This window comes from Bacteroides sp. 51, from assembly GCF_010500965.1.
GTDB lineage: Bacteria > Bacteroidota > Bacteroidia > Bacteroidales > Bacteroidaceae > Bacteroides.
Genome location: NZ_QVMI01000012.1, coordinates 1 through 114060, shown reverse-complemented (window position 1 = coordinate 114060; position 114060 = coordinate 1). Strand labels below are relative to the sequence as shown.

Sequence of the window (114060 nt, the reverse complement as noted above, 5' to 3'; positions counted from 1 at the left end):
ATTGTTATGTAAAGTGGTAAGGTTAAGTAACAGGGTTATTTTGTTAATAGTCAGCTATCTGACCTTGCTCACTTTACATAAGAGAAAGCTCATCATAAAGTACAACAAACAAAGAAAGGGTATTTATGAAATTACGAATCGTTAGTGTGATACTAATTGCCTTTATAATAGGTACTCAAGTAGCTAAAGCCCAATATATCCAAACCAATCCTTTGGAATGGCTCGCATTGGCGGAAGGCAACGAAGCTATCAATGAACAAATACAATCTGAGACGGAAGGCCAAATGAAAACGGCTGTCATACAGAATACCATTGCAGCGGAATTCAATAAGATTCATGAATGGGAACGTAAATACAGCGGTTACCTGCAAACTGCCGGCGGCTATGCTTCTTCTCTGAAAGCTGCTTCCACGCTCTATGAGGATGGAGTGCGTATCTTCATTATCCTTGGTAAACTGAGCAAAGCTATCAGTACGAATTCACAAGGTGTCATAGCCACCATCAGCATGAACAATCTATATATTGAAACGGCCACGGAACTGGTAACAGTCTATACATTACTCCGCAATGCCATATCAACAGGTGGCACACAAAATATGCTCACGGGAGCGGAACGAAGCGAGATAATGTGGGCGTTAAGTGATAAATTATACAGTTTCAAGAAAAAGCTCAACCGCCTTTATTTGAGTATCCGCTATTACACACTGACTGATGTATGGAACAATGTTACTGCCGGAATGTTGGATCGAAGCAATGGAGAGGTGGCTATTATGGCTCTGGATAGATGGAAGCGAGCCGCCAAAGTTGTCAACTATTAAAATCTGTATGAGCAATGAAAGGAAAACAAAGAATCTTTTTACTGATGTGGACACTTTTTGTATTCATCAGCATTCAACAGGTGCAAGCACAAACTGATCCGGCTTTGGCCGGTATGATTGTTGTTTATACCGACAAGGCGAAAAGTGAATTGAAAGCACAGGAAAAAGCGATGCTGCTGCAAACAACGGGACACCTTTGGATTCGGGAAGAAGTGGAAGGAACCACTGATTTGCAGCGGAAGTTCAATGAATATGTTGATTCGTTCAGGGATATTATCTGCTATGCCGCACAGATTTATGGTTTCTACCATGAAATTGATAAAATGTCTGACAACTTAAGTAATTTCTCCAAGCAGTTGAGAGAACATAGCCAGGGAGCTTTTGCCGTAGCACTCACACCACGACGTAACCAAATCTATCGTGACCTTATTTTGGGGAGTGTAGAAATCGTCAACGACATCCGGCAGGTTTGTTTAAGTAACACAAAAATGACGGAGAAGCAGCGTATAGAGATCGTATTTACCATTCGTCCCAAATTACGAGTCATGAACAAGAAACTTCAACAACTGACAAGGGCTGTTAAATATACTTCATTTGCCGATGTCTGGGCAGAGATAGATGAAGGAGCAAGACCGAAAGCTGATAAATATGAGATTGCAAAGGCTTGTATGCGACGATGGAGACGAAATGGCAACCGATAAATATAAATTCTAAAACCACAATGATATGAGTAAATGGTCAACAGTACTAAAGTACGGCAAGCGTGCAGCAACAGCATCTGTTAATAGCATGGGAAACGCTGTGATACATCCGCAGCGTACCTTGATGGGGTTTGGGAGAGCAACCAAAACGGCTGTAGTCGGCGGTGGCATGGGATATCTGGCTTGGGAGAATATTTTCAACGATAAGCCGGTTATACGTGCGGCAGCTGATGTTTTGGTTGGTGAAGAGACGGTAGATAAGGGGATGAATGCAGTCGGTCAGGCTACAAAGGAAGTGAAAGATGTGGTTGAAAAAGCCGGTGAGACCTTGGATGGAGTAAAAAGTTCCGTGTCGGATGTGACCGGCTCCTGGAATGGTATCGGCAAATTCGCCAAAGAAATACTTGGCGGTAACGGACTCGATACGCTGGGCAGTTTCTTTAGCAATATCGGCAAAGGAAATGTATCAGGGTTGAGCATACTCGGTCTTGTAGCTTCTTCCCTACTCATTTTCGGACGATTCGGATGGTTGGGTAAAATAGCAGGTGCCCTGATGGGTATGATGTTGATTGGTAACAATAGTGAAAGAAGTATGAAGGAGCAACAATCCATAAATAATAGTCCGGATACTGAACAATCCAGAGGTCTGAAAAGATAAATAGTTAAATGTAAAACTGACAAAAAAAAGAGATGACCTATACACAAGAGATGAATTTACAGTCAAAGAGTGGCTATTGCATGCCTTTTGAGGAGCAGAATGGAGATGTACAGATTTCATTGGATTATGGAAAGCAACTTCACCCACAGACCGGGGAGGATTTTTTTCACCATGGGATAGACTTTGTAACGAAGCGTTATATCCTTTCAGCGGTAGCCGACGGTATTGTAACAGGTATCGGTAGCAATCCGCAGCACGGACTGTTTCAAGTAATCCGTTACGAGAAATACGAAGTCACATACGCCCATTTATCCAATGCGTTGGCTTCATTCGGCGCACGAGTAAAAGCAGGAAGTGTGGTCAGCGTAAGCGGAGACCTTCTTCACTTAGAAGTGAAGTATGATGGTCAGGAGATCAATCCACTTGAGTTTCTCACGATGTTGTATGGTAATCTGAAGATGATGCAACAACAAGGAAAAACGGGTATACCCGACTTTGAGACTATTGATATGGATGTTCCAACAGACTATGATGAGAATCAAGCGGAATTAGAAGAGCTTATGCTCCGATTCTATCCTGAGTACCTGGCAGAAGTGAATGATGGCCGCTATCTGTTATCACAACACACGGAACAATCGTTGCGCAACGTCTTTTCATTCTCTTCCATCAAAAACTATTTCTACGAGATGATTCCGTCACTTGCCAATCCTTTGGGCATCGGACAAAGATCAATACCTATAGCTGCCAAAGTACAGAATCTGCTTATCGCCGATTTTCTGAGCTATCTGGCGCTTCGCCATCAGGTATTTCTCTCCGGGCTGAGCGAAGAAGGTAAAAAAAAACTTCTGACGAAGCCTTAGTCGGTAACGGAATTATCGACCCATTGGCAGAACTGGAGATAGATGTACAAAGTTTCGATATACCAAGGCTTGTCACCGTCTATCCCGACCGGGCAGGAATCCGCTGGTGGACGAAAGCGTGGTTCAATAATCGCGAGGACGGAGAAGCATCCATAGAAATCACCAGGCAGGTAGCTATCCGGTTTATTCAAAACCTGATTGATAAGGACACCTTACTTGAAGAATATTTTCCCAAACAGATGGAGGTGTACCACAATGCCATTGAACAAACCAAAGTGCAGCTAATGAAACAATTAAATATCTCATGAGTAGTCCAAAGCAGTCGCAACGATTTGCCGAGATTGAATATTGCTTGCAGCAGTATTTCAATGCACAGTTGGCACCTGTCATGCGGAATGTTCAAAATGAACTTTCCCGGAAACAGGCGAAGGAGTATAAAGATTATGCCACAAGTTTTAATGGTATTATGCGATCAATGGCCGGTGGTATGCATCATGTACCGGTTGACAATATGCAATATCTCCGGCTGGTCGGAGAATGGAACAGTAAAACATCGGAAGACTATGTGGATATGTGCAAAGACCAGATTGGTGGATCAAAGGATATCAATCAGGATTTGTGTCTTATTGCCGGTGAGTGGCGAAACACATTGATCGGCGAAATTGGCAGGGATCAATATGACCAACTTTCCAAACAGCTTGGTTCCGATCTTGCTTACGCCTACGTGGATTATCGAGTGGAACAGATGATGGTAGATCGAATGGTTGCAGACCAAATGCCAAAGTCTTCCATGGAATATATTCTACGCAAAGGAATGTCCGGAAGTCTGTTAGGGCTAAGTCAATCCCTATCCAAATCACCGCTGCAACAACAAATTGAAGAAAGAGGTGAAGCAGCATATAACCCCTCCGTAGTAGAGAAAGGGGCCGGCAAGGCTTTGTCGTTTGGAACAGATGTCATTACTACCGGAGGATTTTCCTCATGGGGTGCTATCGCAAAGTTGGCAGGGGCGGAAGTTATATTCTCCGGAATTGAACATTTTTTAGACAAGAAACCGGAATCCAACACGTTGACTATTGAGCAGTGTATCAGTAAAGGGGTGTTCGGGGAACAACAGAATGTATTTACTGACTTCCGCAAAGAAAGTAGGAAGATCGTGCCGTATGAAAATGAATATGTGCTTTCGTGTAATAGCCAACTTATAAATAAAATGGGGATACCAACAAAGAAGCCATTTTGGGTTGATGATTTCAAGCCGGTAATGTGGCAGCTCAACAACGATTCACAACCGGAGATAAATCAACATACCGAATATAACAATATTCCACTGGTAATTGCTCCCGGCTACGAAGAAGAGTTTCTGGCTGAACAAAAACGGATGAAAGATGAAAAGGAAGCTACGTTAGAAACTGAAAAGAGTGAGGAAACCAGAAAGGCCAATGGTGCACAGAATTCTCATGAATCTGGTACAGATACACCGAAACAGACGCAAAACAATGAGAATGGTTGGTCGGGATTATTGAGTTCTGTCGGGTTAAATGGCCTGGGTGACATTGGCAAAAAACTTGGTTATGTGATATCTATGTTACCGGATGTACTGGTCGGACTTTTTACCGGAAAGACGAAATCACTCAATCTTAAAGACAATATATTGCCTATTGCCTCAATCCTGGTAGGAATGTTCATCAAAAATCCGATTCTTAAGATGATATTAATTGGTATGGGTGGGTTAAATCTGTTCAATAAAGCAGGTCATGAGGCGATAGAGAATAAGGAAGGAATATCACAAGCAGTCCGGCAGTATAAGGTTTATCCTGACGAAGCCATCAATCCACGAATAGATAATCCGATCTTACAAGGAAACAACCTTATTGCCACTATTGATAAGATACCATGCAGCATACAACTACCTGAAACAGTAGTCGCCGCTTACCGGGCCGGTGCTCTACCATTGAATACCCTTGCCAATGCTGTTCTTGCCAAGAACGACCGGATGCACCAGGTTGCTCAAGAGAATTATCAGGTAGTAGAGAATGGACAGTCTGAAAGTAGGGAAAGAACAGTCGGCATCAAATAATCAAAACTCAAACAGGTAAATATCAGAAAATATGGGAAAGAATGCAGAATATGCCGCACAATACTCCGCGTATGCGATGGAACAGATGCGTAGGTATGGTATTCCCGCTTCCGTAACCCTGGCACAGGGAATACTGGAAAGCAGTAATGGGCAAAGTGAATTGTCCCGGAAAGGTAATAATCATTTCGGGATAAAAGCTACATCAAGCTGGTTAAAGGAAGGTGGGCAGTATCTGATTTATGCGGATGACAAGCCCAACGAGAAATTTTGCAGTTATGCGTCTGTGATGGATTCGTATGAGCATCATTCCAAATTTCTGAAAGAGAACAGCCGCTATTCAGCATGTTTTCAGTGCTCTCCAGATGATTACAAAGGATGGACTTCGGGATTGGAACGTGCGGGATATGCTACCGGGGGAAATTATGCCCATAGCCTGCAAAACATCATTGAACGTAACGGATTAGATAAGTATGACAGGATGGTTATGGAGGAGATGCGGACGCAAGGTTTTACGGAAGATAGGAAAGAGCATTACTCTTTTCCTCTAAAACGAGAGGAGTTCCTTTTTATTACATCACCTTTTGGCTTACGCCAGGATCCTATGGATAAATCCAGACAGCAGATGCACAAGGGTATTGATATACAGACCAGAGGGGATGCAGTGTTAGCAACGGAAAATAATGGTAAGGTAGTAGCAGTCAATCAAAATGCTCAAGTAGCAGGTGGGAAATCGGTAACACTCGAATATACAAGATCGGACAAAACGAAATGTCAAGTCAGCTACCTACACTTATCTTCCATTGATGTAAAAGTTGGAGATACGATGCAAGCCGGTCAGCAGTTAGGTGTATCTGGTAACACCGGCACACGCACAACGGGTGAACATCTTCATTTCGGGGTGAAACAGATTGCGACAGATGGCAGTTCACGAGACATTGATCCTGCTGCTTACCTTGCGGAGATTGCACAGAAAGGGAATATTAAGTTACAGGCTTTGTCGAACGGAACGGATTTGTTGGCGAAATACAAGACTGCCGGAGTTCTACAGAATGAAACTGCGACTATAGACACATCAATTTCCCCTGAAGAGTGGATGAAGAAGCTCCTTTCATCGGAAGACAGCGGTATTGGAATGCCAGGCATGGACCCAATCATGGAATTGGTGACAGCCATGTTCACTTCTCTGATGGCATTGGCCATACAAATTGATGGTAAATCCCAGGAAGAACAGATGCAGGCTGCAACAGATGCAGCAGTAAAAAAACAGGTTGACCTTTCTTCACTACTTCCTGATCTTAAAGAATGCACATTGACGCCCCAGGAAGACAGTAAACTCTTATTGCAAGTAAATGATGGCAAGAATAGCTTTTCTCATGAATTAAGTGCGGCAGAGATACACCGGTTACAAAAAACATTGACTGATTCCGGTTTATCAGATGAAGAGAAACGGCAACAAATAGGAAGAGTGGTCAATAATATTATGCTTACCCAGCAAGTTTCCCTAAACTATGAACAGGGAGCAAGTGAACAACAAAGTCAATCTGAAAACAGGCAGATACGATGAAAGAATACTTTATCTAATCAACATGGGAGAATGAGCTTATTCTCTTAAATTTATCAATTCACCGATTTTATTCGATGAATTTTGTATATTTGTACTCACTAATTCAATAAAATTTGTATGCCAAATAAAGTAGAACTATCAAAAGAAATTATTTTTTCTTCTTCTGACCCAAATGTGTCAAGGCAAATTTCCAAATTGGAAAAAGAAGGCAAGTTAAAGAAAATCGCACCAAGACTTTATACCTCCAATACAATAGACCGTGTAGAGAACATTGTTAAACGCAATATCATAGACATTCTTGCGTGGCGATATCCGGGTGCTGTTATCAGTCACAGAAGCGCCAAAGAATTACGTCCGACAGCCAGTGGAGATTTTTTTCTTACTACAACACAAAACAAAAGGATTACAGATATTCCCGGAATTGTAATCAATCTGCAAAAGGGATCGGCTGCATCTAAGGATGATATGCCATATAACGGTCTGTTTATTGCAGGAGAATATCGATGGATGTTAGAGAATATGCAGACCTCCCGCAAAAACGGAGATGAATCTAAGGTACTGCCTATTTCCATCATAGAGAATAAATTAGAGAGAATACTTTTAATAGGGAATGAGACCAAATTAAATGTGTATCGGGATAAATTACACTCTGTAGCTTTGGAGTTGGGTATGACAAAGGAGTTTGAAAAGATTAACAAAATTATATCCGCACTATTGGCAACACATTCCTCAGAAGTTCTCAGTACACCATCTGCAAAAGCAATGTCAGCAGGAATACCATTCGATGCTGCCAGAGGTGAATTATTCGAAATCTTATTTGATGCTATTAAAGATGAATACTTTGTTGAACGTGCGAACCGCAACAGGGATGAAGAATCATTCAGGTTATTCTCATTTTTTGAGAGTTATTTTTCCAATTATATCGAAGGAACAGAATTTGAAATAGACGAAGCAAAGCAAATCGTCGATTCCGGTATTCCGATTCCTCGCCGGGATGAAGATTCTCATGATATACTCGGAACATTCAGATTGCTGTCGAACAGGGCAGAAATGAATCGTGTGCCAGCTTCAGTCGAAGAACTGTATTCAATTCTACAATCACGACATTCTATATTGCTTGACGGAAGACCACATTTGGAACCCGGCATATTTAAGACTAAGAACAATAGAGCAGGAAACACTGAATTTGTTGACCACCAATTGGTGAAAGGTACACTGAACTATGGATTTAAGTATTACACAGCCCTTAAAGATCCTTTTGCCCGTGCCATATATATGATGTTTATGATTAGTGAGATCCATCCGTTCAATGATGGCAACGGTAGAATTGCCAGGATCATGATGAATGCAGAACTCGTTAAGGGAGATCAAACAAGGATTATTGTTCCAACAGTCTTTAGGGAAGACTATCTTTTGGCTTTAAGAAAATTGACACGACAAAAAGCCCCAAACGCTTATATAAACGTAATGGCTAAACTACAGAAATTTAGTGATAATCTTTATGGTACTAATTTTACTGAACTAAAAGAATATCTGCGCATCTGTAATGCTTATGAGGAACCCTCACAAGCAAAATTAGAAATAATAAACAGGACAATTCGCTGAAATTTATCATTAAGGCAACCATATTCGCCAAAAATTGTATTTTCTGAGATAAAAATAACATTTTATTCTCTAATATTTATCAGTGATGTCAATAAACAGTATATTATATCTCCACAGTAAAAGTGCAATGCTTTGTTGCACTTTTATCTTTGTTTGAAATATATGACTTTCTATGCTTCTCGTCTGATCAGTCTGATCAGTGCATTTGAGTGGAAGTCTTTGCTTTTTTAATACCATGGTAAAGCCAATTATAATATACTTTATCCTTCTTGCAATAAGTATTGCAGCAATCAGATTTGCATTCTTCTGTTTGAAGAAAGCAGGAGAAGCCTATCGCTATGCGGCTAAATTATCCGTTGATAAGGAGCTAAGAAGTCAGTTGAGCAGGAAAACTGTTTTGGCCAGAGATAAACAGTCGTTTTTGACTTATGCTTTTGCCAATCCTGGTGAGTTCGATAAATATAATCCGCTAAAGATGTTTAAATTTAAAGGGGTGAAATGTGTATTTTATGACTATTACTTCCCCAGTCGTCACCGAAATAACCTCAGTGTAGACCAACGTTTTTTCTGTGATGAGATATTTGAGTTCAAGAATAATAAGAGAAATGGTATTGATTTTTTTGGTAGTTGCATAGAGGTATTGGCTCCCCAAGAAGAGTATGTAGTGATGTTTATACCTTGCAGTAAAGACTGGCGATATCGGAGATTTCAGTCGATAGCATACCATATTGAGGATTTCTTTCCACAATTAACCCATGGCTTTGACTACATAACTTATACAGGGGAGCGTAAAAGTCTCCATTCTGCAAAAAAGAAGTCTGAAAGAAAAATTGAACGGAACTACTATATCAATCATAATCTGAAAGGAAATAATTGTAATGATGATCTGCTGACTATCGGTCAGAGTCTGATGGATTTTAAAGAACAAATAAAAAAGAAAGGTGGAGAGGTTGTTTATGCTATCTTTATGGCTAAGACTTTCCAGACACCTGATAAATTGGATGTCTGGTTCACGGCATTGCTTCACAAGTAATTCATTGACTAAGAGAGAGGATTGCCCATATGAGCAATCCTCTCTCTTAGTCAATAACAAAGTTTTTATTAAAAATTAGAGCTTTAGGGAGAATACAAAACAACTTTTGTGTTGCGATTAGCTTCCACTGGTGAATAGGTATTGATACCACCTACATTTTCTTTTGTAATCTTATTTTCTTCAACTCCACGCAGTATTAACTGTGAGCTGATATAATTGGAGCGACCGGAACCCAATGAACGATTGATCTCATCTGTACCTGTTGCGTTGTCAGCCGCCCCCAATATGCTAATACTTAATCCATACTTCCTGGCAACTCTTGCAATCTCATCCAGATTAATCAACTGAGATGTATTAGTCAAGTGATTGGTGCCTAACTGAAAGAAGAAATAGATAGGTGCTCCAATGCAACTTCTCCCATTGGATATTTCCGATAAATAATCGCACGCCCAACCATTGGCAGTAGAAGAGTTTCTTTTTCTGCTTTCAATATCTGCGATAGTATCTATCGGAATGGAATCAGTAAGATATTCTTTTGGATCACCATTCCACCGATGATTCAAAAGCCGTGAACGAAGAGAATTGAGCCCACTATAATCATTCTTTGGAAATAACTTCTTTTGCGAAATACAGTTATTGCCAGTGGCCATTAGTTTGTCTTTATATAACTCTAACAAACCTTCGATTTCCAAAATCTTTTTCAATTCCATAATAGCCTGCGTATCGTCTTTATGCCGGTTAGTAAGCAAACGATTATTATCCGACAGTGATGACGCATAGCCAAGTAACCATTCATTTTGCTCAATATAGGGTCTGGCATCTACCACTCTTTTCCAGCCTGCCTTACCAATCGTAAAAGAGAGACCGGCTGTGAGGCTCATCAGATTATCACCAAACTTATTGGAAGCGCCGTAGCCGTCAAAGTCTCTGAATGTAGTAGTGCCACCAAGTTCCATAGTCAAGTGAGTTCGATGAGAAAGACGATAACGTCCCATCACGCCATAAGAGAAGGCAAAAGGATGGTTCCCGGCATCCTTGTTGTGTATAATGCCAAGCCCAACGTAGGGAACAATATCCAAATATGGTTGGTCACGGGCATTGTAAGAGTGAGATGCCACATTCCAAAGGAAATCGGCATGTATGTGTTGATACTCTCTATCTTCCGGTATACTGTTTTTGAATTGGAATCCTTGATAAGATACACGCGCGCCAATGGCTGGTGTTACCCATTTGCCCAATGATAGGGTAATAGCCGGTTTTATTCTTCCAAACAAGTCTTCACAACCGAGAGGACTTCCCAGGAAAGCAGTGGTGCCTCCCGATAGATTCACAAACCAGTTATCTTTCCAACCCGAATATGTCATAACATTCAAGTAAGAAGGATTTATCGGTTTGACAGTTAATTCATTATAAGAACGGCTATGATAGATTGTATCCGGGACTAATAATTTTCCCATAGCCTGCATCTTTATGCACAGGCATATTGTAATAACTAAAAATAGACTTCGTATCATCTTGTTTTATTTAAAATTACAAGCAAATGAACCGGTAATATTTAACAAGGAAAAATCAGGCCTCGTATTACTATCGGACATTAAATCTATTTATAAATAGGTATGGCTTTTCTGATTGAAATCATACCTGTATATTATTATATCTTTCTTTTGGTACCTGTAGCCGGTTTCATCATTTTAGAAGCTATCCGCATACATCTACGTGCCCATGCTTGTTCATCTTCGTCTCCCCTTTTACCCCATGCCAGATCGTTTCCCCCTCCACCACCTCCATGAGTTTGAGCAAAAGTGGTAGCTTGATCGACAAGCCCGGCGAAAAGGAATGAAGCGCAGATAATAATCTCATTCCCACGTTCTGCTATATCCTGAACAAAGCTATTATCAAACAGAGAGGAATCGTGTGTACTGGTCATACGTCCGAACAGATAACGAAAGCTATCTACTATTTCATCAAAGCCGGCTTCAACCAAGCGAAGTTTGATCTGTCGGCTCATATCCTTCACTGCATTATTCACCTCTCGCCTAGTCTCGTCTCTGTTGGCTGTTTCTTCTTTTACTTCATACTGTAACGCCATAAGGATGTGTTCTGCCTGTTGGAGTTTTTCTTTCTTTTCTTCTATTTTATTTATCACATCAGCCAATTCTTGTTCAAGCTTCAGACGGTGCTCCTGAAGTTCTGCGCTCTGCTCTTCACCAATCTTAGAAAGAGTAATCAGTTTCCCTAACTCTTGACGGACATTAATTTCCTTTTCCTCCAGGTTGGTGACCATTGTGGTCAGTCCTTTTATACGTCGTTCTGCCAAACGTATCTGGCTATAGAGATTAGATAATGTAAGCTGATGGGATTTGATTTCAGATTCGAGCCACGTGTTTTTCTTAGACAATTCTCTTCGATATTCTTCCGTACTCCGATGCTTTGCTCCGGTTTCAGCCACGCTACTTCCTCTTTCAAGCCCCCATCGTTCATTTACGACAGCCAGAGCACTATGAAGTGCCAGCATCTTATTACTATATTCGAATTTGTCTTTTCCGGCAAGCACTTTCTTATACGACAGTTTATTATCGGCTGTAATCGGCAAAACGGTACAGTGTGCATGTGGATTTGTCTCATCAAGATGTACATAAAATCCCACCACATTATCTTCTCCCCATTGATCACAAGCGAACTGATACATATCTTTCGCCCAACTTTCAATATCTGTTGCTCGGGTGATATGGGAGTTATCGGATCCACGCGATAAGTCTACCCTTTGATTGCCAAAAGCTATTTCGTGCATCCGTTCACGCGAACCACCAAAGATGACATTTACAACTGTACGCCGTGTAGGTATCTTCTTTCCCGCATTAGGGTCTTTGATGCCACAAGCACTGAAACGCTCCGCGATGCGTTCCGTTATTCGCTTATTCTTGTTTACCGGCTTCACTTTTCCTCCTTTCGTTATTTCGAAGTTGAGTTTTTCACGGGAACGGTCATAGTTTCCCTTTTTCAAAGCCCGATCCCAATGATGCTCACTCCAGGCACGTTGGTGTTCATCACTCTGTCCGGCACTCATTCCTTTGGAGGACTCCACCTCCATCATTTGTTTATTCTTCTCTTCCATACCTTTAAATTGTTCGACCCAGCTTGCTGTTATCTGGTCACTCCACTGGCATTTATTGCCAAAGTGGGTATTAGGCTCCCCACCCTCTTCGTTTGTGGCACCTGAGCAAGCTCCTGAGTTTCGATAGAGCAAGCTCGAGTGCCCTTTAAACGCTCTTTAGTATTCTATGTGTTTAGGAGATGGAAAAGCGGAAATACAAGCCGGGAATTTGTAACAATGATACGCTGTTAATTATCGCTTTGCGATTTTGTTTCGCGATTCTCTGAGGGAATTTGAGAAAGTAGGGAAATAAGAGATTCCTTAAATTCGTGGTAAATCTCAAAGCCCATCATGTTCAACGGCTGGGCCACATCAGTAAATAGATTCTTTATGAGAGCTTGCATCTTCTCACTGTCACCATCGCATCGTTTGTAGTATGTGTCAAGCAAGGCTTTTTCCACTTCCGGGGAATAAGTATCTTCTACCAGATGTTTGTAAATTGAAAGGGCGATTGTATGATAGTGGTAAACGACAGTTTTTCGTTGCTCATGTGAGTATAGGATGTTTCTTTCGTTGTCAAGATAATCTTTGTCGGTACCACTGTCCTGTCCGGATACACTTTCATTTATGGAACTGGTGATTTGATCACATGCATTAAATGAGATTCTCAATTTCTCAAGACTATCATCATCTAATAGACAGAACGGATGTTCTTGTGGCAACCACTTGAAACGAAGTGCTATCATATTGATACGACTACACTTTACATACGCCTCTTGCGATAGTTGTCCTAAACTCACAAGTTCTTCAAGAAAGTGACGAACGGTGGCACGTTGCCAATGCCATTCCTTTGCGAGTTCACTGATAGAAGTGACAAACTCACCAGGCACCAGGTCGAATTCCTGTCCAAAGTGAGTAACATGACCGGAAAATTTGGAAGCTCTGCTCAGAAGATTAAAGTAAGCATTCCACTTGGTACATCTACCTTCATCCGATGGTTTAAGATAGTCAAGCAAAACTTTGCTGACTTTTACATGTCTGATTTCAAATGTCTTGTTCATACTGTTTTAAGCATTAATTGTTTTATGTTAGAAAATGGATCGTTTTTATTTATACAGGTTATTCTGTCGTATCTTTTCTTTAGTCGGATAGAATAGCGATGCCACAAGAATAACTCCCAATGTCACTGCTGACGAGTACATACCAGGTACGAAAAGGAAAACCAATGTTGCCACGAAAGCGGAAAACATTAGTTTAGGCTTATGTAATTGACGCAGTATCCAATGCGAAAATTTATAAGAGAATAGTCCCAATACGAATAATGAGGATGGTATCAGACCGGCTATCGAACATTGTCCGTTTAGACAGATGAAATGAAAAATCAGCAGCAGTAATAGTACCACCAGCATAAAGAGTTTACGATAGCTACTACTCCACGCTATGCGAAGATTAAAGTTCTCCATGATTGTTCCTTGCCGTTTATAGATACTGCATGAAATCAATATAATGAGAACAGGAGAAATAAATTGTAATAATATCCAAGCCATTGTTGTTATTTTAATAATAGTTTTCTAATTCCAGTTTAAGCACATTTGAAGTTGCTTTATACACAATCTCCTCAATGTCTTCTATTGTAAAGTTCAAACTTTCAAAACGGTTTTTGAAATTCTCGTTGATACACATCGAACGGATGGTTCGGTCTAAATCAGGTCCGGGGATACTGATAATTTTACCTTTGCGGTATTTGTTCCTGGGAATCTTCGTTATAAATCGTAACACGTGGGATATCTCGGTTTCTGGTTCTCCCCAAGCGAGTGTAGTAAATAGTTCCTTTTTGTCATAATCAAATACATCGATCCAGGTATAATGTTCGTGAATCAATTCTACCAAACGAGAAAGTCTTGTGTTATCCATAGCCTAGAAGAAGTCAGTCAACAGGTCTTTGCTTCTACGCATATAATCACATTTTCCTTTGGTCAAGATAAGTTGTACCTCGTGTTGAAGGGCTATATACATATACTCCAATGAGGAGTAGATCGTGACATAAATGCTTGTACATAATCCCATTCCGTCAGTGTGTGCATTAAATTTCAGCATGTGACTGTAACGAGGATTGGAGTAGGCACAACAGCTTTGGCCAAAATCAACATCTTTAGAGGGAACATTGTGGTAAAGTAGTATGATCTCTGTCTGGTCATCAAGCAATTCTAATAGATTATTCATGCTAATATGATTCTCCAGCTTATACTCTACCAGGGCATAATCATCGTAAATTTCTTTGGTTATGATATGATCTGTTTTGAATATTCGGGGCATCTGGAGGCATGCCAGAATATCAAATTGCTGTATTAGGGCTTCAAACATATAGATAAGCTTTGCGCCAAAAGTAGAGAGAAAAATGTTACAAAAATCACTCTTAAAAGTTATTATTCTTTCGGATGCAGATAAGACATATATAAGAATAAACAAGTAGATAAATATGGCATCTGTCGATAATAAATAATTATACCTTTGCAACTACAAATGAAAAATGATGGCAAAAGTTGGTTATATTTTACATACAGCTCAAAACGGGAGCTATGAGGCAGATCTTGAATGGATGAACAGATACGGATGCTATACGGTTGTGGAAGAAATCGAAGAACATGAAAAGCTGCGTCCACAGTGGAAGCAACTTCTAAGTGAACTGAGACGGGGCGATGAGATTATTGTTACCCGGTTCAGTAATGCGGTACGAGGTGTAAGGGAACTTTCGTTTTTTCTGGAATACTGCCGCAAAGAGATGCTTCGTATCATTTCCATTCACGACAGGATTGACTCCGGAGATATTCTCTTTCCGGAGAGTAATATATCGACTTTTTTAAATGTAATAGCGGCACTGCCTGCAGAAATTGTAATAATGCGCATGGCATCTACCCACGAGAAAAGGCTTCAGAAACCTCGAAAACCGAATACTCCGTCGGGACGGTCTAAATTAGAAAGAGATAAAACTATTATAAATCTTTATAAAAGTGGGCATCCTATTGATGAGATATGGCGTACCAGCGGCTTTCGGAGCCGCAGTTCTGTTTTCCGGATTCTATTGAAATATGGTGTTTCTTTTAATAGAGGGCATTCGAAAGAAGAGATTCAAAGGAAAATAAACAAAAATAAGAATTCATCCATGTAAATTTCAAAACTTTGAATGGGTATTATTAAATACGAAATGAAGCTTGGGTGGGTTAAAACACATCTGCCGGGGCAAACATACAGACAACTTGTTCTGAAATCGCAACGAGCAGGATTGTTTTGATGTAGTCAAAGCTCCTGCACTAAGATAGAAGAATGTGTTGGCGTTTGCCACTTCCTCCGTATGACTGATAGCAGGGAAGTCTTGCGGAGGAACAGATATACCTATTAATTATGGGCGGGGAAGCTGAATGAAGTTCCAAAATCAGTTGTTCTTTTGGACGAGTAAAACAAAAGCGACCCGAAAGCCGCTTTGTTTAACGAGAGATATGAACTATTTCTGGTTTTTCTTGGGTGATGCCTTTTTCTTCGAAGGCTCTGTTTCCTTTTCTGGAGTGGCGAAGAATTCGGTGGCCACCATCACAATGCGGTTGTGTTTAACACCACCCTGATCTGTCCATTCTTCGGGCTTGAAGTAGCCTTTGGCAGTAATCATCGCACCTTTCTTCAATAGTTCAAATGAGGCGTTCTCATTCTTACGCCAGGTTTCCATAGCCATAAAAGCTGATACCCGGGTGGTTTCTTCTCCGTTCTTCTCTGTGCGGCCAACTGCCAATGAGAAACGTGCGACACTTGAGGCGGTGAACTGACGGATTTCTGCATCCTTACCAACAAAACCTGTTACTGTGAATAAATTTTCTACCTTTTTCATAATCGTAATTTTTAGAAGTTATATAATCAATTTTTACAATGCAACGAAATATTGCAGGCATAGGGCAGCACCAAGGATAGCGTCACAATACTCGTTTTTCTTTTAGCAAAGCCATAAGAAAAAAGGAAGATTGTGGCAGATATGCCATTGGCCAGAACGCAGTGACCCGTAACCGTATAAACGGTGCTGCATTATAGATTTGCATCAGGAAAAATGATGTGACTTCGCCCAAAAATGTGTTATGAGAAAGTGTGGAAATATCACAGTAGGTTGGAAAGAGGATGCTATCCCATCGGTTAGTTGTTAGTGTTGATTCTTAATAGCAGTAGTATTGGTGGAAGATTGGAAAATAACGAAACCTCCATCAGCTTTGATGTGGCAACTGTAAGGATGAGATTCACAATCGTTTATTGAAAGTAAGTTGTGGTGCGGAGTTATAGAGAGGATGAACGATATAACGATATAATAATGGATAGGGTGTTTTATTAGGATAGCTTATGGTGGTGAGCATTTCTATCGACTAAAAGATAAAGAAATGAGAAAAACACCAGAGAAAAACAGAAAAGGATTAGTCCTTTATCATACAAAGTGGTCAGGTATAGCAATGAAAGGAAATGAAATATAGCAACATGAAGTATCGGGTTATTGCTTGAATGAGTATCGGTTTGTTGCTTCTTTGGTTATTATCTGATTTTTAAGCATGAAGCCGATATAGTCTTTAGCAGTGCGGTCGGCCACTGCGGTTTGAGATACGATATAATCGGTAAGTTCTTTATAAGACACGAAGTTGTGTTCTGAGAAAAGTGTCCGGGCAAGAATAGTGAGTTCTTCACGTTTGCGCCGACTTTTGTCTTCTTCACTCTTCTTGCCTGCACTGATGTGCATATTTTGTTGTTTGTCCCATTTGAAAAGTAGCATAGGAACATCAAGAGGATTGCCATCACGAACTTTTAAAGCCTTTATTACGGAGTTAGCCGGGATATCATCCTTTTCGACGGAAAGGATTGCAGCAGATTTTCGCTGTAATTCACTACCGATATGACCACGTAGCTTTATACCGTTCGGCACAAAGTGAAGCACACATATAATGCAGGTATGATAGATACCGGCAAGGCTATAAAGCTCCTCTACTACCGCTATACTTTCAGTTTCATCATTGGCTGATTTGACCAGATCGGCTATTCCATCAATCACGACAAGGTGAATACCTCCATGATGATGGTGATACAGGTCCATACTGTCACGAATAAGTTGCATACGCTCTTTTCGTGAGAGTGTTGTCAAGTAGAATGAGTGGTAAAATGAGGGCATTTGATCCAGTCTTGCCCGGTGGAGTGTCATATTCATATTTTTATAGAGTTGGTACTCCGACTGTTCGGTATCGAAGTGAAGTACTGCTTTCTCTGAGTAGTTTGGGCAAACCGAGAAACCCAATGTATCGATCGGTATGGCCAGTTCTTCAGTGAGTAATGTACCTGAGATGATGGATGATACAAAATTACTTTTTCCGGTACCTTCGCCGCCGGTGATACAAAGCAGGTTGTCATAGGAACCTAGTGGTACGCCTTCGGTAGACACAACTAATTTTGATTGCTTGGGAGGGTTATTAAAGTCCATTTCGCAGCTTTTTATAAGTAACAATGATTGTGAATAGAGGGGTTCTATACTCTTCCGGATAAGCGAATGCAGTTCGTCAGAGGTATGTCCCAAAGCGAAATAATCTGAGATGTCTTTCTCAGTTTTTATACCGGACAGAGGTAGCTTGACTGCAACCACATTATATTCTCTTAAATCAGTAATGGTTGTCTCCATGGTTTTCAGTCCTGTTTCATCACAATCATACATCACACAGATGTGACGAAACCGTCGAGAAAGCATTTCGATGATTGATTGCGGAACCTTTACGGTTTCACTATTAAAACAGATGGCATTAAAGCCATGGGCTGACAAGCTCATCGTGTCTTTTTCTCCGCCAGTTATGAAAAGCACATCACCTCGCGTAGGGAGTTGTTTTATGCCGAAACTATATGTATCAGGCATAATACCCCCATAGAGGAATCGTATTTTATCAAAAGGCCGATAGATCTTTATGTATTTATCTTCTTTATATCCAAATATAGGTTTTTCGGGCGTGGAGCGTAATACATAAGGTTTTCCTTCACTGTTTTCTCCGTGAAATTCTGCCAGAGAAATGACATTGAATTTATCAAGTGTCCCTGATGAAATACCATATTTTTCCCAATAGTTCAGGTCTGTAGAAGTAAATACTTTGGGGACAATCTTATATTTTTTCATTCTTACCTTGTCTTTTGCTACAGAGCTCACAATCAATGATGGTTTAACATGTACTACTTGGCCACAGGTCGTGTTGGATTCAAAGGATGAAAGATTGAGATGTAAATCACCAATGATAATATTCAGCACTTGCCGGAAGTCGGCACGAACGTTTATACCTTTCAGTTTGGCTACAAACCAGAAACAGTCCCCGCAATAGTCCGGATTACCAAAGTCGTGCATCATATAGCACTTTGTTTTTGTACTATAATATATTTGACATGAAGCAATGTGATCTTCATACAGGGGATTAAGAAAGTTTTTTTTAAGTTTGAAATTGAAGGGAATATAAAAATTGAAGATTTCTAATCCATCATTTGTCTGTTTCAGTATTTCATCCCGATCTCTCATATCATTTCCGGATCTGCAGAATCTTTACTCAACAGGCCACGAATGACTCCTTCTTTATACATTTTCATACGTTGCATAGCTTCTATACGATCAAAACCCTTTGCCTTGAGTTGCCCACGTTTCAAAGCAACATACACTTCGTCATAAACATAATAAGTAGAACGGTCATTATGATAATGACACGGCAAAGTAAAATTGGGAGCCGAACGCCAACGATAGAGTGTCGATTCCGACACACCTAACAGACGACCTATTGTTTGACGGTCCATCTCAATAGAGCCAACAATGGCATCATAATCATGCTTCATATCTTTCATGAAGACGTAAACTTCGGAAATCATCTTATGAATTTCCTGAATAGATTGATTCATATCAATATCCACGGTACATTTTATTAAAAAGTTCGTTACTATAATATTTGTTGTAGTGTTCCTTTATCAAATTCATAAGAAACAGGAAATCATTGTGAGTTCTACAGAAAAATTCAATTTTCATCGGAAACTCCGTGAAAGAATCGCTATGTGCTGATGAAAATACGTCTGAGGCAGAGAGACCTAATTTGTCTCCGACCTTCATCAGATTGTTAGCTGTGGCATTACCCGGGTCATTGAGCAAGCGACTTACGGTAGAAATGCTAAGTCCTGTTAAACAAGCCAGTTCATTCTGATTTACATCTTTCTCAAGCATAGCTTTCCTGAATTTTTCTTTCAATTTTTCCATTAATTCAAAGTTATCGCCACTACTTAATAAAGCGATACTATTTGTACCACTCAGATTTTCACAAACACGTCTTTATTTTTCATGACATGTTAGTAATCAAGTGTTATGAAACTGAGTGGTTATTTAAATTTGAGTGGATACGATTGGTGTAAACAAGCATTAAGAAATGACATACATAAGAAACAATGCGTTCTTAGCTTCTAATTTATTGAAACTACGAACGCATTGCTTCTGAGAAGTCATATACAACTTCTTATTTTATGAATCAACGTATCACCAATACCATCTTACCATACACACCTCTGTACATAAAGTCCTTTTCGGAAAAACGTCCTACAGCAATACGACAACTACTCGAACCTTTAAAGTAATTATTACCCCAATTCCTACTTTTATTCAATTCGATATAATCTGTATGTACCAGTTCTTTACCTATTGTACTTTCGATAATAGACAGTAACTCAAGGCATCCGGAATATGCTTTTGTCTGGCAGTACGATAGTCTATCTTCCCATGAACATTATAATATTTAAAGCATATGTTATCCAACTGGCTTTTATTAGAGAATCTTATAATTTGCTACAACCGAACGTATCATATCCTTATGTTTTTCGCGTTCAGGACGAGTATACTCCGGAATTCCTACAGATGTTGCAGATTTCTTACCTATATGAATTTCATTCTTAAAAAGGACCCGACTATCACCGTCAAGGGTTGCTTCTAAAACAAAAACATACGTTCCGGGCCTTATTTTACTTCCCTCCTTATCGATTAAATTCCAAGTATAGGTATGAACGCCTGAGTTGGGTGTAGCGGCTGATATTGCATCTATCTGCTCGCTAGTCATTCCTGCCGGATTGGTTTTACTCATCCAAAGTGGTACACAATCCGGACGTTCATTGTAAGCTTGTCCGGTGGTAGCATATTGAGTAACAAAAAGAGTGTTGATATAATTACCCGAAAGGTCTTCAATCCACACAGCATATTGGTCACTGGCCCATTTAACTTTTTGTTCGTAATCTACAGTTACCTCAAGAATGCCCTCTTTTTCTTTACAACTCGTAATAAGCAAGGGAATAATAAGTAGAATTAAATACTTCTTTAATTTCATGACAATTGTTTCATTTTGTTTTAAATACTTTATATGAATGAGGCATTAATGTTACCCTGAACTTCTTTACTTTCTCCGCTTGTACCCAACGATTAGTCGGTCTTACTTCCGGCAGACTTTCCAATTTGCTCCCTGAAAGCATATCTTCCAGCGAGGCAGTTTCTTCGTTTGTAATGATTTGAATCGTTACAGGCTCGTCCATAAACGATTCGACAATAAATGTGTCGTTGTCATACAGGAACAAGGCTACTTTAGAAGGGGCTTCGATACGTATGCTTAAATCCTGCGACAGTACCTTGCGAAAATTATTCAACACAGTCTCCGGGAAGTCGTACAGGTTGCCCATATCATCAGGAATAGTCATTACATACAAGTTTCCTTTGGAGTAACCGGCACGCAACAATATAGGGAAGCCGCTTACTCCTTTACTCAAAGGGCGACCGGCGCTGACAACCTCCCAGGCATCATTTGTATAATAACGGACTTGGGGAATGAGAATATCTTTAGTCATTGCACCGTTACCAAAGTCATTAATAATCGCCTTTAAATCGGTAACCCGTAGTTCAGCAATGTCAGCAATTCTTTCCGGAATAGCTTTCAGTAAACTACTGGTAATCACTACATCGCCGCCTTTCTGGAGGTGTCGTTTTATTTTATTAACGATATCCAGATCGTACTTGGCCTGTTCGGTTAATAATACGACCTTTTCATCCGTTGGAAATTCCGGTATCATATCCATAGGCAATCCAATCATGCCTAAATAGTTCTGCAGGAAATCATCTCCCGAAGAATGATAAGGTTTATACGATTTTATCCCGATGGGATTACCTAATTTATGAACAAACTGATCGACCGACTCCAATGCCATACCGGCAACCCGCGCAATGGTCGTCGGTAGTATGGTCTGACCATCCGGCAGCTGGATTGGCTTCACCATTTCATCGTAATCGAAACTCGTTCCTTGTCCTTGCCAGGGTGTACGGTGTATCTCGGGCCGAAGAGCTGTTCCTAACAATTGATTGTAGGCAAAAAGAGCAATTTCCGGAGCTTTCGCAAACATGGACAACCAAAGTTGTTCTGCATATCGGTCCATTCCCATATGCGAACCGCCCGAATCGACCCATCCTCCGAGATTGAATCCGGGACGCAGATTGTCGAAGTAGCGGACAATGTTGTAGCTCAGGTAGTTTTGCAAATGCTGGGCTGTCGACGGGTCGCGGGTCTCTGTTCCGCTCCAGATACCATCAAATATCTTTGGACCTGTATCTAAGTTAAAGCCTAATCCTTGAAAGTGGTCATACCAATTTGGGTATTTAATGATAATCTTTACATTCGGATTTATCTTCTTTGATGGTTTGACTATCAGGTTCTGACCAGCCTCGGTCATTAGCTTAATACGGTAGTCCGTCCAACTCTGATTTCCTTTGGCCTTGATTTCAATGTCCGATTTACAGCTGGTAAAGAAAAAATCGTCCAGAATAAAATCATCGAAATGCCGTGCCGTATGTTCGGCTATTTTCTGAACCAATTTACGGTGTTCAGGATCTGAATAGCAAAAGGTTTCAAAGCTATTGGCTTCATTGATCGTATAGGTGATACCACCTCCGACCTCAATTCCTTTACTTTGAAAATACTTCTTGGCCTGCTCAAGCGTTTCGCTTGGTACAATCAACAGATCGCGATGAGTTTCAAGATATATTTTATCTACTTTAAGTTGATTGGAAATAATTGTCCAGGTTGAATCCAACCAGTGCAGGTCTTTCATCTTTTCTACTTCGTAAGCCCGGGTGTAAACCGAAACTTTGAAGCTTTTGTAGTTGCCGGCATTGACAGCTATGGCTACCAACAACATTACAAAAATATATGTAATCCGTTTCATAGAATATATACTATTTATATCACAATAATTTACTTGACTTTCTTTCCGGTTAAAGGTTCTATGATAAATCCAACCCATTGTCCGTTTCTCTTTACTCCAAAATCGCCTTTAAAGTCCCAGGCAGCAAAACCAAAATCATATTGTTTAAATAAAGTGCCCATATCTTTATACCAAGCTGCACTGGGTCCTTCAGGTGCTTTGGTGATACAGCCAAACTCACCGCAATAAACAGCCAAGCCATACTTTTTTGCGACATCAGCTACTTGCTTAAAATCGCGGGAAATGGTTTCAATATTGCAGGTAGTCGTTGTTGCATAAGCGTATTTTTCTTGTATGTTGGCAGGTTGTTGTGCCAATTCTTCCGGTTTAACGAGTAGTCCGGGGTAGTGCACTGGTCCTTCATAATCCCGGGTGCCCGACCACCCGGCTCTGTAATGAGTAAGTAGCATAGGACCATAATAATGAAAACTAATAATCAGATTTTTATCATTTGCCGGAATCCGCAGGTCTTTAACTGTTTCAAAACTTTGCCAACGATTGGAGCCGATAATAATAGTTCGGTTAGGTTCGTGTTTTCGAACTTCTTTTAAGCAACGATTTGCTATAACATTCCATATTTCGGGGTCATCAGCAACAGGTTCGTTCATCAGTTCATAGGCTAGCATTTCATTCGGATATTTTTTCAACTCTTCCGACAACAACCGCCAGCAGTTATAGAATTGTTCCTGGGCTTTCACTTCAGTAAACAGAGGTTTCTCTGCTGCATTGAAAAAGTGGGACCGCAGAATATGTAAATCAACCACAGCTTTTAGCTTATACTCCTGGCACCAGCTAAGGGCATTATGCAGAAGTTGAAAGGCTTCCTGTTCTTTTCCCCCATTTTCAGTAAACATTTGTTCTTCGTCGATGGGTATTCGCAGATGGTCGAATCCGAGAGCAGCCAGGTGTTTTGCATCGTTCTTCGTGAAATAATTCAGACGGGCCTCCCCTCTTGCACGGCTTTGCGATAGCCAGTGACTAATGTTTACACCTTTTTTAGCTTTGAAAGTGGCAGATGGAGATTGGGCCGATAATTCACTTGAGAAAATACACATAAGTACCAGCAAAGTGGCAGAAATTAAAATTGTCCTTTTCATAAGTAAATGTTTTTATAGTTGTATAGTATTTGAGTAGACACCTTTGCTACATAAATATAGGGAATAGACAAACATTTCTTTCTAAGCACAGTTCGGTTTTCACGATTTATTTGTCATGAGAAATTTTATTTTCTTCCGCAATCATCATGAGTAGAAAGGCTTGTGCTTCGCTAGATACCCCCGGTGCATTAAACATTGGCGAACCGGCAGCGCCTTGTACATATCCGAACTGGTCTACCTTAGAAAGTGCACCTTTTTGCATTTTTCTGGCTATTTTCAGATAACCAGGATCAATAGCTTTATTCCTTACAGCTTTATAAATAGCAAAAGAAGCCATTTGAGAGAGATTAGTTTCAATATACGTTTGTGGATTATCCACGACATCATGAAACAGGCCATCAGAGCGCATATTATTCAGTAACCCTTCTAAAAGCTCAACTAAATAAGAACTCACCTCCTCTCTATATTCCTGTAGTTCTTTGGGGAGTAATTCGTAAATGATAGCAAAAGAAGCAGCTGCCCAGCCATTTCCGCCACCCCAACATCTCTCAGTTATAAGACTATTCTCATCATCACTCCAACGGTGTGAATAAAGCTTCTTTTCAGGCTGCCACAGTCGAGCTCGATAGCCCCGACATTGCTTCATACATTCGTCATAATCTTTATATGCAGCCAAGAAAGGAGGAACCATATAAATGGAATCGCTCCATAACTGTTTACTATCATTTAGGTGATACAATGTTCCAGACTGATCCCGGGGAGCCTGATTCTTGCAATAATCATACAGACGATCAGCTGCTGCTTTATATTTTTCTTCTTTAAACAAGTCATAAGCTTTCAGTATTCCATATCCGGCGGCAATAGGATCTGTTACATTATGATCAGAGCCAAGCATACAGGTACGTCCATCATGTGATTGTCTCAGGATAGCTTCATCTACCATCATCCGCAACATTTCGTGATCTTCACATTCGATCATTACCTGTATTGCTGTTCCTTGCTCCCATGAAGCTCGCTGCATGGCCAACATGGCATTCCGGGCTTTGTGTATTAGCGAACTATAACCTTGTTTTTTTTCTTCATGATTCGTTGCATGTACTGTCACCCCTCCCAAGGCTATAGCAGGAGTAATCATCGATAGAATGCGAATAAAGCTACGTCTGTTTAACATATTCTTAAAGTTTACTTTTGTACAAACCATCCTAAGGCAAAGACTAAAGGTGCCTGCCAGTTTATAGCAACTTCATTGTGAGAGAAGCTACCCTCTTCATCAATCCAATCGGTAGCAGTATGCCCTCCTCCCACGATGTATCCTGGCCACGGATCGGCAATGTTGTCGGCAGCCGAACGACGATCGTGAGGAAACATTGGTGGATTGATACCTAAACCTGTTATATAGGAACGATTATAATAATTCCGACCGAACAAGTGACCGATAATATCAAGTGCTGCATTTTCATATTTTTTATCCGGCGAAAGTTTATCTGCAACAAACAAGTTTACGGTTTGTCTGGCAACTCCTCCATTGCAGCCCCAATAGTATCTGCCGGGCAACGGACGGCGGTATACATCATTGTGTATATTGTCTACAATTTGATTACTCACCGAGATGATGTTACGTCTGATTGCCTCTTCCACATTTTTATCCTTTCCTTGCCTTTCCGACAAGATATAGGTAAACATGCCCAGGTTCGATACATTTCCCCAGTCCCAGTTTTCCTCTACCGTAAAATCCATTTTTCGTGCACGGTCTTCAAAGTCGGCAAGATATTGAACATCTCCGGTAGTTGCCCACATTTCGGCGGCAGCCCAGATGCGATCGTCCGGATCGGATGTCTGGTATCCACCTGTATTAAAATCGCCTTGGACAAACCCTTTATCCTCTGGATTTCGTACCAGGAAACGATAACTTACGGTCGCTGCATCCAAGCATTTCTTTGCATACTCTTTGTCGTAAGGCTCAAAGATGCGAGCAGCCTGGGCCATCATAGCTACAAAGCTGGCTGTAGCTGCTGAACCCCACTCCGTAAAGTAGCGCTTCCCATCATCTTTATCAGGCATTATAAAGCCGGAAAAGCTAGTACGAGTCAGTTTATGCGACACTCTACCCGATCCATCGGAATACTGCATTTTCAACAACCAATCAATTTCCCATTTCATCTCTTTCAGGAATTCGGGAAATCCCGAAGCCGTTTCCGGCAAATCCAATGAGATTGAGTTTAACCGGGATTGAAAATTTTCCCATGCCATAAACAAAACTCCAACTGTGACACCTGCATTGACGGTATATTTTCCATAATCACCAGCATCATGCCATCCTTGCGTACCATCACGATGAACTTCTTTATTGCCTACATAATCTTCATAGCCGTCGTTCAAATGGCAAGCATACTGATGATAGTGTATACCATTATAATCGCCCTGTACTTCCATTCCACAACGCCAAAGATAGAATGCACGCATTGAAGTGATGTATGCATCGTTGTATACTTTGTCGCTGATTGAAAAATCGGTAGAGCGCCCCACACCGGGAATTTCAAGATAATAAGCACCGGGAATCTTTACTTGAGAGAAATCTGCAATCCAGATTGTTTGGTTCACATCTGCTTGCGTTACGGGGTCGGCAGCTTTTCCTTTAAACACTATTTTTCCGCTTGCGGCATCTCTTATGTGAAATTTCTTTGCGTCCTGCGTCAAGCTAGCCTGCTTAACGGCGCCCGGCAGAAAGCCGAGCGAATTGAGACGAATGACATCTGTTACTTTCGACTCGGGCACCGAGCTTTTGCAACCCAGCAACACCGTAAAGGACATGACTAAAATAAGATAAAGTTGCATTTTCATAAGAATAACTTTAAATGGTTTGCTTTATTGAAGATTAAAACCTACTGCCGAACGTATATCCGTTGACGAGGTACCTATGTAGACGTTGAACTTGCCCGGTTCTGCGATCCATTCTTCGCGTTTATCGTCGTAGAACTTTAGATCATCAGGCATAATAATAAATTTCACATTCTTTGTTTCACCGGGTTTCAGGGTTACCTTGTTGAAGTATTTCAGTTCTTTCAGCGGACGAACCAGACTACTTTTTTCGTCACCGATGTATAGCTGCACCACTTCTTTTCCTTCGCGATTACCGGTATTGGTAACCGGAATGGTGACTTCTATGCTACCATTAAGCGTCATATTCCGTTCAGAAAGTATTGCCTTTCCGTAACCGAAGGTAGTATAGCTCAACCCGTGGCCGAAGGAATAAAGAGCTGGGGTCTTTTTCGTATCATGCCAACGATAACCTACCAGAATATCTTCTCTATATATCTCTTTGACATTATCGCCTGGATAGCTTAGGGCATCGAAAGCATGTGCACCATTGTCGGCAAGCTTCACAGGGAAAGAGAAGGGAAGTTTTCCACTTGGATTGATCTCGCCGCTAAGTATATTTGCCAATGCACTGCCGGCTTCACTACCCAAATACCATCCTTGTACGATGGCAGGTACTCGTTTTACCCAAGGCATTTCAACGGCATTTCCACTCAGTAGCACCATTACCATGTTTGGATTAACATTTAGAATGCCTTCTATCAATTCATTTTGTCCGAAAGGAAGTTCGTATATTGTCCGGTCTGCTGCTTCGCAATCCTGCAAGTGGTTTTTGTTCAGTCCACCGACATAAATCACTAAGTCGGCTTCTTTGGCTTTTTCAATGGCTTCATCGCGTAGTTTCGCACTCACTTCGGCGGGGATTTCATCAACACTGGAATATAGAGGGCGTCCCGATTCATATCCTTGTGTATGGATTATCTTTGCGCCATATAACGCTTTCAGAGCATCTAAAGGAGAAACTTCTTTTTTCACTTTCAGCTCGGACGAGCCTCCACCTTGTGTCAGACTGCGAGTGGCGTTTTCTCCGACAACTAGGATCTTTTTGTATAGAGAGTCATCAAGAGGAAGTAATGCCGGTTCCTTTTTGGCTACCGGGCTGTTTTTGAGTAACACGATACCCTCTTCCGCAATGGTGCGGGCCACATCGAAATGCTCTTCGGTGGTGAATGTTCCCCAAGGCCTGTCACGGTTCATAACTGTACGGAATATCATGCGTAGTATGCGGCTTGCCTTATCATCAATGGTACTCATCGGATATGTGCCGTCTTTCAATCCTTTCAGGTAAGAATTCCCTAGGTAGTAATCGTCGTAAGTAAATTCTGATTCGCTGGTCAGACCATCGGTATAAGAACCCATTTCGATATCCAATCCATTAAGTGCAGCCTCACGCGTGTTGTGTGCTCCGCCCCAGTCAGTGATGACACAACCATCGAATGCCCAATCGCCTTTTAAAATTCTATTCAGTAACAAATCGTTGTGGCAACAATGTTCGCCCCGGAGTTTGTTGTAGGCACCCATGATGCTCCATGCCCCTCCTTCTATGACGGACGCTTTGAAAGCGGGAAGATAGATTTCGTGCAATGCCCGGTCGCTCAGTTCCACATCAATATGTCCGCGCCACAGTTCCTGATTGTTCAGGGCATAGTGTTTTACGCAAGCGGCTACTCCATTCTTTTGTACTTCACGGATGTAAGGTACAACCATTACCGAGGCCAGATAAGGGTCTTCGCCCATATATTCGAAGTTTCGGCCATTGAGAGGTGTGCGGTAGATATTTACTCCCGGGCCTAATAATACATCTTTTTTGCGATAGCGGGCTTCTTCGCCAATTGCTTTGCCATACAATGCAGACATCTCCGGATTCCAGGTTGCCGCCAGACAGGTAAGAGCAGGAAACGCTGTGCAAAAGTCGTTCGTCCACCCGGCGTTTGCCCAGGAATTCCATTGTATTTCTTCACGTACACCATGTGGTCCATCACTCATCCATATTTCAGGAATCCCCAAACGGGGAACACCCGCACTACTGAATTTGCTTTGTGCATAGCAAAGCCGCACCTTCTCCTCCAGTGTCATGCGGCTGAGGGCATCTTTCACCCTTTCTTCAATGGGTTTATTATCATTAAGATAGATGGGAGTTTGTGCTTTCATGGAAGCAGATATACAAATAATGACAGTTAATAAAAGTATGCTTTTGATTTTCATGATTGACATTTCAGTTTTATTGTTTTAGAGTAAATGAAAACCACATATAGTTCATCAACCCCTTTTCCTTTGTATGAAGTGTCAATATATGGTTTCCCTTTTTAAAGTATATTTCAGTGAAGTTGTTTATACGGTTCCATTGGTGAGGATTCTCTGTTGTGGGAACAACTAATGAGCCTGTTGTATCTTCTCCGTTGACAGATAATGAAATGGAAGCTTCGACTGCTGCCGAATAAAAGAAATCTACTGTATATAACCCTGTTTTCTTTACCTTTATCGTATAGTTCAGCCACTCGCCCGGTTCTGTCCAACCGACATAAAGCATATCAAGCGACTCGGGGGCGACCAGATTTCCGGCTGTAAAATCCCAGGACTTCGTATAAGATATGTCCACACCTTCTTTCATTCTGAATTCGTTGAGATACGACCCATCGGCTGGATTTAGCTTTCCGCTACCTTCATTCACTCCCGAAGTATCGTGGTAGGCAATGCCTTCTCCACCCACATCATAATAAGCGCAGACTAGCCGACCAGGTATTACTTGTGGAGTCTGCGAGACCCGGGCGTCCCTGTAAGGTTTGCCCGGGTATGTCTCTTTTTTATCCTGTGCTGTAATGAGCAATGCTGCCCCCAAGAAGGAGATGGCTATTCCCACAATTATCAGCTTCATACGATTGTTTTTTTCATTTATATTTTTCATTATATCTACTCAAAAAGGATACTTCCCCTCCCGTGCTCCCTTCATCATGCCAGTAACGGCTAAGGGGTCGATAATTCTCATATTGTCCCTCCGATCGAAAAGTGCGAACTTGTCGGGTCCATCACCCAAGGCTCCGTTATCCCAAACGAAGGGAATGGCTCCGTTGTTTTTGGTGATGCGGGCAAGCGTTTGGTAATAGTAGCCGCGAGATTCACTGATGAGATCAGCATATTCACCCACCGCGCTGTGTCTGCTGCCGCCGCACTCGCCTACGATAACAGGGTATCCGTGGTCGACATATTGCTTCTTCAGCATGGCAAATCGGGCTTGCATGGCGTCTTCCTGTCCGTTGCCGGCACCATAGGCTGCATAGGGCTTACCCCAGAATATCTCGTCTTCCGTACCGGTGTAACTCCAAGGGTCGTAGTAGTGTACCTCAACCATAAGCCTGTCCTTGGCAGGATCAGTTGGCATAGTAAAAAGTGCAGGCCCCCATTCAGAGTTAGTACAATAGGTTTGCACAATCAGGTTACGCAGACTATTTTTACCTCCTGTAGCACGTACGGCATTTACAAATACCTGATTCATACCATTCTGGACTTTAGAATTCTCTTCAGCTTTAGCAGGTCTTACCCACTCATCCGGCACATGCACTTCGTTGGTTCCTGCAAATAGAAGCCTTTCGTCGTAATTCTGAAAGGTATTTGCAATCTGTGTCCATAGGGTGTATTCTTTCCGGTATATCTCAGCAGAATCTTTGTAGAATGCATAATTTTCCAGCCAAGTTTCATGATGAGTATTAATGATAACCAGCATATCGTTGTCCAGACAATAGCCCACAACTTCCTTCACACGATTCATCCATTTTTCATCCACTTGTGCTTTAGCCTCATCAATGAAATGTGGATACCACCGAACAGGAATTCTGATCGCATTAAAACCTGCATTTGCTACAGCATCAATCATAGCTTTGGTCGTTTTCGGATTTCCCCAAGAAGTCTCCGAATCGAGTGCTCCATTGTTATAAGCTTCCAGTGAATTGCCCAAGTTCCAGCCTGCAAACATCTCGGCTGCGAGTGCTTTAGCATCCCGTGACATGTCTTCCGGATTGGGCAATGAGCTTTTAATATCATCTTTTTCGTTATTTTGCGATATCCCATTCGAGGAGCAAGCAAATAACAGAATTGAAAAAAAGTAAAGATAAAACTTATTCATAAAGTTTTTGTTTTAAACGATAAATACTGAATGGACTATAATTATTTTATATGAACTACCTTATTGAAAACAAAACCATCACCGTTGAAAATCAATGCATCGTCGGTATCAGTCAAAAACCAGGGATCGAGGAGTTCTTCTGTTATGGTAAATTCGAACTCGGTTACATCGACTCCACCCAGATTGTCGGTAGTTACTGCATCACCACCGCCCAGTTCGGGCATGTTCACTTTTTCCCATGAGCCGTTGTTGAAAAGGAACTGGTTCCATGCGTTCAGCTGCTGGAAGTAAAGCCGCACCTTTTGGCCTACGGCGGCGTCTTCGAACCATTCGGCCTTAAGGTGGAAAGCATTACCACCCCAGTCTATTGTATGTTCGCCTTCCCACACAACAATTTCTACAGGACCATCGCTGCCACCAGCAGGCGCTGCTATTTCAACTTCGGGAAGCACCACTTCCACTCCCGAAATGGTTATCAGCCTGATGCGCGCTGAACCTTCTTTCGCCCCAATAGGAACTTTGATGCGTAGCGACCCGGTCGATTTACGTTCGAAGTCGATGGCTTCGACCACCACATCGTTGCTCTCAGTGCCGGGGAATATGGCACGGTGAAAGAACTCCATGTCGGTGCCAATGATAATAAACTCGCTCCCGGTTCGTATCGTATCGCTGGGCGAGATAGAGGTGACTTCAGGATTACCTAAGGTGACGGGCACGGGGCTGACAACCGACTCATCGCCAGCATATAGCACTAATCCGCCACCTGCGGCCGAAATACCGGCCGGGGCAATTACACTGATTTGATTGGCACTGATAACAGTTATAGATGTAACTCTAATTTCACCAGGGAAAACAACAGATGTAACTACATCAAGCCCAGTACCTGAAATGATTACTTCTTGTCCCTGTACAATTTTCGTCGGACTATAGACTTTTATGGAAAGTCTTTCCGATTGATTTTCCTCTTTGTCATCACTACATGCAGTTACGAATATTCCTGCGGAAATAATGAGAAAGATGGTAGTAAGGTATAAAAATATGCTTTTCATAATTTGTTCAAATTGAAAATGATGAATTGAATATCACAATTACAGATTACCAACCCGGATTCTGGGTAAGGTTATCATTCTTTTTAATTTCCGATTGCGGAATGGGATGCAAATTGTACTTATCATTCCATGTACGAATCACGGTTTCACGGTTTAATATCACCTCGCCATTGAGGTTTTGCAAATTGGCCGATGTAATTGCAGAAAAGCACTCACTACCCTTCTGCCAGCGACGTACGTCCCAGAACCGGTGATCCTCGAATGCCAGTTCGACCATACGTTCGCGCATATATCTCTCCTCGAAGTTACTGCTACCGGAAAACTCGGGCATCATAATATCGGGACGATTACGCAATACGTTGATGGCTTCGTTGGCTGACATGTCGAAATCTCCTTTCGAATCAGCATCGTCATAATAGTTGTACATTGCTTCTGCATAATTCAAATAAACCTCAGCCAGTCGCATCACAATCCAAGTATGCCGACGGGTAGTAGGATTATTATAGGTAGTTACACAGTTACCATCCACATACTTTTTCAAGTAATAGCCCGTTGTTGTTGCACCATATTTAGGAGCACCGTTAAAACCTCCAACATAACTTTGAATTTCAATTTGTTGAATACTATTGCTTGGCCATCTATCGCCATTCTTTACGATTGTCAATTCAAAGCGGGGATCCAATCCTGCATACGGATCTTCTGTAGTGACATTTATTTGTCCAGGATGCCTTTCTTTAAATGTCTCACCATTATCCGCATACTCATAAGCATCTACCAATGATTGTGTGGGGCAATTGCCCGAATTGCCATTCTCTATACCAACCGGATAGTTCGCCCGCTCGAAGTCATTGGATGCTCCGCGCCCGAATCCAAAAATAATTTCAGGGTTATAGAACGCATCGTGTCCCCACAGCTTATTATAGGTACTTAATTTAATTCCCCAACCACTTGCACGATCAATTAAATCTTTGGATGCTAAAGCAGCTTGTCTCCACAACTCCTTGTTGTTGTCTTTATTGAATAATGGAGAAGCAGCATATAATAATGTACGGGCTTTCAGTGCCAGTACGGCTCCACGGGTAGCACGGCCTATCTCGGCTCCCGGTTCATCCAGATACGTATACGGAAGATATTCGGCAATGGCATCACATTCGTCTACAATAAATTTGAAGATCTCCTGAACGGGAGTGCGCGTGGCGCTATTGGCTTCGGCGTTGGTCAGGGTAGTAGTTATCAGCGGTACATCTCCATAAGATTTTGCCAGTTCAAAGTAGAAGTATGCTCTGAGGAATCTTAATTCATACGGAAACAGTTCGAACTGCAACAGCATGTTATGATAATTACTGTCGTAAATGTATTCGTCGAGGTTTACCTTATCAATCTTTTCGAGATAGGTATGTATTTCCGCAATGGCACGGTAAGCCACAATCCAGGTATCCGGGAAAGGATTGGCCGGACTCCAGCCACCGTTATAATATTTGTGAACATCCGACATTGAGAGTGCATAGTCTGCCTCATCGGTGGCCGAGGCTTTAATGGCCCCATTCATCCACGCACCGTTATATCCCGTTCTGAATTCGTGGAACACCTGTGCGTACACATCGAACACCATGTTCTTGATTCCATTGATGGGGCTGCTGTACACCCATTCTTCATCGCGAACCGTTACTTCATTGTAATCCAAATCAACGCATCCGGCCAGGCCGAATGTCATCAAAGTTACCAGTATTATATTTTTTATTTTCATATCTTCTTTGCTTTAGTATTAGAAAGTTAACGCCAATCCTACGTTTACAGACTTCAATACCGGGTATGCGGTTGAGAGCACTTCGGCATCCATCGCATCGACATTATCGAAAGAGAGTAGATTTTGCCCCTGCAAGAAAACCTTTATACCCGACATGCGCAGCCTTTGAACAGTCTTCTGCGGCAATTTGTAGTACAATTCACAATTGCGCAGCTTCAGGAAATTAACCTTTTGAAGCCAGATCGTACTTGCCTGTTCGTTATTCGGTACGCTCTGCGAAGACAAGCGGGGGTAAAGAGCCGACTGGCCTGCCACATCCCATGAGTTTTGATAATACGCTTTCGAAAGATTTCTATTGTCGGATATCACTCCCCACACACCGTCTACCGAACGGAAGTTCTTCATGTAGTTGCCCGTTCCCTGGAACAATGCGTTAAATCCCAATCCTTTGTACTCCAACCCTACGCCAAAGGCATAGTTAAGTTCGGGTATATCCGTTGCGCTGCCCAATGCTACGCGGTCGAATTCGTTGATAACGCCATCGCCATTCTGGTCCTTATATTTCACATCGCCCGGGCGCACCTGCGAAAACTCCTGGCGGATGCTGTTATTGATGTCGTCCTGATCTTTATAAAAGCCAATGGCTTCCAATCCCCAAGCCTCGTTTACACGTTTCCCTATCTGAGAGAGGTTTGGATATGCCGGATTCTCAATGGCATAATCAATCTCGTTTCTATTCCAGGTCAACATACCGGAGGCATTTACATATAAATCCTTACCGATCTTCCGGGCAAAACGGGCACCCAGTTCGAATCCGTAGCTACTAACTTCTCCTACATCTTCATAGGCCGACTGGATACCTACTACCCACGAATTCATCTCCCGCGCATTTTGCAGGATGTGGCTTCGCTTCTGATAATAAACATCGGCAGTAATATCCAGCGAGTTCCACAGGCGCAGGTCGGTTCCCAGGTTTACTTTCGTTGCCTTTTCCTGCGAAAAGTTGGTGGTTGGGAAAGCTGTAATGAATGAACCCCACGAATTACCGAACCCCTGCCCATAGAAGAACTGCCCGTTTGAGTTGCTCCATTGCGAAAGCCATATACCCGCTTCGGGAACATAGTCTGTATGCTGGATACCCGCAGACGCCCGCAATTTACCATAAGTCAGTAGCTTATCCGGATTGTCGGCATAGATATAGCCTAGCGACAGCGTTGGCGAGAAAGCCCACTTGGCCGGGTAACTGCGGTTTGAGCCGTTGGCAGCCAATACCAGGTCGGCTACGTATTTGTTTTTGAGGTCATAATGGAAATTCCCCAACCAGTTGGCACGATAGAAGGTATTGCTGCGGTTGTCGCGTATCTCGCTTTTAGTGTTGTACACTGCCGAAGCTGCAAAATGGTCGTCGTCCCTGAATGAGGTTTTGTAATGTACGCCCACAGCGAACTGTGCTATACGCCATTGTTTATCTACCCAGTCGTTAAAGTTCAGCTTTTCTTCTTTGTTTCCCATGACTACTTCCTGCACGTTATTCTTGTCGCCAACCGTGCCAGTATAATATTCATAACCATATTGATGTCCTTTGTAACGCTGTTCATTGGTAATGGAAGCATTGTCATAACCGGCGCTGACAGAGACACTCAGACCTTTAGCCCAGAATCCAAGATCCTGAGTAAGTTTGGCGTTGGCCCAAAGTTGCCGCTGATGGGTTTTCATAAATCCGGAGTCCTGGATTTTAGCCGCTACGTTACCGTCGCCGTACGCCTCATTGCCACCCCATATTCCACTGGATGTTTTAAAGGGAAATGCGCTTGCGGGTGTTCTGTAAACGTACCATGTGGCGCCATCGGCATCTACATCATTCGGGCGATTTGTTTCCATGAACATGCCTAATACATTGACAGACATTTTGGTGGAGGGAGACAGTTCGAAGTCTACGTTACTGCGAATATTTGCCTTCGAGTACTTCAACTGGGAATTATAATCCTGTTGTTGTGTGCCTTTCAACAGTCCACGGCTATCGGTATAATCGAGCATGGTGTAATACTGCACCTTGTCTGTACCGCCGGTAACGGAGATGTTTGCACGATCTTCGGAACCTACTTTCTTAAACGTTTCCTTCTGCCAGTTTACGTTCGGATAGAAATGCGGATCGGTTCCTGCTTTTATCAGATCGAGCTCCTGTTGTGTATAGGCAGGAGCCAGTCCGTCATTAGTATGGGCTTTGTTCAATGCGGCGGCATAGTCATGTCCATCGAGCATTTCGGCAAACTGAGGGTCGAACGTGAATTTATGGCTATAGCCTACTTTTATCTGGGTTTTCCCAACGTGCCCTCTTTTTGTTTTTACAAGGATAGCGCCATTAATAGCTTCGTGCCCCAACATGGCTACAGCGGCAGCATCTTTCAAAACGGTTACGCTCTCTACTTCCTCTACGGTGAGGCGGTCAATGGGTCTTTCGTAACCATCAACCAACACCAGGATGCCTTTCTCGGAGAATGTTTGATATCCCCTGATGTTCAGAGACGCGCCTTTGTTTTCGTCGGCTGCAAATCCGCCGACCTGTAAAGCGGTTAATCCCAACAGTTTGCCATAAAGCGCATCGGCCAGGCTAATAGCCGATGTTTGTTGCAATTCTTCGCCGGAAATGGTGGTAACGGCAGCAGTCGTTAAAAACCCGCTCTGCTCTACCCCAAATCCTAAATCGACTTTTGTCGAGGTTTTATCATCCAGCGTTACTTGTGCCTGGGCAAACAGTGTTGCCAATGAAAGTACAAGTAAACATATATTTCTTCTGTGACTTATATTCATAGTTTCAAATAATTGATCCGATAATATTTATATTACACTACCAACCGGGATTCTGTGTTAAGCCATATCCCTTATTAATTTCGGCCCGTGGCAAGGGCGAGAGCAGCCATTTGTTGTTCCAGAACCCGGGTTCCCACCACCTGCGCGCTCCTGCTGTTATCTGCACCTTTTCATAGATGAAGTTCGGATAGGCTTCTCCCATCTGCAACTGCGTATCTTCCCGGGTATCTTTTTGCCCATCGGCTGTTTTGCGCCAGGTATGAAGCTCGTGAAGCGGAGAAGTAAACTTATCGACTTCTTTCCTGCGGATGATATCGTATAAGCGTTGGTCTTCCATACCGAATTCGACAGCACGTTCGCGTAAGATTTCCCGGATCAGGTTTTCTTTGTTGGTTGTAAGCTGAAGTTCGGGGTTCATTACTTCTATTTTCCCCAAGCCGACACGGGCGCGCACCTTGTTTATTTCTTCGCATGCTTTGGACAGATTACCTGTCTCCGCCAAGGCTTCGGCATAGATAAGATGCATTTCGGCCATACGCATATACGAGTAAGATACCGGCTGATTGCCCATCTTCCAATAATCGAGAATCCATTTGAAGAGCGCCATACCGGTTGCAAAGCGGATGGTCCACCCATTCAGGTTGTTATTGTTATATACGTTGCCGCCTTTCCAGATTTCCACTCTTTGTAGTCCCATATAATCTTCTCTCAGGCGTTCACGGCTTACCAATATGGATTCATATAAACGCGGATCGCGATTGGCAAAGATGTCTATATTGCCGGGGTTGTTGGTTCCATAGATATTCTGGTACGAATAGTTTTTGCCGTTGGCCATGGGAAACATTTCCATGTATTCGAGCGTAGGGTTGGTGTGCCCCATGTGGCTTTGAGTGCCGATTCCATAGTTCTGTTCCCACTCGGAAGCCGTGTATGCAAAATGAACTTCAATCAGTTTTTCGCTATTACCCCGATACCAATAGGCTTCGCGGAAAGCCTGACTGTAGCCGTTTTCGTCTTCCGTTTCGGGCTGGATGAGTGCGTACCAGTCCGCATTCTGAGTGTTCAGCCTGAAGAAGTCTTCACAGGCTTGCAGGCATTTTTCCCAGTACTCCTGCTTACGGCCGCCGGTCCAGATATGCAAGACATCCTGTCCTTCGGCCTCGCCGGTGTATTGCATATAGGGCTCTGTGTCATTGAACAGAGGAGATGCGGCAAACAGGTGTAACTTAGCACGCAATGCCATAGCGCCGCCTTTGGTCATGCGTCCGGCCCAATTTTCTACATCCTGTACCCGCCAGGGAAGTCCGGGTTCGTCTATGGCATTGACTATCAGACTATCAATAAAGTGTACCGTTTGTTCTACGGTTCCGCGCCTGCGAGTATAGTTTTCGCCGGGTTGGAATACATGATCGACCAACGGAAGTCCGCCGAAGTTTTTGAGAGCGTCCAGATAACGGGTGGCCATAATGACGTATGTTTCGCCTTTCAACTGACTGATTTCTCCGTCAGTAAGGTCTGGCACACGGTCCAGGTTTTCGATCAGGATCCAACCTTTCCGGATGGCTCCCCATACAGAATTATATCCGAACTTATCGCGCATCCAGTCGCCTTGCGAGTCTTCAGTAACATTCCCCGGATAGTAATACTCATTAGCCCCCGACCATGTACAATGGGAATGTAATATATCGGACAGTACTTCGATGGGGCTCGAGTTTAACTGGTTGTCGGTATAAAAGGGGCTGTTAACGTGGTTGTATAGTTGCCACAGAAAGTTTTTCGCATACTCGCCCTTAGAGAAGATTGTGTCAATGTTTACATCAACACCCGGAGATTTTTCCAGAAACCTGTCGCCGATATTTATATCGTCAACACAAGAGAAAAACATGCTGACTCCTACAAATGTGCTTAGAAGCCAAGGTATTATATTTGTTTTATGAACTATTTTCATGGGATGGAAATCTTAAAAGTTAACTCTTATTCCGAAATTATAAACACGTGTCATGGGATACTTCATGAAGGTGCCGTAGGCCGCGCCGGAACTTTCCGGGTCATTCGCCTTAAATTTAGAGAAGGTAAGCAGGTTATAACCTGTGGCATATAAACGAACACTGCCGATTTGCGGAACTCGTGGTATTTTCCGGAACGTATACCCAATCTCTACATTCTTCAGGCGGATGTATGAAGCATCTACCAGCCACACCTCCGAGTTTTGAATGTTGTGTGCCTGATTGGCAAAAGTAATGCGCGGCAATGTAGCCGAATGTGCGTTATCTTCGCGCCAACTGTTATCATAAACCCATTGAGACAGCGCGGTTTGATTACTGGAACCAAATTGCGGGCGGTAGTACATATCTAACTGGCGGCTTACGTTCGTTGCCCCAATCCACAGCATGGATATATCAAAATTTTTGTAACTCAGGCTCAAGTTCAGCGATCCGTTGTATTCGGGAATGTCGGTGAATCCGATGGCATGTACGTCGTTGGTGTCAATCTTTCCATCGCCGGTGAGGTCGACATATACGCAATCGCCGGCCTTTATTGCTGCTCCCTGTTCGGGCATGGGGGTGCCGTATTTTTGCTGATAGCGGTCTTCGGTTTGCCCGGGCTCGTAGAACTCGAAAAACTCATAGCCAAAGGGTTGACCTACGGGGTGGCCTTTGCGATACAGATGTTCGTAGTCTTGTTTCACCTCCATTTGTTCTTCCACTTTATTGCGTGCGTAGGTGATGGCGGGAGAGATTGAGTAATGGAAATCGCCGATGCGGTCTTCCCATTTAAGGACGATCTCGTATCCGTGGTTTTTCACCTTCCCGAAGTTCAGGGAGTTCGATTGCATTCCTGTCAGGGAAGGCAGGATGGCAGCGTTGGAGGCAAGAATATCTTTGCGACTCTCGAAGAAGACATCTACGTTTACACTCAGTTTATCGTCCAGCATTTTGAGGTCGATACCATAGTTTTGTTTGGTGGCCGTTTCCCAAGTAACGAACGGGTTGCCCGAAGAGGCTTCGTAGGCACCGGGTAGCCAGTTGTTGTTATTGGTTCCGAAGTTTGCCGTACCGTTTCCGCTTCCGTTGGGGCCACCGCCTATGAATTTATAGCTGCCCGGCAGGTACATAAAACGTCTTCCTCCCATCGCATCGTTTCCTACTGTTCCTAATGATGCACGTATTTTCAGGTAGGAAATAGCCTTTCTTAAGGGTTCCCAGAATTTCTCAGAAGAGGCGATCCAGCCCACCGAAGCCGAGGGGAAGAAGCCGTAACGTTTGCCGGGGGCGAAGTTTTCGGAACCGTTGTAGCCGATGTTCATATCCAACATGTATTTAGTGGCATAGTCATACGTTGCACGGCCCACCAAACCTACATATCCGGAAGGAATAGACCGATATATCTCTCCTTGCGAGTCCCAGGGATAATACGTTTTCGACTGGTTGTAAAGTGCCATTGCGCCAACGTTATGATTGCCGAACTTGCGTGCATAGTTCAGGCTTGCTTCTGCATACCAGTTGCGGCCGCCCCACTTTGCTTCGCTGTAAGGAAGGGGGTATGTGTCTCCACTTTTGATCAGGATCACTTGGGGATTTCCGTTTTCATCGACCAGTCCCGGCTGTGTGGTGGCCATGTAGGTAACTCCCGTTCCGTAGCCGTTCTTGCGGTTTTTCTGTTGGGTATAGTCTGAGTTGTATGAGCCTTTAATCTTGAAGTCCAGGCCTTTGGTTATGAAGTCCAGTTTCAGTTGATATTGAAGGTCGAGGTTAAGCACGTTTTTACTTTCTTTTATATACCCCAGGTTGTAGAAGGTTTCCAGTCCGTCGCGGTCGTAATCGCCAACAAGCGAACGGTCGGCCACGATGTGACGACCTTCGGAATCTATTCCATAGCCGGCCATAGGAGCTGCATATTGCAGGTAGCGGAACAGGTTGCCTTCGCCATCGCCTATAATATTACGATCCTCGACACGCCCGCCAATGTTGATGGACAGTTGACTCAGCTTGGTTAGGTTCAGGTCGATATTGGCGCGGTAGTTGTAGCGTCTGTACTTGAAGTTGGCTTCGGAATCGGTACCAAAAGTCTTAAACAAACCATCCTGATCGAGCAAGCCTACGGAGATAAAATATTTGGCCCGGTCGTTTCCGCCCGAAACATTGGCATTGTACTGACTCTGCCATGCGTGGTCTTTCATGATGTAGTTGAGCCAGTCGGTATCCGGGTAAAGCATGAGCATATCCCTGTCTTTGAAATGTTGGATCGCTTCGGGCGAGAATCTCAGGTTATTCGGAGATGTTCCATCGCCCAACTGCGCATTGTTATAAGCCTTTGCATAAGTGTATGAATCGGTAAGTTCGATGAAATGCGTAATTTGCTGAATGCCGGCAGATGCGCTGAATGATACGCTTGGTTTACCGGATTCGCCTCGCCTTGTGGTTACCAGGATTACCCCGTTTGCACCTCTTACTCCAAATACTGCCGTTGCGGAAGCATCTTTCAGAATGGTAATATCGGCCACTTCGTTCGGGTCGAGTTGGCTGAACGAACGTTCTACACCATCGACCAACACCAGCGGTTCGGCGTTGTTAAAAGATCCGATACCGCGCACACGGATAACAGGGTCATCGCCTCCGGGAATGCCCGAGTACTGCACAGATTGTACACCGGGAAGCTTACCGGCTATCGCATTTCCCAGCGAAGCCGACGGCGATTTCAACAGTTCTTTGTTGCTGACGTTTGAGATAGCGCCCGTAATCGTTACTTTCTTTTGGGTGCCGTAGGCAATAACGACAACTTCATCGAGTTGCTGGCTGTCGGGCTCCATTTCTACATTGATGTGCCCTTTAGTCACATTTACGACCTGGCTTTTGTAGCCTAAATAAGAGAAAGTCAACGCACTTCCCAATGGAACATTGCCCAATGTAAAGTTCCCGTCAACATTTGTCACAGTACCTGTGCCTGCATCTTTCAATGCTACAGATACGCCTATCATCGGTTCACCCATCTCGTCGGTGACTGTTCCTTCTACCTTAATGCTTTGTGCAAAAGACATGTTGGGCAGAATACTGAATAATGATAGTACACACAAAAAAATAAATCGGTGTTGTTTCTTCATTTGTATCAGAATAAAGTTTTAATGAATGCGTTTAACGCTCTCTCATAAATGTGTATTGCATTTATAATATGGCTAATCAAACACTCGACAAAAATAGGATGAAACAAGATACAGGGGGGTACTTCTATGTATCAAAAGCAGCCCACAGGCGTATTCAACGAAGGAAATGATACATGAGAGGTCACTTTAGGATACAACAAATGAGGCTGCCTCTATAAATGAAGAGACAGCCTCACGCATGTTATCCTGAAATACGATTACCTACACAGAAATTCTATTCCCATTCGGGGAACTGAGTAATATTCAAATCTAAAGAAGCGATTTGTTTCAAGTCGGTTTTATTAAGTTCAAAGTCAAACACATCTAGATTCTCCTGCATATATCCTTTGTCTGCTGTTCTCGGAATGGTAACTATTCCGCGTTGAATAATCCATCTCAAAACAACCTGAGCATTGGTTTTATTATATTTCTTACCAATAGCAGCAAGAATTGGATTGTCGAAAACACCATTACGACCGCCTGCAAAGGGCGACCATGCTTCCATCTGAATATTCATTTTCCGCAAATCGGCCTGTGCCTCGTTTTGCTGGAAGAAAGGATGAGCCTCTATCTGATTCACGGCAGGTTTAACTTTCGCATAAGAAAGCAATTCTTTAAGCTGTTTGGTATCGAAGTTACTCACACCAATGGCTTTGATTTTACCTGCTTCATAAAGTTCTTCCATTGCTTTCCATGATCCTTTCACATCGCCACGTGGACGATGAATGAGGTAAAGGTCAATGTAGTCTACACCCAATTTCTTCAATGAGGTTTCAAAAGCCTTCTTAGTGCCTTCATAACCGGAATCGGCAACCCAAAGTTTTGTGGTGATAAAGAGCTCTTTGCGATCTATTCCACTTTTCTTGATTCCTTTTCCTACCGCTTCCTCGTTTCCGTAAACCGTAGCCGTATCAAGCAAACGATAGCCTAATGAAATGGCTTCTGCCACACTATTCTCGCCAACAGAGCCTTCAAGGGAAAGTGTACCGAAACCCAGAACAGGCATTTTTAGTCCATTGTTAAGGGTAATTTCGGGGATAGACAAGGGCATTGTCGATTGAGCAAAAGACATTAATGGCAACATCATCACCGTCAAAAGAAATACATTCAGTTTCTTCATATTGTTTCTAATTTGATTTTAATAAACACTCTTATTTATATGTTTCGGCTAACTCCCGATACCATTTCTGCATCACAAAGAAAGCCTTCTTTTTCTGTCCTTTATCAGAGATTAATCCTTTACGGTTGAAATCATCCTGTATTTCGGGCACATGGCGGCGTGGAGAGCGGAAATCCTTTAATATCCACGGGGTAGTTCCAGCTAGTCCGGGAATACGTTTTAGCATATTGACATGACGAATATAAAGGTCTTCCTGATATTCTTCCGTAAAACGCTCTTTGCTCGAACCATGTCTTCCATAAAGAGCACCGCCTCCAAACTCACTGATAAATACAGGCTTATTGGAATTGAACACCCAGTTTACACGGTCGCACTTTTCCGAATCACCATCATACCAGCCTACGTATTCATTGAAACTGATAATATCTAATAATTTATCCAGCGGATCATTAACGGTCAATACGCCTGGTTGTACCTCTTCCTTTTCCATAGCGGCACCAATCAAACGAACGTTGTCCAAGCTCCGGGCTTTATTAATCAGGCTGGTGAGGAACGTCAATCGGGGATCGCTTAACGGTGTTTCATTAGCGACAGACCAGATGATAATGTTGCAGCGGTTCTTGTCGCGACCAATCATGTCGCACAACTGTTGCTCGGCGTTGTTGTATGTATCCTTGTTTTCCCAGTGAATGGTCCAGTAAACCGGTATCTCCGACCAAACAAGTAATCCCATACGTTCGGCTTCACGAACCATTTCTTCATTGTGTGGATAGTGTGCCAGACGAACAAAATTGCAACCCATTTCCTTTGCCCAACCCAATAATGTCTGAGCCTGGTCTCTGGAATAAGCACGACCACTATAATATGCCGTTTCTTCATGGATACTGATACCTCGGCAGAATATTTCCTTGTTGTTCAGCAATATTTTAGTTCCTTCCGTGCGGATTGTACGGAAACCAACTTCATCAGACACCACATCTGTTTCAGCAGATAGATTTACTGCATATAATTTCGGAGTTTCCGGTGACCAGAGTGCAGGCTTGGCTTTTATTGTGAAAGAAGCATATCCATTGGCATCCGTTGTAACCTCTTTCTTAATCTTCAATTCCGGAATATTCAGTACTACTTTTTGTTCTTTTGTGACGCCATCCAGCTGTACCCAGCCTTCAATTGTATTCTCTTCATTCTTTTTCAACTGTACATAATAATCGCGGATATATGTAGAAGGCATTTCTACCAATGTAACTGAACGAGTGATACCTCCGAAGTTCCACCAGTCGGCATTTACCGTCGGCACGCCTTCCGGAATACGCTTATTGTCGACTTTTACCACAAGGCTGTTTGTTCCATCCTTCAGCAGGTCGGTGATTTCATAATTGAAAGGAGTAAATCCACCAATATGCTTACCCAGACGTTTACCATTCAACCATACAATGGCTTCATAGTTCACTGCTCCGAAGTTGAGAAAAAGGCGTTTACCCGGCTTCAAGTCATATTCGAAATGCTTGCGGTACCACACTGTTCCTTCGTAATAGTAGAGTTGAGGACGCTGAGTATTCCAATCACCGGGAACAAACAAGAGTTTATCTGTTTCAAAATCATATTCCTGGAGTTGGGTTTTATCAAGATAAGTTTTATCCTGAGCATACCCGCCGTCGTAAGGCCTCAACCGGTAATCATAGTAGCCGTTCTCGAAAGGGTCGACGATGGTTTTCCATTGTCCGTCAAGTGAGGTTGTCTGACGTGCACTCACATTCATAATCTGAGGAGCCTGCTGTGCAAAGGAAACAAGCGGGGCTAACATCAATAAGAGTATTAAACTTTGTTTTAGTCTTTCTTTCATAATAAATTATACGTTTATAATAATTTTCAACCTTTTGCTAAACAAGGCAAAAGTAGAACGAAATCAGATAAAACAAGGCCTGTTTATGTATTATAAATACTCTTCGGATGTATCATCAGAGAGTTTTTTCGGGTTTTTCGCATACTCGGATGGCGATATATCAAACTCCATGCGGAAATTCCGGGCAAATATCTTCGGCGAATTGAAGCCTACAGCATAAGCTATTTCCGAAACCTGCATCTGGCTTTCTTCCAATAGTTGCCTGGCTCGCTTGAGTCTGATTATCTTAATAAACTCGGAAGGGGTTTTTCCGGTAATACTAACCAGTTTCTTATAAAGATGCCCACGCGTAAGACCAACAGCACTACTTAAAGTCTCAACAGAAAAATCAATCTCGTCGATATGTTTCTCTACAATGTTGATTGCTTTAGTCACCAATTGTTCATCCAACGAGGTAATTGTTATTTCACTAGGGTTCACATCGACAACCTGCTTGAATGTTTTATGGGATTTTTCCGTCCATTCAACGAATTTGTTAATCCGAAGCTTTAATATATTGAAATTGAAAGGCTTCGTTATGTAATCATCGGCTCCATATTCCAACCCTTGTATTTTATCTTCTTCAGTAGTTTTAGCAGTCAGGATAATCACCGGAATATGTGACCAGTTTATGTTCGTCTTTATTTGCCGGCATAATTCAAACCCACCCATTACAGGCATCATCGCATCACTGACGATGAGATCAATATCGTCCCGCCCAAGAATATCCAAAGCTTCCTTCCCATTATAAGCTTTTAAAACAGTGTATTCATCTTTCAGATTATCGTACAGAAAGTCTATGAAATCATGATTGTCTTCTACCAGTAACAACTTCAAAGTAGTATCACTTTGGTGTTCATGATGATTTTTTATATCATTCGATTCGGATTCTTCTATAACTTCCTCCTCTATTTCATTGGGTACAAGTAGTGGTATAGTAAATGTAAAGATACTACCATTGGGCGCATTATCCTCAACATATATCATACCTTTATGTAATTCGATATACTGACTCACAATGTGAAGCCCGATGCCACTTCCGGTTTTTTCACCATCCTGTATGGTTTGGTAGAAGCGTTCAAATATATGTTTCTTCTCATCATTAGGTATTCCACATCCATTGTCGGCGATGCTTACCCCTACATTTTGGCCGTTGCGGAATATTGTCACACGAATCTGGCCGCCGTCAGGGGTATATTTGAAGGCGTTGGACAGCAAGTTAAAAATGATTTTACTAATTTTGTCGGCATCGAATAACATGAAGACCTGATCTATTTCAGAAACAATGGTAAATGCAATTTTACGCTCGTTGGCATAGATCAGGAATGAATCTACAATGTTGTTAACATAAGAAACAAACTCATTGGGTATCAGACGCAGAATTTCGGCCCCAACATCCAGCTTGCGAAAATCGAGCAGTTCGTTTACCAAGTTCAACAACTGTTCTGCATTACGATAAATCAGCTTTAGCTTCCTAACGGTTTCGCCGTCTTTCATATCTTCTATCATCACCTGGAGGGGAGTAATAATCAACGCCAAAGGGGTACGAAAGTCATGACTGATATTGGTAAAGAACCGAAGCTTCATTTCGTTGAGACGTATCATATGCTCACGTTCCATGTTAATTTGCTGTAATGCCAGTTTTTTCCTATTTTTATGCTGAAGTCTTTTCCACTGAATGACCAGGAAGATCACAACTAATAGGGAATACAGGCAGTAAGCGTACCACGACAGCCAGAAAGGAGGGAGCACTTTGATGTACAACACGGAAGCATTTTCATTCCACACCCCTTCGCCGTTACTGGCTTTAACAATGAGCTGATAGCTTCCAGACGAAAGATAGCTAAAAGACACTTTATTGTCGGATGTGTAAATCCAATCTTCATTCAGTCCTTTTATCATGTACGCATAACGCACTTGTTCCGAAGTAATAAGATCCATAGCTGTGAATTCTACAGTAATTAGCCTGTCATAATACTCCAACTCCACTTGCTCTGATACTTGTATCTCTTTATTAGATATTTTTAATCCGGTAAACATTACCTTCGCTGGTCTTAGTTTTTTCTCATTCAATTCACGAAGATTTACTACGGAATAACCATCGGATTTGCCTAATGCCATCGCCCCGCTACTCAAATAACACATCGCATATTGGTTGAGCTTATTATCAGAAAGGTCATCTATTGCCGAATAGTTATCAAAGTTAAAGTTGAGAGAACCATCCACAGCGGTGGTAACCTTTACTACCGAACATCCGTTATCCATCGCAATCCAAATATGGTTACGATCATCCTCAGAAATAGCTTTTACTATATTTCCCACCAATCCTTCATCTTTATTGATGTAATAGAGTGTATCTTTTTTCAAGTCCCAGACTGTCACGCCTTTATTGTGCCCCAACCAGAGCAGCCCTCTTTTGTCTTGATACACACTCTGTATATGTTGTCGTAGAAACTTTTGTGTTCCTTTACTATTTCCAGCGTACATATTTCTTTCCAGCGTTTGCATATCAATCCGACACACGCCTGACATTGTTCCTGCATATATGTATTTCTCGCCGTCGCAGATGATATTAAAAACATAAGTATCATGCTTGTTTTCGGAATCAAAATCGACAAATTCATCCGTTGCAGTATCCATCCGTTGCAGGCAACCCCACAAAGCACCTATCCATAAATAACCGCTTTTGTCTATACAAAGTGCCCAAATGCTGTTGTCCGAAAGTTTGCTGTTGGATGTAGTATATTGTTTTAGTTTTCCATTATCATAGCAAATCAACCCATTAAGGTATGTACCAATCCACAACCTCCCTTTATCATCCTGCACCATGGAAACTACAATATTTCCGGGAATATTGAGTTTTTTTATGATGGAATCAGTAAACGGTTTTTTATATACAATTCCATGCCCATCGGTACCCAACCATATGTTATTGGCTTTATCTTCTATGATCACATTGACGTTTCTATAATCATCACTCTGGTAGTTCCTGAATTTCTGATACCGGCTGTGATAGCATGAAACCCCATTTTTTGTATAACCAATCCAGAGAGCATCCTCGTCATCATAATACATGCATTCTATGGAATTTCCTTTAATTGACGTCTGAGATAACGGATCATGCAGGATGTTCTCCATTCTGTTATTTTCCTTGTCATAAACAAACAAGCCTTTATGGTCAGTAGCTATCCATACTCCTCCATTTTTATCCATCTGAATAGAATGTACAAAATTACTCTGAGTACTTTGAAACGATTCCAATATGATATGTTCCCAAAGCTTGTTCACATCCTTTTTATAATATACATCATCGCTTCGACTAGAGAATAACCATATACCTCCCTCACCATCTTGATATATTTTATTAATATATCCGGATTCTTCAGGCAATGGAATTTGCTTCCAGACCCCTGCTGCTATATGTAACTGGAATAACTGATTATCTTCACTTAATACACAAACATGCGTATCATCATCAGCCATTCCCGATATATTTGCCCTACTCTGTAACGAGAACTCTTCCAGATGATGCTCTTTTAACTGATAATAAAATAAAGAATGATCTGATACTATCCATAAATCTCCCTTTCTATCAGTATAGACGAATCGTAAAGAACCAACAGAAATGCCCAGATCTCTCAATATAGGCGCAGCATCATAAAAAGAGTCTCTATCGCGTAAATAGACCTTGTAAACACTCCAACCTCCAACCCAGATGTTCCCATTTGCATCTTCCTGTAAACTGATGATATCTCTCTCCATCAGTGAGTTTGGATTTTCTGGTTCGTATTCGTAGGTCTTAAACCGTGTTCCATCATAACGATTCAATCCAAATGCGGTTCCTATCCACAAAAAGCCTTGCCGGTCTCTTAATAAAGACCTTACTTGATTGCTTAAAAGTCCGTTATCCGTAGGTAGATGATGAAATACAGGAGATGCCTGCCCCCAGATTGTACAAAAAGGGAGTATTAGAAAGATAAGAATGAAATAATGTCTATTTTTCATGTATGAATTCACATAATGAGTATAGTACAAATATACGAGAAATGCTTCTAACAAAAAGTCTTCAATGTATCTTATGAGGGATAGATATGTATCTTTTGTTTCTATAATAGTGAAATGGTTCAATGTAGTAAATTGATGAATGATTTGGAATTCATCACTATGCTTCTTATATCCTACGTTAATAATAGAAAAACTCTGGTATGTTTTATATAGAAAGGATCGTTCAAATAGCTGATTTAATTTAAATAATTACAATAAAATACTTAGAATTATAATCAATTATCATATTATTGCTATATTTGTAATATATATTAAATATGAATACAATTCAAACATATAAGAAGATAGAACAGTATCGACGAAGTCAAGGTATAGAAATACCTAAAGACAGTACGATTAAATCTCGTTTCTACCATTGGAAGAAGCAGGGTATACTGACTAATGTCCGTAAAGGGGTCTATTTACCGTCTGATCTTCAAGACAAGTTTCGGATTGCCTGTAATGCGGTTGATGATGGCTACTTAGTATATCATGCAGCTTTAGAATACTACATGTTGCAAACACAGGAATTTAACTGGTTATATGTACATAGCCCATCTAACTTTCGTATTTTTAATTATCAGAACGAATCATATATTTACAAACCTGTTAAATTCTTGCATAATCCCGTTATTATTGATGAAAAGGAACCTTATCCTATTAGGGTAACATCTTTAAGTCAAACAATTATAGACTGTCTTTATAATATAAATCTTGCAGGCGGACTGGAAGAATTGTTATATGCCATTTCCGAGATTGCGCCATCAAACATTCAGGAAGAAGATATGCTCCATTGTCTGAAACTTTATAATAGCAAGAGTTTGTATCAGAGGGCAGGTTTTATCTTATCTATTTTCAAAGAGCCATTACGACTTTCAGAGTCATTCTTCAAGGTTTGTAAAGCAGGTATGGGGAAAAACATTAGTTATCTGATCAACCCATATCACTGTGACTCATTTTCAAAGGAATGGAATCTTTGTATCCCTGGAAATATAATGAAACAGATTAAAAAAGATATTTATTATGAAATTTGAATATACTAAAGCAGATATCGAAAAAGTGGCTTGTGAAAACAACTACACGATTAATAATGTGGAGAAAATCTTACGTCTATCGTTTATCTTGAATGATCTGAATACACTCTCCGATTTCAAAGGTAAGCTATTGCTAAAAGGAGGTACTGCAATCAATTTAGTTGCATTCGATGAATTACCTCGTTTGTCTGTTGATTTGGATCTGAATTTTGCGATAAATCTTTCAATAGATGAAATGATTGAGCAACGAGAGAGCATAAATCGTGCTTTGGACTCTTATTGTTTGGAGAATGACTACACTAAGACTAGTCGAAATTCTTTTGCTTTGGATTCTCTATCATTGCTTTACACAACTACAACTGGTAGTTGTGATAAAATAAAGCTCGATATTAACTATCACAACCGTTGCCACATTTTTGATGCTGTAGAAACCAATATAGCATATCCTTTTTCGATGAAAGACTCTTCTCTTTCAGTGGCTCACGTAGCTATTATTGAGTTGTTTGCAGGTAAAATAAAGGCATTCTATGAGAGGTGTAAACCAAGAGATATTTACGATATATATAGTCTTGCTAAATCCGGAATACTATCTACTTCGGAAGAGCGTGATCTTCTAAGAAGAAGTATTGTGTTTTACAGTACATTGGGTAATACGGAGAATCCTAAGACACTGGAGCAGGATATTAGTCACATTTTGGATATGCCTTTTCAAGATATTAAAACACAGTTACTCCCTATGTTGCACATCAATGCAGGCAAGTATCCCAAAGATGAAATTAACCATACTGTAATTGATTATTTATCTTCTCTTATGCAGCTACAAGAGGTAGAGAAGCAATATATGGAAGAGTTCTTTAAAGGGAATTATGCTCCACACTTACTTTTTGATAAGGAAATTGCTACCAGATTACTTTCTCATCCAGTGGCATTGAGAACTCAACAGCAAATTAAAGAAGTGAAATCATGAGAATCTATTGATATTAAATGGGATGATATGTATTAAAAACAATATACAAATTAACGAAAAAATCAGTTCTTATGGCAACAGTCGAATTCTATGCAAATTTAAATTACGATTTCTCCATTTATGAAGGTGAAGAGGAACTCTTTGGACTTACCATTGGTGGTTTCAATGGGTTGCAACCTCTACGCGTTAAAGACTTTGATGAACTGGAGTTGAAGTCTGCTCGCGATATTATAGCCTGTTATTTGACTCCCATCAAGTCGATAAATCAAAACTCAACTTCATATGGCTTAAAGCACTTGGTAGAGAATGCTCTTAGAAAAGAAACGGACGGAAAAATTAATTATGTGAGCAATGGCACGCTGATCCTTGCTATGTATGATGCCGGATTCCGCATCAAACGTTTAGCCGGTTCTTCTCCAAACTGCTATTTCAATGTATCAAAGAAGAGTGTAAACGATTTGGTGAAGTACGTCAACAGATAGAACCAGTAAACAAAATCCTGTTTTTTTTAAGAAAAGCCATTTGATTTGTTTTTAGGGTGTTTACGTATTTTACCATGATTAAAAACAGAAGACAAAGGCTGAAAACGCATGAATGAAATTATCATAGCAGGAAAAGGAATACTTCTCATTCTTCTTGTAACCAAAATAAAAAACTCTCATAAAACAATTTAATGGATCACCAGTGCAGAGTGCAAGCCTTTATATATAAAGGGCTCGCACTCTGCACTGGCCATGGACAGCAAAATATAGATAAATCACTTATTTAGAGAATGTTTGGTACTTTGTTCAAAAAGTAGTAACTTTGAACCTAATAAGAAAAGATGAGGATTAACATTCCCTATTCTGAGAGACATCTATAACAAAAGTGTGCTTTATAGCCATTTGATGTCCAAAGTTTATTGACAATTTGTAATGTATTAGAAATAAGCCGATTATACGCACGGTTCGTATTCCAGCTGGATCACCAGTAAAAATGACTTCTTAAGTCCTTTTCCTATTACGCTACATGCTTGATTATTAGCGAATTATATCCAAATTCAGCTAATTACTACTCAGCGCAACTACATAATTTGGAGCATTCACACACACTTTTCCAGTTCTTATGTGAGGTCATCAAATTTAACTTCTGATCTTAATCGACTCTTATTTCGGAGCATTCCTTCCGAACGTGCTAAAAGATTCAATATCTTTGGAATGATTGACAGAAACAACCATTTTGAGGGATTCTGCATTAACACGCAAAGGGTTGCCAGTTCCCTCGACTACTTTTCGTTTAGAGTCATAATGCCACTTAACTTATTGATATAATTAATACGACAGATAGTCCTAGAAATATGAAAAAATCACAAGAGAAGACATTGTTTCATAATAGAGATGTTGAGATTTGAAAGTTCGCAAAACAAATATGGGTACAAAATAAGAATACCATAAAAGTTTCATCTTTAAACCTGAAAGACACTTGCGAATGGCAAACTTTCTTATAACTTTGTGATGATTATTATAAAACATAGAATAATACTAAAAAGAAAATATGAAGAAAGGAATTGATATCTTTTCTGGAGCAGGCGGTATGAGTCTTGGAGCGATGAATGCAGGAATTGATATCGTTTTAGCAATAGATAGTGATACTAATGCCGCTAAAACGTTTGCACGAAACCATCCAAATTCAACATTTATTATTGAAGATATTTGCAAGATACAATTAGAAAAAAAATACAAAGAAGATGTATTTGTTGTTCTGGGGGGACCACCATGCCAAGGGTTTTCATTGTCAAATACAAAAACAAGAAATACAGAAAATCCCAATAATTCTTTATTTAAACAATTTCTGCGTATAGTGCGTGAAGTAAATCCCCTTTGGTTTGTTTTTGAAAATGTAGAAGGAATTACAAATTTCAACAAAGGGAAGACTGTACTTGAGATTAAAAAAAGTTTTGATGATTTAGGTTATCAAACAAAAGAGGATGTTTTATATGCATCGGATTATGGAGTTCCTCAACATAGAAATCGTTTTTTCATGGTTGGTAATCGCATAAATATAGAGTTTGAATTCCCCCCTAAAAAAACAGAATCCGTAACAGTTGAAGAAGCTATTGCAGATTTACCAAATCTTAAAAATGGTGATATGTATGAATGTTTACCATATAAAATGCATAGCGATTTGAGTGAATATGCTGAATTAATGAGAAAGAATTCTACTAATTCCTCGCAAAACTATGTGTCTCGAAATGCCGATTATGTTATAGAAAGATATAAATACATAAAGCAAGGGGAAAATTGGAAAGCCATCCCCGAACATCTAATGGCCAATTACAAAAATAAGAATAATTGTCATAGCGGAATTTATAAAAGATTAGAAGCAAATAAACCATCTGTAGTAATATCTAATTATAGAAAGAATATGTTGATTCATCCAAGTTCCGATAGAGGGCTTTCTGTAAGAGAAGCTGCGCGATTGCAAAGTTTCCCTGATACATTTAGATTTGAAGGAACTTTAATGCATATTCAGCAACAAATAGGTAATGCCGTTCCACCATTATTGGCAGAAGCCATATTCAAACAAATATTGAGTTATGAAGACTAATGTTTCAAGCTTAAAATTTAAATTCGATGTCAGTGCATATAGATTGCTCGGCCGCGAATTAATTACAGACAGAATTACAGCTTTGTTTGAACTTGTAAAGAATAGTTATGATGCAAATGCCGAAAATGTAACCATCGAATTTATTGATGTAAATCCTCTCACTGAAAAAAGTAAGATAATTATTCGGGATGATGGCATCGGGATGGCTTATGAAGATATTCGGGATAAATGGATGGTTATTGGTACAAGCAGCAAACGCAAAAATACAGAATCACCCGCCCCGTATCATCGAAAAGTTGCAGGTAAAAAAGGAGTAGGAAGATTTGCTGTAGATAAGTTAGGCGCAAAACTTCTTCTTAGAACTAAAAAAGAGAATTCTTCAAAAGCAACTATATTAGAAACTGACTGGACCTTTTATTTTAAAGAGGAAAATCGACAACTCCAACTTAATTTTGATGGAGAACAGAAACTTTTTACTGACATTGAAAATAATGTATGGTTTGAAGATGTACCCGATAATTCTCATGGCACAACACTTGAAATCACGCATATAGCAGATGTATGGTCGGAAAATGATATTAGCAGAGCTTATAAGGAATTGGCTAAAATAATCCGTCCTAAATTTATTCAAAAATACCCTTTTAATGTCTATATAAAAGCACCATACGAGAAGTATAAGGAAACAAGAATTGAAAGCCTTGCTATTGAGCATGCAACTTTAACCATTGAATTGGGTTTCAATGCAAAGCAAGATAAACAAGAAATCTTGGCTGTAGAAAATGGAGAACTGAAAAAGATTTTAGTACCTAAGCGTGCGTGCGGGCTCGTAAATATAACCTTATATTATTATGACCAGAAAGCAAAAGCTAAATTTAATAAATCCACAGACGAAAGAGTTGATGGCATTAAAGTTTACAGAGACGGCTTAATTGCGACTCCGTTTGCTGAATACAATGCTAACCGTGACGAACAAAAAGATTTATTCGGAATAGATAAAAGACGCTGGTCTGGTTTCTTCGACAAGGTAGGTACAAGAGATCTATTAGGCTGGATAGATATTTCAGAAAACAGAAATCCGATGATAATAGATGCTACCAATCGACAGGATTTTGTAGATAATGATGCATGGCGTGAACTAAAATCGTTAGTCATAGAGCAAATAAAAAAAATAGAAGAAGCTCTGAAGAAGAAGAAAACTATTGAGCGAATTGAATCCAAAACAGAGTTTGGCAATGCTAATTTAGAACTAAAAACAGTCAGAGAAAAAATAAAGCAATTAGAGCAAGTCACCGCTCTTGATGACCCTATTAAGATAAGATTAGATGAAGTATCAAAAGATATTTTAAAGATTCAAGCCACAGTAAATAAAAGTTTCAGCGATTATAGAAAACTTGAAGAAGAGAAAAAGCGGCAAGAAGACCTTTTATTTAGCCTTGTCTCCTTGCAAACCTATGCCTCCATGCTGTCACATATAACACGAACAGCAGTTGGAAGAATCAAACGACAGGTTGAGTTTATAACAAAATGGTTGCCTACTGGTACAAAGAATGACAGCTGTGAAAAATACAGCAGATATGTGTTCAGTGAAATGAAAAACCTTGATAGGGCTGTTGATTTTATGCTAAAATATGCGAAAGATGATCAGGACTTTGAAAACATAAATGTGAAAGATACATTAGAAAATATCTTCAATAATATCTACCAAACAGAATTTGATAAACACGGAGTAAAGGTAATGTTTGAAATAAACAAAGAACTCACAATCCGTTATAATCAAAAAGCTTTTGAAGATATGTTTGATAATTTGATTAGTAATTCATTAAAAGCTTTTAAAGACATAAAAGAACGAATTATAAAATGCAGTTGTGTTGTCGAAAAAGACAATTTGATAATCTATTTTTCTGACAACGGTTGCGGAATAGCAGATAGCGACCGCCATCGTATTTTTGATGTCTTTTATACAACCACCTCCGAAGAAGGGGGCGCAGGTCTGGGTTTATTCATCGTAAAATCACGCTTAGAAGCTATACATGGTTCTATTGAATTGATTGAAAATGAACTTAAACCTTCGGGTACAACATTTAAAATTTTATTTCCATTTAAAAAAGATTGATTATGGCCAAATTAGATGTGAACATTATTATCATAGATGATGACAGAAAATTTGAAGACGATCCTTTTGTAGAGGAACTTAAAGAAATCTACGAAGATGTTATTTTTTTTAACAATTCCCAAGACGGGCTTGATTATATAGAAAAACAAATAGATCAGGAAATGATTGTTGTGTTAGACTTGGGATTTGCTTATAATATGCCTGACGGTCATGAAGTGCTTAGAAGAATCAGAGAAATGACATCCCTTATTCCCGTAATAATCTGGAGCGGAAAAGATGAAGATAAAGAAGTTTTTGCCGATTTGATTGAAAATAGGGCATTTGCTTTCATCAAAAAAAGTGCTTCAACCGAAGAACTTTTGGATATTATCAAGAAAGCCTACGATTATATGCAAAGCAATATTAGTAACGTTATCGAAGAATGGATAAAAGGGCACCCTGAAGAAGCTAAAGAACAGCGATTTCTGACTTCCACCGATGGCAAAGATTATACCTTAAATGATGTTTTAAAAGAAATCAGACTACAAACTGAGTTTGGCCTGGGAATCGAAAAAAGTATAAATAAACTAACTATAGATCTATTAATGCGTAATAAAGAGAAATTACAATGATAAACACAGTTATAATTTATGATCATGATGATGAAACATTAGGTAATTTTTTCTGTTTATGCGCGGATGATGTAGAATTTATTCCAGATAAGGCTATAGCAGAATTGAACGTAATTAAATTAAACTCCGATGATGTAACTGTAGCAAACCTAAGTACTCACATGGTAAAATACAATCAGGAAAGATTTATATTTCTTGGCTTTATGCATGGTTCTAAAGAAGCTATGGTTTTGAGTGGTACAGAGAATATAGTTACGTTAACTACAAATCATTATCTTTTCAGTAATGCTTTTATATATAATTTTTCATGCTATAACGGAACTGATTTAGCCGATGTATTATTACAAAACAACGCATTAGTTTTTTGGGGGTATTCCGATAAAGCTTGGGTTTGTTATGCATGTTTAGATGAGTTTAAGAAATGTGCATTATCCGGGTTGTCTCATTTTCTTACGGGAATTAATGTGGAAAGTTCTCATCGACTCATGATAGAAGACATAAATGAAACAATAGACAAGCTGTACGCCAGCAATATGTTTGCTGCGAGTACTTTATTAGAGAATAGGGATGCCATAATAGTGAAAGGAGATAAGACACTTACATATTTTGATCTTTTATATTATTAAAGCATTGACAAAATTAAGTTGACTTCGTTATCAAACGAAATTAATTTAAATTCGGCTAATGAAAACCATCAAGAAGTATTAAATTGCTTTATATTAATGTCCGAAATTTGAAGACAGTCACGCCATTGGTGCTTTTACGGTAGAATTATCTGATCACATCGCAAATAGTAATATTCAGTATTGGACATATGGGCACTCACATTGCAATATTGAAAAACTGATTGGTAATACTCATTGTATTTCAAATCAGTTGGCCTATGTGTTCAATGATGAACACCTGTCTCTCCAACGCGACAAGGTTATAGAAATATAATCCCATGTAGTCATAGACAGTTTACTTGAATTACCAGTGCAGAGTGCAAGCCTTTATATATAAAGGGCTCGCACTCTTCACTGGGCTTGGACTACAGAAAAAAGATAAATCATTAATTTAGCATAGCTCTACTCCAACCATTTTTGATCGTTTTTTTGTACATAGAATAGTGCCTCATGTACAGACTTGCATTTATCAATAAGATACTTCTGATGTCACCAGGGAATTGAGAATAATGGGTTGTCTTGAAATTCACCCTCAACTTGGGGGTAAATTATATCACCCATATTATGAGTTGTTTGAATTTCACCCCCAGCTTGAGGGTGGGATTCTTCAGATATTTGTTGGCTATACTGCTTACTATTTGCATAAAATTGATAAAATCGTTTACAGTAATTTAGATTAGACTAGTAACTGAGAACCCTTGCGTATCAGGGAATTCTCTCTTTAATTCTTTACTTAAACGAGAATAAAATCCACTTCCCCATACTGCATCTATTTGGCGAACAACTATGTCCTGTCCTAAATCCCAATATAATTGTAGTAATTCGGAATTAACCTTAACGGCTGCTCTTAATTGACTTTGTCGAATTCTTCCCTTCAAATCAATCAACCATTGTCTAAATTCAGATTCCTTTATTATATCTGCACTCATATATACTTTCCTTTTTTTATTTCAATTGCTTAATTCAACAAATTTACGAATCCTTATCAATCACTCGAAATTGCCAATATTGCCAGAATTGCCAACCTCAAGAATAAGAACGAAAACATACCACCTCTAAAATTCTGTCCAACTCTGACTAGGAATGTCCAATGTACTTTCAGAGGCTTTGCTAAGTGGAGTAAATATGTGATAGAAAAACAAAACAATCATTTGCACTGAATGATTTTCTTTTATTTCCAGTATGTTTGCATCGTTTTCACTGCAACTGAAAACAGAGCATAGCAATTGAAAATACATGGATAAAATTATCATAGCAGGAAAAGAAATGCCTTTTAGGCTTTTAGACAAGTCTGAATTGAAGGGTATTTATGTAGATGCCAATAGCCATGCCAATGGTGTTCTTACAGTAGAATTAGCTGATTACATCGAAGATAGCAATATTCAGTATTGGATATATGGACTCACATTATAATGTTGACAAACAGATTGGCAATACTCTTTGTGTTTCAAATCAGTTGGGGTATATATTCAACAATGAACACCTGTCTTTCCAACGCGACAAGATTATAGAAATATAATCTCATGTAGTCATAGACAGTTTACTTGGACCACCAGTGCAGAGTGCAAGCCTTTATATATAAAGGGCTCGCACTCTGCACTGGGCTTGGACCACAGAAAAAAGATAAATCATTAATTTACAGAACATTTGGTTATTAGGCCAAAAAGTTGTATTTTCGAACCTGAAAAGAAAAGAAGAGAAGTAATATTCTCTATTCTGAGAGACATCTATAACAAAATGAGTTTTGTGGCCATTTGGTGTCCAAAGTTTATTGACAATTTGTAATGTATTAGAAATAAGCCGATTATACGCATGGTTCATATTCCAGGCGGATCACAAGAAAAACCTTGATAATCAAAAGATTATCGAGGTTTTTTCTTTTCCAGGCAGTCCGAAAGAACTGGGGCAATGGAGTTCTGCTTCTGAGAAAGTTTCTCATTCACACTGAGAAAGTACCTCATCACCCATGAGGTTATTTCTCATTACTCCTAAGGCTATTTCTCATTACTCCTGACGCAATTCAACCAGTGACACTTGTGATATTAACATGTGACTTTCAAACTAGAAAAACAAACCAATCCCCACTGAGAAACAAACAGTTATATCACTCCGTGTGACTTGTGATATATTTCCATCATAAAAACGCATGTATAGAGTGCACCTGCACACACACCCTTTTCATCCACCTTAAAAGAGCAAACATCCACCTCAAAAAGACAAATATCCACCCTGTTCCAGCAGACGGCATCTATCTTTGCTGCTATTAAAACTAATACAGTCAATCAAAATGAAAAACAAACACCTAAAGAAACTGTACTATTGCGTTGTTATAGCCTGCTGTACTGTAGCATGTGCAGAAACCGATCACGGCGAAGAGAGAAGTCAGACCGTGACATTCGTTTCGGGAGTAAATCAATACCAAACCCGTATCAATCAACAGGGAGACAGTTGGAACGCAGGCGACGAGATCGGTATCTTTATGACCAAAAGCGAACGCTTTGAGATCTGTCAGGGAGCATCAAACATACCCTATGTATCTCAAAAGAGTGAATCCCCCACCCTTTTTACACCCCAAAACAACAGTATATATTATGATGAAGAATATGGCGTTGTAGACTTCAAAGCCTACTACCCCTACACCCCTTCCATACAAAATAATGACTACCCGGTCAACCTCGCCAATCAGGCAAGCGATCCAACCAGGCACGATTTACTTTACGCAGAAAGCAAGACACATACGTACGAAAACATAAGCAACGTCACCCTCCCCTTTACACATCAATTAAGTAAATTAAAAATAAAGATCGTGCTCAACAGTGGATTAACCTCTATCACTTCCGTCGCCATCCACGGAATGCATACCACCGCACAATTCAACCTGGAAACGGCAAATCTCATCGACAAAGGCGATATAAGCGCCATTACCCCCTACTACAACTCGGAAACGGCAACATCCGAAGCCATTATAATGCCCCTCTCACTCAACACAAGCCATTGGGTAGAATTTGTAGTGGACGGCAGCACCTATAAATGGATAATCACAGAAAACAAAGAAAACATCGCAGCCCTCGAAAAAGGCAAATCCTACACCTTCCAAATTACCATAGACGAGCAGGTCACAGCAACACTGATCGAGATTGAAGACGGATCAGTATCTCCCTGGGCAACGGAGAAAAAGGCCAACGGAGAAGCAAATTCAGAAGATGCGCAACTGGCCAACTACAAAGCCCCTGAATATAAGGATAACTATTCGGGCATAGCCGCCTGGAATAAGCGCTACAACTGGAACCTGGCCAACGTACACGACCCTACAGTAATCAAAGCCGACGATGGGTATTATTATATGTACCAAACAGACGCCTCATACGGCAATGCGCACGATGGACACGGACATTTTCATGCCCGTCGTTCGAAAGACCTGATAAACTGGGATTACATGGGAGCCACCATGGGCGAAGTACCCACATGGGTAAAAGAAAAGCTTAACGAGATTCGTACTCAACAAGGTTTACCGGCAATAGAAAACCCAACCTACGGATGTTGGGCGCCAGTCGTTCGTAAAGCTGCCAACGGAAAGTATCGCATGTATTACTCGATTGTAATCGACAATTACATAAAAACAGGTGCGTTCAACAACGCCACCAATTTCGATAACTCCTGGACAGAGCGCGCCTTTATCGGGTTAATGGAAACCGACAATCCTGCTACAAACAATTGGGAAGACAAAGGTATGGTCATCTGCTCCTCTTCCGATAAAGAAATGAACAACTGGACCCGCTCCAGTTTAAACAATTGGGATGCCTATTTTAAATACAACGCAATAGACCCAACGGTTATTACCACCCCCGAGAACGAAGATTGGATGATCTATGGCTCCTGGCATAGCGGAATTGCAGCCGTTCAACTCGACCCCGCTACCGGTTTGCTGTTGGATCAGGCTGGAGTGCCCTGGAACATCAGCACCCCCTCGGCCTACGGACAAATGGTATATACGCGCGGAAGTCGCTGGCAAGCTTCCGAAGGTCCCGAGATTGTGTATAACCTCGAAACAGGCTATTACTATCTCTTTATGGCCTACGACGCCTTATCGGTTGCCTACAATACGCGCGTAGCACGCTCCACCTCCATTACAGGCCCTTATTATGGCATCGACGGCACCAACGTAACCACAGGAGGAACCATCCTTCCGGTAGTCACCCACCCTTATAAGTTCAGCGAAGGCGATGGCTGGGTAGGCATCTCGCATTGCGCAATATTTGAAGACGGAGCCGGCAATTGGTTTTATACTTCACAGGCACGTTTCCCCGAAAACGTTTCGGGTATTCATGCCAGCAATGCCCTGATGATGGGACATATCCGCAGCATACGCTGGACGGAAGATGGTTGGCCGTTGGTGATGCCCGAACGCTACGGAGCCGTACCCCAGGTAAGAATTACAGAAAACGAGCTGATCGGTACATGGGAACATATCGATCTTGGATACAGCATAAATCAACAAAAAGTGGCCATCGACATGGTATTTAGCGAAAACCACACCATCACTTCCGGCACATGGAAGGGAGCAACATGGAGCTACGACGAAGAAAAACAGATCCTCACAGCCAATGGTGTAAAACTCTACTTGCAACGCGAAGTAGACTGGGAAGCCACACCGCGCCAACATACCATCGTGTATGCAGGATATACCACATCGAAAACCTACTGGGGTAAGAAGAAGAATTAATAACTTTAAATACGGAAAAACATGAAAACGAAAAAAATGATAGGATGGCTGACCGCATGGGCAATATGCCTCAGCGCATGTAGCAACGACCACAACGAAGAAAATCAATCAAGAGACGTACACTTCTTTTCGGGAGTAAACCGATACGAAACACGTGTCAACGAAGAGGGCGACAAATGGAGCGCAGGTGATGTCATCGGCGTATTTATGACAGAGAACAACAGCAGCGTTGTGGTAAATGGTGCAAGAAACATTGCTTATACAGCACAAAACACCGCGCAAAGCACCCCCTTCGCCCCAGCCAACAGCGATGCAGCAATCAGCTATCCCGATGGAGGAAGCACAGTCGATTTCATTGCGTATTACCCATATAAGGAAAACGCCGAAAGCTTTATTTACCCCATCAGCATTGCCAATCAAGCTACAGGCTTCACTAAAAACGATTTGCTTTATGCCGTCAGCCGCAATCATAATGAAACGAATGCAACGAATGTATCCCTAAGTTTCACTCATCAGTTGAGTAAAGTAAAGATAAGTGTGGTTCTGGAAGATGGACTTTCCGAAGTGTCTTCTGTAACCATACATGCTACAAACACAGCTTCTTTCAACATAAAAACCGGAGCAATAGAAGATAAAAGCGACATCAGTACAATTATCCCCTATAATAAAGAAGCAAATGTTTACGAGGCTATCCTGATTCCCACCGTACTTAACAACGCAAACAAAGTAGTATTCAGTATCGATGGGGCTAAATACGAGTGGATAATAATGGAGAATGATGCTTCAATAACATCTTTAGCCCCCAACACCTTCTACACGTTTACAGTTACCATCAACAACAGTCGTGTCGTAGCAGAACTGGTATCCATAGACAACGGTTCAGTATCACCCTGGGAAGAGGAAACAGGCTCAGGATCAGCAGAGAAGATACCCGGTTCCGAAGAAAGCGCCAAACTACCCGAAGCTGTATACTTCAATTCCTTCGACAGCAACGAAGGGTTAACCATTGTAGGCGGAGGCAGCTTCGTAACAGACAGCGAATTTGGAAATGTATTCCAGAATGCAACCGGAGGCATGCGGACCAACTACCTACTCCTTCCGGAAGATATCCTTTCACACTCAGCCGTTACACAAGAAATGTCTATCGGTGTATGGGTAAACGCAAAAAACGCAGGAGAATCTTCAACATACGCATGGAGTCCATTGTTTACAGCACATGGTGCCGCACCTATGGATGGAGCAAACACATGGCCCATGTTCGCACTACAGTACCGGGGAGTGATGCAGATAAATTGTGCCGGATATTGCGACTTTAACGATGCGGACAATGTAGCAGGGGTCAACACGCTGTATCATAATGCTACCGATTGGCTGGCCGACGGCGAATGGCACTACTACATGGTAACAATGACAGCAACTACCGCATGCGTTTACTTTGATGGTGCACTTAAAAACAAATGGGTCATCGATGGTTCCACCGATGGACAAGTCTTGGACGGACTGTTCAACGCGGGTGCGGAACTGAAGTATATCGCATTAGGTGGAAACCAAGCCTTTAATTACGGCGATCCCGATCCAGGGTTTATGTTCGATGACTTTGTTGTTTATGACAAAGCATTAAATGAGAGTCAGATTGCAGCCATTATTGGGAAGAAGTAAGGACATTGCAAGACTGTCTCAAAATAGAAGAACCTGTAACATAGCCGTAAAATGGTTTAAAAGGGAGCAACTATAAACTAATATTCCAAGAGATGATCCAGAATCCTGCTTTCGTACCACGGATCACCTACCTCTTTCAGTTTGGCTCCCATCTCTTTACAGAGCGAAGTAAAAACCTCAGCATGTTCCTTTGGTGAAAGGTTATTCAGTTGATAAGGATCATTCTCGTCATCGAACATCAATGTTTTTATTAACTGATGCCTTTCCCTATCTATGTAAAGAGCCAATGTATACCGGGCGGTCTTTATGCCTCGCGAGGAAGGGAAGTAGTTTTGCACCAATCCATCAGCATCCTTTTCGCCATCCAGATTCTGAAAATAAAGCACTCCTGTGGGGTATTTAACCGAAGTATCCTTCCCCAGAAACAGAGGCGCAAAGTTCTCTCCTTGTACCTCTATCGGTATCTTCTCTTCCAATCCACTCAACCCAAGTAATGTAGGCATGATATCGGGAGTAGAAAGAAGCAAGTGGTCCACCCCCGGAGAAATGTGTTCGGGATAACGTATCAGGAATGGCACATTCATAGCCTCGGCATAAGGAGAGTTCTTAGCATCATCAATAGACTGGCTGCACATGGTTTCGCCATGATCGGAGGTGAAAACCACAATCGTATTTTTATCTAATCCCAGTTCTTTCAGAGACGCCAATATCATGCCGAAAGCACGGTCTACCCCGGTTACGGATGCATAATAATACGGGGTAGATTTTGCTTTATCCATTGCTGCATTGGCGTTCGGACGTACCAGCAAATCGCTCAATGGAATATCTTTATAAAGACTATAATCCTCCTCCATGCAGTCGTCCAGCGATTGATAGGGGCTATGCGGCGGATTCATGCTCACCATAACGAAGAATGGCTTACTACTATCCCGTTGTCCCCGTTCATTTTTCAGGTACGAAACAACTTCTTGGGCCTCGTGCAGTGGCGACCACTCACGTATTTCATGCCGCTGGCCATTCGTATCCCAATAATGAGGCTTCTTATGCTCATCAAACGTTCCATAAGAATACCAGTAGTTGAACCCGTGCCGGCGGGATTCCGGTGTGTACGCATCCCATGCCGGGCGACGGGATTCAACATATTGACCCGGATTCTCCGGATCGTTGGGGGTTGGAAAATCAAGATGCAGCTTACCGAAATATCCGCAGTCGTAACCCGCCCGGCTAAGTACATCGCTTATACATACCGCATCTTCACGCAGCGAACTGAAGGGACGGGTAGAGTTACAATTTAAAGGCACGCCGCTGCGGTGCGGATACATGCCGGTCAACAGAATACCCCGGTGCGGGCTACTTAAAGGACAGTTGCTCATGGCCGAGGTCAACACCATCGACTCACGGGCAAAAGCATTTAAGTGAGGGGTGTGCACCGGGTCTCCCTGAAAACGTACCTGTTGTCTGTACCCTTCTTCGTTCCAGAAACCCATAGCATGGTTGCGGAGCTGATCGGGAAATATATAAATGATGTTAGGCGAAGTAATCTCTTTTGCCTGAGGAGCCTTGCAGCCAGGCAGTGTAAGTACACCCAGCCCGGCCATTAACAGGTTTATACGACTCTTCATGTGTATTCGTTATTTGGTTTCCAAGTCTCTTTTACGTATCAATCCTTCCAGGAAATAGTAGTCGGCATAATTCAACGGTACATCAATTTCCGCCCCGTGAGGAATACTTCCTACGGAATGCATCAGGATGAAGTTCCCGTTCTCGCCCACCTTTGCCCGGTATGCAGGAGTCGATAGGTTCTTCAGTATCTTATCGGCGGTATCTTTATATCCTTCTTTCGGAAGATACGTATGCATTTCATACAGTGCCGAAGCCGTGCAGGTTGCAGCAGATACATCACGAGGCTCATTCGGGATATTAGGAGCATTGTAATCCCAATACGGAATCAAATCGGCCGGCAGATTGGGGTGCGTAAATATAAACTGGTAGATTTTGCGGGCCTGTTCCAGGTATTTCACATCGCCCGTATACCGGTAGCACAGCGTATAACCATACAAAGCCCATGCCTGTCCGCGTGCCCATGCCGATTCGTCGGCGTATCCCTGGGCCGTTTGCTTTTTACGCACTTCACCCGTTTCAGGATCATAATCCACAACGTGATAGCAACTGTTATCCGTGCGGAAAGCATATTTCATCGTAGTATCCGCATGTTTAACGGCTATCTGATAGAAAGTAGAATCGCCCGAAAGCCGGGTACCTTCGAACAGCAACTCCAGGTTCATCATATTATCTATAATCACCGGGCACTTCCAACCGCGCTCCGCCTGCCAACCTTTATCGGCATCCCAGGATTGCGTCACCCCGGCATTGGGACGAAAACGGCTGGAGAAAGAATGGGCAGCCTCTATAATAACCTCTTTATATTCTTTTTTATCTGCCAGGCGATAGCCGTTCAGGTAACTACACCCAATCATAAACCCGATATCGTGGTGCCACTTGAGGTATTTTACCGAATCCAGGTCTTCCGTATACTTCTCGGCCAGGGGTTGCCATTTAGAATCGTTTGTCAGTTCGTGCAATAACCACATGCTGCCGGGGAAAAAGCCACTCGTCCAGTCATCAATAGGAATATAAACAATGCTTCCATCCTCCCGGATAGTTCGGGGATTCAGAACGCGTCCGGATTGTTCGATCAGATTCGTTTGTATAGTGTACTGGTTCACTGCATTCACTATATTATCTTCTATCAGACTGTCTTTTGTAGCTGCGCCATTGTTACAGCTAAACAGTAAAAGTGATGAAACCGCACATAGTCCTAAAAATGTTTTCATGCTATCTAATTGTTATAAATTTCGTTGAGAGCAAAAATAATACTAACCTTAAAAAATAAGTTCACAAATAATTCATTAAAACAACAATATTGTCTAAATAGCATTTTTTACATCTACTCTCAGACCTCCTGCAAAAGGAATTGGTACACAATCGTTCAAAGAACTCCAATTTAATACATTTCCTTCAGCAAGCCACCTCAAACCATAGATATATTGAGCAAAAAACATATATTTGTGATAAAGGCATCATATAACAAGAATGAGATCTATTTCCAAACACTCCAAAGTGAAAGTATTTTTTACGCTGATGTGGCTCTTCTGTTGCATCACTTCTACTTTTGCACAAGGACCCAATATAACCTTCAGTCACCTAACTACCGACGATGGACTATCACAATTCTCGGTAAACAGTCTCTATATCGACGAAAAAGGTTCGGTATGGATTGGAACCCGCGAGGGACTAAACCGGTATAATGGTAACGATATTAAAACCTATAAACTACAAAAGAACGACCCCAACAGCCTGTTCTGTAACAACGTATTACGGATAACAGGCAATAAAAAAGGCCAGGTTTACCTGTTATGCACCGAAGGGGTGGCCGAGTTCGATCTTGCCCAACAGAAGTTTACAACCCTGATACAAGGAAACATCAGCAGCATTTATTACAACGAAAGGCTCTATATCAGCATAAGAAACGAAATATACATCTATAATGAAGAAACCCGGAACTTCGACCTTTATTATCAACTCGCCGGAAAGGACATTACCATCACCTGCCTGTCGCTGGATGCGAATAACGACCTGTGGATCGGAACCTATGCGGGTGTCTATAAACTTAAAAACAAGAAAGACATCTCACTCCCTATACCCAAAGGCAACATCATCAGCATCTATGAAGATTCATCGAAAGAACTGTGGATCGGGAGTTGGGAGCACGGCATATATCATGTAGACCCCGAAGGTAATATCCACAATTTCAGGCACCGGCCCAATGATCCGGCAAGCCTTTCATCCGACTTTGCCCGCTGGTGTTGCGAAGATAATATAGGCAACATCTGGATCGGGACTTTCAACGGACTTAACCTTTACCGGAAAGACACCGGTACATTCCATAACTACACCGCCCGGAAAGACGAACCGGGAAGCCTTACACACTCTTCCGTCTGGTGTATCGTAAAAGATGAGCAAGGCACGCTTTGGCTGGGTACGTATTTTGGCGGACTCAATTACTTCAATCCGGAATACGAGATATATGATTATTTCAGAGAGTCGACTGTGGAGTCCGAGGGACTTAGCAGTTCCGTAGTAGGGCGAATGTTGGAAGACAAAGAAGGCAACCTCTGGATATGTACCGAAGGTGGAGGCATAAATGTGTACGAGAGGAAGAAGAAACGCTTCAAGTGGTATCTATCGTCGGGCACAGAAGCCGGCAGACTTTCCGGGCAGAACATCAAAGCCATTCATTACGATAAAGAGAAAGATATTATGTGGATAGGCACCCACCTCGGAGGGTTAAACAAACTGGATTTGAAAACCAATCATTTCCGGAACTACCGCATGCGGGAGGGAGACGCGTCTACCCTACCATCGGATATCGTCAGAGATATTGTGCCCTATAACGACCTGTTGGTTGTAGCCACACAGAATGGAGTTTGTTTGTTTAACCCGCAAACAGAAACATGCACCCAACTCTTCGCTGACAAAAGCGAAGGCCGGATGATTCAGATGATAGCCGACCTACAGTTCGATAAAACAGGAATACTCTGGATGGCCGTAACGGGCGAAGGAGTGTTCTCTTACGACTTTAAGTCCGATAAACTCGTTAATTATCGCTACAAGGCTGGTTCGCCGAACTGTTTAAGCAACAACAACGTCAACAGCATAGCAGAAGACAGTCAGGGAAACCTGTGGTTCTCCACATCCGGTAGCGGACTGGATCTTTACAGGAGGGAAACCAATGACTTCGAGAACTTCGACTCGCACAAGAACGGCTTGTCGAGCGACTGTGTTTACGAGGTATTCGAGTCTACCACAAAAGGCCGGTTATTAATGATCACCAACCAGGGCTTCTCTATATTCGATTATATCCGGAAAACCGTTCAGAACTACGGCAAAGAGAATGGTTTCCCTTTGACGGCAACAAACGAAAATGCACTGTACATGACACAAGACGGAGAGGTCTTTATCGGAGGAGTGAACGGTATGATCTCCTTTTACGAGAAAGACCTCAACTTTACGTCCAAGCCTTACAACATCAATTTAAGCCGGCTTATAGTGAACGGCGAAGAGATCCAACCGGGCGATGACACCGGAATCCTTAAACAGGCCATTTGCTATACAGACGAGATTACGCTGAAAGCCAGCCAGTCGATGTTTATTGTAGAGTTTGCCACATCCAACTATATCCCTGCCAATGAGAAAGAAATCATTTACCGCCTGGAAGGGTTTTCACAGGATTGGAACCGGACGCGCGGACAGCATTCTATTACGTACACGAACCTGAATCCGGGAGAGTATAAACTAATCATCCAATCGAGCAACGACAATCAGTTGATAGAAAGAAGTGTGCTGAAGATAACCATTCTTCCTCCGTTCTATAAAACAACCGTAGCCTACCTGATATACATTCTCGTGATCGGAGCATTGTTGTGGTATTTGATTGTTACATACAATTCGCGTATCCGCCTTCGGGAGTCGTTGAAATATGAGCAGAAGCATCTGAAAGATATAGAGGCTCTCAACCAATCGAAGCTCCGTTTCTTCACCAACATTTCGCATGAGTTCCGTACCCCGCTTACGCTGATTGTAGGGCAGGTAGAGTCTTTGTTGCAATTACAATCTTTTACTCCTGTTGTATATAATAAGGTGTTAGGCATTTATAAGAACAGCCTTCAACTGAAAGAACTGATCACCGAATTGCTCGACTTCCGTAAACAGGAGCAGGGGCATATGAAGATCAAAGTCAGTCCGCACAACCTGGTCGAATTCCTGTACGAGAACTATCTGCTCTTTCTGGAATATGCCAGTAATAAGCAAGTCACCCTGAATTTCAACGATGAAGTCAAAACACTGGAAGTGTGGTATGATTTCAGGCAGATGCAGAAAGTGATCAACAACTTGTTGTCGAATGCCTTGAAGCATACTCCGGAGTATGGCACGATTACGATGGGAGTTAAACAGGAAAACAACCATGCCGTTATTGAAATTACAGATACGGGATCGGGCATCAAACCCGAAGAGATAGACAAAATCTTCGACCGTTTCTATCAAACAGAGCAAATGGACTCGCTCTCTACCGGCGGTGGAACGGGCATTGGGCTTTCACTGACCAAAGGTATTGTAGAATTGCATCATGGAACGATTCATGTGGTGAGCGAACCGGGACAACAAACAACCTTTACTGTCACCATGCAGCTGGGCAACAAACACTTCACTGCCGACCAGATAGGTAAAGTCGATGAGGTTCAGCAAATAGAATCGAAAGTACCGGACATAGAAGAGATACCGGAAACCGAATGGGAGGAAACATCACCGCGCAACCGCATTCCCGATGCCAAGATGCTGATTGTCGAAGACAACGATTCAATCAAGACCATGCTTTCGGAAATCTTCAGTACATTCTACCAGGTAATTACAGCCTCGGATGGAGAGGAAGCATTGAGGAAGGTACACGAAGAAATGCCGCACATTGTACTGAGTGACGTGGTGATGCCGCGTATGTCGGGCACCGAATTGTGTAAGGAGATTAAAACAAATCCGGAGATATGCCATATCCCCGTTGTATTGCTTACTGCCCGAACGGCGATTAAACATACCGTAGAGGGACTGCGTATCGGTGCAGACGATTATATCACTAAGCCTTTCAACATCAACATTCTGGTATCCCGTTGTAATAACCTGGTGAATTCAAGGTTGCTTTTACAGGAGAAATTCAGCAAGCAGCCTCAGACTTTTGCCCAAATACTGGCCACGAACCCGATAGACAAGGAAATACTCGACCGGGCGATTGAGATTATCGAGAGTCACCTGGACGACACGAGTTTCAATATCAACACCTTCGCCCGTAAAATGGGAATGGCACGTACCAACCTGTTTGCCAAGATCAAAGCGATTACGGGACAAACGCCTAATGATTTTATTCTCACGATCAGGCTTAAAAAGGGAGCGGTTATGCTTCGCAACAACCCGGAATTGAATGTTTCCGAAATTGCTGATAAGATCGGGTTTAGTTCTTCGCGCTATTTCAGTAAATGTTTTAAGGATGCTTATCATGTTAATCCGCTGGCGTATCGGAAGGGAAAGGATTCTGACGACAAAGAGGAGGAGGAAGAGGAACTGTAGAGAAAACCACACCACGCCTGCAGGTACATTTTCGGAGTAATTCTGAACGCTATTACCCTTCTATCACGATATAATCGCTTATTTTTGAATCAACAAATTCAAAACCACAGCGAATGAAACCTATGAAAAACGATCTTCCGATTTGGTCACTCCTTTCCGGTATTGCTTTGCTTTCCGGTTGCGGCAGCAGCTCCCCCAAGACGGATAAGGACCAGCAAGCGCGAAAGCCCAATGTCATCTACATCTTCTCGGACGATCTGGGGATTGGCGATTTAAGTTGCTACGGCGCCACTCAGGTACGGACCCCCAATATAGACAGGCTTGCCGGACAAGGTGCACAGTTCACCAATGCTTATGCTACTTCCGCTACCAGCACCCCCTCCCGCTTCGGGTTGCTCACCGGCATGTATCCGTGGAGACAGGAAAATACAGGCATCGCTCCCGGCAACTCGGAGTTGATTATCGATACCACCTGCGTAACCCTGGCCGATATGTTCAAAGATGCCGGATACAGTACCGGCGTGGTAGGCAAATGGCACCTCGGGTTAGGCCCTCGCGGTGGTACAGACTTCAACCGGAAGATCACCCCCAATGCCCAGAACATCGGGTTCGATTATGAATTTGTCATTCCCGCAACCGTAGACCGCGTGCCCTGTGTATATGTAGAAAATGGCCACGTGGTTAACCTCGACCCCAACGACCCGATCACCGTTAACTACGAACAAAAAGTCGGCAACTGGCCTACGGGCGAGGAAAACCCGGAACTTGTAAAGTTAAAGCCCAGCCAGGGACACAACAACACGATTGTCAACGGAATCCCCCGCATCGGTTGGATGACAGGCGGAAAATCGGCTCTCTGGGTAGACGAAGATATTGCCGATGTGATTACCTGTAAAGCCAAGCGTTATATTACCGACCACAAAGACCAATCCTTCTTCCTTTATATGGGTACGCAAGACATCCACGTGCCCCGCATCCCCCACCCCCGGTTTGCCGGAAAGAGTGGTTTAGGCACACGTGGCGATGTGATCCTGCAACTCGACTGGACCATCGGAGAGATTATGCACACCTTGGATAGCCTGAAACTAACAGACAACACCATCCTTATCTTTACCAGCGACAACGGTCCCGTTATTGACGACGGATATCAGGATGAAGCCCTCGAAAAGTTAAACAACCATACCCCAATGGGTATCTACCGCGGCGGAAAGTACAGTGCCTACGAAGCCGGAACCCGGGTTCCTTTTATTATACGCTGGCCGGCAGGCATCAAACCCTGCAAGCAACAATCTCTTTTCTCGCAGATTGATGTATATGCTTCGTTGGCTAAACTGCTTAACCAGCCGCTCCGTCCGGGTGCTGCACCTGATAGTCAGGAACAGTTAAATACCTTATTGGGCAAGGATGAGCGTGGAAGAGAATATGTGATTCAGCAAAACCTGAACAATACGCTTGCATTGATCAAAGGCAGTTGGAAATACATCGAACCAAGCGATGCGCCTCAAATAGAATACTGGACTAAAATGGAATTAGGCAATGAGCCCAGGGCGCAATTGTACGATTTATCTGTCGATCCTTCCGAAACCAATAATGTGGCCAAAGAGCATCCTCATGTTGTAGAGCAGTTTTCAGTCCTACTTCAACAGATAAAAATGAAGAAATAGTTCGTAAAAAAGCAAATATCTTCCATGTGGACTAATTCGTACTATTTCTGAACAATAGCTAAACAAGCGCTCGCCCGTTTTGAATTAATTTTGAGAAAACAATCATGCAATACTACCTTTTAATAACTAAAATTTAATATTTATGAAACAAAAAGCTTGCTTTCTAAAAGCAGTAGGTATTATGCTATTTTCTGTTCTCTTTGCAACGAATGCAGATGCACAGAACATAACAGTGAAAGGAACTGTCACAGATGCCTCTGACGCGATCATCGGAGTATCGGTAGTTGTAGAGGGAACTACCAACGGATGCATCACGGATATAGATGGTAATTTCACCCTTGCTAACGTTCCTGCCAATGGAACTCTTATATTCTCCTATATCGGTTACCAAACTCAGAAAATACAGGTAAACGGCAGAACCACTCTTCTTGTAAAGCTGGCGGAAGATAGTCAACAGCTCGAAGAAGTGGTAGTAGTGGGATATGGTGTACAACGCAAAAGCGACTTAACCGGAGCCGTAGCGTCGGTAAAAGCAGCCGATGCTTTGAAGGGTGTTCCTACCGGCAACATCTCCGATGCGCTGCAAGGCCGTATGGCAGGGGTATCCGTATTGTCTGGTTCGGGCGATCCGAGTTCGGATAATACCATTCGTGTACGCGGTATTAACTCTATCACCGCCGAAACCGGACCGCTGGTGGTTATTGACGGATTTATCGGTGGTTCAATGAAATCACTCAACCCTTCGGACATCCAATCCATTGAGGTATTGAAAGACGCATCGGCAACTGCCGTTTACGGTTCGCGCGGTGCCAATGGGGTGATCCTGATTACAACAAAAACGCCGGCGAAGGACAAACTTACTGTCTCTTTTAATGCTTTTGTAAACTTCAAAACGGTATCCAAATATCCGGATAACCTTTCTACGTATGATTATGCTCAGTTGGTCAACGCCCACGCAACGGAATATGACGGTAAGGGAAACAACCATTACTACAGCAACGAGCAGTTGGCTGCATTCAAGAGTGGCAAAGAAGGTTACAACTATTCGAAAGAGATTTTCCAGGACCCGGCGCTTGTGCAGAACTATGAAATGTCTATTGCCGGTGGTGGAGAGAAAACGACTTTCCTGGCCTCTTTGAGATATGAAAACAACGAAGGTGTAATTAAAGAATCAGAGAATAGTATTTATTCCTGGCGCTTGAAAATGGACACTCAAGTTAAAAGCTGGTTAAAGGCAGGAGTGAACATGTACGGCCATTTCAACCAATCATCCAAACCACGTATCTCTGATTACGACGGTCTGATTCAGCAAGCCATGTACTTCCCATCAACGATCAATCCTAAAGATGAAGATGGAAACTATAACAATTTCTTCTTCGACGGAGGTAAGAGCTACAACCCAATGGGAATGATCTGGGAGTCTAAATCTAAAAACCAGACATTGAACAATCGCATTCAAGGCTATGTACACTTCGATATTCTGGACGGACTAAGTTTCCGTTCTCAATTAGGCGTAACCTTTGATAATAGACTGAACCGTTCTGCCGAAAACGATCTGAGTTATTATGCCTTTAAAAACAGCACCAACCAGGCGCAAGCAACCAGTCATTTCAATGTGGGTTGGCTGAACACCAATACGTTGAGTTATATCAAAGAATTCAATAAGAACCATCGTATCAATGCGACCGCTGTTTTTGAACAATCTTATGGTGATGATTATAACCATACCAGCACTGCTTCAGAAGTAGACTTCATCGACCAATTGGGATATAACGCCCTGGGATGGTCGGCAGCCGATCTTTCACGCGTATCTTCCAACCGCACCAAAAACACGTTGATGTCCGGAATGTTGCGCGTAAACTACGTATTGATGAATCGCTATATGATAACCGCTTCTATCCGTGCCGACGGTTCGTCTCGCCTGGAAGATACCTGGGCTTATTTCCCATCTGCTGCTTTGGCATGGAACATCAAGGAAGAAGCCTTTATGCAGAACCTCAACAGTCTGAGCCAATTTAAACTTCGCCTGGGTTACGGATCAGTAGGTAATCAAGCTGTGTCGGCTTACCGTATCTACTCGGCCATGACACCTGTTACCAGTGGAGGAACCACCACGTATACAGTAGACAGACCCGCAGCACCTTATCTGAAATGGGAACGCAATGATCAGTTTAACGTAGGGATAGATTTGGGATTCTTCAATAACCGCCTGACTGTTAATGCCGACTGGTACACCAAAATGTCTAAAGACATTCTATTGGAAGTAGCCCAGCCTCCTCATATGGGATATAGCGCATTGCTAAAGAACGCAGGTGAGATAAAAAATACAGGTATTGAGTTAACCATAGGTGCCGATCCGGTGGTTACCAAAAACTTCAGTTGGCATACAGACGTTACGTTATCGCACAACAAAGGAACGTATGAAAAGATTCCTACTTACAACAAACGTCAGCAACAAGCCGGTAATTACGCAAATCAATTGTTCCAAATGATTGAAGGCGAAAAGCTGGGAACCTTCTGGGGCTATAAGTTTGATGGTATCTGGCAAGAGAATGAAGTAAACGCTCCTTTTGTAGATGCTAATGGCAATACAAACGGAAAAACCAACGGAACAGTATATAAAGTTGTAGCCGGTAACTCCAAATATGTAGATGCCAATAAAGATGGAGTATACAATGATGATGACCAGGGTATTATCGGTTGCGGCCAACCCACATTCAATTGGGGATGGAACAACACCTTTAATTACAAGAACTTCGACTTTTCTTTCTTCGTAGTAGGTTTCCACGGCTTCGATATTTACAATGCTACGCGCCAGATGGGATATAATACAGTTAGCGGACAGAACTTCGCTGCTGTAACTCCAATGAAAGACTGGCTAAACCGTTGGACTCCAACGAATACAAATACCAACGTACCGGGCTTTGTACAAGGAGGAACCGAAAGTAAGATTTTTAGCGACCGCTTTGTTGAGAAAGGAGACTTCATTAAGATGAAGAGCATTACTTTAGGATATACACTGCCAATCAGCGTTTGCCGGAAGTTGGGCATAAACGACCTGCGCGTGTATGCATCTGTACAGAATCCTTTCCAGATAACAGACTATGATGGACTGGACCCTGAATCGACATTAGGTTCTCCACTGGTTCAAGGTGTAGACTGGGCTTCTTATCCGAATAGCCGCAATTACTTAATTGGTTTAAACTTTTCATTCTAATGTTTAATATATTGAAAGAAAGATCTAGTATGAGAAAAATAATATATACAGCAATGTTGGCAGGTGGTATGCTTATGGCTACTTCGTGCGTGGATTTAACACAAGAACCTCAGTCGTTTGTTACTGAAGAAGACTACATCGCTTTGATGGATCTGGAAGGATTCGAGAAAGCAGTCTCAGGACTTTACACCGACCTGTGGCAGGGTAACTATGGTTTTAACTGCCGTATGCAGATTTTAAGTCTGGGTGGAGATGATATTATGCACTCGCCTACCAAAGCGAACAATGCACATGGATATATGGACAATCTGAGTCCAAGCCTAAGCATCAATGCAGCTAACTTTACCACTTCCTGGGAGTATTTCTTCAAGGTTATTAATAATGCCAATAAGCTGATTAATAACGTAGGAATACCCGAAGGAGATTTGAAAGCAAAATATCAGGAAGCCCTGGGCGAAGCCTACTTTATGCGCGGATACGCTTACTTCTGCCTGGCTCGTTTGTATGGCGATTTGCCTCTTATCCTGAATCTTGCCGATGCCGACGGACAGATGCCGCGTACTCCGGTTGCAGAGATTTACAGCGAGGCCATTGTTCCGAGTCTGGAAGAAGCGATTAAACTGTTACCCTCAAAGAGTCGCTCCGGCTTTAGCAACACAGCCTCTAAGTGGGCAGCAAAAGCGTGTCTGGCCGAAGTATATATAACAATGGCAGGCTGGCCACTTAAAAAAGGACAGGAATACTACAGCAAAGCGGCAGAAGTAGCGAAGGATATCATTGATAATTCCGGGCTGAAACTAACCGCCAAATACGAAGACCTATGGAAAGAGGCTAAAAAAACAGAAGCCAACGAGCATATGTTTGCTATACACCACGATGCGAAACAGAAAAGCGCCAGTAACTACGGTAAATCGTATTATCCAAAAGATTACATTCCTGCCGGATGGGCTGACTACTATTCCGAAGAAAAATTCTACCTGGATTACCCCGACGGTGCCCGTAAAGATTGGAACTTTATGACCGAATGGCTGACCGGAACGGCTGCTAACAGCAAATTAACTCATTACTCTGAGAGTACCGACGGACTGCCTGCTATCTCAAAATACTATGATTACGACAATGGTGCACCCGCCGCCAGTGCTCAATCCAACGGAATAACCTCGATCTATCGTTATGCCGACGTATTGTTAATTTATGCCGAAGCTTCTGTAAAAGCCACTAATACAGTGAACGCTACAGCCGCTAAAGCCCTGAAAGACATACAAGAACGTGCAGGTTCGTCGGTAATAACCAATACGACCGATCCGGTAGCTTTCGAAAAAGCGGTATTTGATGAGTATGGATGGGAATTCTTTGCAGAAATGCGCCGTTGGTTCCAGATTGTCCGCTTAGAGAAAGTAGCCGAAGTGAACCCAACCAAATGGAATAACTCATTGTTCCAGGTAAACAATCATTATCTGATGCCTATACCCGAAAACTCAGTCCTATTGACGGGTTGGAAGAATAATGCAGGGTATTAAACTATATATTCGGAGCCTGTTCAAACTTACCCCATATTTTTTGAACAGGCCCTTAATAATTGATTTTAATTAATAAGCTTAACACATCTGTTATGTTGTAGGGGCGGTTCGCGAACCGCCCCAGCATCCCCCTCTTTATTAATTATGGAAAGAAGAAGGCGTGTTATAAGTCAATGAACCCTTACATGCAAGATAATAGAAAGCGACAAGGAGAATACCGCACTGGAAGCTTCTTACAGAAATACAAGGAGACATGATGTAAAGGTATAGAATACATAGATCGACGAACTGGCTTAGGCATGAAAAGACCCGGGTGTTTTGCACTGAAACACCCGGGTCTTTCGTATCCATACACCCGGGTCTTTCTGGTTAAAACACCCGGGTCTTTTCAGGCATCTCCCGGTTTGGCAACAAAAGGAATGGCACACCTCACTGGGTATGAGCCACTTATATTCAAGAAAGGACAAACTGCACGCCAATCAGTCCGCCCACGCCTCCGCATCAGCGAATGATACTTATGATACTAGGATGTGACTTCTGCTCGAAACGTCATATTCTACAAATCCCTGTCCATCGGCTTTCGGGAAGCCTGTGTTAGATATGACACTTTTCTCGCGGAAAAACTTTATGTATAGCTGTAGGGGAAAGAGAGAGGAGGAAAGTCACAAATCATACAATTCATCACCCACTATTGTACAAACATGTTGAAGGAAGGAGGAATGAAACAGCGATTTATTTACCTTTGCTACTATCCGTTAACTTAAACACAACAGGTTATTATGAAAAAGAAAAACATGTTAATGCTTGCTTTATGCTTCTCTGCTACTGCTTCGCTGTGGGCACAGAAAATCGACAACCTGGTCGAACTGAAACAGCAGTCAAAGAACCCTTTATTCCACCATCTGGCCCCCGCCCCCAAAGCCCCGGCTTTTGAATGTGAAGATTACTGGAGCTGGGGAAGCTCCGTGGTAAAAGGCGGCGACGGTAAATACCACATGTTCGTTTCGCGTTTCCCGAAGTCTTTACCTTTTCATCCGGGTTGGATGGTGGCCTCGGAGATAGTACACGCCGTATCCGATGTGCCGCAAGGTCCTTATCAATTCAGCGATGTGGCATTGCCCGCGCGAGGCGCTCAGTATTGGGACGGACGTTCTACGCACAACCCACGCATATTGAAACACAATCAGAAGTATTACCTTATATATATGGGTTCTACCCATCCGTTTGCCGACCCGACTTACAACGAACTGACCCTTACCAGCCCTTGGTGTATTGTCGCACGATCAAATAAACAGATCGGTCTGGCTGTTTCCGACTCCCCTTACGGTCCGTGGAAGCGAGCAAATCAGCCGATACTTGGTCCGAAACCCGAAACATTCTACAGTTTCTTTACTTCCAATCCCTCTCCGGTGATTCAGGAAGACGGTTCTGTGATGATGATATTCAAAGGACGTGCACATACGGAAAACGGTAAATATTCCGGCATGTCGCTAGGCATAGCCTATGCTCCCTCTATCGAAGGACCTTACACGGTATTAAACAATGACCAACCCATATTTCAGGTCGACGGACAGGGAGAGGCGGAAGACCCTTTCTTGTGGAAAGGTGCAGCGGGTTACCACGTTATATTCAAAGACCATGTAGCCAAATATACAGGTGAAAGAGGAGGAGGCGTTATGGCTCACTCAACAGATGGGATAAACTGGGCGGTAGATAAAGACCCGAAAGCCTATTCCAAAACAATAGAATGGGAGAACGGAGAGGTAGCCATGCAAGGTCAATTGGAGCGTCCTTTTATTCTTTTCGAGAACAACAAACCCACCCATGTATTCTTCGCTACGATGGATGGGCCTGGAGAGTTTGAAAACGGAACCCGTTCCTGGAATATGGTTATTCCGTTAAAATAATACTTCTTCTATGGCAGAACCGGATAAAGGGTCCGGTTCTCCCCGTCTACCGGATACAGTGCTTTCTCTTGCTTTAATCTGGCGGTCATTTTCTTGAATAATGCTTTTACCTGTGCTGTATTTGTTGCTGCCAGGTCATTATATTCAAACGGATCATCTGCCAGGTTGTAGAGTTTGCACGAAGGCGACTCCGGAGTCTCCGGATGATAGTAGTATATCAGCTTCCAATCTCCCTTCCGGTAGGTTGTGAAATAGCTTCCCCGGTGTTCGTGCGGGAAGTGCATCAGAAAATCATCGCGATGCCTGCTGTCTTTCTTTCCCTGCAACAGGACTTTCAGATCGTCCCCATCCAGTATATGCCCTTTGAGAGTCTTAACGCCTGCCGCGGAAAGTATAGTAGGATAAATATCCATCACCGTACCCATTTGCGTCTGGATTATATTGGAAGCAATGGGATAGGCTTGCTGAAATGAATTGTTGCTATCGGGGAGCGCCCAACTGGCTATGAACGGAACGCGTACTCCCCCTTCGTACTCAGAGCCTTTTCTGCCGCGCAGCGGGGCAGACGAACCATGATCGCCGGAGTCTCCCAAAGGAGCATCGCCTCCGTTGTCGCCTAAAAACAGAATCATGGTGTTTTGTGCGATACCCAACTCTTCGAGTTTATCCAGAATATCGCCCAATGATTTATCCATGCCTTCTATCAGCGTGGCAAAAGCTTTGGCTTGCGGATCTTTATCGGAGTTCTCGTAGTGGGCAATAAAGCGCTTATCTACTTCAAAAGGAGAGTGGACGGCATAATGTGACATATTCAGAAAGAAGGGACGCTGTTCGGCCACGGCTTTGGTTATTTCTTTCTGGGCTTCGAGCGTCAGTGCATCGGTCAGGAAGGTTTCGGTTCCATGATACTGTTCCAGGTCCGGAACGGCTCTTTTCCGTTGCCCTTTGATCCAGCCGTATCCGTTTTCTCCGTAATAGCTTCCCGGATGGCCAATGGAGGAACCGGATATATTGATGTCAAATCCCAGCTTAGTAGGGTCTTCTCCTTCACTATTCATACAGCCGAAGTGTGCCTTTCCTACATGGATGGTTTTATATCCGGCTTGTTGCAACATAAGCGGGTAGGTCGGGTCCTGAGGGGTTAAGCCTTCCCAGTTCCAATCGGCCGGTCCGTATGGGGTGCGGTTGTTGGTTTCTGCGTTAATCCAATTGGTAGTCTGGTGCCGGGCGGCATTTTGTCCGGTCATAATAGAGGTACGCGAGGGTGAGCTTACGCTCTGGGCGTAAAAGGTAGAGAAACGGGTGCCCTGATTGGCCAGGCGCTCCATGTGGGGAGTCCGGTACCAATTGTTAAGGGGTTGTTTTACAGGGTTTCCCTCGCGGTCGGTCAGGAAAGGGACGGAGGTGTCCATGACGCCCATATCGTCTACCAGAAAGACGATGATATTGGGTTTATCTTGTGCAAAAGCAGAAGATAGACCCAGGAAACAGGTACCGCACAAGGAGGCGGTAATGCGTTTGGTTAAATGATTTATGTTGTTTGGTATCATATTGGTTTTTGTTTAATTCAATTCTATATCATAACTCGCTCCGTCCTTACACACAACCTCAATCACCGTCTGCTTTTTCCCTGCGGATACCACACGACAATTGGATGTTTCCGGAATATTCCACTCCCCTTTCAAGGTAACGGTAACAGGAATCTCACCACTTTCGTCACCAATCCAGGGACGTGAATAAATACTGCGTTCCACGCGTTTACCGTTCTCATCGAACAACTCATCACTAGGACCCCGATAAAGAGCCAGATCGGGCTGGCATACAGTCAGCGTAACCTGCTCCTGATGCTCCCGAATCATGACCAGACAAGAAGTATCTGCCTTAAGCAATAATCCTTTAGGTAACTTATCCGGAGTTTCAAATAGAACATACGAAGTGATTCCCTCTTTATCGGAATGAACAATGTGCGCTTTCCTATCGTGTTGTAACACCTTATATGTAGGTTTGCGGGCGAAGGCATTCAACTGCTCAGCTTCCGTTTGGGGGAAAACAGCATATTCGTAAGCAGCCTTTTCGGGTGCTTTACCGTGATCAATTACCAAAGACACCCAATCGCCCTGCGTTTCCTTGCCCGTGTTCTGTCCTAAAGAATATTGCGGGAAGTTCTTTTCGAGAGTTGCCCGGACAGGAACATAATATCCGGTATGTAAGTGATCCATCCATACTTTACCCTGGGCCTGATAATTATTCCAATAGTCTTTTGCCTGTTCGTCGGCAACCGTTAATTGAAAGACCGTCGTTTCTGTGGAATATTGATCGTTTCTGTTTTCAATATCCGAACCTAAACAAACAATCATATTACCCAGAAAATGGAAAGACTTGCGCGCCCGGTGTGTACCGTTATACTTATCATGTTCGTGCAACTTCATGCCGAAATTACCATTGTTGTGGAGTTGCGTCAGTCCCCCGGCGAAAGCCTCATCAGAGTATAGCATCTCTTCTATGCCCGAGTAAGAGTCAACATTCAGCACCTTCGCTCTTAGTTCGGGGATGGGCAGATGAATAGCCGTTGTACCCGGCATTCTACCCCAATCGAATCCATTCTCTTGCCAACCGCTGGTTAGTGGAGTCACTTCCTTACCGACAGGTGCTGTGAGTATCTGCATACTGCCATGTGCCAGGTAACGGCCATAGAAATTAGCACCTATATAATGCTCGGCAGCCCACAGATAGCGGGAATGTCCGCGTACTACTGCCGACCAATTGCTGCGGCGTTGTACCGATACACACCCGTATCCCATCGCAATATTTCCCTGTGGATCGGCCTCGGGAGTATACCCCCCGCCTGTCAGCAACCGGATCATTTGCTCCTCACGCTGATTGGCTACCTGAGGCATATATTCAGGATCACTTTGCGTAGCATTTGATGTTCCTTTCATTAATCGCAGGTAAGCCCCGGCCATTTCCGGATCTATATCTTTTTTACCATCGGGAGTACCCGATACGGCCATCAAAGCATATTGAATCGGTATCAGTTTTCCTTTACCATCCGGATGTCGACCGGACAGGGCAAGCGGGAAATTCCGGGTGTTGCAATAGAATCGCATAGTTAACAATACATTCTTTACGGTCTGATGTCCCAGCCCGGACACCGCAAATTCCGTATGGTTCAACAGATAGATCATGTTGGTAGCCCCATCCAGTCCACCTACCGCATAGGCGGGATAGTGATTGCGATGATGGAAGGCGCCTCCATCTTTTTTGAAAGCTCCCGAAAGTCCCAAAGCCGGGAGACAGCCATTGTCTATCCAACGGGCGAATGAACGTAGATATTGTAGTTTTTCAGGTGTATCCTCCATCATCAGGATACTGGCAATCCGCCCGGTAGTTTGGGTGTTAAAGGAGTCCATATCAATACCGGTCACGGTTGGTTTCTCGTACACTTCATTGGTGATGGCATACCACTGCATGGCGCGTTCGGCATCAGTTAGCTTACCTTCTTCAAGCAGTACTTGTTTCATAAGGAAGTAGGAAGTGTAGATGTTACGGAAACTATATCCGTAGTGCGTAAAATTGCCCCAACAGCTTCCGTAGGCTACTCCCTGGTCGGTAATGTGGTCGTACATGGAGAGGAACATCTGTTTTAGTTCGTCTTTCGTTTCGGTATTTGATGCATTATGATAGGCTACGGCTATTTTGTACATCAGGTCGAAATAAGCCTTCACCTCAGCTCCTGCCCTATCGATTATGCCTCTCCAGTTGGGGGTAAGTCGCTCGTAAGCCTCGGCAGCACGGGTAAAGAAGATGGGTAAACCGCTGACTTTTCCGTCAGTATACTTTATCTGATAATGTTGGTAGTTACGACGTAAGTCGGCCATCGTTTTATCTGTTAGTTTACCGGGGGTATAGATCAGTTCATGGAATCTTTTCTCGATCAGCGCTATATCTTTCTTTTGCTTTTCGTTGATGGGGGCTAACGGAATGGTAGGTTTTAGCAATGAATGTTTGTACACCACCAACCAGTGGTTCGTGTTTTCTTTGTTGACGAAAGGAACCTGCAAGTCGGCCGTTTGATGGCGATGGTCGGTTTTTGCTGCCGTCAACAAATGGTCAATAAACAGCGTGCCGTTTGATTTGGGGGCGACGATACGGATTTCATCCATTCCCTCTTCGGGTGTACCTTCCATATCGCGTTCATAGCATACCCATGCGGCACGCCATCCTTTGAAGTTGATACCAAACGGAAAGGATGCACAAGGTTTGCCGTTTTTTAAGAAATTAAATTGTATTGTTTCATTGGCAGGCGTTTCGTTATACACCCATACTATAAAGGTAGATAGGTAGAGGTCTTTCCCGGTAGGGTCTTTCTTCTCGAAATGCAAGTCTTTCTTTATAGAAAGCGTTCCTCCGGGTTCAAAAGACCATTGCAGGGAAGACTGCCCATCTTTATAATGATCGGTAGATATGGCAAGCGTAGATCCGGTACCGGAGATATAAACAGGAAGCTGTTTATCTTCAAACGAGAGCAGTCGCTCATTCTCTATTAGTTGGGCTGATAGTTGAACAGGTAGGATGAGTGTTCCTAACAATACAAGGGTAAATAAGATTGGGGGCTTTTTCATAATGGTATTAGTTTTAAGGCAAAGAAAGCCCTTTTTTGGCAAAGGAAATAGAGAAATAGTACAGGAAAAGAGCAAAAAAGTGATTTAGCCGGCATTCTACAGGCAAGAAAAAGAGAGGAAATCCAGTCATCACTATCTCTTAATGAAAAACGAACTACTTCCTAGTAATAATCAAGTTATCATTAGGAGGGAGGCAATACAATTCTGACTATTATATTGCTATCTATTTGTGATATATTTCTCTCGTAACTTTATTCCGGAGATAAGCAAGAATGAGCCTCAGCAAACTCTTGTTTCAGAGCAGAAATAACATCTTTTACACTGCATATCCTATTTGCCAGATGGGCATTTATGCCGGCAAAAGCATATCCTTTTTTCATATTACCTCTGGAAGCATTGTACAATGCTTTCATGATGCAGTAGGGACTTTTAGAGTAATCACAAGTTTTAATACAATGTACCGGACAGTTTTTAGGAACCTCCAAACCAGCTTCTACCCTTTTGATAAACTCCCCGTTAATTGCACGTCCGGGCATCCCGACAGGGCTTTTGATGATGAGAATATCCTCTTCCTGAGCACTGACATAAACCTGCTTGAAGTTCTCGGATGCATCACACTCATTTGTCGTCACAAATATGGTGCCCATCTGTACACCGGATGCTCCGATTTCAATAAAACGATAGATATCTTCGCCCGAAGAAATACCTCCGGCAGCAATAACTGGTATATCTTTAATATCTTTATATCGTTTAGCAATCGCCACAACTTCAGGAATAATCCGTTCCAAAGAAAAAGCGTCGTCCGAGAGTTGTTCTTTCTTGAAGCCCAGATGCCCTCCGGCTTTAGGCCCTTCCACTACGATTGCATCGGGCAGATAATTATACTTAGCATTCCACTTTTCGCAAATCACACTGGCAGCTCGCGCCGACGATACAATAGGCACCAACTTCGTGTTGCTTTCAGGTGTTTTAAAAGAAGGCAGATCGAACGGAAGCCCCGCACCCGAGAAAATAACGTCAACCTCTTCCTCTATTGCCGTCCGGGCCATATCGGCAAAGTTAGACAGGGCAACCATGATGTTAACCCCTATTATACCTTTTGTTTTTTCTCTGGCCAGACGTATCTCTTTCTTTAATCCTAAAATACTATTTTGTATGAAATCGCCTTTCCCCTTATGGACCCAACCGATTCCTGCACAGGAGATTACACCTATTCCTCCTTCATTAGCCACAGCCGATGCCAGACCAGATAGAGATATACCCACCCCCATTCCACCTTGTATGATGGGGAGCTTAACTTCCAGATTTCCTATAAAAAAAGGCTTCATTCTATTTAAAAAATGTATCGTAATTACACTGTATTAGACCCTCATTCTGTGACCTATTGTTTTCAGAAACGAACGGATTGATCTTTGGAAACTATAAAAACCCGATCGTTCTCGAGTTCAAAGGTATGAAAAAGGAAGAATTTAATGCCTGATTTTGAAAGTTTTATGAAATTTTCTATTTAAGCAAGGATAGCAATAAGTAAAATTCATTGCTAGAAATAACACACCACGAGAGTACAAGACGCCTTTGTCCGGTATAAATCCGGACAAAGGGCCATCCTGTCCATTTTAAAGAAATCGACCTCACAGCACTCCTGGAGGGCACCTTTTGCGTTTGCAGCAAACACAAGTTGATGTTTGCTACTTTTTCAATTGTCCATCAACCTTAATAACCTGTCCGGACTTTGTTTTATACGTCACACTATGATCTCCGTTTCTCAGGTTTAATTCACCACCCAGATTGGAGTGAATAATTGCTTCTGTTAGCTTTCCGTCTTTCCATGAAAGATCGACTACGAAACCGCCACGGGCACATAAACCTTTTACGCTACCGGATTTAGAGAAAGCTGTAGGAAGAGATGGAAGCAATTCGATCTCAAAAGCTCCGTTCTTTTTCCTCATCTGGCTTTGGATGAGCATCTCGGCGATAGCTGCCGTGGCACCAAAGTTTCCGTCGATCTGGAAAGGTGGATGATCGTCAAACAGATTGGGAAGGGTTTTATCTCCCAATAAGACAGAAAGAAGTTTAAAGGCACGGTCGCCATCGTGCAGGCGGTTCCACATGTTTATTTTCCATGCAAGTCCCCAGCCCGTTCCACCATCGCCACGGGCAGCAAGGGTTTTACGGGCAGCCTCAGCCAGTTCGGGAGTACCCACAACGGTGATCTGATTGCTTGGGTGTAAGCCGAACAAATGTGAGGTGTGCCGGTGGTGGGGATCTACTTCTTTATAATCTTCCGCCCATTCCATGATACGGCCTGTGGTTTCACTGATCCGGGTTTCCGGTATGCGGGCCAATGCTGCTTCGCACTTTTTGCGGAAATCATTATCGGTTTTCAAGACGTTGCAGGCATCAATGCAATTGGTCAACAGATCGCGGATGATCTGTAAATCCATTGTTGCACCGTATGTAAATTCCGACGTGGTTCCGTCCGGTAAATAGAACGAGTTTTCGGGCGAGTAAGAAGGATTGGTCACCAGTTTACCGGCATAGGCTGTTCCGGCGGGTGCTTCTACAAGAAAATCCATGATGAACTCGGCAGCGCCTTTCATCAATGGGAATGCTCTGTTCTTCAGGAATGTTTTATCGCCCGTATAGCAGTATTGTTCCCAAGGGTGCTGCGCCAGCCAGGCAGAACCCATTGGCCATATTCCTTGTGGACCATCTGCCGGAGCAGTGAATCCCCAGGCATCGGTGAGATGATGTACTACCCAACCTTTGGCGCCATATGTTTCTTTGGCAGTAAGGCTACCCGGCTTCACAAGCATATCCATCAAATCAATCATTGGCAGTTGCATTTCGGAGAGGTTGGTAATGCCCGACGGCCAGTAATTCATCTGGAAATTAATGTTGGTATGAAAGTCGGCATTCCACGGGGCATTCATCTGCCAGCACCACAATCCCTGAAGATTGGCGGGCATACCACCGGGACGTGAGGAGCAAATCAGCAGGTATCTTCCGAATTGAAAGTATGTTTCTACCAGCCCCAAATCTGGTTTTTCGTTCTGGCGAGCTAGACTCAGCCGTTCATTGGTAGGCAGGTTTTTAACAAATGAAGCAACCTCGCCCAAGTCCAGATCCACACGACCGAAATATTTCTGATGTTCAGCAACGTGAGCGCTTTTCAGGTTATCGTATGATTTACGAACCACTGCATTGATCACGTCGGCACATTTCTTTACCGGATCTTCTGAATATGTTTCAATGCCTTTTGTCCGATTCTCCATACCGGGATAATTCGTAGCGCCTGATATGTACAGCGTAAGTATATTCGCACCTTCTACAATCAATACAGGCTCATCGTCCGGAGCGTTTTTAACATAGACCTTTCCACCAGATGTTTCTGCCTGTACTTGCGAGGCAAAACTTATACCAAGACGGTTATTCTCTTTATTTTTCGCTCCCGAGCCGATACGTCCTTTCATTAGTAAAGCATTCGTTCCCAATGCTTCGGTTTTGGCATCTTGTGCTCTTCTTAATGCCAGCGAGAGGTTTATTTTGTTCGTTTTATCGGCTGTAATACGCATGACAATCACGTTGTCGACAGGCGAAGCAAAGTATTCACGTTTATATCTGACTCCATCGGCCACGTACTCAGTGGTAGATATAGCCGTATTGAGGTCAAGTTTCCTGACGTAGTCTGTAGCATTCAGCTGTGGAGTGTCGAACCATACTTCGCCCAACGATTGGTATGATTTAATCCTCGATGGTTGCCCAAGCATGGTTTCCGCTGCCAGCTTAACGGCTTCTTTATTCTTATCTTCAAACAGCAAACGCTGAACCTCGGGCAATGCACCCAATGCTTTTGGGTTATTGGCATTTACCGGAGCGCCATCCCAAACAGTATTCTCGTTTAGCTGGATTCTTTCGTCGGCTACGCCACCAAATACCATAGCGCCCAAACGACCGTTCCCTAATGGAAGCGCTTCTTCCCAAACCTTGGCAGGCGCTGTATACCAAAGCAGGTTCTTCCCTTCGGGGACCCTTGAAGTTCCTGACACTGTGGCGCGATCAGGCCATTTCGCTGTTATAGCCGTACGACGCAAACTGGCGTTGGCTTGATCAGGATTATCTTTTACCTCATCTTTTGACCATACAAATGATGATAATATAATTAAACTACATAAACTCAATAAAGAGTGAAAAGTCTTTTTCATGGTAAATTAGGATAAGTTTATAACAAAATAACGTCCAGAATCCGTTGGGGATTAGGAAAACTATGCGGATGGTGCTTAAAGCCTTTCTTTACAATCACCGTAATATCTCCACCGGCATCCCTTACTTTCTTCTCAAATTCCTGTACGGTATATAGAGGCACAGCCTCATCTTCATCTGCACACAAAATAAGGATTGGATAACCACCAGACACGATTTCGGGCACTTTATCTGTTGGGCTATTATTAAATTCTTTGATAGAAGCAATATCCGGCAGGTTATACACTTTCATTAAATCGCGGGATACTTCATTGGGTTCACGATCGCCAAAATACCGGCAATCCAACAACGGATTATCCACGTAAACCGCAGCTATCTTATCCGGATTGACTGCCGCCCAATTCAATGCGTATAGTGCTCCGCGGCTCATGCCTTCCAACACCACTTTTTGAGATAATCCGCCTTTATGCAGCAGGTTGTAAAATGCATTCCAGTTGGCAATACATTCATCATTACCCACCAAGCCACTTTGATCGCAATATACCAGATGATAACCTCTTTCAAGCAACGCGATATCCGTCTGCGGTTCATGTCCCCAAAAGCGGGCACGCCATATCCAGGGATGATCTTTTCTCGCATTTCTTGGCTTAACGACTTTGCAATCGCGCCCCTTCATTTTAAAATCGGCGCAGGCATATCCGGCAAAGTTACTAACCGAATAGTCTATTTTCTCAGAGTCAAGAGTTGTGAAGATATCAAATGAGGGATCTAAAGGAAGTATTAACTGATCGTACATTCGCTGCGCCAGAATAGCTGCCCCTTCTTCGTTCGGATGAATCTGATCGGGCACCAGTTCGGGGCGATCAACCAATAAGGGGTACATATCCAGTACTTCCACATTTTCCTTATAAGCAGCCTCACGCAAACGTGGAGTTACTTCATTGCGGGAAACGGGATCATAAATTCCATCCTGATCCGTTACAAAGAATGCTGTTGGAAGCATTAAAATAACCCGCGGCTTGGTTGGAAGTTCTTTAAAAGAACGGATCATCTGCCGGGCATCTTCTTCGAGGTTGGCATAATACGGACGATTGATGGCTTTGGCATCATTCCCTCCCAGATCAATAAAAACGATGTCGGGTTTACTATGTAATGCCTTTTGGTATGCTTCCGTATTCTTATAAGGAGAGTTACCATTGCTTAGCATAGTTGTTCCCCCGATTCCGTAGTTCTCTACTTCATAGTCAGAACCAAGCAGGGTCTGCAATTGCCCCGGAAAGGAGAACTCCTGCCGGTTTTGGACACCTGCACCTTCGGTTATACTTGCTCCGATGCAAACGACTTTTGTCTTTACAGGACTACAAGCCGAAAGTAGAAGCAAGATAACGCCATAAATAATTTGTTTCATAATTTACAGTCCGGTTTATTATTTTTTCTGAGGCATTTTAAATTCCAAAGGCTTTTGATTCTTCAACATTTTCGATGCTTCACCGGTAAGCCATAGATAATGATCGGACGGCTGGCCATCATTGTCGGCAAACTTAGCAATTTTACTTACCGGGGGGTTATTGCTTACTTTAAATATAGCGGTACCTTCGTTTACTTCATCAAACATGGCGACATAAATCATGGTTGCCCCGGCATTAATGGCGGTTGTTAGTTGTTGCCAGTAGAATCGCCCACCCTGACGTGGGATAGAACCTACAGGTTTGATATCATCCGGGAACTCAAAGCGACTCAGATTATGCCAGGTAAAACCGGGAGTTACACAAGGCACATAATCTATGCCAGCCTCTTTACACCATTTTATATCACCAATAATAACATCACGGTAGCGATCCATATCATTGTGAAGCAGAGGAGTGAAGCGTTGTACCATCCATGGCAGTACAATATCGGCTGCTCTGATGATATCATGTAAATAAGGGTCGGAGATACAATCGGAATTCAGTTCACGCCAGAAAGTAGGCACACCAACCATAATAGCGCATCCGCCATAAACGGGATCGTTTTTCAGGAAGTCCATAAAGCGTTCAATACCAATGTTGCGGATGTTATATGGACGGTCAGGGAAACCAATTCCCCAGATGGCGACTAAGGGTTTACCATTATGGTGCAGATAGGTGTTCTTACCACCTTTCGGATTGGTTACTTTCAATGAATCAACCAGATACTTCCAGTCTTCAATCAATCGGGAGCAATCTTCTCCCTGTCCCCTCAAACCAGACAGGTCGTACATTACAGCAATGGCTCTTTCGTTTTTGACCGAAGCCTCTAAAGCGTTCTTTAAAACGATATTCCGTTCGCTACCTGGACGTGCTGCTCCGAAGAAGCGTTGCATAAAGACGCCATCAAGTCCGTATTCTTTCATCCATTTAAAGTGAAGTTCTACGGTACTTTTATCTCTGGAAGTAAAAAAACGGGCGGTTGATCCATCGGCCAACTTCAGCCCTGTTGGGTAGGTATCTTTATACTCACTGACATCGGGCCACATGTCAATCCGGATATTATTTTCATCGGGATACATGACTCCATTTTTCGGTGCATCAAACCAACCTTGGTAACCGGCCATGATAAGTCCCTTATAGGTAGGGTACAATGTGGATGATGCATGTTTTGTTTGTGCAACAAGCATGGATGCACAGAAAAGGAGCGATAAAAAAAGAATCTTCTTCATGATATAACTTAGGGTTTAATAATATTCATAAGCAAAGAAAACCCCACCCAATTAATAAAAGGGATAAAAAACGGTTAATATGAAGAGGATTATTCAATTAATGCGGAAAAAAGGGAATTATTTATATCATTGCGTTCTTTTTTTTCGTTAATTTCGCAATCATATAACACTATTCTATTACAACATGAGAACTAAAAAGACTTTTGGAATACTATTATTACTTCTTTGTATCATAAACTTTGTTAGCTGTAGCGATGATGACCAGGAGAACATCCCCGATCTTAGCGGTGATTTGTTTGCTGTTGAAGTAATTCATGGAATAGATGCCGAGCAAAAAGAATTGATAACAACAGATTTGCAAAACAATCTTCCGGTTCCTACAGGTGGTGGCTATTTTATAGATTTTAAAAGTGAGATGATTGCAAAAAGCTCTTCTGGTGTATGTACGATTGTTGACTCCAATTCCAATCCAATAACTACCGGAAGTATATTTGTAGAAGAAGATGCTTCTTCTCAGCTTCCTTCAAAGCTTCCCGACTCTTATAAACTCGCATTGCCCAAGAATCAAATCACTAGTTTTACGAAATGGTCATTTGAATTTAAAGGTATAAAACATACATACGATATCATCCTGGAAAAATACGGCATGCAACGCTATTCGGATGTTCGTCCATGGCTTTATGAAGATCTAACCGAACATTATAAGAAAAAATTCCCCAATGCAGGAGTAAAAGGAGTGGTGCGTGTACAGGTCCTAACCTATCAACCAAAGGTACAAGTAAAATAAACCCATCTCAGACGAATGTTATTTTAGCTGAATGACCAAACCATTACGGATTGGAGTTGTTTTATAAGAACTAATCATTATAAAACAAAGATCATGAAAGCGATTACATCAGATAAGCTCACTATAATTGGAGCTGCAGGTATGATTGGGTCTAACATGGCACAATCGGCTATTTTAATGGGATTATCTTCCAACATTTGTTTATATGACCCTTATGCGAAAGGACTGAAGGGTGTTGCCGAGGAATTGTTGCAGTGCGGGTTTAGTGGTGTAAATATAACCTATACGGACGATATTAAAGAAGCGCTGAAAGGAAGCAAATACATTGTCAACTCAGGAGGCGCTGCACGTAAAGAGGGGATGACACGCGAGGACCTTTTGAAAGGGAATGCTGAAATCGCCATCCAATTTGGGAAAGATGTTAAGGCATACTGTCCGGATGTAAAACACATTGTAGTCATTTTCAATCCGGCGGATATAACCGGATTATTGGTACTCTTGTATTCAGGTCTGAAACCTTCGCAGGTAACCACCTTGGCCGCACTGGATAGCACTCGATTGCGGAATGAATTGTCCAAACACTTCCATATTCATCCCGACAAAATTGAAAACTGTAGAACCTATGGCGGACATGGTGAGCAGATGGCTGTATTTTCTTCTACTGCTAAAGTAGATGGCAAGCCGTTGAATGAGATAATTGGCACATCTGCTCTTACAGATTCACAATGGGAAGATATTAAACTAAAAGTTGTTCAAGGTGGGAAAAACATCATCGAACTTCGCGGACGTTCTTCTTTCCAGAGTCCGGCATATTTATCTATAGAAATGATACGAGCAGCAATGGGAGGCGAGAACTTTGACTGGCCCGTAGGAACTTATGTGTCTAACAATGAGTTTAATCATATTATGATGGCTATGGAAACCACACTGGACAAAACCGGAGTTCATTACAAAAGTATTAAAGGAACAAAGGAAGAGCACGAGGCACTGCGCCAAAGCTACAAACACCTTTGCGACTTAAGAGATGAACTAATCAGTTCGGAGGTAATTCCTGCTATTCATGAATGGAAGGATATAAATAGTCATTTATAGAAACTCTCGTTACACACATGTTAGCCCCTTCCTTTCAAGGGTCTAAACCGTACGGTTGGTATGCCTAGGGCATCTCACTGGTATGCCTAGGCTATACCAGTGAGATGCCCTAGGCATAATTTCACACCTGCACAGCCCTTCTCTGTTTCATTCAATCAGAATGAAGCCAGCCCATTTTTCCGGTTCTTCCCAGTACTTCTCTTTAAGTATATTTTGAGCTTTAGAGAATGCAGTTTTTATATCCATTCCACCTGCCCCTAAACGTAAAAGGTCCGGATGTTTTATGTTTTTGATCCGACCATTTACTATAAATGGTCGGATGATTTATAGTCGATGGTCCGAACCTTTCTCTCTTCTTCTTCATGTTTATTCCTTTACCCATTTCATTGGCATCAGTTGGCTATAATCATTTTTTTACATTGAGAGGTGTGTTTTGCATAATGAATAAAAAGACGTATCAGGCCGACATATATATGATATTTTATATTCATTTCTAAATTATCAGACCAAAATGATACATGGAAAATGATTAATTGTATATTTGCATCTTATGCAAATACAGACGAAAAACCTCTTCCAAAAGCTGTGACTTAAATCATGAATAAAAACAAGCTACGAACCGGAATAAAAATCGGTTCACTGGGATTATTATTATTTTTCTCCACCATTTGTTCTGCTCAGGAAACAACAAGCGAACAAACAGAATTGACGAACTCGCAGAATTCTTCATCAAACATTATATCCCGAATAAGTGTAGACATCCGCCCCAGCTATATCTTCCCAACAAACGACTTTCTGAAAGGTCACAACCAAAGCGGGGAACATCTTAATAATTCTTCTTCCGGACACCTGCGATATAGTTTCCAGTTTAAGCCCAATACTTCTGTCGACCAAATATATAACAGCCCCTATCAGGGTATCGGTTTGGCGCGTTATTCTTTCAAGAATAGAGAAGAGATTGGCTCTCCCGTAGCACTCTATGTATTTCAAGGCGCTCGCATTGCCCGGCTCCATCCCAAACTTTCACTCAATTATGAGTGGAATTTCGGACTATCATTTGGCTGGGAACCATATGGCGAAGATAATGGCTTCAATGTAATTATCGGATCAAAGACCAATGCTTACCTCCATACTAATTTATATTTGAACTGGATGCTAAACAATCAGGTCGACCTGACCGCAGGCGTCGGACTCAGTCATTTCTCCAATGGAAACACCAACTTCCCTAATGCCGGACTAAACACACTCGATTTCAGGATTGGATTGGTGTACAACATCAACAGAGAAGAGAAAACCCTTACCCGCCCCTTGTATTGTCATCCCATACCTGAGTTTAAGCGCCACATCAGCTATGACTTAGTCTTATTTGGTTCCTGGAGACGTAAAGGAATTATCACAGAAGACAGCCAGGTTGCGCTAGACGATAAGTTTACAGTGTTGGGATTCAACTTCAATCCGATGTATAACATGGGATATAAATTCCGTGTAGGTGCATCACTTGATGGTGTTTATGATGAAAGTGCCAATATACGTCATAATAATGAGGAGTATTATTCGGGGGCCTCGGACAAGGAATATATCAAACCATCGCTTAGCGCACAGCTTGCTTTGGGCGTTTCCGGACGAGTGGAATATGTTATGCCTTATTTTACAGTGGGCGTAGGAGTAGGAGTTAATGCATTACATCGGGGCGGTGACTTCAAAGCGATCTATCAGATACTGGCACTCAAAGCCGAAATCACCCGAAACTCGTTTCTCCATATCGGATATAGCCTCAACGATTTCCATAACCCTAACTATTTAATGTTAGGGATAGGATACCGGTTTAATAATAAAGCGCCTTGCACGCATCGGAAGAGGTGATGACGTCACAGACAAATGTAAGGAAAACGCACTACCCAAAAAATATTTCAAAACACGTTCATCAAGCAAAACCTATTGTTTTGCCCCCTTTACAGTACTCCCTGGGGCTATTTTTTACGTTTGCAGCAAAGTGCATCTTGTGTTTGCAGCAAACATGAACTTGCGTTTGCTGCAAACGTAAGTCGTTGTTTGCTGCAAACGCAAATCATTGTTTCGAAGGGTTTCAACAGTGTAAATAATAGTAACCAATCTTAATACCCCGGATTCTGTATCAACAGTTCGTTCTTATTCATTTCATCCAGTAAGATCGGAAGCAAATAAACCTTATTATTCCACGACCTATCCTGAACCTCAGTTACGGTATACGTAGGTTGCGTACTTCCATACGGATAACGAATATCAATACCTTGCGCATTCTTAAGTACATCCGGTGCAATCATCCAACGACGGATATCAAAGAAGCGGTGACCTTCATATGACAATTCAATTCTCCGTTCATTACGATAACGTTCTTTCAAGGTGGCACCTGTTTCATTGGTGGGAACATTGGGCATACCCGCTCTCTCACGAATAAAGTTCAGTTTCTTAATTGCTTCGTCCTCTTCTCCCAGTTCCAAACAAGCTTCCACATAATTGAGCACCACTTCGGCATAACGGATTTGGCGGTAAGGATAACTCTGTATTTCGTACTGATGATTAACAGAAGGATCAAGGAACTTACGCATATAATATCCCGTATACGTACCATTCCAGTCTTCGATTGGCCCCTGGCGGGTGTCCAGTCCGGGAGTGTAGGAACCGCTGGCGGTTTCATAAAAGCCGGTTTGTACAATACCCAGAGGATCGGAACCTATCACATCGTCGGGGCGTTGACGCCAGGTGGCTCCGTCATAGAGAATGTTTGCATAGAAGCGGGGATCACGGCCAACATAGGGTTGAGCTTTCTGAGCTGGGTTGCTCCAGTCGAATTTGGTTCCGTCGGCATTTTCGTAAGCGTCGATGTATTGGCCGATGGGCGTGTTGCCGCCCCAGCCGTGGAAACCGTTGGGACTGTTGAAGAGACCGACGCGGGGTTGCTCAAAATTAGCACTACCATGATTCACATAGTCATAATAGGTCAACATGATATCTTCACTGGTTCCGTGATTCAGGAAGATGTTAACGTAATTATCCGTTGCTTCCTGCGGATCGGTATACACTTTTTGACCATACAGTCCATAAACATTTAATTCCATCACATCTTCGGCGGCATCTTTAGCGGCTTGCCAACGAGTACGGCGGTCGCCGCCTGTGTAACTCACGAGTTCGGGATTGGCGTAACCGGGCGACCAGGAAGCGTTTGAGTTAAATAAATCACTGGCAGCATAAAGCAATACTCTCGATTTCAAGGCCAGGGCAGCGCCTTTGCTCGCACGAGCCTTATCGGTAGAAGTGTTCAGAACGCGGGCAGCCTCATCCAGGTCCTTCACTACAAAGTTTACTGTTTCTTCAAGTGTATTCCGGGCTACGAGTAAGTCATCGGATGTGGTATATGATTTTTCAATCAATGGAACACCACCGTGCATGCTCATGAGCCAAAAGTAGAAATAACCCCGCAGATAATGTACTTCGCCTTTCAGACGATCTATTTCATCGCCTTGCAGTTCGTATTTTTCCACATTCTCAAAAAAGCTATTACAACTGCGTATATTCTTATATAGCTTCTCCCAGGAGAGGTTATGATAAGCTCTGATCCAGAAATTAGGAGCAAGGGCACCCACGTAGCTCGGACTGATTTCGCTTTTCAGGATAGGTTGCGTTTCCCACGCCCATACTTCCATGGATTCATCGCACAGGGAAGAGAGCATCAGCGTATGGAAGCCGTAGTGCTGCCCCAGATAGATGTTATTGACAAAGGCGGAGACCAAAGCGGGGTCCGACCATACGGCGGCATCCGAATATTTGTCCAGCGGGTCCACTTTCAGGAAGCTATCGCTGCACGAGGACATAAACAACAAGGTTGACAGAATGAATATACTGATTTTTTTCATGGTATATGTACGTTAAAAGGTTACACTTAGTCCTAGGTTCACAATCTTATTCAGCGGGTGGTTATACCCTCTTTCACTGGTATTCTCTGGATCATAATCTTTCATATCCGGACTGTATGTGAGCAGATTATAGGCACTCACATAAAAACGTACATGTTCTATGTTTACACGTTTGGTGAGCGTTTGAGGCAGTGTATATCCCAATTCAATGTTTTTCAGACGGATGTAATCGCTCTTACGCACCCAGAAGGTATTTTTCTGGTTCACCCAATACTCGTTAGAGCGGTTGTAGGTACGAGGGTAGCTGGCAGTCGGATTATCTTCCGTCCACCGTTTATCATAGAAACTTTTGAGGAAGTTTCCAAAATCGCCCGACTCGGTATCCTGGTAGAACACACCTCCAGCAGCCCCCTGAAAGAGAATGGAAAGGTCGAAGCCTTTGTAGGCCATATCGATATTGAGTCCGCCCGTAAAGGTGGGGTTCTTGCTCTTATCCATACGTACGCGGTCGTTACCGTCGATGATATCATCATCGTTATAATCTTCAAAAATAATATCGCCGGGCCGGGCGCCTGCCCAGTGAGGCATGGAGTTTACGTGATCCCAGTCGCGGAAGATGCCGATAGCTTTATAGTACAGTTGCGCGTCGATGGGGCTACCGGTAGACTGTTGATATTCGGGCACTCCGGAGGCCTCGTCCCAGAAGAGGATTTTGTTTTTGGCATAAACACCATTTATTCCTACTCCCAGAGTGAAATCATTGAATCGTTTGCGGTAGTCAAGACTGAAATCGACGCCCTGGTTTCTTACTTTACCCAAATTCTCGTCGGGCAGCGTAAGGCCGGAGGTTCCCGGAACGGAAGCGTTGCGTTTCCAGAGGATGTCCGAACGTTCGTTATTGAAGTAATCGAACGTGAAAGCCAAATCGCCATCAAGGAATTGAAGATCGATACCGATGTTTTTCTGCGTGGCCTTTTCCCAGGTAACGTTGGCGTTGGGGGCTACGCCTTCTTTTAAGGCCTGATTGTTGGTGCCCCCGCCGTTGGTCATATACATCAGGTCATTGAAATCATACGCCGCCAGATATTGGTATGGATCAATCAGATCATTCCCCGTTTGTCCCCAGGACGCTCTTATTTTGGCAAAGTTAACAATGGGTTTGAGCCTTTCCCAATACTTTTCCTCGGACATGACATATCCCAGGGATACACCGGGGAAGAAGCCGAACTTATTTCCATCGTCGAAAATGTATGATCCTTGATATCTCCATACAAATTCGGCCAGGTATTTGGATTGATAGCTATAATTTACCCTTCCAAAATAGTTGAGACGTGCTTCCTTATAAGCCTTTCCGGTGTTGCTCATTTCGCCCTGTCCACCGGCAAACAACTGGTCGATGGCAGTTGAGAGATAGTATCTACGGAACGCTTCGAAATCATCGCCTCCTCCGGTAATACGTTCAACGCCGGCCATGACATTGATGACGTGGTCTGCCGTAATAGTTTTGTTGTAGTTCAATAAACCACTCAGAAGAATATTATGATTGTCCTCCATGTTCTCGGTCAATCGTGGATCGCTGAATCCTTTTTTCCCTTCTACCAAGATTGGTTCTCCGTTGGTATCCCGAGAAACACCATCCCATGAATAAAGATACCAGGGCGTTTCCCATCTTTTGCGGAAGCGGAAGGTCTTATCCAGCGAAGCCGTTGCTTTTAAGGTTAAGCCATCTACATAAGGCACTTTGACATTTATTCCGAAATCTCCGTTCACCACATAGCGTTTATCTTTGTCATAACCTGTAGCGTCAGTTACGATAACTACCGGATTATCGCCAAACTCAATATCAGGCCCGGGCATACCGTTGGGCCAATAAGCAGGCATATTCGGTTTGGAACGCATGAGCATACGGAAGATATTCTCGGCCGAACGCATGGGGTAGTTACGGTCTTCCATGCGTCCTGATACATTCATGTATACATCCACATGTTTATTGATTTTCCAATCGAGGTTAACGCGCAGGTCATACTGATTGTATGAGGTGGAGCCTTTCTTATAGATGCCGTCCTGAGTTTTGGCAGAAACGCTAACGAAGTAATTCATATTATCCGATCCTCCTTCAATTGTTGCATTGGCACTGGTTTGGGGCGACCATGACCGCAATGTTTCAGCAAACCAATCCGTATTAGGATATGACCAGGGATCGGAACCATCGCGGAACTTCTGAATTTCATCAGGTGTGTAACGTTCAGTCTGTCCGGCGTATTTGTCAATTTCGTTCAACAGTGTGCCATACTCGGCTGAGTTGGCCATTTCGGGTACTTTCGTGGGGCGGGAGTATCCGTGATTGATGGAAAACTTAACGGTTGGTTTACCTTTTTGTCCTCTCTTTGTGGTAATAAGGATAACGCCATTGGCAGCCTGAGCGCCGTAGATAGCCGCAGAAGCATCTTTCATCACGGAGATGGTTTCGATGGAGCTGGGATCGACACGTTCCAGCGAGCGTCCGGGAACCCCGTCGACCACAACCAAGGGTTGGGCTTTGCCAAAGGTGTTGACGCCGCGGACGCGTATGGTTGCATCATCATAACCGGGTTCGCTACTACCGGAAATAGCAACTACACCCGGCATACGTCCAGCCAGACTGTTACTCACATTCATTACCGGAGCTTTTACGATTTCATTGCCTTTGACACTGGTTACGGAGCCGGATAGGGTGGCTTTCTTTTGAACCCCATAGCCCACCACAACTACTTCATCAAGTATTTCTGTGGCTTCTTCCAATACCACCGCCATGTTGCGGCCGAAGAGCGCTTTGAGTTCTTTTGTTTTATAGCCGATAAAGCTGATTTCCAGCACAGCACCGGGCTGTACGGTTAGGTTGAACCCGCCGTCGATATCAGTAATGGTACCGTTCGAGGTGCCTTTTTCCTGTATGCTGGCACCGATAATGGTTTCGCCTGCGGGATCGGTCACTGTACCCGTCACTGCCTGTTGTTGGGCAAAGGCAGAGGTAACCATGAGCATGAAGATAATACAGAGGCAAAATAGCCTCGACCATTCTTTGTAGTTAATCATAAGCATAGTTTTAAAATTAAAAATAAAGGTTATTGTTTTCCTATAGAGACGCACGGCGTGCGTCTCTATAGGAAATGCGTATATCAATAAGTTTCAATTGAGATGGAGCTTGTATGAAGACCTTCTGCCGATACGGTGAGTTGAACGCTACCCTTCTCTTCCGTAGGTTGCACAATAGCAATAGCTTTTCCCCGGAATGTGCGTGGCGTCAATGACCGGAAACTTTTCATATCATCGTAGCTAGCGTTGCCGGAAGCAATAACGCTACCGTTTCCGCTGAAAGCGATAGTAACCGGAAGCACGGCATCGGGAACTACATTGCCATCTTTATCTACAATTTCTATTTTGACATAAGACAAATCGTTCTTATCTGCCTTTATCCGGTTCCGGTCCGCAATCAGTCGGATAGCCGCAGGAGTTCCGGTTGTCTTCAATATTGTTGATGCGGCCTCCTTTTTACGGTTCACATTCACCGCTTTGAGTTCACCGGGTTTGTAACTAACCTCGAATGTAGCGGTGTACGACTCGGGATCGACTTCTTTCTCGCCCACTAAAACGTTATCCTGATACAATCTTACCTTCGGCGAGCGACTGTAAACGTTTACCCGCAGGGGTTGACCTTCCAATCCAGGCCAATTCCAGCTTAATAATTCGTCCGTCCATCCCCAGCCGTTCACCACTTCTTTCTTTCCCTCTGCCACGGGTCGACGTACGGCCACAGCTATTTCACGTTCCCTCCAAATAATATCACGAAAATAGGATTGCGGTTTCTTATCGCCACAAAGGTCAATATCTCCGCACCAACCGTTATACCAGGGCCAGCCCATAAATTGCGGATCTCTTTCACCCGGTGCCAGTTCCAGCGCATGCGCCAGACCGGCTTCACCCAGATAATCAATAGATGTCCATACAAAATCGCCAATGATATACGGATGTTTCTCTATCAGATTCCAGTTCTGCGCAGCTTCTTTAGGATAAGATTCACTTCCATAAATGATGCGTTTTGGGTCTGCAGCATGGTCGCTCTCATATTTACGCCACACATAATTATAACCGGCTATATCTACATTTTTAAAAGTGCGGTGCGCATCATTGTCCCAAGAGAAGTGACGTCTGTCCCAAAAATCATTTGCACCTATCGTGGTAAAACGGGAATCATCATACTTACGGATGGTATTAACCAGTCTCTTGGAAATCAGATCTCCTTCGGGTTCATCGGCACGCTGTTCCACTTCATTGCCAATACTCCACATAATGATGGAAGGATGATTGCGGTCGCGACGAACAGAGGCGGCCAGGTCCTTATCGCTCCACTCATCAAAGAACTGAGCATAATCATTATCCCGTTTTGGTTTCTGCCATTGATCAAATGTTTCATGGATAACCAGCATTCCCAATCTATCACATGCTTCCAAAAAGTATTCAGACACCTGATTATGAGAGCATCTTACCGCATTATAGCCATTGGCTTTCATCAATTCCACTTTCTTCTCTTCCGCCCGGTTAAGGGTTACCGCACCCAACAGACCATTATCGTGATGGAGGCAACCGCCTTTCAGTTTTATCGTTTTACCATTAAGTTGGAAGCCTTTTTCAGCAGAAACAGAAAGAGTACGCACGCCGAAAGGAACGGAGATTTTATCGAATACTTTCCCGCTTGAGGAGAGCGAAACTTCAGCGGTATATAATATAGGTGTATCTACCGACCACAATTCGGCATTCTTTATGGAGAAAGAAGCGGCAACGGGCGTCTCTGGGGACAGGGTTAGCTTTTGGCTTACAGTGGCGACTTCTTTTCCAGCGGGCGAATAGACTTTAATATCCAAATCGGCCGCGCCTTGCTGCTGATTCTGATTGTGTACGATGGTAGAGAACCGCACCTGCACATCTTTACCTTTCAGTTCGGAAGCGTTGAAGAATGTGTCCCATTCATCGAGATAAGTCTTATCGGTTTTGATGATCCATACATGACGGAATATACCGGAGCCTACGTACCAACGGCTGTTAAGCCCTGTATTAATTGCTTTTACTACAATAGTATTTGCAACACCGGGAGCATGGCAGTAATCGGTCATATTAATCCTGTACGAGGTATAAGCGTAAGGATTATAATAGGCTTTCCGGCCATTGATCCAGACTTCGGATTGGTTGGAAACGCCTTCGAAATAAAGGATAAGGCGCTTACCTGCATCCTCAGGTGAGATAGTGAATGTTTTTCTGTACCAGCCTTCGCCCCCGACGGTTTGTCCGGTGTCCCACGTTCCTTCGCTCATGCGGGAGAAAGGGCCGACAGTTACGCCTTCGCGTTGTACAGGCAATGGTTCGACGCTCCAATCATGGGGTAGTTCAAGGGCTCTCCACTTGCTATCGTTGTACGATGGTTGCTCGGCATTGGCTACACTTCCAAGATGGAATTTCCAATCTTTATTAAAAAGGATTTTGCGCCCGGACATCTGCGCGTTCCCCAGGGCATGAACAGCGGCTAACATAATAAGGTATACAAATAGTGACTTCTTTGCTTGTTTCATGAATATACGATTTGAGTTTAACTACATGATGTAAGCAAAAGAAGTGATATTCGATTGGAAGGAGGGGATTGAAAAGTGTTATGAGGGGCCTAAAATTATGTCATGACACGATTGAATACCCTAATGACATAATCTTATAACCTTGCCTGGAATTCCGACGGAGTTATACCAAACTCATCTTTGAAGCGTTTGGAGAAGTATTTGGGATTGCTGAAACCTACTGCATAAGCTACCTCCGATATATTCATTTGTTGGTTATGCAGCATCATGCAGGCGCGTTTCATTTTTATATTGTGGATAAAGTCCAATGGAGTCAGTCCAGTCATTGATTTAATCTTCCGGTATAGGGTTGATCTGGACATATTTAAATCGGAGGATAGTTGTTCCAGATCAAATTCGGGTTCTTCTAGGTGTTGTTCAATGCTATCAATAATGGATTGCAGGAACTGTTTATCTGCCGACTGGTAGTTTAAGCCTTCCAGGTTTATATCCTCTTCTTTCTGAAAAGCTGTCTGACGCATTTTATATGATTTCAGCAAGTTATCTACCCGGGCAAAAAGCACTTTAGATTCAAACGGTTTGGCAATATAGCCATCCGCTCCGGCTTCGTAGCTTGCTACACGGTCATCAATACCTTTCTTTGCGGTAAGTATAATAACTGGGATATGGTTAAAACGTAAATCGGTTTTTATGCGATTACATAGTTCCCAGCCGTTCATATTAGGCATCATGACATCGCAGATGGCAACATCTACGGCAGTATTATTCAATATTTCCCATGCTTGTTGACCGTTGGTGGCTGTCACTACGTTATATTTATTTTTGAATATCCCTTTCATGACGTACAGTAGTTCCGTATTATCATCGACCAAAAGGATAGTAAACCGATCTGTTTCTTCTGTTGTTTCCAAGTCATTCGAAGGAATTTCATCGGTGAAGATATCCTCTTGACCTTCAATGATCATCTCATCCAACCGTTCTTCTGTTGTGTAGGATTCTTTATCTACCGGTAATTCTACAGTAAAGCAAGTGCCTTTATCCGGAACGCTAACAACAGTTATGGTTCCGTGATGCAGGGTAACCAAATCCTTTGTCAGGGAGAGACCGATCCCGTTCGACTCTATTCCTTTATTTTTCCGATTGCTATAGAATCGGGTGAAGATATGGTCAATCTCTTTATGCGATATACCGATTCCATCATCTTCCACCTTAATGACTAAACAATTACCATCTTCTTGCTGTATAAGTTGGGCAATTACTCTGATTTGTTTATTCTCCGGTGTATATTTTATAGCATTGGAAAGTAGGTTGTACAGAATCTTATCCAGCTTATCGAAATCTATATATCCATATAATTCATGGGTATCAACATTGATTTGCAGATCTATATTCTTTTTCCGGGCAAGTGGCAAGAAGTTTGTCCGGCAAATATCAATGATAAAGTCTTTGATGCTTCCATAAGACACGCTCAACGTCATTCTTCCCATATCCATCTTCCTAAAATCGAGGATTTGCTGTATCAGTCGTTTCAGTTTATCCACGTTCGATCTCAATATCAGGGTTTGTTTCTGTCCGGGCGCATCCTTCGCTTCCAGATGGTCAGTAGCCGTGGATATTACAGTAAGCGGCGTAAGCAACTCATGAGATACATTCGTGAAATAATCAAGCTTGGTACGGTTCAGTTCTTCTCTGAACTTAATGCTATTCTTCCTTTTAATGCGTTGCGAATAGGTATGCAAAATCAAATAAATGCACAGCCCAATAAGTAAGACATAGAAAAGATAAGCATACCACGTTTCATAAAACGCAGGATACTGTTCGATGGTCAACAGCACTTCGCTATCCGTCCATTTACCCTGCTCATACTCCGATTTCAACCGGAATCTATACGTTCCTTTAGGAATCCGGTTATAGAAGGCAGCATGCTTGCCAGGTTCCGGATAGACCCAATCCTTATCAATTCCTTCCAGCATATAGGCTATCCTGGTCTTGGGATTAAGCGAGTAAGAAAGTGAAGAGAAGGATATCTCTATATTCCTGTCGCCGGGTTGCAGCGTTATCTGTTCTATAGTATTTGTATGGTCACCGTTACGGCAAATATCGGAAAAGAAAACACTCCGGTTCTCTACCTTAATATCCGTAACTACCGGATGATAATGATTTCCACCGAATACAGAAGCCGCTCCAGATTGAATATGGATAAAGCCACCATGTCCACCGACATACAACCCTCCTTCGCCATCCAGTCCTATGGCTTTGTGCCGAAACACATTCACTAATATATTTCCGTCCGAAGTGGAATAATTGCGTACGGTTTTGTGGTCAATATTATATTGGATGATTCGTTTATTGGTTGAAATCCACACGCAATTTTCATCTGCCAGCATACTTAATACGGAACAATCTTCTATATTATTTTCTAGAGGCATGCTTTCGAATGTTTGCTTTTCCTTGTCGGATTTATAGATACGCCCTAACGTAGAAATCATCCATAGACACTCTTTTTTATCCATACAAACATAGCTGATGAGTTCCTGTTCCGACAGATTTGGAATATAAACCTTTTGTTCACTAGCTATGGTGTTGGCTGAATAATTCAGCGTACAGATAGTTTTATCGACAGATATGCCCCACACTTTTCCGTTTCCATCTACCGCCAAACGGGACATCCGGGGCAAATCCTGTGATGCGACAATTAGCTTCTGACTGTTTGCGGGCTTCACCAGAAGCATAGTTGATGTTATGATCCACAGATTACCCTGATGATCTTCAACAAGTTGTTCTACGCTTCCCGGATTAGATACAAATGTATTCAGATAGATATCTTCTTCTATATATATCTTCATGTTTTGCTGACTAAGCCGCATCACACGTAAATTATTCCTATCGCTTGCCCATACCCCTCTTTTGGATAATGCTTTTTCCATAATAAGTGTTTCCAGCGTGCCGGAGTAATTATGTATATCATTATATGAGAGTTTATCGCCAGACATATCATATAAGCACAAGCCATACCTATCCTGACACATCCATATAATATTCCCTTCATCTTTGCATAGATTCAGGAGATTAGCATCCCATCCCAATCGCTCTTTTAGCTGTGGCAACGGATAGTTATCTGTTTTGGAATCGTCAAAGAAGATGGTGTACGCCATATCATAAGAACTGAGCCACAGGTTCCCATCCCTGTCTTTAAATATACGGGTATACATCATGTGGGTATCTACCAAGTCATGAATATCCACTTGTTCCAGCGTTCCATCAGTGGTAAGATTGAGAGCATATAACTCATTGTATGATAGTATCCATAAATATCCAAACGTATCATCCTGCGTCATGCTATAAATTAACGGTTCATCCTGACCAGTCCGGGTGTTTAATATGCGGTGTTTCTTATAACATTGTGCCCCTGTTTCTTCGGGAAAGAATTGCCAAAGTCCTTCGCCCCAGGTACCCATCCAATAATTACTTGAACTATCCTGATACATAATAAAGGAGTTACTGTTTTCACTAAACTGCGGATAAGCCACAAATGAATCTGTTGGTACATCATATTTAAGTGGACCACTTCCGTAAGCCATCACCCAAATTTGGTTGCTCTTATCAACATAGACTGAGTTTATTACAAGTAGTCGGTCCTGGCTTTGCTGACTAGCGATAGGATATTCTTTAATAATTCGCGCATCCGGAGTACATTTATATAGTTTGCCCTCGGCAGCTATCCATGTATAGTTATCCTGATCAACGGTTATGTTATTGACCTCTTTATCTAAAAGGAAAGCATCCGGGAATGGAAATATCTTACAGGTTTTCTTTTCAAACAGATTAACGCCTTTTCTTGTTCCGATCCAAATGTAAGGGCCATTATCAGATATACAAATGATAGAATTGTTGGTTAGCAAACCCGGATATTTATAATCCGACCGGAAAAACTGTAATTTATATCCGTCATATCTTGCCAACCCGTTGGTGGTGCTAATCCAAAGGTAGCCTTCCTTATCCTGACCTACATCCCAGATTTCATTTGAAGAAAGTTCATGGAAGAAGGGCATCTGTTTGGCCACAATGTGCTGCGCATAAAGAGGAATGTTAATTAAAGACAGAAGTAAGAAAATCAACAGGTGTTTCATATTATTAGAGATATAAGGCGTAAAGGATAAGGTTGCGTCCTAATCGGAACATACAAATATAATGGATTTTAATAAAAAATACCCTGTCCGAAAAGTCTTTTTCATAACGTCATTACGAGCCGTAGGCGAAGTAATCCAGCTCACAAGATGTATAACCTGGATTACTTCGCCTACGGCTCGCAATGACTATAATCTATTTCTTACTCTAATGTCACAAGCTCATACTTTTGAGAACCGAGTTCCAGTTTTTCCGCATGATCCAGGGTGAGTCTACCGTTACGTGACTCAATACGTTCTACCAGGTGCACACGGTCTTCTTCGGGTGATTGGTAAACAAGGTCTACGCAAGCTTTATCCAAAGCTACCGGATCAAGGGATGCCAACATACCGATATCTGCGATACGGGGTGGTTCGGGATGTGAATCGCAGTCACAATCTACGGAAAGGTTATTCATTACATTGATGTACAGGATATTATCACCGCAATAATCGGCAATTCTTTTCATTCCCTTATTTTATTTTTTAGTAAGAGCCTGTTTAAATTTTGCTCGTTCTTTTATTTAGTGCTGTTTTTAGGCTGTTTGTTTTCTTTTTAAGGTGAGAATAGCGGGCTATTTGAACCGCNCACCATAGGCAATATGGAGAATCGCCAGAAGACCTCCGGGAAGCTTCTCCTGCGTATATTCCACTATTACATTTACCTTAACCTTGTCACTCCCGCCGAGATTCGATACTTTTTTTACTTATTCCGTCGTTTGCGGAAACTCTGATTCGGAAATAACACATCTGTTATTTCAGTTTTGAGAGCCTGTTTAAATTTTGCTCGTTCTTTTATTTAGTGCTATTTTTAGGCTGTTTGTTTTCTTTTTAAGGCGATAATAGCGGGCTATTTGAGCCGCGAAAAGAGAAGAAACAGACAAAAAGAGCGCTAAAGAAAAAACGAAAGCAACCTATAATAATTATTCTGTGGAAAATTGAAACAGGCTCTCAATCATTTCACACAAGGCAGTTTGTCAGAACTGAACAATCGATTGCCTATTCCTTCGGGAATAAAAGAAAGCCCGATAATAATTGTCTCATTTTTCTTGCCGTTTGTTACTCTGATATATTAAGTTTGCATAAACTTAATAATTAGTATTCACTTTAAAAACAAATTTATGTCAAGTNTGAACCGCGAAAAGAGAAGAAACAGACAAAAAGAGCGCTAAAGAAAAAACGAAAGCAACATATAATAATTATTCTGTGGAAAATTTAAACAGGCTCTAATTATACTACTGGTAAAATGCGTATCCCTGCCTCCAAATGCGATATGATACCGCATGGAACCCTCACAGCGGCACGTTGCTGCCTAGAACTCCTTTCTTTGTTTCAAGCGTTCGGCATACTCATTCACGCGACGCATTTCTTTCGGAATATCAATACGCTGTGGACAGAGCGGCTTACAAAGCCCGCACTCCGTACAATGGTCGGCCTGTCGGAATTTAGGTATCTTCCGGTCATAGCCAAGAAGGAAAGCCCGCCGGGCTTCTTTGTAATTGGGATCATTGGAGCTATTCAAGCGTTGTCCGGCACTTACGCAGCGGTTGTAATGATCAAAAATGCCCGGTATATCCAACCCATACGGACAAGGCATACAATATTGACAGGTAGTACATTGTATATAGTCGGAGTTAAGCATAATTTGAGTAACCTTTTCCAACGCTTCGTACTCTTGTTCATTTAACGGTTGCAGAGGTGCGTAAGTCCGGATATTCTCTTGCAAATGCTCCATATAAACCATACCGCTAAGTACAGTCAACACACTCTCTGGCGTTCCGGCATAGCGGAATGCCCATTGTGCCGGGGTATCTTCCGGACGAATCTCTTTCATGATGTTCATGGCCTGAGTATTCACTCTTGCCAAACGACCGCCTAAAAGAGGCTCCATTATAACAGAAGGTATACCTCTTTTTTCCAGTTCGGCAATCAAATATTCTGCATTTACATTCCTCCCGACCGAAGCATGTTGCCAATCAATATAATTCAACTGAATCTGCACAAAATCCCACTGAACTTTTTCGTGCAGCGACAACATATAATCAAATCCTTTCACATCTCCATGAAAAGACCATCCCAGATTCCGGATACGTCCGGCCTTTCGTTCTGCTTGCAGGAAATCCATCACACCGTTATCATACAAGCGATTATCAATCTCCCTTATCGGGTCCTTCCCACCTCCGACACTGTGTACCAGATAGTAATCAATATAATCGACTTGCAGGTTCTTCAGCGAGTTCTCAAACATCTCTTTGGCAGCCTTCAACGACCGGGTATAAGGATCATTGCGTCCTGTGGATAGTTTGGTAGCAATATAGAATTTATCGCGCGGATGACGTTTCAAGGCAATACCAGTGGAAGTTTCCGACCACCCCCTGATGTATACCGGAGCGGTATCGAAGTAGTTTACGCCGTGCGAAATAGCATAATCAACAAGTTCATTCACCATATCCTGATCCACTTCATCTTCACCATTAGCATTTTTCCGAAGAGGCCAGCGCATACAACCATAGCCCAAAAGGGAAACTTTGTCTTTCGTGAACGGGTTGATACGGTAGGTCATTTTATCGGTCGGCACTTCGCCGATGGCACCACCTTCTGCCGATACCGTATTTTTAGGTTTACAGCCATAAAGTGCTGTAGTAGTAACAGCAGCTCCTACTCCGAGGGTTTTCAGAAAGTTGCGGCGGGATATATTTTTCATAAAGTTATGAGTTTTGAGTTATGAGTTTTGAGTTATGGGTAGTGAGTTATGAGTTTACGATCCTGAGTACTCATAACTCACCACTCATAGTTCATGATGTTTTACATACCCTTCTACATAGATAGCGCTAAACGGACGTGCCGGACAGAGATATTCGCAAGCACCGCATCCGATACAGAGTTCTTTATCAACAACAGGTATCTTCAGCGATTTCTCCTGACCGGGATCACGATCAACCAAAAGGATAGCGCCCGTAGGACAATGCTGCTGACAAGCAGTACATTGCACTTCGTCCGTATTTACAATACAATTCTCTTTTATCCATATGGCCTGACCGATAGCGATAGAAGATTTCTCGGCAAGCGATGACAAAGTGATCACATCCGCTGGGCACACCTGTGCACACTCAGAACATTCCGGGCGACAGAAACCTTTTTCATACGACATTTCGGGTTGCATCAGGGTCGAGAGTTTCTCAGACGGACGCAGTACATGGTTCGGACAGGCCGACACACAAAGCTGACAAGCTGTACAATGGTTATTCATGTTTCGCAGACTCTTCGCTCCCGGCGGAACCACAGGCGTCTTGCGGTCGGGACGTTTTTTATCTTCAATTTCTGCCAATCCGCCATCCACGTGTAGTTGCTGAGCCTTGATGGTATGTGTAAAGGCAAACAATCCGGCAATGGATAGGAAAGCCGAACGGGTCATTCCACTGTCTTTAACTCCTTTACTTTCTTTGCTTTCGGATGGAGTGGACGCCGCAATCTCTTTCTTTCCAGCCTTGCGAACTTCATACTTCATGGCTCCAAACTTACATTTGTCGATACAGTCGAAACAAGTTACACAACGGCTTTGATCTATCGTCATCGTTTTGGAGTTGATGCAGGATGATTTGCAATTGCGTTCGCAGACTCCACACTTGGTACATTTTTCGGTATCGAATGTTGGCTTAAGTATAGAGAACCGGGAGATAAAACCCAGGAATGTACCTACCGGACAAATGGTGTTGCAATAGGTACGCCCGTTTCTCCATGCCAATATAGCTACAATAATAAGGGTAGCAATGGCTACACCAAATACGACCCAACTTTTTACCCATACCTCGGTGGGGTAAAAAGCGTAACTATCTGCCCTTTCGGCAAATACAGCCAGCAGATTATTTCCCCAACGATAAACGGGCGCGAAAAGATTAGAAGCAATCCGCCCATAAGCACTATAAGGTTCGAGCAAACCAAAAATAGCGGGAATTCCGGCAATAAGGCCAATGATGAATACTCCTAAAACGGAATACCGGAGCCAGGAGATGGCTTTCGAGAAACGAAACCGGTTCTTCTTACCTTTCCGCTTGCCGGAAACGAAAGATATTCCGTCCTGCATTACACCCAACGGGCAAATCACGGAACAGTAAATACGTCCGAATATAAGGGTCAGCAATGCAAGCCCGATAATTATAGCGACGTTCACAGCCAGTATGGCAGGTACCAGTTGAATCTTAGCCAACCACCCGAACCATAGGTGTGCCGCACCCGTAAAATCGAGGAATAGTAGGGTAACCAATACAAAGAAGATGGCCGCAACTATCCGTCTAGTCTTTCTCAACATGTTTTTCAGAATTTAATTATTTAGTCCTTTCCACTTAAAAAGTGTTCTAATTTAGAATTTTAATATCATATAATTCCCAAACTTTCGCACATTTATCTTGTTCACTCGCAAAACTAAATAAAAAACCGAAAAACTGCTTTGTTCTCCGGTTCAATTTATTTTGCTTAAAAGTTCAAGAAGGTTTTACCATTCTTGATCAGGAGGGCAGTACAGAGTTTTATTAAAAGGGCATAGAAAAAAGAATAAATGATTTTGCTATAAATAAAGCAATCCATATCTTTGTAATTGTTTCTAAACGAAACAAATAACACAATAACCAAAATAAATCACTTTAAGTCTAGAAAACAAACATGAAATCATCTGAAATAAAAGCTCTCTTCGAGCAATTTGAAACGGCTTCTCTTGAATATGAAGGAATTGAATGTTGGAGCGCCCGTGACTTACAACTATTATTAGGATATTCCAAATGGGAAAACTTCTCTAAAGTCATAGATAAAGCTAAGGAATCATGCAAAAATGCAGGCCAAAGTATACTTAATCACTTTCCTGATATCAGGAAGGTGATCGAAGCCGGCAAAGGAGCAAAACACGAAATAAATGATATCCTTTTATCCAGATATGGATGTTATCTGATTGCTCAGAATGGAGACACCCGCAAGGAACAAATTGCTTTTGCACAAACCTATTTCGCGGTTCAAACCCGTCGTGCAGAATTAGTAGAGCAACGTTTATTAGAAGTTGAACGCATTAAAGCCCGCACAAAATTACAGGAAACAGAGAGGCGACTGTCAGGGATAATGTATGAACGCGGGATTAATGATCAGGACTTTGCCATTATTCGCTCTAAAGGAGATCAAGCTTTGTTCCGCTTAAATACATCTTTATTAAAAAAGAAGCTTGGAATTCCTGGGAATAGACCTGTTGCAGACTTTTTACCCACTATCAGTATTAAAGCAAAAGATTTTGCAGCTGAAATGACAAGTGTTAATATCCAAACGCATGACATAAATGGCGTAAAGCCTATAGAAAGGGAACATATTGAGAATAATGAAGCTGTTCGGAAAATGCTTCTTGAAAGGGGGATAGTACCAGAAAATCTTCCAACAGCAGAAGATATCAAAAAAGTAGAAAGGCGACTTGTTAGCGAAGAAAAAAGAGTTCTGAAAAACAATAAATAATCACATCAACATTCTCATAATACGATTAAATACTTCATAAGTATAATATCAGAATCCTTTTGAGATCAGCATATCAACAATATTCAGATATTCAGCAGGAACATCAACCCCTGAGATTTTCCGCCTCTTTATATCAACGATTTCGGAGTGAGAGATTCCACCCCACTTCAACCCTTTAATCAGTGTACAGTTATCACCCCATTTTGAAGATTTAAGACTTACAACTCCATCATTTGCCCCTGAAACCCTTTTAATTAAATAGTAAGTGAGGAAGTGCGATAAATCATCAAACCCACTCATTATAAAAGACTGGTAACTGGAATAGTAAACAGAGTTTGCATCCGGATTTTGCAGATTGAATTTTATCATATTCTTCGTATTCAAATCTCCAAGCATGGTATGAAGTTCCGGGGATTTATCGCCATACAGCCTTACTAAGGAATTAGTTATCGCTTTGGCTAATTTACTATGTATATACTTCTTATTATAAACAAAATCCACTATTTCGGAGCCGAGATGAGGGGTGGAAATCGTCGTCAGACTGGCTATCTTAGGTGCATACCCAAGCGTACTTATTAAAAAGCGGGAATCAATTCCGCCTTTTGAATGAGCAATCAGATTCACCTTTTCGGTCCCACATTTCTCCAATGCGGAATCGACGGATTCTTTTAATAATAAGGCATTGCGTTCTATCCCACTCCACGAGTCTGTATTTCCCAGAAACACATCTATACCTGCACTCCTTAGTGTTTCAGGAATTCGTCCCCAAAACAGGTTATTGTCTTTAGCAGCAATTCCGTGTACCAGGATTACAGGATATTTTAGTTTCTTTTTCTCCATACCATTGTGAGCATACCCCTGTTTTACTCTTCCCCCCAGTTCATTTGAAGTCCGGCAAGGGACATACAACATCCCTTATGTCCAAGTTCACAGCCTTTTTCAAATACTTTAATGGCTTCCTCTTTATGCCCAAGCATGAGGAAATAGGCTCCTAATTGCGCAATTGCATCCAGGTCGTTTAATTCAATAGCTTTCACGTAGTATTGGAAGATTTCTTTATTGGGAGCTATCTTTTTATTTTCGTTGGTATCTCCCCGAAAGTACTCGGCCATTCCGGGGCTTGCGAGCATTAAAGCATTTGCTATGGTGGTGCATGCTTTGGGGAATCCTTCATCACAGAGTTTGTCCATAGATGCACGTAGGTTTGAATCTGTATTCAGACCTAAATAAGTGCCCAGATTGGGTTCCTCTCTTCCCGATAGTTTATAAAATTCATAGAATTGATTGGCATATTCCTGTCCGCGGGTCTGAGCCGGTACAATGATCGTATCGTTCGGCATACGCTTGAATACCAGATTCTCAACCCACATGCTGATTCCAACCAATGTGTGTTCATCTTTCTTCAGAAAAACAAAAAGGCTTTTGTCGGGATAGACGATAACGGTATCACCCACCTGAAAGAAGTCGCCTTTGAATTCAGTAAAAGCATGAATATTTACCTTTCCTGCTCCGTCGAAAACAAAAGTATCATACATTCCTTCTTCCGAATCCAGTTTGTATGTTCCGGTTAGGGAAACGGAGCACTCCTGGGCATGGGTATAGTTTGCACAGAAAAAGGAAGAGAAAAGGGTAAGAATAGCGACAATGAATAGATTCCGGTTCATCATAGTTCTATCTATATGTTTAATGAGGATAAAGATAGCAATTTACTTTTTCTTAAAACTGCGAGAGTATCTCCTCAATTTCCCCCACCTTGCGGTTGCGGTCAAAAGAAAAGACGTCGCCATTTAAATCGACATAACGGAATAAGGCCAGAGATTTCTCCAGGAGTAGTTTATCCACCTCTCCCAACAAAGCATCCTGATAAAATAATTCAGCAACGATTTCCAACTTATACAGTTTTCCCTCGTCATTGAATGAATTGATTATTTCATCAATAGACATCGCCTTAAAATGGTCGCGCGGATATTTAAGGAAGGTTTTATAAAGTTCATCCAACTCCGACCGAAGCACATCGGGCTTTTGATTTTCTTTATTGCGCAAAAACTTAGCCAAGGCTTCGAAGAAGAGTTGGATCAACCTCATGATATAGTCTCTTTGTAGCATACTCTATTATTTAATGCCCAAAGATAATATAATTTCTGTAGAATTAGTATCCTATTGATAGTACCTGTATGGTGTACGCCTTTTCCATGGCCGGGTATTTTTCTTTAAACAAGTCAGTTACATCTTCAACAAACATGCCAGGGCGAGCGGGTCCTGTATCACGGGTATGTGGCATGCCGTTATAAACGCCAAAATCGTACATATATTCTTCTTCGCCCGCGTTTATGGTTACAGTTTCCAGGTAACGGTACTCAGGTTTGTTGCCTGGCTTTTTCTCTATTTTAAAAGGCACCTTTGGAACATCGGGAGCCGAGGAATACAGATCTACCGTACCTTCGGTTTTGTTCTTGTCGGTATATTCAAATATATACATTCCTCCTTCGGTTATCGGAATGCGTTTCAGCATATCTTCTTCCAGTTTTTTCTTATCTTCTACAGTCAGAGATTCACCTTTTATATATACCTCATGCGCAAGCACCCTATATGTTTGTGTTTCATACTCTATATGCACTTTCAATAAATAACCTTTTTGCGAGCTATCCTGAATCAGGATATTGGCCGTCCCTATCATCTTGGGGTCAAGTTCTATTACATTGCCATTATATAAAACTGCCGTTACAATGTTATTATTAAGATTCTGTATGGTGTATGCTCCATCGCCGCCATGAATATCAAGCAGCACATCGCCTCCGAAAAATGAATGAAAAAGCAAACCGTACTCATTATTAAAAGGAGTATCCCGGGATAAATGATAAGACAACGTTATCGGGGCATCGTCATCGTCACTGCAAGATGAAATTAAGCCTGTAAATACGAAAAGCGCAAAGGCTACACACAAATTTCTCATTTTCATAATTGGTTCTTTAAATGGTTCAGTAGTGTCCGGAGAAATCTTACCAGATGGTTAGCTGGTTTTCATCCTCCTGATTAATATTTAATTTTTTAATACGCTCAAACAACTTGCTTATAGG

Annotated in this window: 74 protein-coding genes and 1 pseudogene; 29 read left to right on the top strand and 46 right to left on the bottom strand. The window is 42.4% G+C overall.

What is annotated here, in order from left to right:
• Positions 1 to 125 precede the first annotated feature (125 nt).
• From D0T87_RS11285 to D0T87_RS11245, 9 genes are all read left to right on the top strand, one after another.
• Entirely contained in the window at positions 126 to 818 is a 693-nt protein-coding gene (locus D0T87_RS11285; protein WP_163175227.1) for a hypothetical protein, read from the top strand.
• Between the two features lie 44 nt (positions 819 to 862).
• Positions 863 to 1519 carry a hypothetical protein gene (locus D0T87_RS11280; RefSeq protein ID WP_163175236.1) on the top strand — a complete coding sequence of 219 codons (657 nt, stop codon included), beginning with the start codon at positions 863 to 865 and terminating at the stop codon, positions 1517 to 1519.
• A 25-nt stretch (positions 1520 to 1544) separates the two neighbouring features.
• On the top strand, positions 1545 to 2177 hold the full coding sequence (locus tag D0T87_RS11275) for an antitoxin (protein WP_163175226.1): 633 nt from the start codon (positions 1545 to 1547) through the stop codon (positions 2175 to 2177).
• Between the two features lie 32 nt (positions 2178 to 2209).
• Entirely contained in the window at positions 2210 to 3037 is an 828-nt protein-coding gene (locus D0T87_RS11270; RefSeq protein WP_163175225.1) for a M23 family metallopeptidase, read from the top strand.
• Between the two features lie 23 nt (positions 3038 to 3060).
• On the top strand, positions 3061 to 3345 hold the full coding sequence (locus D0T87_RS11265; protein ID WP_163175224.1) for a hypothetical protein: 285 nt from the start codon (positions 3061 to 3063) through the stop codon (positions 3343 to 3345).
• Positions 3342 to 5114 carry a hypothetical protein gene (locus D0T87_RS11260; protein ID WP_163175223.1) on the top strand — a complete coding sequence of 591 codons (1773 nt, stop codon included), beginning with the start codon at positions 3342 to 3344 and terminating at the stop codon, positions 5112 to 5114. The genes D0T87_RS11265 and D0T87_RS11260 overlap by 4 nt, the downstream gene beginning before the upstream one ends.
• Positions 5115 to 5145: 31 nt before the next feature.
• On the top strand, positions 5146 to 6678 hold the full coding sequence (locus D0T87_RS11255; RefSeq protein ID WP_163175222.1) for a glucosaminidase domain-containing protein: 1533 nt from the start codon (positions 5146 to 5148) through the stop codon (positions 6676 to 6678).
• Between the two features lie 117 nt (positions 6679 to 6795).
• Positions 6796 to 8283, top strand: a complete 1488-nt coding sequence (locus D0T87_RS11250; RefSeq protein WP_163175221.1) for a Fic family protein — start codon at positions 6796 to 6798, stop codon at positions 8281 to 8283.
• A 235-nt stretch (positions 8284 to 8518) separates the two neighbouring features.
• Entirely contained in the window at positions 8519 to 9316 is a 798-nt protein-coding gene (locus D0T87_RS11245) for an orotate phosphoribosyltransferase (RefSeq protein WP_163175220.1), read from the top strand.
• An 83-nt stretch (positions 9317 to 9399) separates the two neighbouring features.
• Here D0T87_RS11245 and D0T87_RS11240 read toward each other — a convergent pair whose 3' ends face one another.
• The 6 genes from D0T87_RS11240 to D0T87_RS11215 form a co-directional block, all read right to left on the bottom strand.
• Positions 9400 to 10773 carry a hypothetical protein gene (locus D0T87_RS11240; protein ID WP_239063622.1) on the bottom strand — a complete coding sequence of 458 codons (1374 nt, stop codon included), beginning with the start codon at positions 10771 to 10773 and terminating at the stop codon, positions 9400 to 9402.
• 194 nt (positions 10774 to 10967) lie between these two features.
• Positions 10968 to 12563, bottom strand: a complete 1596-nt coding sequence (mobV, locus tag D0T87_RS11235; protein ID WP_239063620.1) for a MobV family relaxase — start codon at positions 12561 to 12563, stop codon at positions 10968 to 10970.
• 95 nt (positions 12564 to 12658) lie between these two features.
• A complete protein-coding gene (locus tag D0T87_RS11230; RefSeq protein WP_163175218.1) occupies positions 12659 to 13471 on the bottom strand; it encodes a hypothetical protein in 813 nt (270 codons plus the stop codon).
• Between the two features lie 45 nt (positions 13472 to 13516).
• The gene (locus D0T87_RS11225; RefSeq protein ID WP_163175217.1) at positions 13517 to 13957 is read right to left on the bottom strand and encodes a hypothetical protein; all 441 of its coding nucleotides are present in this window, start codon (positions 13955 to 13957) and stop codon (positions 13517 to 13519) included.
• 10 nt (positions 13958 to 13967) lie between these two features.
• A complete protein-coding gene (locus D0T87_RS11220) occupies positions 13968 to 14324 on the bottom strand; it encodes a hypothetical protein (protein WP_163175216.1) in 357 nt (118 codons plus the stop codon).
• A 3-nt stretch (positions 14325 to 14327) separates the two neighbouring features.
• Positions 14328 to 14774: a hypothetical protein gene (locus tag D0T87_RS11215; protein WP_163175215.1), complete on the bottom strand. Its 447-nt coding sequence runs from the start codon at positions 14772 to 14774 to the stop codon at positions 14328 to 14330.
• A 166-nt stretch (positions 14775 to 14940) separates the two neighbouring features.
• Here D0T87_RS11215 and D0T87_RS11210 point away from each other — a divergent pair, with 166 nt between their 5' ends.
• The gene (locus tag D0T87_RS11210) at positions 14941 to 15579 is read left to right on the top strand and encodes a recombinase family protein (RefSeq protein ID WP_370526843.1); all 639 of its coding nucleotides are present in this window, start codon (positions 14941 to 14943) and stop codon (positions 15577 to 15579) included.
• 333 nt (positions 15580 to 15912) lie between these two features.
• Here the strand turns inward: D0T87_RS11210 and D0T87_RS11205 are convergent, their stop codons facing one another.
• The 20 genes from D0T87_RS11205 to D0T87_RS11110 all read right to left on the bottom strand — a co-directional run bounded on the left by D0T87_RS11205 (position 15913) and on the right by D0T87_RS11110 (position 48572).
• On the bottom strand, positions 15913 to 16290 hold the full coding sequence (locus D0T87_RS11205; RefSeq protein WP_163175214.1) for a single-stranded DNA-binding protein: 378 nt from the start codon (positions 16288 to 16290) through the stop codon (positions 15913 to 15915).
• Between the two features lie 642 nt (positions 16291 to 16932).
• Entirely contained in the window at positions 16933 to 18975 is a 2043-nt protein-coding gene (locus tag D0T87_RS11200; protein WP_163175213.1) for a toprim domain-containing protein, read from the bottom strand.
• Complete coding sequence (locus D0T87_RS11195; RefSeq protein WP_163175212.1) at positions 18972 to 19358, bottom strand: phBC6A51 family helix-turn-helix protein; 387 nt, start codon at positions 19356 to 19358, stop codon at positions 18972 to 18974. Before D0T87_RS11195 ends, D0T87_RS11200 begins: the two co-directional genes overlap by 4 nt.
• Positions 19348 to 19695, bottom strand: coding sequence for a helix-turn-helix domain-containing protein (locus D0T87_RS11190; RefSeq protein WP_163175211.1), 348 nt, complete (start codon positions 19693 to 19695; stop codon positions 19348 to 19350). Before D0T87_RS11190 ends, D0T87_RS11195 begins: the two co-directional genes overlap by 11 nt.
• A gap of 559 nt (positions 19696 to 20254) precedes the next feature.
• Positions 20255 to 20806: a DUF2271 domain-containing protein gene (locus D0T87_RS11185; RefSeq protein WP_163175210.1), complete on the bottom strand. Its 552-nt coding sequence runs from the start codon at positions 20804 to 20806 to the stop codon at positions 20255 to 20257.
• Between the two features lie 10 nt (positions 20807 to 20816).
• Positions 20817 to 22685 carry a hypothetical protein gene (locus D0T87_RS11180; RefSeq protein ID WP_203558672.1) on the bottom strand — a complete coding sequence of 623 codons (1869 nt, stop codon included), beginning with the start codon at positions 22683 to 22685 and terminating at the stop codon, positions 20817 to 20819.
• A gap of 29 nt (positions 22686 to 22714) precedes the next feature.
• The gene (locus tag D0T87_RS11175) at positions 22715 to 23821 is read right to left on the bottom strand and encodes a glycoside hydrolase family 5 protein (protein ID WP_163175209.1); all 1107 of its coding nucleotides are present in this window, start codon (positions 23819 to 23821) and stop codon (positions 22715 to 22717) included.
• 106 nt (positions 23822 to 23927) lie between these two features.
• The gene (locus D0T87_RS11170) at positions 23928 to 24992 is read right to left on the bottom strand and encodes a glycoside hydrolase family 88 protein (protein ID WP_163175208.1); all 1065 of its coding nucleotides are present in this window, start codon (positions 24990 to 24992) and stop codon (positions 23928 to 23930) included.
• A gap of 11 nt (positions 24993 to 25003) precedes the next feature.
• Positions 25004 to 26662 carry a glycoside hydrolase family 9 protein gene (locus D0T87_RS11165; protein ID WP_163175207.1) on the bottom strand — a complete coding sequence of 553 codons (1659 nt, stop codon included), beginning with the start codon at positions 26660 to 26662 and terminating at the stop codon, positions 25004 to 25006.
• A 24-nt stretch (positions 26663 to 26686) separates the two neighbouring features.
• Positions 26687 to 28903 carry a beta-glucosidase gene (locus tag D0T87_RS11160; protein ID WP_239063618.1) on the bottom strand — a complete coding sequence of 739 codons (2217 nt, stop codon included), beginning with the start codon at positions 28901 to 28903 and terminating at the stop codon, positions 26687 to 26689.
• A gap of 16 nt (positions 28904 to 28919) precedes the next feature.
• Positions 28920 to 29573, bottom strand: coding sequence for a carbohydrate-binding protein (locus D0T87_RS11155; protein ID WP_163175206.1), 654 nt, complete (start codon positions 29571 to 29573; stop codon positions 28920 to 28922).
• A gap of 39 nt (positions 29574 to 29612) precedes the next feature.
• Positions 29613 to 30818: a glycoside hydrolase family 5 protein gene (locus D0T87_RS11150; RefSeq protein WP_163175205.1), complete on the bottom strand. Its 1206-nt coding sequence runs from the start codon at positions 30816 to 30818 to the stop codon at positions 29613 to 29615.
• 41 nt (positions 30819 to 30859) lie between these two features.
• Positions 30860 to 31867, bottom strand: a complete 1008-nt coding sequence (locus tag D0T87_RS11145) for an IPT/TIG domain-containing protein (RefSeq protein ID WP_163175204.1) — start codon at positions 31865 to 31867, stop codon at positions 30860 to 30862.
• A 46-nt stretch (positions 31868 to 31913) separates the two neighbouring features.
• Positions 31914 to 33614, bottom strand: coding sequence for a RagB/SusD family nutrient uptake outer membrane protein (locus D0T87_RS11140; protein ID WP_163175203.1), 1701 nt, complete (start codon positions 33612 to 33614; stop codon positions 31914 to 31916).
• 18 nt (positions 33615 to 33632) lie between these two features.
• Positions 33633 to 36425 (bottom strand): SusC/RagA family TonB-linked outer membrane protein, encoded by a 2793-nt coding sequence (locus D0T87_RS11135; protein ID WP_163175202.1) that lies wholly within the window; start codon positions 36423 to 36425, stop codon positions 33633 to 33635.
• 37 nt (positions 36426 to 36462) lie between these two features.
• A complete protein-coding gene (locus D0T87_RS11130; RefSeq protein ID WP_163175201.1) occupies positions 36463 to 38373 on the bottom strand; it encodes a RagB/SusD family nutrient uptake outer membrane protein in 1911 nt (636 codons plus the stop codon).
• 12 nt (positions 38374 to 38385) lie between these two features.
• On the bottom strand, positions 38386 to 41526 hold the full coding sequence (locus tag D0T87_RS11125) for a TonB-dependent receptor (protein WP_163175200.1): 3141 nt from the start codon (positions 41524 to 41526) through the stop codon (positions 38386 to 38388).
• A gap of 274 nt (positions 41527 to 41800) precedes the next feature.
• Positions 41801 to 42685: an aldo/keto reductase gene (locus D0T87_RS11120; protein ID WP_304521305.1), complete on the bottom strand. Its 885-nt coding sequence runs from the start codon at positions 42683 to 42685 to the stop codon at positions 41801 to 41803.
• A gap of 31 nt (positions 42686 to 42716) precedes the next feature.
• Positions 42717 to 44528: a glycoside hydrolase family 2 protein gene (locus D0T87_RS11115; RefSeq protein WP_163175199.1), complete on the bottom strand. Its 1812-nt coding sequence runs from the start codon at positions 44526 to 44528 to the stop codon at positions 42717 to 42719.
• Between the two features lie 90 nt (positions 44529 to 44618).
• Positions 44619 to 48572, bottom strand: coding sequence for a hybrid sensor histidine kinase/response regulator transcription factor (locus D0T87_RS11110; protein WP_163175198.1), 3954 nt, complete (start codon positions 48570 to 48572; stop codon positions 44619 to 44621).
• Positions 48573 to 48889: 317 nt separating this feature from the next.
• Between D0T87_RS11110 and D0T87_RS11105 the strand changes: the two genes are divergently transcribed.
• The 7 genes from D0T87_RS11105 to D0T87_RS11075 all read left to right on the top strand — a co-directional run bounded on the left by D0T87_RS11105 (position 48890) and on the right by D0T87_RS11075 (position 56548).
• Positions 48890 to 49645: a hypothetical protein gene (locus tag D0T87_RS11105; protein WP_163175197.1), complete on the top strand. Its 756-nt coding sequence runs from the start codon at positions 48890 to 48892 to the stop codon at positions 49643 to 49645.
• Complete coding sequence (locus D0T87_RS11100) at positions 49635 to 50612, top strand: nucleotidyl transferase AbiEii/AbiGii toxin family protein (RefSeq protein WP_163175196.1); 978 nt, start codon at positions 49635 to 49637, stop codon at positions 50610 to 50612. Before D0T87_RS11105 ends, D0T87_RS11100 begins: the two co-directional genes overlap by 11 nt.
• Before the next feature lie 71 nt (positions 50613 to 50683).
• Positions 50684 to 51094 (top strand): hypothetical protein, encoded by a 411-nt coding sequence (locus D0T87_RS11095; RefSeq protein ID WP_163175195.1) that lies wholly within the window; start codon positions 50684 to 50686, stop codon positions 51092 to 51094.
• A 1051-nt stretch (positions 51095 to 52145) separates the two neighbouring features.
• Positions 52146 to 53198 (top strand): DNA cytosine methyltransferase, encoded by a 1053-nt coding sequence (locus tag D0T87_RS11090; protein ID WP_163175194.1) that lies wholly within the window; start codon positions 52146 to 52148, stop codon positions 53196 to 53198.
• Positions 53188 to 55311, top strand: a complete 2124-nt coding sequence (locus tag D0T87_RS11085; protein ID WP_163175193.1) for a sensor histidine kinase — start codon at positions 53188 to 53190, stop codon at positions 55309 to 55311. Before D0T87_RS11090 ends, D0T87_RS11085 begins: the two co-directional genes overlap by 11 nt.
• Before the next feature lie 2 nt (positions 55312 to 55313).
• Entirely contained in the window at positions 55314 to 55922 is a 609-nt protein-coding gene (locus D0T87_RS11080; RefSeq protein ID WP_163175192.1) for a response regulator, read from the top strand.
• Positions 55919 to 56548, top strand: a complete 630-nt coding sequence (locus D0T87_RS11075; protein WP_163175191.1) for a hypothetical protein — start codon at positions 55919 to 55921, stop codon at positions 56546 to 56548. Before D0T87_RS11080 ends, D0T87_RS11075 begins: the two co-directional genes overlap by 4 nt.
• Before the next feature lie 710 nt (positions 56549 to 57258).
• Here D0T87_RS11075 and D0T87_RS11070 read toward each other — a convergent pair.
• Positions 57259 to 57516 (bottom strand): DUF1016 N-terminal domain-containing protein, encoded by a 258-nt coding sequence (locus tag D0T87_RS11070; protein WP_163175190.1) that lies wholly within the window; start codon positions 57514 to 57516, stop codon positions 57259 to 57261.
• A gap of 307 nt (positions 57517 to 57823) precedes the next feature.
• Between D0T87_RS11070 and D0T87_RS25080 the strand changes: the two genes are divergently transcribed.
• The 3 genes from D0T87_RS25080 to D0T87_RS24220 all read left to right on the top strand — a co-directional run bounded on the left by D0T87_RS25080 (position 57824) and on the right by D0T87_RS24220 (position 62969).
• A complete protein-coding gene (locus tag D0T87_RS25080; RefSeq protein ID WP_370526842.1) occupies positions 57824 to 58000 on the top strand; it encodes a hypothetical protein in 177 nt (58 codons plus the stop codon).
• An 874-nt stretch (positions 58001 to 58874) separates the two neighbouring features.
• On the top strand, positions 58875 to 61310 hold the full coding sequence (locus D0T87_RS11060) for a fimbrillin family protein (RefSeq protein WP_163175189.1): 2436 nt from the start codon (positions 58875 to 58877) through the stop codon (positions 61308 to 61310).
• A gap of 21 nt (positions 61311 to 61331) precedes the next feature.
• Positions 61332 to 62969 carry a fimbrillin family protein gene (locus tag D0T87_RS24220; RefSeq protein WP_203558670.1) on the top strand — a complete coding sequence of 546 codons (1638 nt, stop codon included), beginning with the start codon at positions 61332 to 61334 and terminating at the stop codon, positions 62967 to 62969.
• Between the two features lie 77 nt (positions 62970 to 63046).
• Here D0T87_RS24220 and D0T87_RS11050 read toward each other — a convergent pair whose 3' ends face one another.
• Together D0T87_RS11050 and D0T87_RS11045 are read right to left on the bottom strand one after the other, a co-directional pair.
• Positions 63047 to 64591: a sulfatase gene (locus D0T87_RS11050; RefSeq protein WP_163175188.1), complete on the bottom strand. Its 1545-nt coding sequence runs from the start codon at positions 64589 to 64591 to the stop codon at positions 63047 to 63049.
• 9 nt (positions 64592 to 64600) lie between these two features.
• Complete coding sequence (locus tag D0T87_RS11045) at positions 64601 to 65803, bottom strand: glycoside hydrolase family 88 protein (RefSeq protein ID WP_163175187.1); 1203 nt, start codon at positions 65801 to 65803, stop codon at positions 64601 to 64603.
• Between the two features lie 286 nt (positions 65804 to 66089).
• On the opposite strand from D0T87_RS11045, the gene D0T87_RS11040 reads away from it, so the two are divergent.
• The 5 genes from D0T87_RS11040 (at position 66090) to D0T87_RS11015 (ending at position 78453) form a co-directional block, all read left to right on the top strand.
• Positions 66090 to 70145 (top strand): two-component regulator propeller domain-containing protein, encoded by a 4056-nt coding sequence (locus D0T87_RS11040; RefSeq protein ID WP_370526841.1) that lies wholly within the window; start codon positions 66090 to 66092, stop codon positions 70143 to 70145.
• Between the two features lie 122 nt (positions 70146 to 70267).
• Positions 70268 to 71809, top strand: a complete 1542-nt coding sequence (locus D0T87_RS11035; protein WP_163175228.1) for an arylsulfatase — start codon at positions 70268 to 70270, stop codon at positions 71807 to 71809.
• Between the two features lie 142 nt (positions 71810 to 71951).
• On the top strand, positions 71952 to 75026 hold the full coding sequence (locus tag D0T87_RS11030; RefSeq protein ID WP_163175186.1) for a TonB-dependent receptor: 3075 nt from the start codon (positions 71952 to 71954) through the stop codon (positions 75024 to 75026).
• Between the two features lie 29 nt (positions 75027 to 75055).
• Positions 75056 to 76546, top strand: a complete 1491-nt coding sequence (locus tag D0T87_RS11025; RefSeq protein WP_163175185.1) for a RagB/SusD family nutrient uptake outer membrane protein — start codon at positions 75056 to 75058, stop codon at positions 76544 to 76546.
• Positions 76547 to 77325: 779 nt separating this feature from the next.
• Entirely contained in the window at positions 77326 to 78453 is a 1128-nt protein-coding gene (locus tag D0T87_RS11015; RefSeq protein WP_163175183.1) for a glycoside hydrolase family protein, read from the top strand.
• 8 nt (positions 78454 to 78461) lie between these two features.
• On the opposite strand, the gene D0T87_RS11010 is transcribed toward D0T87_RS11015, so the two are convergent.
• The 6 genes from D0T87_RS11010 to D0T87_RS10985 all read right to left on the bottom strand — a co-directional run bounded on the left by D0T87_RS11010 (position 78462) and on the right by D0T87_RS10985 (position 89955).
• A complete protein-coding gene (locus tag D0T87_RS11010; RefSeq protein ID WP_163175182.1) occupies positions 78462 to 80003 on the bottom strand; it encodes a sulfatase in 1542 nt (513 codons plus the stop codon).
• Positions 80004 to 80015: 12 nt separating this feature from the next.
• On the bottom strand, positions 80016 to 83078 hold the full coding sequence (locus D0T87_RS11005; RefSeq protein ID WP_370526844.1) for a chondroitinase family polysaccharide lyase: 3063 nt from the start codon (positions 83076 to 83078) through the stop codon (positions 80016 to 80018).
• A gap of 248 nt (positions 83079 to 83326) precedes the next feature.
• The gene (locus D0T87_RS11000) at positions 83327 to 84403 is read right to left on the bottom strand and encodes a nitronate monooxygenase family protein (protein ID WP_163175180.1); all 1077 of its coding nucleotides are present in this window, start codon (positions 84401 to 84403) and stop codon (positions 83327 to 83329) included.
• A gap of 360 nt (positions 84404 to 84763) precedes the next feature.
• Complete coding sequence (locus D0T87_RS10995; RefSeq protein WP_163175179.1) at positions 84764 to 87280, bottom strand: glycoside hydrolase N-terminal domain-containing protein; 2517 nt, start codon at positions 87278 to 87280, stop codon at positions 84764 to 84766.
• A gap of 17 nt (positions 87281 to 87297) precedes the next feature.
• Positions 87298 to 88686, bottom strand: coding sequence for a GDSL-type esterase/lipase family protein (locus D0T87_RS10990; RefSeq protein ID WP_163175178.1), 1389 nt, complete (start codon positions 88684 to 88686; stop codon positions 87298 to 87300).
• 18 nt (positions 88687 to 88704) lie between these two features.
• Positions 88705 to 89955 (bottom strand): glycoside hydrolase family 71/99-like protein, encoded by a 1251-nt coding sequence (locus D0T87_RS10985; RefSeq protein WP_163175177.1) that lies wholly within the window; start codon positions 89953 to 89955, stop codon positions 88705 to 88707.
• Positions 89956 to 90139: 184 nt separating this feature from the next.
• On the opposite strand from D0T87_RS10985, the gene D0T87_RS10980 reads away from it, so the two are divergent.
• From D0T87_RS10980 to D0T87_RS10970, 3 genes are all read left to right on the top strand, one after another.
• Entirely contained in the window at positions 90140 to 90742 is a 603-nt protein-coding gene (locus D0T87_RS10980) for a hypothetical protein (RefSeq protein ID WP_163175176.1), read from the top strand.
• 93 nt (positions 90743 to 90835) lie between these two features.
• The gene (locus D0T87_RS10975; protein WP_163175175.1) at positions 90836 to 91834 is read left to right on the top strand and encodes a malate dehydrogenase; all 999 of its coding nucleotides are present in this window, start codon (positions 90836 to 90838) and stop codon (positions 91832 to 91834) included.
• Between the two features lie 597 nt (positions 91835 to 92431).
• Positions 92432 to 93697 carry an acyloxyacyl hydrolase gene (locus D0T87_RS10970; RefSeq protein ID WP_163175174.1) on the top strand — a complete coding sequence of 422 codons (1266 nt, stop codon included), beginning with the start codon at positions 92432 to 92434 and terminating at the stop codon, positions 93695 to 93697.
• 251 nt (positions 93698 to 93948) lie between these two features.
• Here the strand turns inward: D0T87_RS10970 and D0T87_RS10965 are convergent, their stop codons facing one another.
• The 7 genes and pseudogenes from D0T87_RS10965 to D0T87_RS10935 all read right to left on the bottom strand — a co-directional run bounded on the left by D0T87_RS10965 (position 93949) and on the right by D0T87_RS10935 (position 109805).
• Positions 93949 to 95727, bottom strand: coding sequence for a RagB/SusD family nutrient uptake outer membrane protein (locus tag D0T87_RS10965; protein ID WP_163175173.1), 1779 nt, complete (start codon positions 95725 to 95727; stop codon positions 93949 to 93951).
• Between the two features lie 12 nt (positions 95728 to 95739).
• Complete coding sequence (locus D0T87_RS10960; protein WP_163175172.1) at positions 95740 to 98802, bottom strand: TonB-dependent receptor; 3063 nt, start codon at positions 98800 to 98802, stop codon at positions 95740 to 95742.
• An 83-nt stretch (positions 98803 to 98885) separates the two neighbouring features.
• Positions 98886 to 101330, bottom strand: a complete 2445-nt coding sequence (locus D0T87_RS10955) for a glycoside hydrolase family 2 TIM barrel-domain containing protein (protein ID WP_163175171.1) — start codon at positions 101328 to 101330, stop codon at positions 98886 to 98888.
• Positions 101331 to 101464: 134 nt separating this feature from the next.
• The gene (locus D0T87_RS10950; protein WP_163175170.1) at positions 101465 to 105460 is read right to left on the bottom strand and encodes a hybrid sensor histidine kinase/response regulator transcription factor; all 3996 of its coding nucleotides are present in this window, start codon (positions 105458 to 105460) and stop codon (positions 101465 to 101467) included.
• A gap of 200 nt (positions 105461 to 105660) precedes the next feature.
• Positions 105661 to 105963: pseudogene (locus D0T87_RS10945) on the bottom strand (DUF362 domain-containing protein); the annotation flags it as partial.
• Positions 105964 to 106808: 845 nt separating this feature from the next.
• On the bottom strand, positions 106809 to 108200 hold the full coding sequence (locus tag D0T87_RS10940) for an aldo/keto reductase (RefSeq protein WP_163175169.1): 1392 nt from the start codon (positions 108198 to 108200) through the stop codon (positions 106809 to 106811).
• A gap of 84 nt (positions 108201 to 108284) precedes the next feature.
• Entirely contained in the window at positions 108285 to 109805 is a 1521-nt protein-coding gene (locus D0T87_RS10935; protein ID WP_163175168.1) for a 4Fe-4S binding protein, read from the bottom strand.
• A gap of 350 nt (positions 109806 to 110155) precedes the next feature.
• Here D0T87_RS10935 and dinD point away from each other — a divergent pair, with 350 nt between their 5' ends.
• Positions 110156 to 110983 carry a DNA damage-inducible protein D gene (dinD, locus tag D0T87_RS10930; protein WP_163175167.1) on the top strand — a complete coding sequence of 276 codons (828 nt, stop codon included), beginning with the start codon at positions 110156 to 110158 and terminating at the stop codon, positions 110981 to 110983.
• Positions 110984 to 111031: 48 nt separating this feature from the next.
• On the opposite strand, the gene D0T87_RS10925 is transcribed toward dinD, so the two are convergent.
• Genes D0T87_RS10925 through D0T87_RS10910 form a run of 4 tightly spaced genes read right to left on the bottom strand, consistent with a single transcriptional unit; the run spans position 111032 to position 113942 of the window.
• Positions 111032 to 111823 (bottom strand): alpha/beta fold hydrolase, encoded by a 792-nt coding sequence (locus tag D0T87_RS10925; RefSeq protein ID WP_163175166.1) that lies wholly within the window; start codon positions 111821 to 111823, stop codon positions 111032 to 111034.
• A gap of 23 nt (positions 111824 to 111846) precedes the next feature.
• Positions 111847 to 112650 carry a sel1 repeat family protein gene (locus tag D0T87_RS10920; RefSeq protein WP_163175165.1) on the bottom strand — a complete coding sequence of 268 codons (804 nt, stop codon included), beginning with the start codon at positions 112648 to 112650 and terminating at the stop codon, positions 111847 to 111849.
• A gap of 49 nt (positions 112651 to 112699) precedes the next feature.
• Positions 112700 to 113089, bottom strand: a complete 390-nt coding sequence (locus D0T87_RS10915) for a hypothetical protein (RefSeq protein ID WP_163175164.1) — start codon at positions 113087 to 113089, stop codon at positions 112700 to 112702.
• Positions 113090 to 113132: 43 nt separating this feature from the next.
• The gene (locus D0T87_RS10910) at positions 113133 to 113942 is read right to left on the bottom strand and encodes a hypothetical protein (RefSeq protein WP_163175163.1); all 810 of its coding nucleotides are present in this window, start codon (positions 113940 to 113942) and stop codon (positions 113133 to 113135) included.
• Positions 113943 to 114060 lie beyond the last annotated feature (118 nt).

What these genes read in the sequence shown, in the direction of transcription:
- D0T87_RS11285 (WP_163175227.1), top strand. Translation starts at nt 126, where the DNA reads ATGAAATTACGAATCGTTAGTGTGATACTAATTGCCTTTATAATAGGT.
- D0T87_RS11280 (WP_163175236.1), top strand. Translation starts at nt 863, where the DNA reads ATGTGGACACTTTTTGTATTCATCAGCATTCAACAGGTGCAAGCACAA.
- D0T87_RS11275 (WP_163175226.1), top strand. Translation starts at nt 1,545, where the DNA reads ATGAGTAAATGGTCAACAGTACTAAAGTACGGCAAGCGTGCAGCAACA.
- D0T87_RS11270 (WP_163175225.1), top strand. Translation starts at nt 2,210, where the DNA reads ATGACCTATACACAAGAGATGAATTTACAGTCAAAGAGTGGCTATTGC.
- D0T87_RS11260 (WP_163175223.1), top strand. Translation starts at nt 3,342, where the DNA reads ATGAGTAGTCCAAAGCAGTCGCAACGATTTGCCGAGATTGAATATTGC.
- D0T87_RS11255 (WP_163175222.1), top strand. Translation starts at nt 5,146, where the DNA reads ATGGGAAAGAATGCAGAATATGCCGCACAATACTCCGCGTATGCGATG.
- D0T87_RS11250 (WP_163175221.1), top strand. Translation starts at nt 6,796, where the DNA reads ATGCCAAATAAAGTAGAACTATCAAAAGAAATTATTTTTTCTTCTTCT.
- D0T87_RS11245 (WP_163175220.1), top strand. Translation starts at nt 8,519, where the DNA reads ATGGTAAAGCCAATTATAATATACTTTATCCTTCTTGCAATAAGTATT.
- D0T87_RS11240 (WP_239063622.1), bottom strand. Translation starts at nt 10,773, where the DNA reads ATGGGAAAATTATTAGTCCCGGATACAATCTATCATAGCCGTTCTTAT.
- D0T87_RS11230 (WP_163175218.1), bottom strand. Translation starts at nt 13,471, where the DNA reads ATGAACAAGACATTTGAAATCAGACATGTAAAAGTCAGCAAAGTTTTG.
- D0T87_RS11225 (WP_163175217.1), bottom strand. Translation starts at nt 13,957, where the DNA reads ATGGCTTGGATATTATTACAATTTATTTCTCCTGTTCTCATTATATTG.
- D0T87_RS11220 (WP_163175216.1), bottom strand. Translation starts at nt 14,324, where the DNA reads ATGGATAACACAAGACTTTCTCGTTTGGTAGAATTGATTCACGAACAT.
- D0T87_RS11215 (WP_163175215.1), bottom strand. Translation starts at nt 14,774, where the DNA reads ATGTTTGAAGCCCTAATACAGCAATTTGATATTCTGGCATGCCTCCAG.
- D0T87_RS11210 (WP_370526843.1), top strand. Translation starts at nt 14,941, where the DNA reads ATGATGGCAAAAGTTGGTTATATTTTACATACAGCTCAAAACGGGAGC.
- D0T87_RS11205 (WP_163175214.1), bottom strand. Translation starts at nt 16,290, where the DNA reads ATGAAAAAGGTAGAAAATTTATTCACAGTAACAGGTTTTGTTGGTAAG.
- D0T87_RS11200 (WP_163175213.1), bottom strand. Translation starts at nt 18,975, where the DNA reads ATGAGAGATCGGGATGAAATACTGAAACAGACAAATGATGGATTAGAA.
- D0T87_RS11190 (WP_163175211.1), bottom strand. Translation starts at nt 19,695, where the DNA reads ATGGAAAAATTGAAAGAAAAATTCAGGAAAGCTATGCTTGAGAAAGAT.
- D0T87_RS11185 (WP_163175210.1), bottom strand. Translation starts at nt 20,806, where the DNA reads ATGAAATTAAAGAAGTATTTAATTCTACTTATTATTCCCTTGCTTATT.
- D0T87_RS11180 (WP_203558672.1), bottom strand. Translation starts at nt 22,685, where the DNA reads ATGAAACGGATTACATATATTTTTGTAATGTTGTTGGTAGCCATAGCT.
- D0T87_RS11175 (WP_163175209.1), bottom strand. Translation starts at nt 23,821, where the DNA reads ATGAAAAGGACAATTTTAATTTCTGCCACTTTGCTGGTACTTATGTGT.
- D0T87_RS11170 (WP_163175208.1), bottom strand. Translation starts at nt 24,992, where the DNA reads ATGTTAAACAGACGTAGCTTTATTCGCATTCTATCGATGATTACTCCT.
- D0T87_RS11165 (WP_163175207.1), bottom strand. Translation starts at nt 26,662, where the DNA reads ATGAAAATGCAACTTTATCTTATTTTAGTCATGTCCTTTACGGTGTTG.
- D0T87_RS11160 (WP_239063618.1), bottom strand. Translation starts at nt 28,903, where the DNA reads ATGAAAATCAAAAGCATACTTTTATTAACTGTCATTATTTGTATATCT.
- D0T87_RS11155 (WP_163175206.1), bottom strand. Translation starts at nt 29,573, where the DNA reads ATGAAGCTGATAATTGTGGGAATAGCCATCTCCTTCTTGGGGGCAGCA.
- D0T87_RS11150 (WP_163175205.1), bottom strand. Translation starts at nt 30,818, where the DNA reads ATGAATAAGTTTTATCTTTACTTTTTTTCAATTCTGTTATTTGCTTGC.
- D0T87_RS11145 (WP_163175204.1), bottom strand. Translation starts at nt 31,867, where the DNA reads ATGAAAAGCATATTTTTATACCTTACTACCATCTTTCTCATTATTTCC.
- D0T87_RS11140 (WP_163175203.1), bottom strand. Translation starts at nt 33,614, where the DNA reads ATGAAAATAAAAAATATAATACTGGTAACTTTGATGACATTCGGCCTG.
- D0T87_RS11135 (WP_163175202.1), bottom strand. Translation starts at nt 36,425, where the DNA reads ATGAATATAAGTCACAGAAGAAATATATGTTTACTTGTACTTTCATTG.
- D0T87_RS11130 (WP_163175201.1), bottom strand. Translation starts at nt 38,373, where the DNA reads ATGAAAATAGTTCATAAAACAAATATAATACCTTGGCTTCTAAGCACA.
- D0T87_RS11125 (WP_163175200.1), bottom strand. Translation starts at nt 41,526, where the DNA reads ATGAAGAAACAACACCGATTTATTTTTTTGTGTGTACTATCATTATTC.
- D0T87_RS11120 (WP_304521305.1), bottom strand. Translation starts at nt 42,685, where the DNA reads ATGAAGAAACTGAATGTATTTCTTTTGACGGTGATGATGTTGCCATTA.
- D0T87_RS11115 (WP_163175199.1), bottom strand. Translation starts at nt 44,528, where the DNA reads ATGAAAGAAAGACTAAAACAAAGTTTAATACTCTTATTGATGTTAGCC.
- D0T87_RS11110 (WP_163175198.1), bottom strand. Translation starts at nt 48,572, where the DNA reads ATGAAAAATAGACATTATTTCATTCTTATCTTTCTAATACTCCCTTTT.
- D0T87_RS11105 (WP_163175197.1), top strand. Translation starts at nt 48,890, where the DNA reads ATGAATACAATTCAAACATATAAGAAGATAGAACAGTATCGACGAAGT.
- D0T87_RS11100 (WP_163175196.1), top strand. Translation starts at nt 49,635, where the DNA reads ATGAAATTTGAATATACTAAAGCAGATATCGAAAAAGTGGCTTGTGAA.
- D0T87_RS11095 (WP_163175195.1), top strand. Translation starts at nt 50,684, where the DNA reads ATGGCAACAGTCGAATTCTATGCAAATTTAAATTACGATTTCTCCATT.
- D0T87_RS11090 (WP_163175194.1), top strand. Translation starts at nt 52,146, where the DNA reads ATGAAGAAAGGAATTGATATCTTTTCTGGAGCAGGCGGTATGAGTCTT.
- D0T87_RS11085 (WP_163175193.1), top strand. Translation starts at nt 53,188, where the DNA reads ATGAAGACTAATGTTTCAAGCTTAAAATTTAAATTCGATGTCAGTGCA.
- D0T87_RS11080 (WP_163175192.1), top strand. Translation starts at nt 55,314, where the DNA reads ATGGCCAAATTAGATGTGAACATTATTATCATAGATGATGACAGAAAA.
- D0T87_RS11075 (WP_163175191.1), top strand. Translation starts at nt 55,919, where the DNA reads ATGATAAACACAGTTATAATTTATGATCATGATGATGAAACATTAGGT.
- D0T87_RS11070 (WP_163175190.1), bottom strand. Translation starts at nt 57,516, where the DNA reads ATGAGTGCAGATATAATAAAGGAATCTGAATTTAGACAATGGTTGATT.
- D0T87_RS25080 (WP_370526842.1), top strand. Translation starts at nt 57,824, where the DNA reads ATGGATAAAATTATCATAGCAGGAAAAGAAATGCCTTTTAGGCTTTTA.
- D0T87_RS11060 (WP_163175189.1), top strand. Translation starts at nt 58,875, where the DNA reads ATGAAAAACAAACACCTAAAGAAACTGTACTATTGCGTTGTTATAGCC.
- D0T87_RS24220 (WP_203558670.1), top strand. Translation starts at nt 61,332, where the DNA reads ATGAAAACGAAAAAAATGATAGGATGGCTGACCGCATGGGCAATATGC.
- D0T87_RS11050 (WP_163175188.1), bottom strand. Translation starts at nt 64,591, where the DNA reads ATGAAGAGTCGTATAAACCTGTTAATGGCCGGGCTGGGTGTACTTACA.
- D0T87_RS11045 (WP_163175187.1), bottom strand. Translation starts at nt 65,803, where the DNA reads ATGAAAACATTTTTAGGACTATGTGCGGTTTCATCACTTTTACTGTTT.
- D0T87_RS11035 (WP_163175228.1), top strand. Translation starts at nt 70,268, where the DNA reads ATGAAAAACGATCTTCCGATTTGGTCACTCCTTTCCGGTATTGCTTTG.
- D0T87_RS11030 (WP_163175186.1), top strand. Translation starts at nt 71,952, where the DNA reads ATGAAACAAAAAGCTTGCTTTCTAAAAGCAGTAGGTATTATGCTATTT.
- D0T87_RS11025 (WP_163175185.1), top strand. Translation starts at nt 75,056, where the DNA reads ATGAGAAAAATAATATATACAGCAATGTTGGCAGGTGGTATGCTTATG.
- D0T87_RS11015 (WP_163175183.1), top strand. Translation starts at nt 77,326, where the DNA reads ATGAAAAAGAAAAACATGTTAATGCTTGCTTTATGCTTCTCTGCTACT.
- D0T87_RS11010 (WP_163175182.1), bottom strand. Translation starts at nt 80,003, where the DNA reads ATGATACCAAACAACATAAATCATTTAACCAAACGCATTACCGCCTCC.
- D0T87_RS11000 (WP_163175180.1), bottom strand. Translation starts at nt 84,403, where the DNA reads ATGAAGCCTTTTTTTATAGGAAATCTGGAAGTTAAGCTCCCCATCATA.
- D0T87_RS10995 (WP_163175179.1), bottom strand. Translation starts at nt 87,280, where the DNA reads ATGAAAAAGACTTTTCACTCTTTATTGAGTTTATGTAGTTTAATTATA.
- D0T87_RS10990 (WP_163175178.1), bottom strand. Translation starts at nt 88,686, where the DNA reads ATGAAACAAATTATTTATGGCGTTATCTTGCTTCTACTTTCGGCTTGT.
- D0T87_RS10985 (WP_163175177.1), bottom strand. Translation starts at nt 89,955, where the DNA reads ATGAAGAAGATTCTTTTTTTATCGCTCCTTTTCTGTGCATCCATGCTT.
- D0T87_RS10980 (WP_163175176.1), top strand. Translation starts at nt 90,140, where the DNA reads ATGAGAACTAAAAAGACTTTTGGAATACTATTATTACTTCTTTGTATC.
- D0T87_RS10975 (WP_163175175.1), top strand. Translation starts at nt 90,836, where the DNA reads ATGAAAGCGATTACATCAGATAAGCTCACTATAATTGGAGCTGCAGGT.
- D0T87_RS10970 (WP_163175174.1), top strand. Translation starts at nt 92,432, where the DNA reads ATGAATAAAAACAAGCTACGAACCGGAATAAAAATCGGTTCACTGGGA.
- D0T87_RS10965 (WP_163175173.1), bottom strand. Translation starts at nt 95,727, where the DNA reads ATGAAAAAAATCAGTATATTCATTCTGTCAACCTTGTTGTTTATGTCC.
- D0T87_RS10960 (WP_163175172.1), bottom strand. Translation starts at nt 98,802, where the DNA reads ATGATTAACTACAAAGAATGGTCGAGGCTATTTTGCCTCTGTATTATC.
- D0T87_RS10955 (WP_163175171.1), bottom strand. Translation starts at nt 101,330, where the DNA reads ATGAAACAAGCAAAGAAGTCACTATTTGTATACCTTATTATGTTAGCC.
- D0T87_RS10950 (WP_163175170.1), bottom strand. Translation starts at nt 105,460, where the DNA reads ATGAAACACCTGTTGATTTTCTTACTTCTGTCTTTAATTAACATTCCT.
- D0T87_RS10940 (WP_163175169.1), bottom strand. Translation starts at nt 108,200, where the DNA reads ATGAAAAATATATCCCGCCGCAACTTTCTGAAAACCCTCGGAGTAGGA.
- D0T87_RS10935 (WP_163175168.1), bottom strand. Translation starts at nt 109,805, where the DNA reads ATGTTGAGAAAGACTAGACGGATAGTTGCGGCCATCTTCTTTGTATTG.
- dinD (WP_163175167.1), top strand. Translation starts at nt 110,156, where the DNA reads ATGAAATCATCTGAAATAAAAGCTCTCTTCGAGCAATTTGAAACGGCT.
- D0T87_RS10925 (WP_163175166.1), bottom strand. Translation starts at nt 111,823, where the DNA reads ATGGAGAAAAAGAAACTAAAATATCCTGTAATCCTGGTACACGGAATT.
- D0T87_RS10920 (WP_163175165.1), bottom strand. Translation starts at nt 112,650, where the DNA reads ATGATGAACCGGAATCTATTCATTGTCGCTATTCTTACCCTTTTCTCT.
- D0T87_RS10915 (WP_163175164.1), bottom strand. Translation starts at nt 113,089, where the DNA reads ATGCTACAAAGAGACTATATCATGAGGTTGATCCAACTCTTCTTCGAA.
- D0T87_RS10910 (WP_163175163.1), bottom strand. Translation starts at nt 113,942, where the DNA reads ATGAAAATGAGAAATTTGTGTGTAGCCTTTGCGCTTTTCGTATTTACA.